A 113,867-nucleotide genomic window follows, 5' to 3' on the forward strand; every position below is an offset into this window, starting at 1 on the left:
TCGGCTGATCCGTGACACTGTTCAGCCAGCATCACGCTTATTCGTTGTGGAGATTGCCGTTATGGCCAACGAGCTCTATACCCGTACCAATCAGAAAATTTATTTTGCGGGTTTGTCCCTGGAAGCCCTTGGCCGTGCCGAGGAGGGGAAGGAGATGAACGCGATCGCGCTGGTCCAGGCCGGGCGTGAAGCCGCGTTGTTCCACCTGTATGGTGCGTTACTGGGCTTGTGTCATGAAATCGCCGGGTTCTACCGCTTGCCCCAGGCCGGTTCGCCCCGTGCGGAAATGATCATGAATCGTGAGGTGCTGGAAAGCATGGCGATCCCTGAGCTGGCCGAGTTGGTGGAAATGGCGCAGAGCCCTGACAGCTGGGTCGCGCGTCTGCTTAAGGCCCATGCGGATATGTTTCAGCCACCCCGTGTTCCCCATGTGCCCAAGGGCGATGTGACCCAGCCCTTGATCGTGGCGGTAGCGCTGGAAGAGGAAGAGCCCGAGCCACTGAGTCGCGAAGAGTTGGAAGGCTGGCGTCAGGCGCTGAAAAAGATGGCATTGCGCTTTCGTGAAGGTTTGAACGAGTGCTGAACGTTGGTCGGATTCACATGGCACCGTTCATCAAGCCGTAAAGAAACCTCTTCAGATCCTCAGCGAGGCCGGGCGGATGACTGATATAATCCCGGCCTTTCGTGGAGAACAGACTTTTATGCCGACGTCCTTTCTGGAAATTGTTGAGTTGCCTGACGGCCGAATCGAGCTGCGCCGGGCCGAGGACGAAGGTTCTCTGGTTATCCTGGATTTTTCCGAGGACGCCAAGGTGTTCCTGCAGGGCCAGCACGTGGAAGTGGCAAAAGCCATGTTGAGCGTTGGTGTGCAGATGGCCGGTCGCCTGGCAGAAGGCGAGCCCGAGAAAGAAGACGGCCCGCGCGTTCTTCACTGAGTGTGGCAAGTGGGTTCGCTGTTGTGGCAAGCCCGCTCACCACAACAGGCCCCCTCCACAGGGATAGCCTGCGGCACACAGAATTAACCCAATCGAATATTCAAGCTCTGTGCATCTCCGGTACGCGCTGCGCTGATCAGCTGTGCCTTGGCAGTGGCATTCAGCGGGTTGAGCCAGCTCACCACGGTGTGGCTACGGCCCAGGCGCAAGGCTTCACAGGTTAACTGCTGAGCACTTTGCGCACCGCGGGGTTGCAGCAACAGGATGCGCTCGCGATTAAGGCCGGCATCCCGCAGCCAGGCCTGGGTCAGGCTGGCGGGCGGGGCGATCAGCGTCAACCAGCGTGCATCCTGTTCCTCGCTCAGTTCACGAAGGATCGGCGCCAGCAGGCTCAGGCAGCTCCCGGCCGCACCGCGCAACGACAGTTCACTGAACGCCTCAGGTTCGGCGCTCCAGGGCGCCTCGACCGTTTCCTTGAGGATGGGCGCAAGGGGTTGGGCCATAAAGGCCTCGAACAGCGACAGTTGTGTGTGTTGGGGGGTGTGCACGAGCTGCATGATGCCTCCTTTAGCGGCGAATGACGCCGACGCTCAGGCCTTCGATCACCAAGTCCTGATCTTTCAGGTTCACTTCAATCGGGGCGAACTCAGGGTTCTCGGCCAGGAGCCAGACCTTGCTGCCTTCGCGCTTGAAGCGTTTGACGGTGACTTCATCGCCGATACGGGCGACGACGATCTGGCCATTACGGGCTTCGCGGGTAGTGTGGACGGCCAGCAGGTCGCCATCGAAGATCCCTACGTCCTTCATGCTCATGCCGTGCACCCGTAACAGGTAGTCGGCGCGAGGGTGGAAGAAGGTCGGGTTGATGTTGCAGGATTCCTCGACGTGCTGCTGCGCCAGGATGGGCGCACCGGCGGCGACGCGACCGATGATCGGCAGTGTCGATTCGTCGGCCTTGGCTTCGAAGCCAGGGATGCGAATACCCCGTGAAGCACCGGGGGTCATCTCGATCGCGCCTTTGCGAGCGAGGGCCTTGAGGTGTTCTTCGGCGGCGTTGGGGGACTTGAACCCCAGTTCCAGCGCAATTTCCGCTCGTGTCGGCGGGTAGCCGTTGTCATCGAGGCAGCGCTTGATAAAAGCCAGAATCTCAGCTTGGCGTGGCGTCAGTTTTAGCATGTTGATCGCTCTGTCTTTTTATACAGTGACTGGGATTATATACAGTGAACTGCACTTGGCAATCATCCTTTTCTGCGGCTCCGCTGGACGGTCATTCGTCAAGTGTCCTACAAGGCAGAGATAGCGCTGCCTACAGACCTGGGAGTATGTGATTAAATAGCGATGAAATAGATGACTGCCCGGCCGGAAAGCGAACTTGCAGGCTTGACAAGACACACCCTGAAACGTATGTTTCAAACAAGTGTTTGTCAGGCGGAGTATCCATGGCCCAGTCGGAAACCGTTGAACGCATTCTCGATGCTGCCGAGCAATTGTTCGCGGAAAAAGGATTTGCTGAAACTTCATTGCGGCTGATCACCAGCAAAGCCGGGGTCAATCTCGCTGCAGTGAACTACCATTTCGGCTCGAAAAAGGCCCTGATCCAGGCGGTATTCTCGCGCTTCCTGGGGCCGTTCTGTGCCAGCCTCGACCGTGAACTCGAGCGCCGCCAGGCCAAGGCCGACCACAAGCCGACCCTGGAAGACCTGCTGGAAATGCTCGTGGAGCAGGCGCTGGTGGTTCAGCCACGCAGCGGCAATGACCTGTCGATCTTCATGCGCCTGTTGGGCCTGGCATTCAGCCAGAGCCAGGGCCACTTGCGCCGTTACCTGGAAGACATGTACGGCAAGGTATTCCGCCGCTATATGTTGCTGGTCAACGAAGCCGCCCCGCGTATTCCGCCTATCGAACTGTTCTGGCGCGTGCACTTCATGCTCGGTGCGGCCGCATTCAGCATGTCCGGGATCAAGGCGTTGCGTGCGATTGCCGAGACCGATTTCGGCGTGAACACTTCTATTGAGCAGGTCATGCGCCTGATGGTGCCATTCCTTGCCGCCGGTATGCGCGCTGAAACCGGCGTGACCGACTCGGCCATGGCTGCCGCCCAATTGCGCCCGCGCAGCAAATCCACGCCAGCTGCCGCCAAGGTTTGACCGCTCCGGGTGTGCGCGGCCGCTTGCATCCGCTAAGCTAGCTGCCCATGTCGAATTCAGCTATTTACTCGCAACCTGTTGTCCTCACTGCGCCTGGTGGGGTCAACGGGTTGTGTGCGTTATTTAAGGAAGGTTTATGACTGCTGCCCTGCAAGGTTCTTTGATGGTCGACGTGGCCGGTACTTGGCTGACGGCCGAGGATCGCCACCTGTTGCGCCAGCCTGAGGTCGGTGGCCTGATCATTTTTGCGCGCAATATCGAGCACCCGCGGCAGGTGCGGGAATTGAGCGCGGCGATTCGTGCCGTGCGCCCGGACCTGCTGCTGGCGGTCGACCAGGAAGGCGGTCGCGTACAGCGCCTGCGCCAGGGCTTTGTGCGCCTGCCGGCCATGCGCGCGTTGGCGGACAACCCCAACGCCGAGTACCTGGCCGAGCAGTGCGGCTGGATCATGGCCACTGAAGTACTGGCGGTCGGTCTCGACCTGAGCTTCGCCCCGGTACTGGACCTGGACTACCAGCGCAGCGCCGTGGTCGGCACCCGTTCCTTCGAGGGCAATCCCGAGCGCGCCGCCGTGCTCGCCGGTGCCTTTATCCGAGGCATGAACAGCGCCGGCATGGCCGCCACCGGTAAACACTTCCCGGGCCATGGCTGGGCCGAGGCTGATTCCCACGTCGCGATTCCCAATGATGAACGCAGCCTGGAACAGATTCGCGCCAATGACCTGGTGCCTTTCGCACGCCTGAGCAAGCAGTTGGCGGCAGTGATGCCGGCGCATGTTATCTACCCGCAGGTGGATGCGCAGCCTGCCGGTTTCTCACGCCGCTGGTTGCAGGACATCCTGCGCGGCGAGTTGCAGTTCGATGGGGTGATTTTCAGCGATGACCTGTCGATGGCTGGCGCCCATGTGGTCGGCGACGCCGCCAGTCGGATCGAGGCGGCGCTGACCGCCGGTTGCGACATGGGGCTGGTGTGCAACGATCGTGCGGCGGCTGAGCTGGCGCTGAGTGCGGCGCAGCGCATGAAGGTCACGCCGTCGGCCCGCATCGCGCGTATGCGTGGGCAGGCGATTGCGTCGACTGACTACAAGCAGGATCCGCGCTGGCTCACCGCACTGGGCGCTTTGCGGGATGCACAGCTGATCTAGCGCTTTTCCTGCTTATTGGGCAACGGCGCAAACAACGCCTCGATATCGTCGTTGCCCAACTGCCAATCCCCCGTCGTACGCCCATCCAGCACGCCCGCTGCCAGGTCGGATTTTTCCTTCTGCAGGTGCTGGATTTTCTCCTCCACCGTGCCCCGCGCAATCATCTTATAGACGAACACCGGCTTCTCCTGGCCGATGCGGTATGCACGGTCGGTGGCCTGGTTCTCGGTGGCCGGGTTCCACCAAGGGTCGTAGTGAATCACGGTGTCGGCTTCGGTCAGGTTCAGGCCCACGCCACCGGCCTTCAGGCTGATCAGGAAAATCTGCAACTTGCCGCTCTGGAAATCCTTCACCGGTGTGCGCCGGTCGCGGGTCTGGCCCGTCAACAGGGCGTAAGCGACACCGCGCTTTTTCAGCTCCACTTCGATCAGGCTCAACATCGAGGTGAACTGGGAAAACAACAGGATCCGGCGACCTTCCTCAAACAGCTCTTCGAGCATTTCCATCAGGCTGTCGAGCTTGCCCGAGCTGCTGCCGCGGGTGGGCAGGGTCGCGTCGTTGACCAGGCGCAGGTCGCAGCACACCTGGCGTAGCTTCAGCAGTGCTTCAAGGATGATGATCTGGCTGCGCGCCACGCCTTTGCGGGTGATTTCGTCGCGGACCTTTTTATCCATGGCCAGGCGCATGGTTTCGTACACATCACGCTGAGCCTCATTGAGATCGACCCAGTGAATGATTTCGGTCTTGGGCGGCAGCTCCGTGGCCACCTGCTCCTTGGTGCGGCGCAGCAGGAAGGGTTTGATACGGCCGTTGAGGTGCTGCAATCGCATCTCACTGGCGCGCTTTTCGATGGGAACACGGTAGTCGCGGTTGAAGCTCTTGACGTCGCCCAGCCAGCCCGGCAGCAGGAAGTGGAACAGCGACCACAACTCGCCCAGGTGGTTTTCCAGCGGTGTACCGCTCAGGCACAGGCGCTGCCGGGCATTCAGCTCGCGCGCGGCCTGGGCAGCCTTACTGGAAGGGTTCTTGATGTACTGGGCTTCATCGAGGATCAGCACATGCAAGGGCAGGGCGGCCAGGTGCTCGATGTCCTTGGGTAGCAGGGCGTAGGTGGTCAACAGCAGGTCGTAGTCCTGCAGGCTGGCGAAGTGTTTTTTGCGCGTGGCCCCGTACAGCGCCAGCACCTTGAGTTGCGGGGTGAAGTGCGCCGCTTCGTCGAGCCAGTTGGGGATCAGGCTGGTGGGCATCACCACCATGCACGGCCGGTCCAGGCGTCCGGCGATCTTTTCACTGAGGATATGCGCCAGGGTCTGCAGGGTTTTGCCCAGGCCCATGTCATCCGCAAGTATGCCGCCCACCTCCAGTTGGCGCAGCGACTGCATCCAGCTCAACCCTTCCAGTTGATAAGGCCGCAAGGTCGCGTTCAGGCCTTCGGGCGCCACGCAGGTGAAGTCCTTGATGTCCCGCAGGCGCTGGGCAAAGTTGCGGATCTTCTCGCCGCCCTCCCATTGCAGGGGCAGGTCTTCCAGCGGGTTGAGGCGAATAGCATCGGCCTTGGCCAGGCGCAGCGCGGTGGTGCCGGGCTCCTGCAGGTAAAACTCGCCGAGGGTGGCCAGTACCGGTTTCAGGCGGCCGTAGGGCAGGGCCACTTGCAGCGGGCCGTGGCCGCCATTGGGCAGGCCGGGGATATTCACCAGGATCAGCTCGTCATCCCGGCGCCGCGCGAGTTTTTCCGGGTTGAGGATCTCGGTGTGGGAGCGCATCAGGTTGAGCAGGATCGGCAGCAGGCTCAGGCGCTCACCGTTGACGATAATCCCCAGTTCCAGGTCGAACCAGTCGCGCTCGGGGCCTTCATCGACGGTGGCGTACCAGTCGTCGACGGCGCTCAGGTCAAACCCGAAGTCATCATCGATCTGCAGTTCCCAACCCTCGGCCCGCAGGGTCGGCGAGGCGTTGAGGGTGAAGTTCAGCCAGGCGCTGTCATTGACCATCTCGAACAGCTCGCCGGCGCTTTCCGGCAAGGCCTTGCTCTGGCGCGTGGCGATCTTGAAACCGAGCAGGCGCAGTTGTTCGCGATAGGGCTGCTCCAGCTCGGGATGGCGCTTGATGCGCAGGCTCTGGGTTTCCTGGCGCACGATGATGTCGGCGTTCTTCTGCCCGCTGACATAGTTGCCCAGGTAGTTGAACGACAACGCCGCACGGTGCTGGATATAGCGTTGCATCTTGCCGTTGCGCGGCTCAAATGCGCTGAACTCGACGCTGGCCAGCCACAGGCGCGGCACGGGCACCACATCCTCCATCACCACCTGCGGCAACACCACGCGGTTATCCAGCACGGCCTGGAGTTTTTCCAGCAACTCGGCATCCTGGGCCGCCGCCGGGTAGGCCAGGGTTTCCTGGACCTTGAGCAGCACCGCCGCGATGTGTTTGCAGTTGGTGTGCACCGGGCAGGTACAGCGGCTGTCCACCAGGATCAGCGCGCCCTTGGCCGATTCGCGCAATGAGATGGTCTGCCGGTAAACGTTGCCCCCCGAGCCTTCGCAACTGGCGATGATGGTGCTGTCGCCGGACTCGACGATGCGCACACGGTTTTCCAGGGCATAGCGCCGCCCGCGCTCCAGGCTTTGTTCTTTGAAGCGATTGGCCCATGAAGGGGCCAGGGGTTTGGTCAACGGCGACGTCAGGGGCATGGCGCTGGATCAGTCCTGAATGTCGGGTGGGGGTGCGCTGGGTGGCTTGGCGGTCAGCGAAGTGATCTTGATCAGCAGTGCCAGGTGGCCGCCGTCCAGGTAGTTGAGCTGGTTGTTCTTGGTGCGCACGTCTTTCTGGCTCAGGTGTTCGCTGGCCACCACGCTGCCGTTGCTGTCGAACGTGTTGAGCCAGAAGTCCGCATCGATATCCGTGAAGCGCCCCAGTTGCAGGCTCAACACGCCCTCGATGGGGAACTGGCCGAACTGCTCCTGGCCGTCGGTGATCGCGATCCTGACCGGCTGCTCGCCGAGGTTCTGTTCCCAGGCCTTGTGCGCCAGCACGGTGAAGCTGTTATCGGCGTTGAGTTTGTCGACGATATTGTTCAGGCGCGGCGGGCTCAGCCTGTCGCCCAACCGCTGCGCGCCCGCATCCCAGTTTTCCGGCGCAGCGCGGCTGTTGAGCGCCGGCTCCGCGTTCTGGCGTACCAGGATCATTTCCACCTGGTACGGACTGTCGGCAAATGCCGAAGGCGCGAGTACCACCAACAACAGGCTCAGAATGCGGAACAGGCGCATTGGGGCGTCCTTCAAGCAGATTTCGGGATGAGGCGCTCGAACAACGCCTCCAATGTATTAAAGCGTTCTTCGGCACGTTCCATCGGCACCATGAACTTGAACAGCGTAGCCCCTTCGAACTTGTAGCGATTGGGCTGGCCCTGGATCAGCTTGATCAGCACCAGGGGGTCCACCGGCGTCTGCGCTTCGAACTCGATACGCCCGCCTTGCGGCCCGGCGTCGACTTTCTTGATCCCGAGCTGCTCGGCCTGCAATTTGAGCAGGGTCAGGCGCACCAGGTTCTTGGTCGGCTCGGGCAGCAGGCCGAAGCGGTCGATCATCTCCACCTGCAGGTCCTTGAGGCCCTCTTCGTCGGTGGCCGAGGCGATGCGCTTGTACAGGATCAGGCGTGCATGCACATCCGGCAGGTAGTCTTCGGGGATCAACGCCGGCAAGCGCAGGTTGATTTCCGGACCGCCGCCCAGGGGCTGGTCGAGGTTTGGCTGCTCGCCCTTGCGGATGGCTTTCACCGCGCGTTCGAGCATCTCCATATACAGGGTGAAGCCGACGGCCTGGATTTGCCCGCTCTGGCCATCGCCCAGCAGTTCGCCGGCACCGCGGATTTCCAGGTCGTTGGTGGCCAGGACAAAACCGGCGCCCAGGTCCTGGGTGTTGGCGATCGCTTCCAGGCGCTTCTCGGCGTCCCCGGTGATCTGCTGGCGGGGCGGCGTCAGCAGGTAGGCATACGCCTGGTGGTGACTGCGCCCAACCCGGCCGCGCAGCTGGTGCAGCTGGGCCAGGCCGAACTTGTCCGCCCGTTCGATGATGATGGTGTTGGCGCTAGGCACGTCGATGCCGGTCTCGATGATGGTCGAGGCGATCAGCACGTTGAAGCGCTTGTGGTAGAAGTCGCTCATCACCTGTTCGAGATCGCGTTCGCGCATCTGCCCGTGGCCGATGGCGATGCGTGCTTCCGGCACCAGTTCGGCGAGGTCGGCGGCGCATTTCTCGATGGTTTTTACGTCGTTGTGCAGGTAGTACACCTGGCCGCCACGCAGCAATTCCCGCAGCAGCGCTTCCTTGACTGTGCTTTTGTTCTGCTCCATCACGAACGTGCGCACCGACAGGCGCCGCGCCGGCGGCGTGGCGATGATCGACAGGTCGCGCATGCCCGACACCGCCATGTTCAGCGTACGCGGAATCGGCGTGGCGGTGAGGGTAAGGATGTCGACCTCGCTGCGCAGGGCCTTGAGCTGTTCTTTCTGACGCACACCGAAGCGGTGTTCTTCGTCGATGATCACCAGGCCCAGGTTCTTGATCTTTACATCGTCCGACAGCAGCTTGTGCGTGCCGATCACGATGTCGATCTTGCCTTCGGCGAGGTCGGCGACGGCGGCATTCACCTCCTTGGCGGACTTGAAGCGGCTCATCACTTCCACGGTCACCGGCCAGTCGGCAAAGCGGTCACGGAAGCTGTTGTAGTGTTGCTGGGCGAGCAGGGTGGTCGGCACCAGGATCGCCACTTGCTTGCCGCCGTGTACCGCAATAAAGGCCGCGCGCATGGCCACTTCGGTCTTGCCGAAGCCCACGTCGCCGCACACCAGGCGGTCCATCGGCTTGGGCGCGAGCATGTCGGCGCGCACCGCTTCGATGGTGGTTTGCTGGTCCGGGGTTTCTTCGAAGGCGAAGCCGGCGCTGAAGGTGGCGTAGTCGGCCTTCGGGTCGGCGAAGGCATACCCTTCGCGCGCCGCACGACGGGCATAGATGTCGAGCAGTTCGGCGGCGACATCGCGCACTTGCTCGGCGGCCTTGCGCTTGGCTTTCTGCCAGGTCTCGGAGCCCAGGCGGTGCAACGGCGCCAGGGCGTCGTCGCTGCCGGTGTAGCGGGCGATCAGGTGCAGGTTGGCCACCGGCACGTAGAGCTTGGCGCCCTCGGCGTATTCCATGGTGAGGAATTCGGCGGCCTGGTTGTCGATCTCCAGGGTCTGCAGGCCCAGGTAGCGGCCGACACCGTGGTCGATATGCACCACCGGCGCGCCTTCGCGCAGTTCCGTGAGGTTTTTGATCACCGCATCGTTGTTGGCGTCGGCGCGTTTTTCACGGCGGCGACGCTGCATCACGCGCTGGCCGAACAGCGGGCTTTCGGCGATCAGCGCGAGCGCCGGGTCATCCAGCAGCAGGCCTTCGTCCAGTGGCGCGATGGTGATCGCCAGGCGCTCTTTGCTGGCGACAAAATCCGGCCAGCTGTCGACGGTTTTCGGCCGCAGCTTCAGGCGTTCCAGCAGCTCCAGCAGCACTTCACGGCGCCCGGCGGATTCGGCGGTGAACAGCACGCGGCCGGGGAAGTCGCCGAGGAAGTTCGAGAGTGCTTCCAGGGGTTGCGTGGCTTTGGCCTGGATCGCCAGGTCCGGCAACGTCGCCGCAGGGAAGCGCTCGCGGCCGCTGCCGGTGTCCACATCCTGCTGGCTGGCGACCACGCGCGGCCAGTTTTTCAGGCGGGCGAAACAGTCTTCCACCGGCAGGAACAGCTCGGCGGGCGGTAATAAAGGCCGGGAAGGATCGACGCGGCGCTCTTCATAGCGGTTACGCACGTCGTTCCAGAAGTTTTCCGCCGCCTGTTCGATGCCCGGCAACGAGAACACCTGGGTGTCCTGGGGCAGGTAGTCGAACAGGGTCGAGGTTTCGTCGAAGAACAGCGGCAGGTAGTACTCGATGCCCGCCGGGGTAATCCCGCTGCTCAAGTCCTGGAAGATCGGGCAGCGGCGGAAGTCCACGTCAAAGCGTTCACGGAAGCGCGCCTTGAAGCGCGTGACCGCGTCCTTTTGCAGCGGGAACTCCCGTGCCGGCAACAGCTTGATCGACTCGACCTTGTCGATGGACCGCTGGTTTTCCGGGTCGAAGGTGCGCAGGGTCTCGATTTCGTCATCGAACAGGTCGATGCGGTACGGCAACTTGCTGCCCATGGGGAACAGGTCGATCAGCGCACCACGCACGGCGAATTCACCGTGTTCATACACCGTGTCGACGCAGCGGTAGCCGCTGGCTTCGAGGCGCGTGCGCATCTGTTCCACGTCGAGCTTCTGGCCGATATCCAGCACCAGGCTGCTGCCCAGCAGGAACTTGGTCGGCGCCAGGCGGTGCAGGGCGGTGGTGATCGGCACCACCAACACACCGTGGGCCAGTTCCGGCAGGCGGTACAGGCTGGCGATGCGCTGGGAGATGATGTCCTGGTGCGGAGAGAACAGGTCGTAGGGCAGGGTTTCCCAGTCGGGAAAATGCAGCACCGGCAAATCGGGGGCGAAGAAGCTCAGCTCCTGCTCCAACCGTTCGGCGCTTTGGCTGTCGGCGGTAAGCAGCAGGGTAAAGCGCTTGGCTGCGCTGGCAGCCTCGGCAATGGCCAGGCTCAGGGCGGCACCGGGCAGGTTGCCCCAGTGCTGTTTACCTGCCGCGGCAGGGAGAAGCGGTAGACGCAGAACGGGCACGGAAGGTTGAGCTCCAAGCGTTGCGACAAAGTCGGTAATTGTAACGGCCCGGGGTGCCGCCTGTCAGTTGCTGACTGAGCCTATTACGGTTTGTAGGAAATGTAGTGGCTAAGACAAACAAAGCAGCCTTTTGACTCATTATGTAGTGCCGTTTTGCACGGATGTTTCGGAGAGTTACGGACAAGTTGGCGGCACTGCGCCATTGGTGGCCTTCTGAAACCCGCGTGTTTCCTGGCCTGTAGCGGGGTGGTATTTTTTTGCAAGGGCTTTTTGTTGTGGTTGGCGCATTGCTCAACGGGCGGTCGGACGACATAATGTAGCCCCTTTTTTCAGCCCCTACATGTGGAAGGTTCCCGTGACTCAGAAGCCCGACCAGTGTCTTGGTGAATGGATCGACCGTGAAGCACTCGCAGAAGCGATGATCCCGCTTATCGGTCAGCTGTACCGCAATAACAATGTGGTGAGCTCGATCTATGGCCGCAGCCTGATCAACCAATCAGTCATCGCGATTCTCAAGGCGCATCGCTTTGCTCGCCATCGTTCCGCCGACGACAGCGAACTCTCCGTCCACGAAACATTCCCCCTGCTCAAGGCCATGAGCGAGCTCAAGCTCGGCGCGGCTTCGGTAGACCTGGGCAAGCTGGCCTACAAGTTCCGCAAGGAAGGTGCCGGCCGCAGCGCCGAGCAGTTCGTGCGTGAAGAAATGGCCGATGTGGTGGGCCAGCAAAACGCCGCTGCCCGCAAAGGCACCGACGTTGTCCTCTACGGTTTCGGTCGTATCGGCCGCCTGCTGGCGCGCATCCTGATCGAAAAAACCGGTGGCGGCGACGGCCTGCGCCTGCGTGCCATCGTGGTGCGCAAAGGCGCCGAGAACGACCTGACCAAACGCGCCAGCCTGCTGCGTCGCGATTCGGTACACGGTTCGTTCAACGGCACCATCACCATCGACGAAGAAAACAACACCATCACCGCCAACGGCAACCTGATCCAGGTGATCTACGCGAAGAACCCGACCGAGGTGGATTACACCCAGTACGGCATCAAGGACGCCCTGCTGGTGGACAACACCGGCGTATGGCGTGATGCCGAAGGCCTGGGCCAGCACCTGGCCTGCCCGGGCATCGACCGCGTCGTGCTGACCGCGCCTGGCAAAGGCAAGCTCAAGAACATCGTGCACGGCATCAACCACGGTGAAATCACCGCTGACGACAAGATCGTGTCCGCCGCCTCCTGCACCACCAACGCCATCGTGCCGGTGCTCAAGGCCGTTAATGACAAGTTCGGCATCGTCAACGGCCACGTTGAAACCGTTCACTCGTACACCAACGACCAGAACCTGATCGACAACTTCCACAAGGGCGATCGCCGTGGCCGCAGCGCCGCGCTGAACATGGTCATCACCGAGACCGGTGCCGCCACCGCCGCTGCCAAGGCCTTGCCTGAGCTGGCCGGCAAGCTGACCGGTAACGCGATCCGTGTGCCGACGCCGAACGTGTCGATGGCCATTCTCAACCTGAACCTTGAGAAAGCCGCTACCCGTGAAGAGATGAACGAGTACCTGCGCTACATGGCGCTGCACTCCGACCTGCACAAGCAAATCGACTTCGTCAATTCCCAGGAAGTGGTGTCCACCGACTTCGTTGGCTCGCGCCACGCCGGTGTAGTGGACGCGGAAGCGACCATTACCCAGGACAACCGCGTTGTACTGTACGTCTGGTACGACAACGAGTTCGGCTACAGCTGCCAGGTGGTTCGCGTGATGGAAGACATGGCCGGGGTCAACCCGCCTGCGTTCCCGCGCTAAGCCTTTGCACTGAATGAAAAAGCCCCGACTGGTTCGGGGCTTTTTCATGGCAGCGGGTTTTGTGTTGCCGAGCAGGGCCTGATCGGCAGCAGGCTCCTTCCCACATTTCGAGGTGTGAATACCTTCAAATGTGGGAGGGGGGCTCGCCCCCGATAGCGGTAGTTCAGCGTATGCCTGCCTAACGGGCAGGCCATTTTCATTTCAGCAGTTTGCCGCGCAAGTCATCGGACAAACCCTTGGGCGCCAGCCAAATGCCCAGGTAGGCCCTTGCCAGCGCGTCATTGCGGCTGCTGAACACCACCTGCCCATTGATCTCCAGATTCAGGCCACGGCCGGGGCGAAAGTCCAGGGCGTAGCGATCACCGCTGCGGATGTTACGAAAGCTGGCGTGCAACTGGTCGACTTCAAGCTTCAGGCGAGGGCTGGCTTGCTGGCGCTCCAAGGTGGCCACCGCCGCCTTGATCACATCGTTGCGGTCGATGTCGCGAAAGTAATACAGCACAAGGCGCAGCGGCTGTTGCGAGTCCCATGCCTGCCTGGCGCTCCCATTTTGCGGGGCATACAGCGCAGCCGCGTACACATCCGCCCAGAGGTAGGTGAACACCGTCTGGTTTTTCAGCGCCAGTCCATGGGCTTGCGCAGGAAAATCGGCTTGCCGGAGGCGGTCTGCCTCACTCGCATGCACCACAACCGAAAAAATCATCATTAAACAGAAAACGACATGCCGCATAATGGCCCGTCCTGCAAAGGTGCGTGTCAGCAGTGTAATGCCGGTTTCCTGTTCCTGTAGTAAAGGCAAAACTGGCCTACGACGCGACCAAGGGTTAATGTGCGCGGCGTTGAGCCTTATATAGACTGTGCCCCGGTTCACACACTTGAGCCAAATTGTCCTTCATGACCGCTGGCCGCGGCATGATTTAGCCAGGCGTCCAACCGTGCGCCTGGCCTGTTCTGAGGAGTACGCATGGCTGTCTACAACTACGACGTGGTGGTACTGGGTTCCGGCCCGGCTGGAGAAGGTGCGGCGATGAACGCCGCGAAGGCAGGGCGCAAGGTGGCAATGGTCGATAGCCGTCGCCAGGTCGGCGGTAACTGCACCCACCTGGGCACCATCCCGTCCAAGGCTCTGCGTCACTCGGTGCGCCAGATCATGCAGTTCAACACCAACCCGATGTTCCGGGCCATTGGTGAGCCGCGCTGGTTCTCGTTCCCGGACGTGCTGAAAAGCGCCGAGAAGGTCATCTCCAAGCAAGTCGCTTCGCGCACCGGCTACTACGCCCGTAACCGTGTCGACCTGTTCTTCGGCACCGGCAGCTTCGCCGACGAGCAAACCGTCGAAGTGGTGTGCGCCAACGGCGTGGTCGAGAAGCTGGTGGCCAAGCACATCATCATCGCCACCGGTTCGCGCCCGTATCGTCCGGCGGATATCGATTTTCACCACCCGCGTATCTACGATAGCGACACCATCCTCAGCCTGGGCCACACCCCGCGCAAGTTGATCATCTACGGCGCCGGCGTGATCGGCTGTGAATACGCCTCGATCTTCAGCGGCCTGGGCGTGCTGGTGGAGCTGGTGGACAACCGCGACCAGTTGCTGAGCTTCCTCGACTCGGAAATTTCCCAGGCGTTGAGCTACCACTTCAGCAACAACAACATCACCGTGCGTCACAACGAAGAATACGAGCGGGTCGAAGGCCTGGACAACGGCGTGATCCTGCACCTCAAGTCCGGCAAGAAGATCAAGGCCGATGCCTTGCTGTGGTGCAACGGCCGTACCGGCAATACCGACAAGCTCGGCATGGAAAACATCGGGGTCAAGGTCAACAGCCGCGGCCAGATCGAAGTCGACGAGAACTATCGTACCTGCGTGCCGAACATCTACGGCGCCGGTGACGTGATCGGCTGGCCAAGCCTGGCCAGTGCGGCGCATGACCAGGGCCGTTCGGCGGCCGGCAGCATTGTCGACAACGGCAGCTGGCGTTATGTGAACGACGTGCCGACCGGGATCTACACGATTCCCGAGATCAGCTCGATCGGCAAGAACGAGCACGAACTGACCAAGGCCAAGGTGCCTTACGAAGTGGGCAAGGCGTTCTTCAAGAGCATGGCGCGTGCGCAGATCGCCGGTGAGCCGCAAGGCATGCTCAAGATCCTGTTCCACCGCGAAACCCTGGAAGTCCTCGGCGTGCATTGCTTCGGCTACCAGGCTTCGGAGATCGTGCACATCGGCCAGGCGATCATGAACCAGCCGGGTGAGCAAAATACCCTCAAGTATTTCGTCAACACCACGTTCAACTACCCGACCATGGCCGAAGCCTATCGGGTAGCGGCCTACGACGGCCTCAACCGGCTTTTTTGAGCGGCTCCGGCCGGTGGCCTGAGCCGGCCGGGGAGACCGATTTCAGTAATTCTCGAGGGTGGCAGTGGCCAAACCGGGAAAGTCTGTAATCAGGCTATCTACGCCGAAGTCGGCGAGCCTGCGCATCAGCGCAGGTTCGTTGACCGTCCACACGGACACATGCAAACCCTGGCGCTGGGCTTTTTCCAGGCGTTCGGGGGTGCACAACGTCCAGTTCAACGCCAGCATCTCACAGCCATAGTTCTGCGCGACCTTCAGCGGGTCGAGCCAGGCATATTCGGCGACGAGCCCGCGTGACAGGTCGGGGGTGAGTTCAACCGCTGCTTTCAACACTTCCCGCGAGCTTGAGGTCACGGTGACCTTGTCCATCAGGCCGAAACGCACGGCCATCTCACGAATGGCCAGCACGGTGGTCGCGGCGCGGGTGCGCGAGGCGCTTTTGACTTCCAGTTGCCAGTGATCGAAGTCGCACTGTTCGAACAGCTCTTCCAGGCGCGGAATCGGGCAAGGCTTGACCCAGCCCGGGCCGCCTTTGCGCGCGTCCATCTTCACCAGGTCTGCCGCCGAATACTCGACGACTTTGCCGCGCCGGTCGGTGGTGCGCTTGAGGGTCGGGTCGTGGATGACCATCAGCTCGCCGTCCATGGACAGGTGCAAATCCAGTTCGCAGCGGCGTACACCGTGCTTGAGACACGCCTGGAAGCTGGTCAGGGTGTTTTCCGGTGCTTCGCCTTTGGCACCGCGGTGGCCGTAGATCAGGGTCACAGTTGCTCCTTTACGCCAGGTTGTCTGGCAGGGTGAATTCGAGAGTTCAGGTGTCTTGGGCGTCGCTCTGTTCCCGTGCCAGGCGCCGTTCCTGCGCCTGTTTCTGCAGGATGTAGCGCGCCAGTAGCTGGCGTTGGGCATCGGTCATGGCTTCGAATTCCGTGCCGACGTCGAAGCCTGTGCCCTTGGGATCGCAATGGGTAACCCGCGCGCGCAGCAGCAGGCCGAGCGCCTGGGGCATCAGCACCAGCTTGACCGCCAGGTGCGCACCCACCGTCAGGGGGGAGGGGTGTTGGAAATCGATGCCGCCTTCGGAAATGATCACCGGCTGCGGAGCGCCGACCTCATCCAGCAGGCCGCGGGCCATGATTTGGCTGAGCAAATCCAGGCGTTTGTTCTGCACCCGGAGGAAGGCGACGAGGGTGCGATCCTTCTCGCTGAGCTGGCGCAGCAGGTGCTGGGCTTCAAATTCGCTCAGGTGCAGTTCACTGAGCAGATTGAACAGCGGTGAATCATCCAGCAACACTTCCTTGCTCGCCGCTTCGGGGGCAGACAGGCTTTTGATTTGGAGTGCGATCATGTCGTCGATACGGTAGTATTCGCGGCGCTCTTCTTCATCTAATGTCGACATGGCGAACCCCAGGTAACGGTAATGGTCTGAGTGTAAAGCTGCTTACCAGACCCCGCCACCGGGACGTCTTCTTTTCCTCCGAACAAGCCCCGACATGTTCAGACCTCTCTTCGTATTTATTGGCACGCGTTATACCCGTGCAAAGCGTCGCAATCATTTTGTGTCGTTCATTTCCTTGACCTCGATGATCGGTCTCGCCCTTGGCGTGGTCGTGATGATCGTGGTGCTGTCGGTGATGAACGGCTTCGATCATGAGATGCGCACCCGCGTGCTGGGCATGGTGCCCCACGCGACCATCGAGGGCGATGCGCCCATCAGCGACTGGCAAAGCCTGGCCGCCAAGGTCAAGCAGAACCCCAAGGTAGTGGCCGTGGCGCCGTTTACCCAGATGCAGGGGCTGCTGACCAACGACGGCAAGGTGCAGAAAATCCTGCTCAATGCCATCGACCCGGCCCAGGAACGCAACGTCTCGATCATCGACAAGTTCATGTTGCAGGGCAAACTCGACGATCTGGCCCCCGGCAGCTTTGGCATTGTCATCGGTGACAAGGCGGCGGCCAAGCTCGGCGTCGGCATCGGCGACAAGCTGACCTTCGTCGCGCCGGAAGTCACCGTGACGCCGGCCGGCATGTTCCCGCGCATGAAGCGCTTTACCGTGGTCGGCACCTTCCACGTCGGCGCCGGCGAGATCGACGGCTACCTCGGCCTGACCAACCTCACCGACCTGGCCCGCCTGCATCGCTGGCAGCCGGACCAGGTGCAAGGCCTGCGCCTGAAGTTCAACGACTTGTTCGATGCCCCGCGCGGCGCCTGGGAAATCGCCCAGCACCTGGGTGAAAGCCAGTACTACGCCCGCGACTGGACCCGCACCCACGGCAACCTGTACCAGGCCATCCGCATGGAAAAAGCCATGATCGGCCTGCTGTTGCTGCTGATCGTCGCGGTCGCGGCCTTCAACATCATCTCCACGCTGGTGATGGTGGTGAATGACAAGAAGGGCGACATCGCCATCCTGCGTACCCTGGGTGCTACGCCGGGGCAGATCATGGCGATCTTCATGGTGCAGGGCACCGTGATTGGCGTGGTCGGCACCTTGATCGGCACGGCGGTAGGCATCTTGGCCGCGCTGAACGTCAGTGCCGCCATCGCCTTGCTTGAAAAAGTGATCGGCCACAAGTTCCTCAACGCCGACGTCTACTTCATCGATTACCTGCCGTCCCAGGTGCAAGCCCAGGACGTGCTGATGGTGGGCGGCGCCGCGTTGGTCCTGAGTTTCCTTGCCACCCTGTATCCAGCCTGGCGCGCGGCACGTACCCAGCCAGCACAGGCCTTACGTTATGAGTGAATCGGGCATGAGTGAAAAAGCAATCCTGAGCTGCCGCAACCTGGGCAAATCCTACGAGGAAGGCCCGGAGTCGGTCGTGGTGCTGTCCAACCTGCAACTGGAACTGCATCCCGGCGAGCGCGTGGCGATCGTCGGCAGTTCCGGTTCCGGCAAAAGTACCTTGCTCAACCTGTTGGGCGGCCTCGATACGCCGTCCCAGGGCAGCGTATGGCTGGCCGGTGAAGAACTGTCGGCTTTGAATGAAAAGGCCCGTGGCCAGTTGCGCAACCGCTCGTTGGGCTTTGTGTACCAGTTCCACCACCTGTTGCCGGAATTCACCGCCCTGGAAAACGTGTGCATGCCGTTGCTGATCGGCAAGACCGCGATCCCGGAAGCCCGCCAGCGTGCCAAGGCCTTGCTCGAGCGCGTCGGCCTCGGCCATCGCCTGGAGCACAAACCGGCCGAACTGTCCGGCGGTGAGCGCCAGCGTGTGGCGATTGCCCGTGCCCTGGTGAACAACCCGGGGCTGGTGATGCTCGACGAGCCCACCGGCAACCTCGACTCCCACACCGCCCAGGGCATCAAGGACTTGATGCTGGAACTGAGCACCCAGATGCGCACCGCGTTCCTGGTGGTGACCCATGACATGAGCATGGCCCGCCAGATGGACCGTGTGCTGCACCTGCAGGAAGGTCATCTGGTCGCCATCTGACCTGTTTCAAGCCCGGTGCCTGACGCCGGGTTTTCTATTTTTCCAACGGTGCCCGCGAATGTTCAGACCGTTATCGATTTTCATCGGCACGCGCTATACCCGCGCCAAGCGCCGCAACCGCTTTGTTTCGTTTATCTCGATGACCTCGATGATCGGCCTCGCCCTGGGCGTGCTGGCGATGATCGTGGTGCTGTCGGTGATGAACGGCTTCCAGCGCGAAATGAGCTCGCGCATCCTTGGCATGGTGCCTCACGCCACTGTCGTCGGGGTGAATCCGATCGACGATTGGCAGCCGGTGGCCGCTGCGGCGATGAAGAATCCGCAAGTGACTGCCGCCGTACCGTTCACGCAGATGGACGGGATGTTCTCCTACAAGGGCGCGATGCAGCCGATTGAGATCAGCGGCGTCGACCCGGCCCAGGAAGGCAAGGTGTCGATCGTGGCCCAGCATATCGTGCAGGGCAAACTGGAAGACCTGAAGCCCGGCGAGTTCGGCGTGGTGGTCGGCGAAATCACCGCCCGGCGTTTTCGCCTGAATGTGGGCGACAAATTGACCCTGATCGTCCCGGAAATCAGCAGTGCGCCCGGTGGTATCACCCCGCGCATGCAGCGTCTGAACGTAGTGGGTATCTTCAAGGTCGGCGCCGAGCTGGATGGCTCCATGGCCCTCATCCACATGGCTGACGCTGCCGAGATACAGCATTGGCAGCCGAACCAGGTGCAGAGCGTGCGCCTGGCGTTGAAAGACCTGTACGCAGCGCCCAAGGTCTCGGCGGACATCGCCGCCAGCCTCGGCAGCGGCTACAAGCCCGATGACTGGACCCACACCCAGGGCAGCCTGTTCAGTGCGATGAAGATGGAAAAGACCATGATCGGCCTGTTGTTGCTGATGATCGTCGCCGTCGCGGCGTTCAACATCATCGCCACGCTGATCATGGTGGTGAACGACAAGGGTGCGGACATCGCGATCCTGCGCACCATCGGCGCCACGCCACGGCAGATCATGGCGATCTTCATGGTGCAGGGCACGGTGATCGGCATTGTCGGCACCTTGATCGGCGGCGTGCTGGGGGTGATTGCGGCGCTGAACGTGAGTGAGCTGGTGGGCTGGCTGGAGCGGGTGAGCGGGCAGCATATCTTCAGTTCGGATGTGTACTTCGTCAGCAACCTGCCTTCGGAGCTGCAAAGTGGCGATGTGGTGCTGATTTGTACGGCCGGGTTTGTGTTGAGCTTCCTGGCGACGATTTACCCGGCGTATCGGGCGGCGAAGATTGAGCCGGCGCATGCCCTTAGGTATTCGTAGTCTTTAAGACCGCTATCGGGGGCAAGCCCCTCCCACATTTGAATGTATTCACGGATCAACGTGTGGGAGGGGGCTTGCCCCCGATAGGGCCGGCCTGGCTTGCATCAATTTCCCCTGGGCAACTCAATCACAAACCTTGTCCACCCCGCCGCGGATTCACAAAAAATCCTCCCCCCGTGTGCCCGCACAATCGACTGGGTAATCGCCAATCCCAGCCCCGCATGCTCGCTGCTGCCTTCATGGCGCGCCGGGTCGGCTCGGTAGAACCGGTCGAACAGCCTCGGCAACACGTGCGCTGGAATACCTTCCCCGCTGTTTTCTACCGTCAGTGTCACGCCCCGTGCGCCTTCAACCATCCGCACGCGCACTTGGCCGCCGGCCGGGGTAAACCTGAGGGCGTTATCCAGCAGGTTCGACAGGGCCCGGCGCAGCATGCCGCGATCGCCGGCGGTTTGTGCGCCGCCTTCGCGTACCAGCGAGACCTGTGCGTCTTCTGCCAGCAACGCGAAAAACTCCAGCAACGTCTCCACTTCATCCGCCAGCACCAACGGCTCGCGCTTGGGCACCAGCAAGCCGTGGTCCGCCTTGGCCAGGTACAGCATGTCATTCACCAACTGCGCCATCCATTGCAGCTCTTCCAGGTTGCTGTGCAGCGCCTCGCGGTAATCCTCCAGGGGGCGCGGTTGGGTCAGGATGACCTGGGTCTGGGTCAGCAGGTTCGACAGGGGCGTGCGCAGTTCATGGGCAATGTCGGCGGAGAAGGCCGACAGGCGCTGGAAGGCGTCGTCCAATCGTCCGAGCATGGCATTGAAGGCCTGGGCCAGGTCGGCCAGTTCCGCCGGCATTTGCTGCTGAGGCAGGCGCTGGGTCAAGGAGTGGGCCGACACGCTGGCAGCCACTTCGCCCATGCGCCGCAACGGCCGCAAGCCACTGCGTGCAGCCCAGGCGCCCAGCAGCGCGGTGGCAAGGGCCGATAGGCCGACGGTGAGCCAGATCAAATGTTGCATGCGTTGCAGGAAGTGCTGGTGATGGGTGATGTCGAGCATCAGGGTCAGTTGCGGTGAGGCGGGCTGGCCGGGCCTCAAGGGGGCGTTGTACACGCGGTAGTCGGTGCCGGCGTTCTGCAGGGTGTGCAGGCCAGGCGCCTCGGGCAGGCTGACGTTTGGCGCATCGTCCAGCCAGCGCTGGCCGGCGGCGGTGATGCGCAATGTCAGGTCAGGCTGGCGATTGAGCTCGGCTCGCAGCTGCGCTTCGCGTTGGGCGAATGAGTCCAGTGATTCGACGCCCTGCAAGGTACTGCGCAGCGCCACCAGCTTGCTGTCGAGTTGCTGTTGGTCCAGCTCAATGAAGTGCGCCTCGCTGGCACGGTTGAACAGCACGCCGGCGAACAACGAGACCACCGCGGTGCACGCCGCAAACAGCAGGGCCAGGCGGCTGGCCAGGGACAGACGCTGGATCAATGGCTGCGCTCCTCCAGCACATAACCCATGCCGCGCACGGTATGGATCAGCTTGGTGGGGAAAGGATCGTCGACTTTCAGGCGCAGGCGCCGGATCGCGACTTCGATGATGTTGGTGTCACTGTCGAAATTCATGTCCCATACTTGGGAGGCAATCAGCGACTTGGGCAGGACTTCGCCCTGGCGGCGCAGCAGCAGCTCCAGCAGGGAGAATTCCTTGGCGGTGAGGTCGATGCGCTGGCCGTCCCGTTCGACGCGGCGGCGGAGCAGGTCCAGGCGCAGGTCGGCCAGTTGCAGGGCGGTTTCCTGCGGCGTGCTGCTGCCACGGCGCAACAGGCTGCGTACCCGCGCCAGCAGTTCGGAGAAGGCAAAGGGCTTGACCAGGTAATCGTCGGCACCCAGTTCCAGGCCGTGCACCCGGTCTTCCACGGCATCCCGGGCGGTCAGAAACAGCACCGGGATCTCCAGGCCGGCACTGCGTACCGCTTGCAGGATTTGCCAACCGTCGCGACCGGGCAGCATCACATCCAGGATCAACAGGTCATAATCGCCGGTCAGCGCCAGGTGCTGGCCGCTGGTACCGTCGGCCACCAGTTCGGTGGTGAAGCCCGCCTCGGCCAGGCCTTGGCGCAGATAGTGGCCGGTTTTCGGTTGGTCTTCGACGATCAGCAATTTCATGGGCGGCTCTTGGCAACAGTTCACGAGGGGCTTTATACCCTGGGTGCCAGGGGAAGGGCGCAACCTGACAAAGTTGTAATCTAGCAGTCAGCTGGCTGGCAGCGGCGCACTCTTAGAGTGCTGTCCAAGCAGGTTGCACACTTTTTGGAGAATCGAGATGGCATTGCGTACACCCCTGTTGTTGGCGGGCTGCCTGTTGGCGTTGAGTTTCAATGCAATGGCGGATGCGGCCCATACCTATGCGTTCGGCCAGCCGGCACCGGCGGATAAGGCCACACGCACCGTGGAAGTGACGCTGCAGGATATTTCCTTTTCGCCCAAGTCCCTGGACGTCAAGGCCGGTGAGACGGTGCGCTTTGTACTGGTCAACAAAGGCCAGTTGCTGCATGAATTCAACCTCGGTGACGCGGCGATGCACGCCGAACACCAGAAGGAAATGCTGCAGATGCAGGCCAGCGGCATGCTCACTTCCACGGGAATGGGCAAGATGGATCATAGTGCCATGGGCCACGGTGAAATGGGCGGCATGAAACACGACGATCCCAACAGCGTGCTGGTGGAGCCCGGCAAGACCGCTGAGCTGACCTGGACGTTCACCAAGGCCACCGGCCTGGAGTTTGCCTGCAACCTCCCCGGGCATTACCAGGCGGGCATGGTCGGCAAGCTGACCGTCGAGTAAGGCGTTTCTTAAGGGCGGGGGCAAAGGCTGGTAGACTGGCGCGGTTTATTTAGCCAGGTTTCCGCCATGCATCCCGCAGCCGAACATTCGCCGCTGGGCAAGTCCAGTGAATACATTTCCACCTACACCCCTTCGTTGCTGTTCCCGATTCCACGCGCCGCCAAATGGGCCGAGCTGGGCCTGAGCGCCGAGACCCTGCCGTACAAGGGCGTGGATTTCTGGAACTGCTTCGAGTTGTCCTGGCTGCTGCCGTCGGGCAAGCCGGTGGTGGCCATCGGTGAGTTCAGCATCCCCGCCGACTCGCCGAACATCATCGAGTCCAAGTCGTTCAAGCTGTACCTCAACTCGCTGAACCAGACCGCGTTCACCGATACACCAAGCCTGGAAGCGACCCTGCGCACCGACCTCAGCGCCGCCGCCGGCAAGCCTGTTACCGTGCGTATCCGCAGCTTGGCCGACATTGAGGCCGAAGGCGTGATGGCGTTGCCGGGCACGTGCATTGACGATCTGGATATCAGTGTCAGCAACTACGAACACCCGCGCCCGGAGCTGCTGCGTTGTGATGACTCGCGCATTGTCGAGGAGAGCGTGCACAGCCACCTGCTCAAGTCCAACTGCCCGGTGACCAGCCAGCCCGACTGGGGCAGCGTGGTGGTGGAGTACCGTGGTTCGGCGTTGGATCACGGGAGTTTGCTGGAATACCTGGTGAGCTTTCGCCAGCACTCGGATTTCCATGAACAGTGCGTGGAGCGCATTTTCCTCGACCTGCAGCGTTTGCTGAAGCCGGAGAAGTTAACGGTGTATGCGCGCTATGTGCGGCGCGGCGGGTTGGATATCAACCCTTACCGCAGTACTGAGGATGTGGCGTTCCAGAACGTGCGCCTGGCCCGTCAGTAAGCAAAGGTGGGAGGGGGCAAGCCCTCTCCTACCTTTTGGTTCTGCGCCTGGCTTGGGCTCGGGTCAGATCCCCATATTGCTCAAGGTGATCATGATATTGCGCAGTGTCCCGGAAATCACCGGGTGCTCAGCGTCGAACTCTATGGCAGCTTGGCTCACATCGTCGGAAATACTCGGCGTTTGAGTGGCTGGTTCAAGTTCAAGTTGCAATTCAAACTTGGCAATCAAGGCTTGCAGAGCATCACGTTTTTCTTCCGACAGCGGCGGCTCCTGTTCCAGCTGCCCGCGCAGGATCTCGACCTGTTCTTCCAGTTTTTTGCGATCAGGCATGACGTTCTTCCTTTTATCGATAGGCACTGGCATAGACCACGGCACGCCGTGAAAGGTCTACGGACTGACCTGTAGATTAATCCACGGGCGCCGACTGTGCATGATCTCGATCAGGGCTTCTCGCCTTTGAGCTGGCGCAGGCTGATGTCGGCCAGGCAGGTGCCGAGTTCACCGAGGTGATCGATCACCGAGTGGACCCCCAGGCCATAGAGCTCAACGGTGGCTTTGCCGCGCCTGTGCTCGCGTTCCTTGTCGCTCAGCGCCTGCCACTGCTCAGGCGCCAGGCCGCACAATGAACCACAGGAGGCCAGGCCAATGGTCCACAAGCCGGCATTCAGGCCCGATTGCAACAGGCGCGGCTCGCCGCTGACCAGTACGCAACCTTCCAGGCGTTCAATGTTGAGTTCCATCAAGGCTTGCCAGCAGGCATGAGGGGCGGGCCAGCGGATGGAGGAGGGGGATGCGGCCTTGAGCCAGTTGGGCAGTACGGCGGCCAGTGGTGTGGTTACCGAAGGCGGCAGTTCATCCAGCCAGGCACAGGGGACGCCTTGTTCCTTGAGGCTGCGCAGGATTTTCAGGGCGCCGGGTGTGGCTTGGGAGTCCGGGGAGGGTGAATCGGTGCGCGCCCGGGAACCAAAGTCCACCAGGCAACCACTCAGGCCAAACAGAACAGCAGTCAAGGCGGGCGCGTTGGCGATGGCTATCTCGGCGTGAGGCATGTCGACATCCCTGAAATAGCTGTGACGCTATCGGGGCAGGATGACAAGCAGATGACAGCGGGGTAATTGTAGGAAAATTGTCCATTTGTGTTAGGACGATTCCTAGCAGCTGCCTAATTGGACACTTCCGTCATATACTGACGGCCTTATTCAGGGCATAGCGCCCATGACAGACCATTCAAGGAGCAAAAGCTATGCGCTGGAGCCACTACTTCGCTCAGCTATCGGTGTGTGCCACTGTCCTGCTGGCGCCTTTCGCTGCACAGGCTGCATCGGAAGATGATCCATGGGAAAGCGTCAACCGCCCGATCTTCACCTTCAACGACACCGTTGATACCTATGCCCTCAAGCCATTGGCCCAAGGCTATCAGTGGATCACTCCGCAATTTGTCGAAGATGGTATCCACAACTTCTTCCGCAATATCGGCGATGTCGGCAACCTGGCCAACAACGTGCTGCAGCTCAAACCCCACAATGCCGGGGTCGACACTGCGCGCTTGCTGGTTAACACCACGTTCGGCGTGCTGGGCTTTATCGACGTCGGCACCAAAATGGGGCTGCAACGCAGTGATGAAGACTTCGGCCAGACCCTCGGTTACTGGGGCGTGGGCAGCGGTCCCTACGTGATGATCCCGCTGCTGGGCCCGAGCACCTTGCGTGATGCACCGTCCAAATACGTGGACAGCTACACCCAACCGTACCGCTATATGAACGATATCGGCTGGCGCAACAGCACCATGGGCCTGAACATCGTTGACACCCGTGCCAGCCTGCTCGACAGCGAGAAATTGATCACCGGCGACAAGTACACCTTTATCCGCAATGCCTACCTGCAGAACCGCGAGTTCAAGGTCAAGGACGGCAAGGTCGTCGACGACTTTTAAGCTGTGATGTTTTGAAATGAAAAAAAGGCGACCCTGGCGGTCGCCTTTTTTGTGCGCGGGTTTCAGCGCATTTTCAGGATCCTAAGCCCGAGTTGTTGCTCGTCGCCCACGGTTTTGGTCCAGACCACTTCCGTGTCAGCCTCCAGGCCCTTGAGCGCCGCGTGCTCTGAATCAATGCGCACGGTGAGCAGGTCTCCCACCGCGAACTGACGCGGTGCCTGCACCTGCATCCCGGAGCTGGAAAGGTCCACGCAAACCCCGGCAAACTCCTGGCCTTCGTGGAGCAAAGATACTTCGGCATCCACCCGCATGCGGATGAAATCGCGTTTTTCGGCGTAGTCGCGCTCGTGTTCGCCCATCGGTTCCATCCTTACTTTGTGTTGTGGTCTTGGCTGTTCTTATAACTCCCGGTGATTTGCGATGTAAAGACGCCCGGCGACCATCGGCATGAGCTTGAAACCCCCGGCGGATGGGAGTACCGTCTGCGCCTTAGAAGGGCACCTCTGCTTTACAGTTGTGCATGGGAAAAATCCCATTGCGTTGTAGTACAGAGAGGCTAGAAAGCGAATCCAGTACGTGAGCCCGGCCATTGCCGAGCCACCTACGCCAACCTAATTCTGGCGCCGTTTGCCCACATGCAAAAAACCAGTGCCACGCTGCTGATAATCGATGACGACGAAGTAGTGCGCGCGAGCCTCGCGGCCTATTTGGAAGACAGTGGCTTCAGCGTCCTGCAGGCCAGTAATGGCCAACAGGGTCTCCAGGTATTCGAGCGCGACCAGCCCGACCTCGTGATCTGCGACCTGCGCATGCCCCAGATGGGCGGCCTGGAGCTGATTCGCCAGGTGACCGAGCTTGCCCCGCAGACGCCGGTGATTGTCGTGTCCGGTGCCGGCGTCATGAACGATGCCGTCGAAGCGTTGCGTCTGGGCGCTGCCGACTACCTGATCAAGCCCCTCGAAGACCTGGCGGTACTGGAGCACTCTGTGCGCCGCGCCTTGGATCGTGCGCGCCTGCTGGTCGAGAACCAGCGCTACCGCGAAAAGCTCGAAACCGCCAACCGCGAACTCGAAGCCAGCCTTAACCTGCTCCAGGAAGACCAGAACGCCGGTCGCCAGGTGCAGATGAACATGCTGCCGGTCAGCCCCTGGACCATCGACGAATTCCAGTTTGCTCACCAGATCATCCCGTCGCTGTACCTGTCGGGCGATTTTGTCGACTATTTCCGTGTTGACGAGCGGCGTGTCGCGTTCTACCTGGCCGATGTCTCCGGCCATGGTGCTTCCTCTGCTTTTGTCACCGTGTTGTTGAAGTTCATGACCACACGGCTGTTGTTCGAATCCAAGCGCAATGGCACCTTGCCGGAGTTTACCCCCTCCGAGGTGCTGGGCCACATCAACCGAGGCCTGATCAGCTGCAAGCTGGGCAAGCACGTGACGATGGTAGGCGGTGTGATTGATGAAGAAACCGGTCTTTTGACCTACAGCATCGGCGGTCACCTGCCGATGCCTGTTTTATACACTCCCGACAGTGTGCGTTACCTGGAAGGGCGTGGTCTGCCCGTAGGCTTGTTCAATGAAGCTACTTACGAAGACCACATCCTGGAGCTGCCGCCGACGTTCAGCCTGACGCTGATGTCCGACGGCATCCTGGACCTTCTTCCAGAGCCTACACTCAAAGAGAAAGAAGCCGCCTTGCCCCAGAAGGTCAAGTCGGCGGGCGGCAGCCTGGATGGCCTGCGGCAGGTTTTTGGATTGGCCACGCTAGGGGAGATGCCGGATGATATCGCCCTATTGGTGTTGAGCAGGAATCTTTGATGAGTACCGGAAGAATCCAATTCGCCGAGCAAGACGGGACCTTCGTCCTGAAGTTTGTCGGTGAAGTGCGCCTGACCTTGTGTTCGGCGCTGGATGCGACGATTGAGCGGATTTTCACGGCGTTGAATTTCTCGGCGATCGTGATCGATCTGACCGAAACCCGCAGCATCGATAGCACCACCCTTGGGCTGTTGGCCAAGTTGTCCATTCTGTCCCGGCAGAAGGTCGGCCTGTTGCCGACCGTCGTCACCACCCACGAAGACATCACCCGTCTGTTGCAGTCCATGGGCTTCGACCAGGTGTTCAACATCGTTGATCGCCCGATCCCTTGCCCGGAATGCCTCACCGACCTGCCGTCCCAGGATCAGTCCGAGGAAGTGGTGCGGGTCAAGGTGCTGGAAGCGCACAAGATCCTGATGGGCCTCAACGAGTCCAACCGCGAAGCCTTCCACGACCTCGTCAACGCCCTCGAGCGTCACTGATCCCAGGGATCGCCTGCTACTTTAGGGACAGCAGAGCAAAAAAGGGCGGTACCCTCACAGGTACCGCCCTTTTTGTCGCCTGCGCCGTTTACAGCTTGGCGGACAACAGTGCCTCAAGCTTCTCCTGGTCCCGGGCAAACTGACGAATCCCCTCCGCCAGCTTCTCAGTCGCCATCGCATCCTCGTTGGACTCCCAACGGAACTGCGCTTCAGTCAGATGCACTCGCGCTTCTCCGGCGTGCCCTGGCGACAACTTGCGTTCCAGCTTGCCGTCATCCGCCGCCAGCTTCTCCAGCAGGTCCGGGCTGATGGTCAGGCGATCACAGCCGGCCAGCTCTTCAATCTGGCTCAGGTTGCGGAAACTCGCACCCATCACCACGGTCTTGTAGCCATTAGCCTTGTAGTAGTTGTAGATGCGTGTCACCGACTGCACGCCCGGATCATCAGCGCCGGTGTAGTCGTTGCCATTGGCTTTCTTGTACCAGTCGTAGATACGGCCTACGAACGGTGAAATCAGGAACACGCCAGCTTCTGCGCACGCCACCGCCTGGGCAAACGAGAACAGCAGGGTCAGGTTGGTCTGGATGCCTTCTTTTTCCAGCTTCTCCGCCGCGCGGATGCCTTCCCAGGTGGACGCGATCTTGATCAGCACGCGGTCACGGCTAACCCCAGCTTTGTCGTACAGGTCGATCAGACGGTGCGCACGCTTGAGTACGGCGTCAGTGTCGAACGACAGGCGGGCATCCACCTCGGTGGAGATGCGCCCTGGCACGACCTTAAGGATCTCCTGGCCCACAGCCACCGCGAAACGGTCGCTGGCCAGGCCGACATCACCGTTGCAATCCTGCACACACTCATCCAGCAGCTTGGCATAGCCCGGAATCGACGCGGCCTTGAGCAGCAGGGAAGGGTTGGTAGTGGCGTCTTGGGGCTTGAGCTTGGCGAGGGTGGAAAAATCGCCGGTATCGGCTACGACAGTAGTGAATTGCTTGAGTTGTTCCAGCTTGGAAGTCATGGGCGTGCTCTGTCCTATGGGTCTGATGACATTACCCGAGCGCTGGCAGGCGCTCAAGGGCGCAAATACGTTCGATCGTTTGCGAGGGCAACAACCTGAAAACAGCCGTTTGAATGCCCGGCCGTAGTGCTGAATAGGAGGCCAGAACGGCCGACAGGTTCAACCCGACTGCCCGATGACACTTGGATAGCGCCTTCATGCCAACTGACTCCTTCCCTGGCACACACCGCACCAAATGTGGGAGGGGGCTTGCTCCCGATGGCAGTGTGTCGGCTCATCCAATAACCAACTGCCCCCCCCTGCAAGCTATCCAATCAACGCCCTTCCAACAAAGCCCCAGCCTGATCAAGCAATGCCAATGGATCCGCAGCCTTATGGATATCCACCGACAACAACTGCCTGAATCTGCGCGCCCCAGGGAAACCGGTGCCCAACCCCAACACATGCCGCGTAATGTGATGCATCGTCCCGCCAGTCGCCAAATGCTCAGCAATATAAGGCCGCAACTGCGCCAACGCCTCCGCCCGACTGATCACAGGCTGCGCGCTACCAAACAACTGCTGATCCACCTCCGCCAGCAGATACGGATTGTGATAAGCCTCGCGGCCCAGCATCACCCCGTCAAACGTCTGTAAATGCTCATGGCATTGCTCCAGCGTCTTGATCCCGCCGTTGAGAATAATCTCCAGCTCAGGGAAATCCTGCTTCAACTGCGCCGCCACGTCATACCGCAACGGCGGAATGTCGCGGTTTTCCTTCGGCGACAAGCCCTCAAGAATCGCAATCCGCGCATGCACGGTGAAACTGGTGCAGCCGGCGTCCTTCACCGTCCCGACGAAATCACACAACTGGGCATAACTGTCCCTGCCGTTGATGCCGATACGGTGCTTCACCGTTACCGGAATCGACACCGCATCACGCATCGCCTTCACACAATCGGCCACCAGGGCCGGGTGAGCCATCAGGATCGCGCCGATCATGTTGTTCTGGACGCGGTCGCTGGGGCAGCCGACGTTCAGGTTCACTTCGTCGTAACCGGCAGCCTCGGCCATACGGGCGCAGGCTGCCAGGTCTGCGGGGACACTGCCGCCGAGCTGGAGCGCGAGCGGGTGCTCGGCTTCGTTATGACGCAGGAAGCGGTCATGGTCGCCGTGGAGGATTGCGCCGGTGGTGACCATCTCGGTGTAGAGCAGGGCGCGTTTGGAGAGCAGGCGCAGGAAGAACCGGCAGTGGCGGTCGGTCCAATCCATCATCGGGGCGACGGAGAAGCGGCGGGAGAGGAGGGGTGGTGAAGCGCTGATCAGGGGCATTGGGCAATCTGAGTAGGCGGGGCAGAGGTCGGGAGTTTATCAGGAAACCAGGGGAAGGCTTCGCACTCCACCTCTCCATCTTTCGCGTGTTTGGTTTCAATCACTCTCTGCTCGTAATCTTCTTCGATCACGGACCGGAAAATCTTGCACCGATAAAAAAATCCGAATTGGGACGCCTGTACCGCGGTCAGGTGACGGTTGTAGTAAGGAAGCAGTTTTCAAGGTCGATGGTCTTGGCACGGGTTGGCTGCGGCAGGTCAACCATGACGTTGTTGGCCCGGAAGTCCATGTGCATTTTTCGATCCTCGGGTTCGTGTTGGCTCTACATCACCTACTGGAAAAAATCACCGGCAAAAAGATTTTTATCGTGCAATAATGGCTATGAGCCATCAATTTTTTATAAGTACTATTAATGAAAGCGACATTTTCCGCGAAGTTGTTTGTTGTTTTTATTGCTTCATTATTGATCGGCGTCGTTTGTTTATTGATCGATGCATTCCTCTAGAGCGTTCTAAGAACGCTTCGGCTGCTTGTATTGCCGCGTGAGAAATCTGCCCAATACAAAAAAACTACCCAGAATAAACCCCAGGAAGGCGCCCAGTGCGAGGAGTTTTTTTGAGTTTTTATTGTTAACGGTTTTGACTTCGTCGAGAACGTTGAACGCGCGTACGCTTTTTCCAGAAGCCAGCGCTGGTAAGTTAAGTGCCATGGCTTCGTTGTTGGCAGTATCCAGCGCGGATTTCAGTTGCGTTCTTGCCGACTCTTCAGTCGTGGCCGTTGTCGATGCGACGTACAGGAAGGATTCGTTTTTGCCTGTCTTGGGCGGCACTTCCTTCAGTGTAATGGCTTGAGCCGCCATGACGCCCATGGCGGTATAGAACACGTCGTTTTGTATTGAGCTGTACAGGTCGGTTTCCAGCGAGTGTGGGATCGCAGTAGGGGCGGGTTCTTTTTCTTTAACTTCTTTATATAAGCTGTAGAGCGAGGCTTTGGTAAGGTATGTGCTAGCAGTCCATTGCGCGGGGGCGGTTGCATAGATTGCATATGAAGCGATAGCGCCTGCTACCGTTGTGGCTATAAGGATTTTCTTACTTGTCCATAAGGCTTGGATAAGTGGAATCAAATCTATTTCATCATCAGTACGACGGCTATTCGAATTCGTTGAAGTGCTCACAAAAAATTCCTTTACTTTGCATTTCCGAATTGTAGAGAAAAAAACACAATACGGCATGTAATATTATCAGTCGATTTAGATGAGAATATTTCCCGTTTGTGCGGCTTGGACTCGTTCTTTGGCACCACCTGAACCGTAGCTTTCATGCATTGAAGTTTCATCATGCCCTTTGTCTTGCGGCATAGGATCGCCTGCACGATAAAATCGTTCACGCTTCAGTCCTCGGTGACTTGAATACTGCGCGCCCCCCATGAATCCATCCTCATTGCACCTGTTGCGTTACCTGGCGCCTGCTCAGGCGTGAGCACCAGCACCTGCTTTTCCGCGGGTTGCCAGGCGTTGGATGGTCGTCATGGGCTCGGCAGTGGGGCCAAGATGAACGCGGGAGGCAGTGAGATCGGTAGCAGCTTAACCACTACAGTTCGGGATTGCTGCGTGATTAGATCGAAAGGGGCGGGGCAGGTGGTTGTCCGCCACGCCGGTTAATGCCCGCCAATTACCGAGGAGCAGGTCGCGCCTGCCGCCAGCCAGCATGGTCACATGCCTGATAATCCCCCCGTCTTGCCCCAGGCCGGCAACCTGAACCGACGCTGTCCCCCAGCAAAGTTTCATAATTCCTTCCACCGTTGAGGTCTACGATCTTCCTCAAGTGAAGCCCCCACGGTCCAGCCCACAGGGAACTGAAAAAATGATTTTGAACCTCGTCAAAGTCGTGATGATTACCGGCACGTTGCTGTTGGGCGCTTGTTCTTCGGGTGCGCCGGGCATGAGTGGCGACCCTTGCTTTTCAGGCGGATGCCAGGCGTTTGGTGACCACAGCTCCAGCAAGGCTGCCAAAGCTAATTTTGGCGGCAGTGGCCTGGGGAGTAGTTATGGGGAATATGGGACGGGGTTGTTGCATGATGATTGATGGCGCATATGGCCCGGCGGGGGCAAGCGCCCTTGTCGCCGGGGGAGGTGAGTCAGCCTGTTATCACAACCCCATTATGGAAAATCTCGCGCCTGGCGCGGCGGCTGATGTTTTCATGTTTGCTTGACGTGTAGATTTCGTCAAAACGACGGCGATCAATGCCCTCGTAGTTGCCAAGTTCTTGCAGCACCCTCCGGTCGTAATCCTCTTCGATCATGAACCGGAAAATTTCCCGTCGATAATAGAACCCGAATTGAAACGCCAGTACCTCGGTCAAGTAGTCCGTTGGCGTGAGAAAGCAGTTTTCCAGGTCGATGGCCTTGGCGTGCGTCGGCTGCTCCAGGTTGATCATCACATTGTTTGCCCAGAAGTCCATATGCACCACGCCTTTGCTGTGCAGGCAGTGCAACAGTTTGAACGACGCGGTGATCAGGCTCTGGATGTCACGCTCCTGCTTGAGCCATTCCAGGCCATTGAGGTGGCCCTCCAGCATCTCGGTAAAGATGAAGAATTCCTGGATCAGGCCAAGCGCTGACTTTCGATAACCGAACCCATACAAGCCAGCAACCGGCGCACCGCGTTTCTGGGCGCCGAGGGTGTTGATGACTTCTTCGACCGGCCAGTCAAACGCACCGTCCCGCTTGGCGCGCCCGAAGGTCACGCGCAATTTGGGCCTGAGGCTGTCCAGCGGCTGGGACTTGGCGAACAGGTTGGCTTCCATCCCTTTGAGCGGTGCGCTGATGCGATCTGTCAGTTGGTGGCGCGTGTCGATCAGGTCCTGAATCGCCTGCTGCGTTTTGTGGTCGGTGGTGTCGGTGGTGAAGATCGTCGCATTGCGATGAGTGAGGGTCGTCGGAAAACTTTGCAATACACCTGTGTCAGGAAAGCTCAAAACACGTCCTTGTCATTGGGAATAAATATGACGGATATGTTACAGCTTGTACTTATTGGATCCAACCTGAACTTTACCTGAACGAAAATGAAATAGTCTAACTGCGCCGATTCTTCACTGTTCATGGCGATTGAAATGTGCTTATAGCCCTGGGGCTTGAGCTTAATGCCCTCCCTGCATCCGCCGTGCTATCAGGTAAATGCCCAGCCCGACCAGTGCCGTCGCCGCGCCGATGTAGCCGGTGCTGGTCCAGCCAAACCCAGCCGTAATCGCCATCCCGCCAAACCATGGTCCCAGCGCATTGGCCAGGTTGAACGCCGCATGGTTGGACGCTGCCGCCAGGCTCGGTGCTTCGTGGGCGATGTCCATCAGGCGGATCTGCAGCGGTGCGGCCAACGAGACCATGGTGCCGACCAGGCCCATACTCAGCAGCACGCCCCATAGCGAGGACGCCGCGAAGGGGAAGAACAGCAACACGGCCATCGACCACACCAATATCCAGCCCACGGCGCGAAACTGCATGCGATCAAACAGCTTGCCGCCGGCGATGTTGCCGATAATCCCGCCCACGCCGAATGCTGCCAGCCCGAATGGGATCCACTGCGGGGATACCTTGGTCACTTCCAGCATGGTCGGTGCCAGGTAGCTGAACACGCAGAACATACCGGCAAAGCCGATGGCGCCAATGGACAGCGCCATCCACACCTGGGGTTTGGTGAAGGCGCGCAGTTCCTTGCGCGGGTCGCTGCGTTGTTCATCGTGGCGATGGGGCACAAATTGCCAGACCAGGGCGATGGTGCACAGGGCGATCACGCTCACCAGTGCAAACGCAGAGCGCCAGCCCAGGTGCTGGCCGAGGAAGGTGGCGATGGGGTTGCCCAGCAGCATGGCCAGGGTCAGGCCCATCATTACCCGCGCCACGGCGCCGGCACGTTTGTCGTTGGGCACCATGCTCGAGGCGACCACCGCAGCAATGCCGAAGTAGGCGCCGTGGGGCAGGCCGCTGATAAAGCGGAACGCCACCAACGAGCCGAAGGTCGGGGTGAACGCAGTGGCGAGGTTGCCCAGGGCATACAGGCCCATCAGCAACAGCAACATATGTTTGCGCAGCAGCTTGGCGCCGAGGATGGCCAGCAGTGGGGCGCCGACCATCACGCCCAACGCATAGGCGCTGATGGCGTGGCCAACCTGGGGTTCGCTTAAACCCAGGTTTTGCGCGATGTCGGGCATCAGGCCCATGATGGCGAATTCGCCGGTACCGATAGCGAAGGCGCCCACGGCCATGGCAGCTTCCATTTTGGCGGCGCTGCGCGCGGGCAGTACGTGCCCGGGAGTTTGGTGGATAGACATGGATCGCTCTGTATTGAAGGGGTACGAGGGAAAACCGTCGATGCTACGCAAGCAGCGACGAAGGAGTCTAGAACCACCTTTTGCCCGAGAGTTCCTGCCCTGTGACCTCAGGTCGCGCTTGCCACACTTGACACTCGCGCGTTAAAACCGGCGATTTAGAGTTGTCAATTGGCCAAACGACGCATAAACGCCGTGTGGCGTGATATTCTGCGCGCCGTCTTGGTCTGGTCTTTCCCCGGTACGTACACCCGTATACGTCCCGGCGTTTGGCTGTCGCCCAGGTAGCTGAAGCCAATAATGATAAGAAGTCAGCGCAGAAGGGACATAAAAGTGAGGTCGATACGTCGGCCTTGTGTGCCCACCCTGCGGTCCCCGAGTGAATGTGCAAACCCCGCGGTGCGTTGCCTGGCGCAGCGTGATTGAGGGTTGCCCATGATCAGGGGCGGTGGGGCGGATGGCGTTTTATCATAGGTGCTACTGATGTTTAAAAAAGTAAACACTGCCCTGCTGGGGCTGGCTTTGTCGATGGGGATCACGTCCGTTCACGCGGAAGAGGCAAAGAAAGTCGATGTGCTGCTGATCGGCGGCGGCATCATGAGTGCAACCCTGGGTGTCTGGCTCAATGAGCTGGAGCCGGGTTGGTCGATGGAAATGGTCGAGCGCCTCGATGGCGTCGCCGAAGAAAGCTCCAACGGCTGGAACAACGCCGGTACCGGCCACTCGGCCCTGGCTGAGCTGAACTACACCCCTGAAGACAAGAACGGCAACGTTGAGATCCCGAAAGCGGTCGAGATCAACGAAGCGTTCCAGATCTCCCGTCAGTTCTGGTCCTGGCAGGTCCAGCAGGGCGTGCTGAAGAACCCGCGTTCGTTCATCAACTCCACACCGCACATGAGCTTTGTGTGGGGCGATGACAACATCAAGTTCCTCAAGAAGCGCTACGAAGCCCTGCAAGCGAGCCCGCTGTTCGCCGGCATGCAGTACTCCGAAGACCCGGCGCAGATCGCCAAATGGGTTCCGCTGATGATGGAAGGGCGTGACCCGAACCAGAAAATCGCGGCCACCTGGAGCCCGCTGGGTACCGACATGAACTTCGGCGAGATCACCCGCCAGTTCGTCGCTCACCTGCAAACCACGCCTAAGTTCGACCTGAAACTGTCGAGCGAAGTGCAGGACATCACCAAGAACGCCGACGGTTCGTGGCGTGTCAGCTACAAAAACCTGAAAGACGGCACCAAGACTGAAACCGACGCCAAGTTCGTGTTCATCGGCGCCGGTGGCGGTGCACTGCACCTGCTGCAAAAGTCGGGCATTCCTGAAGCCAAGGAATACGCTGGCTTCCCGGTCGGCGGCTCGTTCCTGGTGACTGATAACCCAACCGTCGCCGAGCAGCACCTGGCCAAGGCCTACGGCAAGGCTTCGGTTGGCGCGCCACCGATGTCGGTTCCGCACCTGGACACCCGCGTGCTGGATGGCAAGCGCGTGATTCTGTTTGGCCCATTCGCCACCTTCTCGACCAAGTTCCTGAAAGAAGGCTCGTACCTGGACCTGCTGACCAGCACCACCACCCACAACATCTGGCCAATGACCAAAGTCGGTATTCGTGAATACCCACTGGTCGAGTACCTCGCCGGCCAACTGATGCTGTCGGATGACGATCGCTTCAAGGCGCTGCAGGAGTACTTCCCGAACGCCAAGCAATCCGACTGGCGCCTGTGGCAGGCCGGCCAGCGCGTGCAGATCATCAAGCGTGACGAAGAGCAGGGCGGCGTCCTGAAACTCGGTACCGAAGTGGTCAGCTCTGCCGACAACACCATTGCAGGCCTGTTGGGTGCGTCGCCAGGCGCGTCCACCGCGGCTCCGATCATGTTGACCGTGCTGCAGAAAGTGTTCAAGGACAAGGTTGCGACCCCTGAGTGGCAGGCAAAACTGCACCAGATCGTGCCTAGCTACGGCACCAAGCTGAACGACAGTCCTGAGGCTGTTGCCAAGGAATGGGCCTACACCGCCAATATCCTGCAACTGCCTGCACCGCCTGCGATTCCGCAACAGGCTGCTGTCAAGGCGCCCGAGGCTGCCAAGCCTGCGGCTGAGCCGAGCAAGCCGGCGTCTGACCTGGCGCTGTAAGCCGCTGGGGAGGTCCTGGGTCAGGACCTTGTCGGTAACAAAAAGCCCGCTGAACCGGTAACGGTCAGCGGGCTTTTTTGTGCGTGTCTAACGGCGGGTGCGTTCGACAGGCGGCAGTTCAACCGTACGCTCGGCGGCGGCCAGCGCTGCCTTCAAGCCAGCCTGGTCCAGCGGCACGCAATAGGCAGGCTTGCCGCGTTCCAGCCGCCAGCTGTCATCCAGGCTACCGGCATCCACGGCGTCGAACCCCAATTCGTCGAGTAGCGTGATGATGCGTGCCTTCGCTGCGGCGTCATCCGCTGCAACCGGCAACGCCCGGCGGTCGGGGGCACCGTGGGGGCGGGCGTCCTGCGTCAGGTCGGGAGCGAAGATCGCGTTGAACACTTTCACCACATGTGAATGGGGCAGATGCTCGGCGAGCAACCGGCTGGTGGTGGTTTCGAAGCGATCCAGTACCGGTATATGGCCGTCGCGGTTCGGGTAGTAATTATTCGCGTCCATCACCGTCTTGCCCTCCAGCCATTGCGCCGGGACGCTGCGGTAATGCTCCAGGGGGATCGCCACGAGCACCACATCGCCGAATTTGGCGGCGTCGTCGGCACTGCCCACCTGCACGCCGAGTATGCCGCTTACGACGCTGCTCATGGTGTGGGGGCCACGGGAGTTGCTCAACATCACTTCGTGCCCGGCCGCCAGCGCCAGTTGGGCCACGGCGCGCCCGATAAAGCCTGCTCCAATAACACCAATCTTCATGGTCTTGCTCCAATGAGTAGGGGAGCGGTTATGATGATTGGCAACCAATTGGCGATAAATCGTCGTTTTGGCGTGGATGTTGTTGCTGGGAGTAGGGAATGATGGATCGCCTGTCGAGCATGAATGCCTTTGTGATGGCTGCTGAGTTGGGCTCGTACGCGCGGGCTGCCGAGCGCTTGGGCATGTCGCCGCAGATGGTGGCCAAACATGTCACCGCGCTGGAGCAGCGCCTGGGCGCTCGCTTGCTTAACCGCACCACACGAAGGCAAAGCCTGACGGAGCTGGGGAGCGCGTACTACGAGCGTTGCAAACATATCCTGGTAGAAGCCGAGGCTGCCGATTCACTGGCGCAGATCATGAACGACACGCCGCGCGGCAAGCTGAAAATCACCGCGCCCGTCACCTTCGGCTCCTACAGCCTGATGCCGTTGATTACCGGGTTCCTGCGCGACAACCCGGATGTGGAAATCGACCTGCACTTGACCGACCGTTTCGTGGACCTGGTGGAGGAGGGCTATGAAGCCGCTTTTCGTATCGGCCCCCTGGCGACCACCAGCCTGACAGCCAGGCCACTGGCACCTTATCGCCTGGTCGTCTGCGCGTCGCCGGAGTACCTGGCGGCACGCGGTACCCCGCAGGCCCCGGTGGACCTTGAGCGTCATGAATGCCTCGGCTACGCCTTCTGGTCGCGGCCGGCGGATCGCGAGTGGGTGTTCTACCAGGCTTCGACGCCTTGCAAGGTGCAGGTTGCCAGTCGCTTGCAGATCAATGAAAGCAGGGCCTTGATGACCGCCGCGCTGGATGGTTTTGGCATCGTGCTCGGTCCGGAAGACTTCTTGCGCGGGGCATTGGCCAGGGGCGAATTGGTGAGAGTGCTGCCGGACTTTGAAGCGCCGAGCCGGCCGATGCACCTTGTCTACACGGCGAACCGTCAGCGTACGGCCAAGTTGAGACGCTTTGTCGAAGCGGTGTTGGGACGCTTCGGTCACCCTTGATGCGTGCTGCTTCAGCAATCCGACAGACACAACCTGTTAAAAAAGTACCCAGGCCTGAGCAGGAGCACGGCTGAAACACGGGGGCATTTTTACCGGTGCAGGTGTTGGGCGATAACGCCCGAGGGGGTTGTATGTTGTTACGTTACGCGGCATTAGCGGCAGTTGTGGTCGCGGCGTCCGGGTGTGTACAGGAGCGCGTGGTGCATGAGCGCCGGCCTGTACAGCGTGAATATGTCGAGGTGGTTGCGCCACAACCGCCGCCGACCCAGATCATCGAAGTCGAGCCTGCCGTACGTGAAGGTTACATATGGTCACGTGGTTACTGGCGCTGGGAAGGCGGGCGCTACGTTGCCGTACACGGCCATTGGGAGCCGGTGCGCGAAGGCTATCGTTATGTGCATCCGCATTGGGTGCAGCGCAATGATGGCTACCACTGGCAGGTGGGGGGCTGGGTTCGTTGAACCCCGACTAGGAGGGCTTCTTTGTACCCAGGAGCCGTACTTCCCGCAGCAGCGCGGCACCGAGTTGATCGGTGCCCAGTTCCTTGTATCCCACGGCCTTGACCTCTCCGTTCTCTTCGGCCTGGATGATGATCACCGGTGTCTCTTTGCCGCTGGCTTCGTCGATGTGAAAAGCATATTGGGGAATATCCACCTTGATCGGCGTACCTGCGGCCTTGCCTTGCACATTGATCAGGAACGCTGCGCAGCCGGCGTCGACATCCACACTGGTGGCAGAACGCCCGCTGACGAAGCAGCTCTTTGGCAGGTCGGGCCAGATGATCTCGGCCAGTGCGAGGGGCGGCGTCAGGACCAGGGCAGCAAGAAGAAGCGTGCGCACGTGGGGCGTTCTCTCGTTCAGGGATTAGCGACTTTTACCAAAGCCTGCCCCTTGCCGCAATGTTGCCGCTCAGCCCAGACGCTTCATACCCGCTGCCTTGGCCGCACCGAGGTCAAAGGTAGCAGTGTATTCGCACCCGGCCGCGTGGGCGCAGCGCTCTATCAGGCAATCGGCAAAATCGGCGTTGTTGGCCGTGAACCGTCGAAGCGCCTGCCAGACGACCTCGGCATGTTCGACGGTCAATTCACGGGTGCGCAGCAGTGTTTCCAGAACGACGACAATGTCATTTTTGGCGCATTGGTAGCAGCTCTGTAATACCCACACCAGCTCCACCACGGACACCAGGCTGACAAACCCTGGCGAAAGCGTGGTGAGGGATTCAATCAATTCGCAGGCCTTGGGGGATTGAACGGGATCATCCTGGGTGACGTAGCGCACCAGCACATTGGTATCCAGCCCGATCATCCAGCCTTCGCTCCCTGTGCTGCGATGGCGCGGTTCATGTCGTCAATGGACACGGCCCTTGCAGGCTTACGGACCAGCCCCTTGAGATCATGGACCGTCTTGCTCGCTGCAATGATGGAAAACTTGCCATCTTCCGTTTCGACGAATTCGACGCGGTCGCCTGTCTCCAGGCCGAGTGCGGTCCTGACTTGGACGGGGATGGTGATTTGCCCTTTTGAGGTAAGTGTGGCGGTCGCCATGGTAAAGATCTCCAACATGATGCTCCTTACCTTAGGGTAAGGAGTGGTGGAGGACAATATCCGTTGGTCCATAGGTCGCTCTTCAGGTGGAGGATGAGTCGGAGTCATGAAAACCTAGTCCGAACTCAGCCCTCCCGCACGCTTACCCATGGCGCAAAGAGATACAAACTATGAACGACCGCCAGTAAAGCCTGGCGGCTGTAAGCAAATTACCTGGCGAGCTCACTGCACTACGCGATAACACGGCACATACGCCGCGCCACCCGGCAACTTCATGCGATGCTGGGCAACGAACGCCTGCAACAGCTCATCCAGTGGCTTCATGATGGCCGGGTCGCCGTGGATCTCGTACGGGCCATGTTCTTCGATCAGGCGAATGCCCTTGTCCTTCACGTTACCCGCCACGATCCCCGAAAACGCACGGCGCAGGTTGGCTGCCAGTTCATGGGGCGGCAGTGCGTGGCTCAGTTGCAGGCTGGCCATGTTTTCGTGGGTCGGGTCGAACGGGCGCTGGAAGCCTTCGTCGATCTTCAGCAGCCAGTTGAAGTGAAACGCGTCGTTGCGCTCACGGCGGAACTGCTTCACCGCCTTGAGGCCGGCAGTCATCTGGCGGGCCACTTCGGCCGGGTCGTCGATGATGATCTGGTAGTGCGCCTGCGCGGCTTCGCCGAGGGTGGCGCCGACGAAGGCATGCAATTGTTGCAGGTACGGCGCGGCTTGTTTCGGCCCGGTGAGAATGACCGGGAAGGGGACGTCGCGGTTGTCCGGGTGCATCAGGATGCCCAGCAGGTACAGGAACTCTTCGGCCGTACCGGCGCCGCCGGGGAAGATGATGATGCCGTGGCCTACGCGCACGAAGGCTTCAAGGCGTTTTTCGATGTCCGGCAGGATCACCAGTTCGTTGACGATCGGGTTCGGCGCTTCGGCGGCGATGATGCCCGGCTCGGTCAGGCCCAGGTAGCGCCCGCCGGTAATGCGTTGTTTGGCGTGGGAAATGGTCGCGCCCTTCATCGGGCCTTTCATCACGCCCGGGCCGCAACCGGTGCACACGTCGAGGCTGCGCAGGCCGAGTTCGTGACCGACTTTCTTGGTGTATTTGTACTCTTCGGTATTGATCGAGTGCCCGCCCCAGCACACCACGATCTTCGGCTCCACGCCCGGACGCAGGGTGCGAGCATTGCGCAGCAGGTGGAATACGTAGTCGGTGATGCCCTGGGAGTTGCTCAGGTCGATGCGCTGGCTGTCCAGCTCGTTCTCGGTGTAGACGATGTCCCGCAGGGCGCTGAACAGCATTTCGCGGGTGCTGGCGATCATTTCGCCATCGACGAAAGCATCGGCGGGGGCGTTCAACAGCTCCAGGCGTACGCCACGGTCCTGCTGGTGGATGCGCACTTCAAAGTTCTTGTAGGCGTCGAGGATGGTCTTGGCGTTATCGATATGGGCGCCGGTGTTGAGGATCGCCAGGGCGCACTGGCGAAACAGGGTGTAGATGCTGCCGGTACCGGCTTCGCTCAGTTGCTGGACTTCACGTTGGGACAGGGTTTCGAGGCTGCCCTTGGGGCTGACGGAGGCATTGATGACTTGGCGTTGGGGCATTCTGATTCCTTGAAAACGCAGCCACCGCACCTGTCGAGGTGCGATGACGTGAGAATGGTGGGCGCAGGTTAGGGCGCACGAGCCGGATATTTACCTCAGGCGCAGGGCCGAGCGCAAATACCGTCCAACACCATCATGCCGCAGAACTTACTCAATCAGCTTCCAGTTTTTGTAGAAAACCCGACGCAGGGTAAAGACCAGCCCGGCAAATCCCGCGATGACGGCGTTAAGCACCGACGGCAGCGGCGTCGGCCGTACGATGTCGATGAACAGGCAGTAGCGCTTGGCGTCGTTCTTGTTGAAGGAGGCATGCATCAGCGTGTCATCAAAGATAAACAGCGGGTCGTCGTGCCAGTAGTGCTTGTGCTTGCCGACCTGGATGTACACGCCGTCGTGATGGGGCGCCGGTGCCATGTTGTAGAGCACGCGGAACATCATGCGCAGGGGACCGAAGTGAAAGGACGTCGAGCGGTTCTCGTTGAACACCGACACGCCGATGGTTTTCACGAACGGCAGTTTTTTGCGCAGTTCAGGAATATCCAGGGTGGTTTCGATCGGGCGCCCGTACCACTGGAAAAACAACATGCCGCGCTTCTTCTCGGCCATGCGTTCGTCCAGGTAGCCGATGATTTCATCCTTATGGGCCATGGCGTCATCAAGCACCTGTTGCAGGTCTGTGCGCCAGGCCGGTGGCAGGTCGCCCATCGTGTAGACGTGACGGTTACGCGCGCTCAGCAGGTCGAACAGGGTGTTGAACGGCGCCAGCAGCCAAGTGTTGCGACCGCTGCCGATAAAGTATTTCTTGACGGTCGGCTTGTCATACAGGCCGTTACGCAGGAAGTCGTAAACGCCGCACACCAGTACCAGGCAGAGGAACACCAGGGTGGTTTCGGGGAACACATCGATAATCAGCAACACGCCGAGTACCCAGGCGACCGATACCGCTTTCTTACGCAAAGCAGACTTGTTCATGCAACTCAGCTCCAGGAGGACGCCATTCGACAGGTCCGGATCCGTGGCCGCGAGTGGTGGGGTTTTGAAACATAATGAAACATCTTCGTCATGATAAGGCGTCCAGCAGCGGATTGGCGTTTTAAATAGTGCAAAATTGTGAAGGCTCGACACAGTCTTTAACCCTGGTGGGCTCGTATGGATTGGATTTTGTAAACAGAAGATTTGCGACTATCGTGACGCTTCGGTTTTTCGGACGTCATAGACCGGTACGATTGAAGTTGAATGGCCACCATTGGCCTTCGGCACCTTGGAAGAGGCAGAAATTTTATGATCATCAAACCGCGGGTTCGTGGCTTTATCTGTGTGACCGCTCACCCTGTTGGCTGTGAAGCGAACGTCAAGGAACAGATCGACTACGTAACTGAGCACGGCGCCATCAAAGACGGCCCGAAGAAGGTGCTGGTCCTTGGCGCTTCCACCGGCTACGGCCTGGCCGCGCGCATCAGTGCAGCGTTTGGCTGCGGCGCCGACACCCTGGGCGTGTTTTTTGAGAAAGAAGGCGAAGAAGGCAAGCTGAGCTCCGCCGGCTGGTACAACAGCGCTGCGTTCGAGAAGTTTGCCGTTGAAAAAGGCCTGTACGCCAAGAGCATCAACGGCGACGCGTTTTCCGACGAGATCAAGCGCCTGACCATCGAAACCATCAAGAAAGACCTGGGCAAGATCGACCTGGTCGTCTACAGCCTGGCCGCGCCACGCCGTACCGATCCCAAGACCGGTGAAGTCTACAACTCCACCCTCAAGCCAATCGGCAAGGCTGTAACCCTGCGCGGTATCAATACCGACAAAGGCGTTGTGGTCGACACCACCCTCGAACCTGCAACCCAGGAAGAAATCGACGGCACCGTCAATGTCATGGGCGGCGCCGACTGGCAGCTGTGGATCGACGCCCTGCGTGACGCCGACGTACTGGCCGAAGGCGCCAAGACCACCGCGTTCACCTACCTCGGTGAGAAGCTGACCCAGGACATCTACTGGAACGGCTCCATCGGCGAAGCCAAGAAAGACCTGGACAAGAAAGTCCTGACCCTGCGCGACAACCTCGCTGCACTGAAGGGCGATGCCCGCGTATCGGTACTCAAGGCGGTGGTCACCCAGGCCAGCTCCGCGATCCCGATCATGCCGCTGTACTTGTCGTTGCTGTTCAAGGTGATGAAAGAGCAGGGCACCCACGAAGGCTGCATCGAGCAGGTCTACGGCCTGTTCAAGGACAGCCTGTACGGCAGCGAGCCGAAGCTCGACGCCGACGGCCGCCTGCGTGCCGACCTGGCCGAACTGGAACCGAAGGTCCAGGACGCCGTGGCGGCACTGTGGAACCAGGTCACCGACGAGAACGTCAACGAGATCAGTGATTTCGCCGGCTACAAGGCTGAGTTCCTGCGCTTGTTCGGCTTTGAAGTCGATGGTGTGGACTACGAGGCTGACGTCAACCCGACCGTGAAGATCAAGGGTCTGGTCCAAGCCTAAACGCGGTTAAAAATGTGGGAGGAGGCGTGTCCCCCTCCCATATTTGTTTTTTTGGTTTTTCAGATCCGTCTTACGCTCCGGCGCGCACCTCCCTCCTTGTAAATCTGCCAGACTCCCTCAGCTCTCAAACCATGCTAACGGAGGATCTGATGACGATTCGTGCAGTCGTTTTTGATTTCGGCGGTGTTCTCTTCGATTGGAACCCGCAGCACCTCTATCGCAAACTGATTGCCGACGATCAAGTGCGGCAGTGGTTCCTCGATAACATCTGTACCCAGGCCTGGAACACCGAGCAGGATGCGGGGCGGCCGCTGGCCGAAGCCACGCAGATCCTGATCGATCAATACCCCGAGCATGAACCCTTGATCACGGCCTATTACGGCCGCTGGCACGAAATGCTGCGTGGCCCGTTGCCCGAAGGCGTGGCGATTCTCAACGCGCTGCATCAGGCCAACATGCCACTGTTCGGGCTCACAAACTGGTCGGCCGAGACCTTTCCCTATGCGCTGGCCCATTACCCCTTCCTTCGCAAATTTCGCAACATCGTGGTGTCTGGCGAGTTGAAGCTGATCAAGCCTGACGCGGCGATCTACCACGCCAGTCTCAGCCAGGTACGGGTGTACCTGCCGGATATCCAGCCGGGGGAAGTGGTGTTTATCGATGATGTCGCCGGCAATATCGAAGCGGCCGTCGCCCTCGGCTGGCAAGGCATTCACCATGTGTCTGCCGAGCAGACGGCGGCGCGACTGCGCGAGTTGGGCGTGGGCTTCTAGCGCGCCCACTTTTCCATGGCGAAATCCACAAAGGCGCGCAGCTTCGGCAAGCGATAACGGTCCTGGCCGTACAGCAGATGCATGGGCCGGCTGGGCAGTTGATAGGTGGTCAGCAAGGCCACCAGCTTGCCGGTTTGCAGGTCGGGCTGTACCAGGGCATCCGGCAGCATGACGATCCCCATGCCTTGCACGGCGGCCTGGCGCAAGGCCTGGGAGCTATTGATGGTCAGCGAGCCGGACACCGGGATTTCCACTTCGCCTTCTGCGCCGGTCATGCGCCACAGCTTGTCGGCGTTGCGCCAGTCATCGGTGGAAGGGTAGGCGAATGCCAGGCAGTCGTGCTGTTGCAGGTCCTCGGGCGTCCGGGGTGTACCACGTCGGGCCAGGTAGTCCGGTGAGGCGCACAGGGTGATGGTGTAGTCCTGCATCGGTCGGGCGATCAGGCTTGAGGGTTCCAGCTCGCCCAGGCGGATGGCCACGTCAAAGCCGCTGTCGACCATGTCCATGCGCTGGTTGCTGAGCACTACGTACAGCTTGATCAGCGGGTAGCGCTGGGAAAACTCGCTCAGGGCCGGCGCCAGGCGTTCAGTGCCGAACGCCGGTGGCGCGGTGATGCGCAGTGTGCCTTTGGGGACGTCGCCGTGGGCCTGTTCGGCCCATTGCTCGGAGTCGGCCACCAGCCCGAGTACTTCCAGGCAACGCTGGTAATACTGGCCGCCGAACTCCGTGAGGCTCTGTTTGCGGGTAGTGCGCTTGAGCAGGCTGACGCCCAGGCGTTGTTCGAGGGCGCGCAAGTGGTTGCCGACCATGGTGGTCGACATCCCGCAGGCGTGGGCGGCGGCGGTCATGCTGCCGGTCTCCACCACTTTCACGTACACCGACATCGCTTGGAACAGGTCCATTATCAAGCTCTGGTTTAAAGTCATTGCAGGAAGGCGCAGTTTATCCAGCTGGGATGGCTAACGATACTGTTGCTATCTCAACGATGCACTGGAGTCCGCCACCATGACCGCCGCCTGCCTGATGACCACCTATCAACCCCTGGCCCTGAGTTTCACCCGTGGCCTCGGCACGCGCCTGTGGGACCAGCAGGGGCGCGAATACCTGGACGCAGTGGCGGGTGTGGCGGTGACCAACGTCGGGCATTCCCACCCGAAACTGGTGACGGCCATCAGCGAGCAGGCCGGCCTGTTGTTGCACACCTCCAACCTCTACAGCATCGACTGGCAACAACGTCTGGCCCAGCGCCTGACGCGGCTGTCCGGCCTGGACCGTGCCTTCTTCAATAATTCCGGCGCCGAAGCCAACGAGACGGCGCTGAAACTGGCGCGGTTGCATGGCTGGAAAAAAGGCATCGAAGAGCCCTTGGTGGTGGTGATGGAGAATGCCTTTCATGGCCGTACGCTGGGCACCATGGCGGCCAGCGATGGCCCCTCGGTGCGCTTGGGTTTCCAACGCTTGCCGGGGGATTTTCTCAAGGTCAGGTTTGGTGATCTGGCGGCGATCGAGGCAATCACCCAGACGTTTGGCACACGGATCGCGGCGGTCTTGCTGGAGCCCATTCAGGGCGAAAGTGGTGTACTGCCCGCGCCGTCGGGTTACCTGCAAGCCCTGCGTGACCACTGCACACGGCACGGCTGGCTGATGATGCTCGACGAAATCCAGACCGGCATCGGCCGCACCGGCGCCTGGTTTGCCTTCCAGCATGAAGGCATTGTCCCGGATGTGATGACCCTGGCCAAAGGCCTCGGCAATGGCGTGCCCATCGGTGCGTGCCTGGCCAGGGCAGCGGTAGCCGCGCTTTTCACGCCCGGCAGTCACGGCAGCACCTTTGGCGGCAACCCGCTGGCGTGCCGGGTGGGCTGCACGGTGTTGGACATTATCGAAGAGCAAGGCTTGTTGCAGAACGCTGCACAACAGGGCGAGCGCTTGCTGGCGCGGTTACGCATGGAATTGGAAGAGCATCCGCAGGTGCTGGCGATTCGCGGGCAGGGCCTGATGATCGGTATTGAACTGGCCAGCCCCTATCGCGACCTGGCACAGCGTGCTGCCCAGGAGCATGGGCTGCTGATCAACGTGACGCGGGGCAAGGTCATTCGCCTGCTGCCGCCGCTGACCCTGGATGCCAAGGAGGTGGAGATGATCGTGCGGGCCATCACTCGGCTATTGAACTAGGTCCTTTCCGTTGAGCCACTCCTGGTTCATGGTTTCGGTATCCCCCAGGTATTCCAATAACCACGCCATGGCCGGGGACAGTTTGCTCTGTGCCCAGGCCACGCACGATGGGCTGGCCGGGAAGGGGCGCGTCAGTTGCAGCGCCACCAATTCACCGCGTTCGATCCAGGGCAATACCTGATGCGCCGGTGCCATGCCGACGCACAGGCCATCGCGCAGGCAATCGATGGCGGAGGCCCAGTTCGGGACTACCAACCGGCGTTGGTTATCCAGGGTCCAGGTGTCGCGCTTGGGCAGGTTGCGCGAGGTGTCGGTCATGCACAGCGAGGCGAAGGGGCGCAGTTGGTCGTCATTGAGCAACCCGTCCACCGCCGCCAATGGGTGCCGGGCGCTGACCACGCACAGCCAATTCAATAAGCCCATATCGCGAAAAGTAAAGTGACTGGCCACCGGCACGGCGCTGGTGGCACCGATGACAATATCGGTGCGCTCATCCGCCAGGGCATCCCACACACCGTTGTACACCTCGTATTCCAGCAGCAATTCCACCTCGGGAAACTGCCGATAGAAATCCAGCACCAACTGTCGGCAGCGCTGGGGTTTGACGATGGAATCCACCGCGACCTTCAACTGGCCACTCCAGCCATTGGCCACCTGCTGGCACAGGCGCCGTGTGCCGAGCATTTTTTTCATTACCCCGCGGGCCTCGTCGATAAACAGGCGGCCGGCGGGTGTCAGTTCCACATCACGATGCCGGCGCACAAACAGCGGTACGGCCAGCCACTCTTCCAGTTGGCGTACGGTATAACTGATGGCTGACGGCACGCGGTGCAATTCCTGGGCGGCGGCGCTGAAGCTGCCATGGCGCGCTACCGCATCGACGACATCCAGGGAGTATTCGGACCACATGAGGGTTGCCTTCAAAATTATTGATAACAGACGCCAATTATTATCGCTTCACAGCAAAACTGTCAGCTTCATAATGGGCGGCAGTCAGCAAATAGTTTGATGGCAGGATTAACAAGGTTTCAATGAAAAATTCTTTTGGTTTCACCTGGTATCTGGCGGGGCTGAGCATGCTCGGTTACCTCGCCATGGACATGTATTTGCCGGCATTCGGCGCCATGGGCGAGCAGTTGCAGATTGGTGCGGGCGCGGTGGGCGCCAGCCTGAGTATCTTCCTCGCGGGCTTTGCCGTGGGGCAGTTGCTGTGGGGGCCGTTGTCCGACCGCCTGGGGCGCAAGCCGATCCTGCTCGCAGGCTTGAGCCTGTTTGTCGTGGGTTGCGCGGGGATGTTTTGGGTCGAGACCGCGCCGCAGTTGCTGGCCTTGCGCTTTATGCAGGCGATTGGCGTGTGTTCTGCGGCCGTGAGCTGGCAGGCGCTGGTGATCGACCGCTACCCGGCCGACAAGGCCCACCGTGTGTTCGCCAGCATCATGCCGTTGATGTCGTTGTCACCGGCGCTGGCGCCACTGCTGGGCGCGATGGTGCTGAACCACTTCGGTTGGCAGGCCATCTTCGGTGTATTGCTGGGGGTGTCGCTGCTGTTGTTGCTACCGACGTTGTTCCTGCGCTCCGTGTCGAAACCTCAGACGCGGGAAGACGAACCTTCGCGCCTTGGCTATTGGCAGTTGCTCACCTCCCGGGTGTTTACCGGCAATGTGATGATCTTCGCCGCCTGCTCGGCCAGTTTCTTCGCCTGGCTGACCGCTTCACCCTTCATCCTCGGCGACATGGGCTATAGCCCGAATGACATCGGCCTGAGCTACGTGCTGCCGACATTGGCGTTTCTGGTGGGTGGCTACAGTTGCCGTAGCGCTTTGCAGCGTTTCCAGGGCAAGACGCTGTTGCCGTGGTTGCTGCTGGCCTATTGCATCAGCATGGTGGCGCTGTACCTGGTCGCCACCTTGACCGTGCCGACGCTCACCACCTTGCTGATTCCGTTCTGCCTGATGGCGCTGGTCAACGGCGCCAGCTACCCGATCGTGGTGGCGAATGCGCTGATGCCGTTTGCAGAACATTCCGGCAAGGCGGCGGCACTGCAAAACACGCTGCAATTGGGCCTGTGCTTTCTCAGCAGCCTGTTGGTGTCATCGATGATCGAACAGCCGTTGCTGATTACTGTGATAGTGATGCTGGCGACCGCGCCCTTGGCCGTCTTGGGCTATTGGCTGGCGCGGCCGAAAGCAGACAAGTCGGAACTGGCCGCCGCCTAGAACGTCACTTCCATGTTCACCGTCGGCGTTGACGTACGGCTGCCCCGGCCGCCGTCCACGCCGAACTTGTTATGCCAGTACTCGTAACCCACCCCGAGGTACAGGTTCGGCTTCACGCTCCTGCCCGGCCGCACCGCGACCATCAGCGCGCTGCGCATCAGGGTTTCCGGTGCCGTGTCACGGCCATGGTAGTCCGCGCCTTTTTCCCCGACGTAGTTCACAAAACCCTGGAATTTCGCCGCATGGTTGGCGATCTCGAAAGGGCGCATCCACGTCAGGTTGAGCATGTAGGTGTCGTCAAACGTGTGGTTCGACTCACGTGCACCGGGGATGCCGGTGTGGTTGCGCTCCTTGTAGTACAGAAGGCTCAGGTCCAGCACGCCCACGGTGTTGAACTTCAATGTCGGGCCGAGCACCAGTGCGCGTTTTTTCGCCGAAGCGACGTTGTTGTTGCGGTTGGCATCAAAGCCCAGGGTCAGCGCGTAATCCTTGACCAGCCCGGTGCCCAGGGGCACATCCAGCACCCGTGATGCATACAACTGATGCCGGTACACCGCGTACACCTCGCTGCCGCCGTGGTCGGTGCCCTTGCGCGGGTCGCGGTTGTCGGACAGGAACACGTCCAGGTTCAGGAAGTTGCTGCCATACCGGTAGCCGCTGGCGTGGGTAACGCTGTAGATGCGCTTGCTGAATTCGTCGGGGTTATTCGGATTGGTGAACTGCTGGCCGTAGCGAAAACCTACGCTGTTGTTCATCCATTCCACCGCGACGGCCTCCCCGCCGCCGAGGAGGGTGAGTGCAACGGTGGCTCCCTGTAATGCCTTTTTCATTGTTCTAGTGTCCTGTGGCGTTCTGGCTCATCACGGCCGGGTTGTTTTTGTAACGCCGATGGAGGGTATCTTGTTCGAGTGATTGTATACAGCTCTATGGACATCCAGTCTAAACATTGCATACAGTGTCACCACAACAAAAACAGAGAACCCCTCACCATGACTATCCCGAAGGCGTCACCGCAGCGGCCGGAAGATGAGAATCTAGGCGTCGCCGCCAACATGGCTTACGGCCTGCAGCATGTGCTCACCATGTACGGCGGCATCGTCGCGGTACCGTTGATCGTGGGCCAGGCGGCCGGGTTGTCACCGGCGGATATCGGCCTGTTGATCGCCGCGTCGCTGTTTGCCGGTGGCCTTGCCACCCTGTTGCAAACCCTTGGCCTGCCGTTCTTTGGCTGTCAGTTGCCGCTGGTGCAGGGCGTGTCGTTTGCCGGTGTGGCAACCATGGTGGCGATTGTCGGCAGCGATGGCGCCGGCGGGGTACCGGCGATTCTCGGCGCGGTGATGGCCGCGTCGTTTATCGGGCTGTTGATCACCCCGGTGTTCTCGCGGATCACCCAGTTCTTCCCGCCGTTGGTGACCGGTATTGTGATCACCACCATCGGCCTGACCCTGATGCCCGTGGCGGCGCGCTGGGCCATGGGCGGTAACAGCCGCGCGGCGGATTTCGGCAGCATGCCCAATATCGGCCTGGCGGCGTTGACCCTGGTGCTGGTGCTGCTATTGAGCAAGATCGGCAGCGCGACCATCTCGCGCCTGTCGATCCTGCTGGCGATGGTGATCGGCACGGTGATCGCGGTGTTCCTCGGCATGGCGGATTTTTCCGGGGTCAGCCAGGGGCCTATGTTCGGTTTCCCTGCGCCGTTCCATTTCGGTATGCCGACCTTTCACATCGCGGCGATCATTTCCATGTGCATCGTGGTGATGGTGACCCTGGTGGAAACCTCGGCCGACATCCTGGCGGTGGGGGAAATCATCGATACCAAGGTCGACTCCAAGCGTCTGGGTAATGGCCTGCGCGCCGATATGCTGTCGAGCATGTTCGCGCCGATCTTCGGTTCGTTCACCCAGAGTGCCTTCGCCCAGAACGTTGGCCTGGTGGCGGTGACCGGAGTGAAGAGTCGTTTTGTGGTGGCAACCGGTGGCTTGTTCCTGGTAATCCTCGGCTTGCTGCCATTCATGGGGCGGGTGATCGCGGCGGTGCCGACCTCGGTACTGGGCGGTGCCGGGATTGTGCTGTTCGGCACCGTGGCGGCCAGTGGTATTCGCACCTTGTCCAAGGTGGATTACCGCAACAACATGAACCTGATCATCGTCGCCACGTCCATCGGGTTTGGCATGATCCCGATTGCCGCACCGAGTTTCTACGACCAGTTCCCCAGCTGGTTCGCGACCATTTTCCATTCGGGTATCAGTTCGTCGGCGATCATGGCGATCCTGTTGAACCTGGCGTTCAACCATTTCACCGCCGGTAACTCAGACCAGCAGTCGGTGTTTGTGGCGGGGACTGAGCGCAGTTTGTGTTTCCACGACGTAGCGGCGTTGCGTGATGGGGACTATTTCAGGGGGGGCAAGTTATTTGATGCCGAGGGCAAGGAAATTCCATTGGTGGCGCAGGAGCCAAGGAAAGCCCCACATGCAGAAACCACAGAGGTCTAAAAATGTGGGAGGGGGCTTGCCCCCTTCCACATTTGGAACTCAACCAGCCTTGCGGACTGTGTGCGGAACAGAGCACGCCTCATCCAGAAACTTCACCACGGTGCCCATGCACGCCTGGCGTTCTTCCACGTGGGGCATGTGGCTGGAGTCTTCGAACAGCGCCCAGCGCACATCCGCGATTTCATCCAGGAACGGCTTGACCACCAGTGGCGTGGCTTCGTCATGCCGGCCGGAGATCACCAGGGTCGGTACCTTGATCGCCGACAGGCGACCAATGGATTTCCAGTCCTTCAGGCTGCCGATCACGTGGAACTCGGTCGGGCCGCTCATGGCGTGATACACCGTGGGGTCCGAGTCGACCTGGGCGAAGGTGCGCGCCACTTCTTCCGGCCATGGGTTCACCCGGCACACATGCTGGTCATAGAACACCCGCGAGGCGGCGAGGTATTCCGGGTCGTGGTAGGTGCCGGCGGCTTCATGCTTGAGCAGGGTTTCATGCACGCCTTGGGGCAGCAGCTTGCGCAGGCGGTTGGCTTCGCTGACCCAGGTGCGCATGCAGGTCGGCGAGTTGGCCGGGATAAACGCACGCAGGCCCTTGGGTTGCAGGATTGCGTGCTCGCTGCCGAGCATGCCGCCCCAGGACTGACCAAGGATCGCGTAGTTATCGCTGATCTGCAGGTGGTCCAGCAGGTTGTCCAATTCTTTAAGGAACAGATCGACGGTCCAGAAGGACGGGTCTTTCTCAGGCAAGTGCGTGGAGCGGCCGTTGCCCAATTGGTCGTAGTGGATGACCGCATGACCGCTGGCCGCGACGTCCTTGAACGCGTCGACATAATCATGGGTGCAGCCCGGGCCGCCGTGGATGACCACCAGCGGCGTGCGGCCGCTGGCCAGGTCGCCAGTGACGCGGTACCAGGTCTGGTAGTCGCCAAACGCGGCATACCCTTCGCGGATTTTTTCGATGAAGTCCATTTCCTACCCTGCCCTGAAAAAATGATCAGGGACACGATAGTCTGCGGGCGAGATTTAGGTAACTAGCAAAACAGCTAGGTTTTGCCGGGGGATCAGTCTTCCAGCAGGCGGTAATGGGTGGCGCGGACCACCGCCTGCACGCGGTTCTTGGCGCCCAGTTTGTGCATCGCCGAGGCCAGGTGCAGGGTGACGACGGCCAGTGAGCGGCTCAGTTGCGTGGCGATTTCGGCGGCGGTCAGGCCGTCGGCGGCCCATTTGAGGCATTCGCGTTCACGTTTGGTCAGGTGAATGTGCGGGTAGGTGCGCAGCTCCTTGCCGAACAGCGGGTAGGCCGCTTCCTGCAAAGCGTGGGAAATCAGGCTGAAGTCCGACAAGGTCTGCTGCGCGTCCTGCAACACGGTAGGCGTTTTGCCAGTGCGCAAGCCGGTCAGTGACGCGAAGCCGCCACGGGGCAGATGCATCGGCACGCTGACGCCGCAGGTCAGTTGCTGGTCGTGCAGGTAGGATGAAACGGGGGCGTGGCAGGGGTCGATGATGGTTTGCAGGGCCGTGTCAGCCTTGGCTTCGTAGGACCACACGAACGGCGATACCGTGCGCAGGGCCAGGTGTTGCACCGGGTCGATCTGGTAGAAACCCTTGCTGCACCATAGTGCATGCCAATCGGTCGGCGTGTTACGCAGCTCCAGCACCGAGGGGGTGATCAACGCACCATTCTGGTCGATCGGCACCGGGGTGTAGTCGTATACCAGTGCATCGAAGCCCAACTGCTGGGCGAGGATAAAAGTGTTGTCCATCTGCTCATCCAGGCTCCTGCCCGGCATCAGACGATTATTGAAGGCAGTTAGCTTGGCCAGCATCCGTTCTGCTCCCGAATTCATTTGAATCTCCACTTCCTGCAAGTAGAATGCCACGCCCCGGCGAAGGACTGCCAGGCCAAACCTATAAGAAATACCAGGTTATGGACGCGCGGCATCCTCGGTAGTGTTGGCCTGATAAACGGCCGCTGCCCGCCAGGCCGAAACAACACAAGGAATGTATGCATGTGGCGTGAAATTGCCCCCGACCAGCAGTACAACGTGCAAGTCGATGGCCACAACCTCGTGGTCTACAGCTTCGGCGAAGGCGATGAGGTGCTCTTGTGTCTCAACGGCGGGCCGGGCCTGCCGTGTGACTACTTGCGCGACGCCCATGGCTGGCTCAAGGACCATGACCTGCGAGTGGTTGCATTCGACCAGCTTGGCACAGGCGCATCAGCCAGACCGACCGATGTTTCCCTGTGGGAAATCCGCCGTTATGTCGAAGAAGTCGAAACCGTATGCCAAGCCCTTGGCCTCGGCCGCGTGCACCTGCTCGGGCATTCCTGGGGCGGCTGGCTGGGCATCGAATACGCCATCCATTACCCCGACAGGCTGAAAAGCCTGATCCTCGAGAACACCGTCGGCGACATTCCGCATCTTTCTCAAGAACTCGAACGCCTGCGCGGCGCGCTGGGCAGTGAGACCGTGGCGATGATGCAACGCCACGAAGCCATGGGCACCCTGGATCACCCGCAATACCAGGCCGCGATCACCTTGCTCAACTATCGCCATGTCTGCCGCCTGGACGAATGGCCCGAGCCGGTCAAGCGCTCCCTCGGCGACTGGAACATGGGCCCCTACGAAACCATGCAGGGCCCCAACGAATTTCTCTACGTCGGCAACCTCAAGGACTGGAACCGCATCCCCGAGATGGCCGCTTTCAACATGCCGATCCTGATCACTACCGGCCAGCACGACGAACTCACCCCAGCCTGCGCCATGCGCATGAAGATGGCGGCCAGACACGCCGAACTGCATGTATTTCCCAACAGTAGCCATATGCCGTTCTATGAAGAGCCACAGGCTTATTTTCCGGTACTGTTGGACTTTCTCGCTCGCCACCGAGGCTGACCGATGAACCTGGCGCGCTACCGTTTTGTACTGTCCCGACCGCTGCAATTGCTGCCGGTACTGTTTGGCATCAGCCTGATCACGTTTGTGCTGGTGCGCTCGATTCCTGGCGACCCGGCACGGGCCCTGCTGGGTTCGCGCAGCACGCCGGACGCCTTGCTGAAAATCCGCGCCCAGTACGGCCTCGACCAGCCTTTGTGGCAGCAGTATTTCTATTTCCTGAAGAACCTGCTCAAGGGCGATCTCGGCCAATCACTGCTGTACAAAGTCGACGCCTTGAAATTGATCGTCACCCGCATCGAACCCACCCTGGTGCTGGTGCTCGGCAGCGTGGTGCTGGCGCTGCTGATCGCGGTGCCGCTGGCGACGTGGGCCGCGCGCAATAAAGGCGGGTGGGCGGACAACCTGATCCGCGTGTTCACCACCGTGGGCCTGGGCATGCCGGCGTTCTGGCTGGGCCTGATGCTGATCCTGCTGCTCAGTGTGCAATGGGGCCTGTTCCCGGTGTCCGGCTACGGTCGTACCTGGCTGGACAAGGCGCACCATATGGTCTTGCCGTGCCTGACCATCGCCCTGGCGCTGTCGGCGGTGCTGGTCCGCAACCTGCGGGCGAGCATGTTGATGGAGCTGCAGGCCGACCACGTCACTGCCGCGCGGGCCCGCGGGCTGTCGGAAGCAGCGGTGTTCCGTCGCCATGTGTTGCCCAATTCCCTGGTGCCGGCGGTCAACCTGCTGGCGGTGAATATTGGCTGGCTGATCAGCGGCACCGTCGTGATCGAAAGCCTGTTCGCCATTCCCGGCATCGGCCAGTTGCTGGTGCGCGGCATTTTTACCCGCGACTACATGGTGGTGCAGGGCGTGGCCATGGTGCTGGCGTGCGCGACGGTGGTGGTCAACTTTATCGCCGACGTGGTCACGGTGGCCCTCGACCCTCGGGTGAAAATGCAATGAGCAGCCGTCCACTGATTGCTCCATGGCGCCTGCGTCTGCGGTTTGGCTTTCGCAATGGTCGCCTGACGGCCGCGTGGGGGCTTTTGGTCCTGCTGGTGTGGTTGGTCCTGGCGCTGTGCGCGCCGTGGATCGCGCCCTATGACCCGATCGCGCAGAACACCGACATCAGCTTGCTGGGGCCGAGTCTCGCCCATCCATTCGGTACGGATAACTACGGTAGGGACATCCTTTCGAGGGTGATCTGGGGTGCGCGCGTCGATCTGCAACTGGCCATTATCGGGGTGATTTTCCCGTTCATTATCGGCACGTTTGTCGGCGCGGTTTCCGGCTATATCGGCGGGCGCTTCGACAGTTTCTGCATGCGCGTGATCGATGTGATCCTGGCGTTCCCGTTCCTGGTGTTGATGCTGGCGATCATGGCTATCCTCGGTCCGGGTTTGAAGAGTTTTTATATCGCCATGGCGCTGGTGGGCTGGGTGTCGTATGCACGGCTGATCCGCTCACAGATCCTGGTGCTCAAGGAAAGCGACTTCGCCCTCGCGGCCAAGAGCCTGGGCTTTGGCCATGGGCGCATCCTGTTCCGGCATTTGCTGCCGAATGCGATGTTTGGCTCGATTGTGTTTTCCATGTCTGACGCGGTGCTGGTACTGCTCAACGGTGCCGCCGTGAGCTACCTGGGCCTGGGCGTGCAACCGCCGACGGCGGAGTGGGGAACGATGATTGCCGAAGGGCAGGCGTTTATCACCACGGCCTGGTGGATCTGCACCTTTCCGGGGTTGGCCATCGTGACCCTGGCCATGGGCTTCAGCCTGCTGGCCGATGGTGTGGCGCAAGTGTTGGGGGATCGCTCATGAGTCTGCTTCAAGTGCGGGATCTGAGTGTGATCGCCAATAACAGCGGGCGCGATGTGACCCTGGTCGACCGCGTGTCCTTCGACCTGGCCGAAGGCGAGATCCTCGGCCTGGTGGGCGAAAGCGGCTCGGGCAAGACCATGGCCTGCCGTGGCTTGATGCGCCTGTTGCCGTCGCCCAGCCTGCGCGTGCAGGGCGGTGCGGTACGCCTGGCGGGCCAGGACCTGCTGCAACTGGATGACGCCGGCATGCGCGCGGTGCGTGGCGGGCAGTTGGGCATGATTTTCCAGAACCCCAGCAGCCACCTTGACCCGTTGATGCGCATCGGCGATCAGATCGCCGAAGGCATCCGCCTGCATCAGGGCGCGTCGAAAAAACACGCGCGCCGACAAGCCATCGAAGTGTTGCGCCAGGTGGGCATTCCCGATCCCCAGGCACGGGTCGACAACTATCCCCATGAATTTTCCGGTGGCATGCGCCAGCGCGCGATGATCGCCGTGGCCCTGGGCTGCAACCCGAACGTATTGATTGCCGACGAGCCGACCACGGCGTTGGACGTGACCGTGCAGGCGCAGATCCTGCGCCTGTTGCTGGACCTGCGTGACCAGCGCGGCCTGTCGCTCATCATGATCACCCACGACCTCGGCGTGGTTGCGCAAACCTGCGATTCCATCGCCGTGATGTATGCCGGGCGCCTGTGCGAGCACGGCAGCAAGTACGACGTGCTCGCCCACCCGCAACACCCCTACACCGCCGGCCTGATTGATTGCCAGCCGGCCCACGGCAGTGGCCCTGGGTTGCTGCGTACCATCCCCGGCCAGCCGCCCTTGCTCGATGCATTACCCGGCGGCTGCCGCTTCAACCCGCGTTGCCCGCAGGTCGGCGCGTTGTGCACCGAACGGTTGCCCGAAGGCACGCGCGTGGCCTGTCACTACCCGTTGGGAGCACGCCCATGAGCCTGTTGCAGATCAAGAACCTGGAGGTGCGGTTCGCCGCGTCCGGCACGGGGGTGTTCGGCCTGAACAAGCAGTGGGTGAAGGCGGTGAACGGCGTGTCGCTGAACCTTGCAGCCGGTGAAACCCTGGGGTTGGTGGGGGAGTCCGGCAGCGGCAAAAGCACCCTGGGCCGCGCGATCCTGCACCTCAACCCGATCAGTGCCGGGCAGGTGCTGTTCGATGGCATCGACATGGCCCATGGCAGCGCGATCGACATCGCGCGCCTGCGCCAGGAAACGGCGATGATCTTCCAGGATCCCTACGCCGCGTTGAACCCGCGCCACACCATCGGCGAAACCATCGCCGAGGTGCTGCGGGTGCAGCGCAAAGTCCCGGCAGAGCGTATCCCGGCTCGCGTCAACGAACTGCTTGACCTAGTCGGCCTGCGCCCCGAACTGGCCAGTCGCAAACCCGGCGCCCTCAGTGGCGGCCAATGCCAGCGTGTCGGTATTGCCCGGGCGCTGGCGGTGGAGCCTCGCTTGATCATCGCCGATGAATGCGTGGCGGCCCTGGATGTATCGATCCAGGGCCAGATCATCAACCTGCTGTTGGAACTGCAACAGCGCATGAACCTGGCGATCCTGTTTATCGCCCACGATTTGGCCATCGTGCGGCGCCTGTGCGACCGCGTGGCGGTGATGTACCTGGGCAAGATCGTCGAGGAAGGGCCGGTGGAAGCGGTCTTCACCGCGCCGCGCCATCCGTATACCGCGGCGTTGATCGAGGCGATTCCGGAGATCGATCCGCACCGGCCTTTGCCGACGCAGCTGTTGCCTGGCGAGCCGCCGAGCCCGCTGAATTTGCCTACGGGCTGTGCCTTCCACCCGCGTTGCCGGTACGCCCGGACGATGTGTTCCGTGGTGTTGCCGCCTACCCATTCCCAGCACGAGCATCGATACAGTTGCGTGCTTGAAGAACCGTTGACCCTTCCTGCCCATCATGAACAAGGAGTTATGACATGCAATCGCGCCACTTGAAGTTGCTCGCCGCTGCTACGTTGACCGCGTGGTCCCTCACTGCCGGATTGGCGCAAGCCGCCGGCGTCCTCACCATCGGTTGCCGTGAAGACAGCACCACGTTCGACCCGATCAAAAGCGCGCAGAACCGCGATACCTGGGTATTTGCCAACGTCTACGACACCCTGGTGCGCGTGGACAACCTGGGGACCAAGATGGAGCCCGGCCTGGCTGAAAGCTGGGATATTTCCAAGGACGGCCTGACCTACACCTTCAAGCTGCGCGATGCGAAGTTCTCCGATGGCTCGGCGATCACCGCCGAGGATGCGGCGTTCAGCCTGTTGCGCATCCGCGATAACAAGGCTTCGTTGTGGGCTGATCCCTTCAACCTGATCGACACCGCAAAGGCGACGGACTCGAAAACCCTGGTTGTCACACTGAAGACCCCGGCAGTCGCCTTCCTGTCGCAACTGGCTTCGCCGACGGTGTCGATCCTGTCGGAAAAAGCCATGACAAAAATGGGTGAAGACGCCTACTCGGAAAATCCGGTGACCTCCGGCGCGTTTACCGTGGACGAATGGCGCAAGGGCGACCGGGTCATCCTGAAGAAGAACCCGAACTTCTGGCAGGCCAAGAAGGTCAGCCTGGATGGCGTGGAGTGGGTCTCCGTGACCGACGACAACACGCGGATGCGCATGGTGCAGAACAACGAGCTGGACACGGCGATCTTCGTACCGTTTTCCCGGGTTGAAGAGCTGAAGAAAGACAAGAACGTGGTGATCCACTCCGACCCGTCCACCCGTGAAGATCACCTGCTGATCAACCACGCCCACGGTCTGCTGGCCAAGCAGGAAGTACGCGAGGCGCTGGACATGGCCATCGACAAGCAGTCGCTGGTGAAAACCGCGACCTACGGTCAGGGCACTGTGGCCTATTCCTACATCCCGAAAGGCTCGTTGTTCCACTACGCCAACAACCTGCAACGCCCGTATGACCCGACCGCCGCCAAGAAACTGTTGGAAAAGGCTGGCGCGAAGGACTTGAAGCTCAACTATGTGGTCAACGCCGGCAACGAAGCCGACGAGCAGATCGCGGTGATCATCAAGGACCAGTTGGCCAAGGTCGGCGTGACCGCCAACCTGCAGAAGGTCGACCCGACCCAAAGCTGGCAGATGCTGGTGGACGGTGAGTACGATATTTCGGTGATGTACTGGACCAACGACATCCTCGACCCGGACCAGAAGACCACCTTCGTGCTGGGCCACGACACCAACCAGAACTACATGACCCGCTACAAGAACGATAAGGTCAAGGAACTGGTCGCGGCGGCGCGCATCGAGGCTGACCCGGTCAAGCGTGAGCAGATGTATGTCGAGTTGCAGAAACTGGCGAAACAGGATGTGAACTGGATCGACCTGTACTACAGCCCGTACATCAACATCTCACGCAAGAATGTGAGCAACTTCCTGCAAAATCCGTTGGGTCGTTTCACGCTTGAAGATGTCGTGAAAAACTAAGGCCCAGAGAACACCGCAATACAAATGTGGGAGGGGGCTTGCCCCCGATAGCGGTGGGTCAGTCACAGATACAGTGACTGACACCTTGCAATCGGGGGCAAGCCCCCTCCCACATTTGGTTTCACTGGGCGTCAAACGCCTGCCCATTGATGCCGGTACTGTCCGGCCCCATCAGGTACAGGTACACCGGCATGATCTCTTCCGGTGCCGGCCTTTCCATCGGGTTCTCCCCTGGATATGCCTGCGCCCGCATGCTGGTGCGCGTGCCGCCCGGGTTGATGCTGTTGGCTCTTACTGCAGCCACGTCTTCGAGCTCATCCGCCAGGGTCTGCATCAAGCCTTCAGTGGCGAATTTTGACACCCCGTAAGCCCCCCAATACGCCCGGCCCTTGCGCCCGACGCTGCTGGAGGTGAACACCACCGACGCATCCTGGGACAGCTTGAGCAGCGGCAACAACGTGCTGGTGAGCATGAACATCCCATTGACGTTGATGTGCATCACCCGCATGAAGTTCTCGCCGGACAGCTGCTCGATCGGCGTACGTGGGCCGATGATCGAGGCGTTGTGCAGCAGGCCATCGAGGTGGCCGAATTCTTTTTCGATCATCGCGGCCAGCTCATCGTATTGATGGGGCAGGGCGGTCTCCAGGTTGAAGGGGATCACCACCGGCTGCGGGTGGCCGGCCGCTTCGATCTCGTCATACACCTGGGCCAGGTTGGCTTCGGTCTTGCCCAGCAACAGCACGGTCGCGCCATGGGCGGCGTAGGTTTTCGCCGCCGCCGCACCAATTCCGCGACCGGCGCCGGTCACCAGGATCACCCGGCCTTTGAGCAGTTCTGGACGTGCAGAGTAATCAAACATAAAAAGCCTCGACAGAATTCAGCGGGTTACAAACACCCATCTTGAGCGCAGTGAAGATCCAAATGTGGGAGGGGGCTTGCCCCCGATAGTGGTATATCAGTCACCAAATGCAGTGACTGACACACTGCAATCGGGGGCAAGCCCCCTCCCACATTGGATCTTCCTTAGTCAGTAGAGTGAGTGAGCCATCAGCAACTGCACAGTGCGTTATCCAGCACCGTGCGCAGTTCCAGCGGGTGGTCCACCACCACATCCGCGCCCCAATGGCGCGGGTTGTCGTCCGGGTGAATGTAGCCATAGGTGACCGCCGCCGTGCGGGTGCCGGCGTCGCGGCCGGACTCGATGTCGCGCAGGTCATCCCCCACGAACAGCACGCTGGCCGGGTCCAGGCCGAGCATCTTGCACGCCAGGATCATCGGCTCCGGGTCCGGCTTGCTGTTTTTCACATGGTCCGGGCAGATCAGCAGCGCCGAGCGCTCGGCCAGGCCCAGTTGCTGCATGATCGGCTCGGCAAAGCGCAGTGGCTTGTTGGTGACCACGCCCCAGATCAGCTTGGCCTTCTCGATGTCTTCCAGAAGCTCGGCCATGCCGTCGAACAATGTGCTGTGGACCGCACAACCCTTCAGGTAACGCTCGAGGAATTCCAGGCGCAGCTCTTCAAAGCCGGGGGATTCCGGGTCCATCGAGAAGGTCACGGCCACCATCGCCCGTGCACCGCCGGAGATTTCATCGCGGATATGCTGTGGGTTGATCGGTGGCAGGTCGCGGTCGGCGCGCATCGCCTGGCAGATGGCGATAAAGTCCGGCGCAGTGTCCAGCAGGGTACCGTCCATGTCGAAGAGAACCGCTCGCAACTTCACAGGCTTACTCCTCGCGCAGGGTCTGGATCATGTAGTTGACGTCAACGTCGCTGGCCAGTTTGTAGTGCTTGGTCAGCGGGTTGTAGGTCAGGCCGATGATGTCCTTGACGGTCAGCCCGGCCTGGCGGCTCCACGCACCCAGTTCGGACGGGCGGATGAATTTCTTGAAATCGTGGGTGCCGCGCGGCAGCAGCTTCATGATGTATTCGGCGCCGATGATCGCGAACAGGTAGGCCTTGGGGTTGCGGTTGATGGTGGAGAAGAACACCTGGCCGCCCGGCTTGACCATGCGGAAGCAGGCGCGGATTACCGACGATGGGTCTGGTACGTGCTCCAGCATTTCCAGGCAGGTGACCACGTCGAACTGCTCAGGCATTTCCTCGGCCAGGGCTTCGGCGGTGATCTGGCGATATTCCACGCTCACGCCGGATTCCAGCTGGTGCAACTGCGCCACGGCCAGCGGCGCTTCGCCCATGTCGATCCCCATCACGGTGGCGCCGCGCTGGGCCATGGCTTCGCTGAGGATGCCGCCGCCGCAACCGACGTCCAGCACCTTCTTGCCGGCCAGGTTGACGCGTTCGTCAATCCAGTTGACCCGCAACGGGTTGATGTCGTGCAGGGGTTTGAACTCGCTTTCGCGGTCCCACCAGCGGTGGGCCAGGGCTTCAAACTTGGCGATTTCGGCGTGGTCGACGTTGCTCATGGTGAATCCTCTGAATCTGATAAATCGGTTTGTCGGTTCTGAACACGCGGGTTCAGAGCCAGCGTTATTCGGTGTGCCCGCTGATGCGTTTTCCCCAGGCAATCGCCGTGGCGGTCAACTGTTGTTCATCCATGCGGGTGAGTTGCCGGTCGTCGAGCAACTGCTTGCCGGCGACCCAAAGGTGTTTCACGCAATCGCGTCCGGTGGCATATATAAGCTGTGAGACCGGATCGTAGATCGGTTGTTGCGCCAGCCCGGTCAGATCGAAGGCGACCATATCCGCCGCCTTGCCCACTTCCAGGGAGCCGATTTCACTTTCCAGGCCCATGGCACGTGCACCGTTGAGCGTAGCCATGCGCAGCGCGCGGTGGGCGTCCAGGGCGGTGGCTGAACCGGCGACGGCCTTGGCCAGCATCGCGGCGGTACGGGTTTCACCCAGCAGGTCCAGGTCGTTGTTGCTGGCGGCGCCGTCGGTGCCGATGGCCACATTGACGCCCGCCTGCCATAGACGCTCCACCGGGCAGAAGCCACTGGCCAGTTTCAGGTTCGATTCCGGGCAATGGATCACGCTGGTGTTGCTTTCTACCAGCAAAGCCAGGTCGTCCTCGCTGATTTGGGTCATATGAACGGCCTGGAAGCGCGGGCCCAGCAAACCCAGGCGTCCCAGGCGCGCCAATGGCCGCTCGCCGGTCTGTTCGACGGCCTGTTGTACCTCGAAAGCGGTTTCATGCACATGCATATGGATCGCGGCGTCCAACTCTTCGGCGATGACCCGGATCTTTTCCAGGTTGGCATCGCACACGGTGTAGGGCGCGTGGGGGCCGAAGGTGATCTTGATGCGCGGATGGTGCTTGAGGTCGCCGAACAGTTCGATGCCCTGGCGGATCGCCTCATCGGCCGTGCCGGCACCGGGAATCGGGAAGTCGAGGATCGGAATCGCGATCTGCGCACGCATGCCGCTGTTGTGCACGCAATCGCTGGCGACCTTGGGGTAGAAGTACATGTCCGAGAAGCAGGTGATACCGCCCTTGAGCTGCTCGGCAATGGCCAGGTCGGTGCCGTCACGCACGAAGGCCTCGTCGACCCACTTGGCTTCGGCGGGCCAGATGTGTTTTTCCAGCCAGGTCATCAGGGGCAGGTCATCGGCCAGGCCGCGAAACAGGCTCATCGCCGCATGCCCGTGGGCGTTGATCAGGCCCGGACTGAGCAACATGCCCGGCAGTTCGCGCACTTCAGTGGCCGACAGCTTCAACGCCGCAGCCCGTGGACCGATAAAGGCGATACGCCCATTGCGGATGCCCACGCCATGGTCCTTGAGCACCACGCCGGCGGGTTCGACAGGTACCAGCCAGGTTGGCAGTAGCAATAAGTCGAGCGGGGCGGCAGTGGAGGTCATCGCAGGCTTCTTCCCGGGCAGCTATAAAAGAAGCGCGAAGTATACCCGAGCGTCCTGGCTGGCGGATCGCTATAATCGGCGGCTTTTGTTGATGAGTATGGGGTGATGGATGCGCGATCGACTGTTGGCAGCGGAGAAAGTGAAGGCCATCGATTGGCGTGATGGCACGCTGCACCTGCTCGATCAACGCGCCCTGCCGTCCCAGGAACGCTGGGTGGCCTGCTCCACGGTCGATGCAGTGGCTGCGGCCATTCGTGCCATGGTGGTGCGTGGCGCATCGGCGATCGGCATCAGCGCGGCCTATGGCCTGGTGCTCGCCGCTCGCGAGCGCATCGCCGAGGGCGGTGACTGGCAGGCCGCCTGGGAAGAGGACTACGCACTACTGGCCGATACCCGTCCGACCGCCTCGAACCTGTTCTGGGCGCTCAAGCGCATGCGCGATCGCCTGGATCGCGTCAAGAAGCACGCCGATCCGCTGGCGGTGCTGGAGGCCGAAGCGATCGCTATCCATGAAAGCGACCGGGAAGCCAACCTCGTCATGGCCCAGTTGGGCGTTGAGCGGATTCGCAAGCATCAGGGCAACGCCCAGGCGATCTTGACCCATGGCAACGCCGGCGCCTTGGCCACCGGCGGTGTCGGAACGGCCCTCGGGGTGATTCGCGCGGCCTTTCTGGAAGGCTTGGTCGAGCACGTCTACGCCAATGAGACCCGCCCATGGCTGCAAGGCTCGCGGCTGACCGCCTGGGAGCTGGCGGGCGAGGGGATCCCGGTCACCGTGAATGCCGACTCGGTCGGTGCGCATCTCCTCAAGACCAAGGGCATCACCTGGGTGATCGTCGGCGCCGATTGCATTGCCGCCAATGGCGATGTGATCAGCAAGATCGGCACTTATCAATTGGCAGTGTGCGCCATGCACCACGGCGTGCGTTTCATGGTGGTGGCGCCGAGTTCGAGCCTGGACTTGATGATGGCCACTGGTGACGATGTGGCCCTGGAGGAGCGCGATCCCGGTGAACTGCTGGAGGTCATGGGGCAGCGCTTGGAGGTCAATGCGTTTAATCCGGTATTTGATGTGACCCCGGCCGACCTGATCGATGTGATCGTGACTGAGAAGGGCGTGGTTGAGCGGCCGGATACGGCGAAATTGGCCAAGCTGATGTGCCGTAAGCGGCTGCATTGAAGGATTTGGTGTCTGTGAAGTGGCTATCGGGGGCAAGCCCCCTGCCACATTTTGACTGTTCACAATTAACGTGTGGAATGGGCTTGCCCCCGATTGGCCCTGAAAGTCAATAAAACCCTCGGATCCACCCTCAAAAAAAAGCACCACCCCATCTCTGAGCCCCTCTCGGCCTCCTCAAGCCTGTCATCCGTCAAATTACTAGTCTCCATGCGCATCAGGGGGATAGGTGCGTGGCGGCGATTGTGATAACATCCGGCGGTTTCCAGGGCCGCCCCCAGGGGTTGCCCATAACGTGCAGATCCGTGTCATAACTCGTTGATTTGTCGTAAGTCGTTGTCAGGCAGTGTGCCGGCGACGGCGAGCTTCGTTCGTCCCATATGGATGCGACGAGGTTTCACCCGAAAAAGGAATCAGGCTTCTCATGGGCGAACTGGCCAAAGAAATCCTCCCGGTCAATATCGAAGACGAGCTGAAACAGTCCTACCTCGACTACGCGATGAGCGTAATTGTCGGTCGGGCACTGCCTGATGCGCGCGATGGCTTGAAGCCCGTGCACCGGCGCGTGCTGTTCGCAATGAGCGAGCTGGGTAACGACTGGAACAAGCCGTACAAGAAATCTGCCCGTGTTGTCGGTGACGTGATCGGTAAGTATCACCCTCACGGCGACACTGCGGTGTACGACACCATCGTTCGGATGGCCCAGCCGTTTTCCCTGCGCTACCTGCTGGTAGACGGCCAGGGCAACTTCGGTTCGGTCGACGGCGACAACGCCGCGGCCATGCGATACACCGAAGTGCGCATGACCAAGCTGGCGCACGAGCTGCTGGCCGACCTGCATAAAGAAACCGTGGACTGGGTGCCGAACTACGACGGCACCGAAATGATCCCGGCGGTCATGCCGACCAAGATTCCCAACCTGCTGGTCAACGGTTCCAGCGGTATCGCCGTGGGCATGGCCACCAACATCCCGCCGCACAACCTCGGTGAAGTCATCGACGGTTGCCTGGCCCTCATCGACAACCCTGAGCTGACCGTCGATGAGCTGATGCAATACATCCCGGGCCCGGACTTCCCGACCGCCGCGATCATCAACGGTCGCGCCGGCATCATCGAAGCCTACCGCACCGGTCGCGGCCGTATTTACATGCGCGCCCGCTCGATCATCGAGGACATCGACAAGGTCGGTGGCCGCCAGCAGATCGTCATCACCGAACTCCCGTACCAGTTGAACAAGGCGCGTCTGATCGAGAAGATCGCCGAGCTGGTTAAAGAGAAGAAACTCGAAGGCATCACCGAGCTGCGCGACGAATCCGACAAAGACGGTATGCGCGTGGTGATCGAGCTGCGTCGTGGCGAAGTGCCTGAGGTGATCCTCAACAACCTCTACGCCCAGACCCAGCTGCAAAGCGTGTTTGGTATCAACGTGGTTGCACTGATCGACGGCCGCCCACGCATCCTGAACCTCAAGGACCTGCTGGAAGCCTTCGTACGTCACCGTCGCGAAGTGGTTACCCGCCGTACCGTGTTCGAGCTGCGTAAGGCCCGCGAGCGCGGCCACATCCTGGAAGGCCAGGCTGTAGCGCTGTCGAACATCGACCCGGTCATCGCCCTGATCAAGGCTTCGCCGACGCCGTCGGAAGCCAAGGAAGCGCTGATCAAGATGCCATGGGAATCCAGCGCCGTCGTGGCGATGGTTGAACGTGCCGGCGCCGACTCGTGCCGCCCGGAGACACTGGACCCGCAATACGGCCTGCGTGACGGCAAGTACTTCCTGTCGCCGGAACAGGCCCAGGCCATCCTGGAACTGCGCCTGCACCGCCTGACCGGCCTGGAACACGAGAAGCTGCTGGCCGAGTACCAGGAGATCCTCAACCAGATCGGCGAGCTGATCCGCATCCTCAACAGCGCCGTGCGCCTGATGGAAGTGATCCGCGAAGAGCTGGAAGTGATCCGCGCCGAATACGGCGACGTGCGCCGCACCGAAATCCTCGATGCCCGCCTCGACCTGACCCTGGGTGACATGATCCCGGAAGAAGAGCGCGTGGTGACCATCTCCCACGGTGGCTATGCCAAGACCCAGCCATTGGCTGCGTACCAGGCCCAGCGCCGTGGCGGTAAAGGTAAATCGGCTACCGGCGTGAAGGATGAGGACTACATCGCCCACCTGCTGGTCGCCAACAGCCACACCACGCTGCTGCTGTTCTCCAGCAAGGGTAAGGTGTACTGGCTCAAGACCTACGAAATCCCGGAAGCCTCCCGCGCTGCCCGTGGTCGTCCGTTGGTCAACCTGCTGCCGCTGGACAGTGATGAGTACATCACCACCATGCTGCCGGTCGAGGAATACACCGAAGGTCACTTCATCTTCATGGCCACCGCCAAAGGCACCGTGAAGAAGACCCCGCTGGAATCCTTCAGCCGTCAGCGTAGCGTGGGCCTGATCGCCCTGGAGCTGGACGAAGGCGACGTGCTGATCAGCGCGGCCATCACCGATGGCGAGCGTGAAGTCATGCTGTTCTCCGACGGCGGCAAGGTCACCCGCTTCAAGGAATCCGATGTTCGCGCCATGGGCCGTACCGCCCGCGGTGTACGCGGCATGCGCCTGCCGGAAGGGCAGAAGCTGATTTCGATGCTGATCCCGGAAGAAGGCAGCCAGATCCTCACCGCTTCCGAGCGTGGCTATGGCAAGCGCACCGCCATCAGCGAGTTCCCGGAGTACAAGCGTGGCGGCCAGGGCGTTATCGCCATGGTCAGCAACGACCGCAACGGCCGTCTGGTCGGCGCGGTCCAGGTGCTCGATGGCGAGGAAATCATGCTGATTTCCGACCAGGGCACCCTGGTGCGTACCCGTGTGGCCGAAGTGTCGAGCCTGGGCCGTAACACCCAGGGTGTGACCTTGATCAAGCTGGCCAAGGACGAAAAACTGGTCGGCCTGGAGCGTGTCCAGGAACCATCGGAAGTCGAAGGCGAAGAGCTGGAAGGTGAGGAGTTCGAAGGCGAGGTGATCGCAGCCGGCGATGACAGCGTCGACGAGCCAACCCTCGATGCTGCCGCAGACGAAGAAGAACCGCAGGAATAAGCGGACACACAGGGGGCGGATGAAGATTCGCCCCCTTGTTGTTTGTCCCTTATGAAAGTATTGAAACCCGATTTATTGCACCACCCCACCAGATCAGAGTGAGATTGGATGTGAGCAAGAGAGCCTATAACTTCTGTGCCGGTCCCGCGGCGCTTCCTGAAGCAGTCCTGCAGCGCGCGCAGGGTGAACTCCTCGACTGGCATGGAAAAGGCCTCTCCGTGATGGAAATGAGCCATCGCAGTGATGAGTTCGTGTCCATTGCCACCAAGGCCGAGCAGGATCTGCGCGACTTGCTCGACATTCCATCCCACTACAAAGTGCTGTTCCTGCAAGGCGGCGCGAGCCAGCAGTTCGCCCAGATCCCGCTGAACCTGCTGCCGGAAGACGGCACTGCCGACTACATCGACACCGGTATCTGGGGGCAGAAGGCTATTGAAGAGGCCTCGCGCTACGGTCATGTCAATGTGGCCGGCACCGCCAAGCCTTACGACTACTTCGCCATTCCCGGTCAGAACGAATGGAAGCTGTCCAAGGACGCGGCCTACGTGCACTACGTCGCGAACGAAACCATTGGCGGCCTGGAGTTCGACTGGGTGCCGGAAGTGGGTGACGTTCCGCTGGTGTGCGACATGTCCTCGGACATCCTCTCGCGGCCTATCGATGTCTCGCGCTACGGCATGATCTACGCCGGTGCGCAGAAGAACATCGGTCCGAGCGGCATCCTGGTCAATATCGTCCGTGAGGACCTGCTGGGCCGCGCCCGTTCACTGTGCCCGACCATGCTCAACTACAAGGTCGCGGCCGACAACGGCTCGATGTACAACACCCCGCCGGCCTTCGCCTGGTACCTGTCGGGCCTGGTGTTCGAGTGGCTGAAAGAGCAGGGCGGCGTGGCGGCCATGGGCAAGCTCAACGAAGAGAAGAAGCGCACCCTGTATGACTTCATCGACGCCAGCGGCCTGTACAGCAACCCGATCAACCTGACCGACCGCTCGTGGATGAACGTGCCGTTCCGCCTGGCTGATGACCGCCTGGACAAGCCCTTCCTGGCCGGTGCCGACGCCCGCGGCCTGCTGAACCTCAAGGGCCACCGTTCGGTGGGTGGCATGCGCGCCTCCATCTACAACGCTGTCGACATCCATGCGATCAACGCGCTGGTTGCCTACATGGCAGAGTTCGAAAAGGAACACGGCTAATGTCTGAACAAGAACTCAAGGCCCTGCGTGTACGCATTGACAGCCTGGACGAGAAAGTCCTGGAGCTGATCAGTGAGCGTGCGCGCTGCGCCCAGGAAGTGGCACGGGTGAAGATGGCGTCCCTGGCGGAGGGCGAAGTGCCGGTGTTCTACCGGCCGGAGCGTGAAGCCCAGGTGCTCAAGCGCGTCATGGAGCGTAACAAGGGCCCGCTGGGCAACGAAGAGATGGCGCGGTTGTTCCGTGAAATCATGTCGTCGTGCCTGGCGCTCGAGCAGCCGCTGAAAGTGGCCTACCTCGGCCCGGAAGGCACCTTTACCCAGGCGGCGGCCATGAAGCACTTCGGCCACGCGGTGATCAGCAAGCCCATGGCGGCCATCGACGAGGTGTTCCGTGAGGTGGCGGCCGGCGCGGTGAACTTTGGCGTGGTGCCGGTGGAAAACTCCACCGAAGGGGCGGTCAACCACACGCTGGACAGCTTCCTTGAGCACGACATGGTGATCTGCGGCGAAGTCGAGCTGCGCATCCACCATCACCTGCTGGTGGGTGAGAACACCAAGACCGACAGCATCAGCCGCATCTATTCCCACGCCCAGTCCCTGGCCCAGTGCCGCAAGTGGCTGGATGCGCATTACCCGAATGTGGAGCGCGTGGCGGTGTCCAGCAACGCCGAAGCGGCCAAGCGGGTCAAGGGTGAATGGAATTCGGCGGCGATCGCCGGTGATATGGCGGCAGGTCTGTATGGCCTGACGCGCCTGGCCGAGAAAATCGAGGATCGCCCGGACAACTCCACGCGCTTCCTGATGATCGGCAGCCAGGAAGTGCCGCCGACCGGCGACGACAAGACTTCGATCATCGTCTCCATGAGCAACAAGCCCGGCGCGCTGCATGAGCTGCTGGTGCCGTTCCACGATAACGGGATTGACCTGACGCGCATCGAGACACGTCCTTCGCGCAGCGGTAAATGGACTTACGTGTTCTTTATCGACTTCATCGGCCACCACCGCGATCCGCTGGTCAAGGGCGTGCTGGAGAAGATCAGTCAGGAAGCTGTGGCACTCAAGGTGCTGGGCTCTTACCCGAAAGCGGTTTTGTGAGGCTTTAACATGAGTGGCAACTTCCTCGCCCTGGCCCAGCCGGGCGTGCAACAACTGTCGCCTTACGTTCCGGGCAAGCCTGTGGACGAGCTGGCGCGTGAGTTGAACCTGGACCCCTCCAAGATCGTCAAGCTGGCGAGTAACGAGAATGCACTGGGCCCAAGCCCCAAGGTGTTGGCGGCGATTCGCGAAGAATTGGCCGAGCTGACCCGTTACCCGGACGGCAATGGCTTCGCCCTCAAGTCCCTGCTGGCAGAAACATGCCGGGTCGGGCTGAACCAGGTCACCCTGGGCAACGGTTCCAATGACATCCTCGAGCTGGTTGGCCGTGCCTACCTGGCGCCGGGCCTGAACGCCGTGTTCAGCGAGCACGCGTTTGCGGTCTACCCGATCGTCACCCAGGCGGTCGGTGCCGACGCCCGTGTGATTCCTGCCAAGGACTGGGGCCATGACCTGCCGGCCATGCTGGCCGCCATCGACGCCCAGACCCGCGTCGTGTTTATCGCCAACCCGAACAACCCGACCGGCACCTGGTTCGATGCGCAGGCGCTCAACGACTTCCTGCAGGACGTGCCTGAGCATGTACTGGTGGTGTTGGACGAGGCCTACATCGAGTACGCCGAAGGCAGCGACCTGCCGAACGGCCTGGATTTCCTGGCGGCCTACCCGAACCTGCTGGTGTCGCGCACCTTCTCCAAGGCCTATGGCCTGGCGTCGCTGCGGGTCGGCTATGGCTTGTCGACAGCGGTGGTGGCCGATGTGCTGAACCGCGTGCGCCAACCGTTCAACGTCAACAGCCTCGCCCTGGCGGCAGCCTGTGCGGCGGTGAAGGATGCCGAGTACCTGGAAGAAGGTCGCCGCATCAACGCAAGCGGCATGCTGCAGTTGCAGGATGGCTTCCGTGCATTGGGCCTGGGCTGGATTCCCTCCAAGGGCAACTTCATCTGTGTCGACCTTGGTCAAGTGGCCGCCCCGGTATTCCAGGGGCTGCTGCGCGAAGGTGTGATCGTGCGGCCGGTGGCCAACTACGGCATGCCGAACCACCTGCGGATCACCATCGGCTTGCCGGCTGAAAACAGTCGCTTCCTGGAGGCGCTGGCCAAGGTCCTGGCTCGTGGTTGATGTCACTGCATTGCAACCTGCCGTGCCTATGATCGGTCGCCTGGTGGTGGTCGGCCTGGGCTTGATCGGTGGCTCCTTCGCCAAAGGCCTGCGCGAAAGCGGGCTGTGCGGCGAAGTGGTTGGTGTGGACCTGGACCCGCAATCGCGCAAGCTGGCGGTGGAGTTGGGCGTGGTGGATCGCTGTGAGGCGGACCTGGCGCTTGCGTGCCAGGGAGCTGACGTCATCCAGCTCGCGGTGCCGATCCTGGCGATGGAGAAACTGCTGGCGGTATTGGCCGGCATGGACCTGGGCCAGGCGATCCTGACGGACGTCGGCAGCGCCAAGGGCAATGTGGTGCGGGCCGCGCAGCAGGCCTTTGGCGGCATGCCGTCGCGCTTTGTGCCGGGCCATCCGATTGCCGGTTCCGAGCAGAGCGGGGTGGAAGCGTCCAATGCGCAGCTGTTCCGCCGTCATAAAGTGATCCTGACGCCGCTGGAACAAACCGATCCGGCCGCGCTGGCGGTGGTGGATCGTCTCTGGCGTGAGCTGGGGGCGGATGTGGAACATATGCAGGTCGAGCGCCACGACGAAGTGCTGGCGGCGACCAGCCATTTGCCCCATCTGTTGGCATTCGGCCTGGTGGACTCCCTGGCCAAGCGTAACGAAAACCTCGAGATTTTCCGTTATGCCGCCGGTGGCTTCCGCGACTTCACACGGATTGCCGGCAGCGATCCGGTGATGTGGCATGACATCTTTCTCGCCAATCGCGAAGCGGTGTTGCGCACCCTGGACACCTTCCGCAGTGACCTCGACGCCTTGCGCGACGCGGTCGATGCCGGGGATGGCCATCAATTATTGGGCGTGTTCACCCGTGCGCGGGTGGCGCGTGAGCATTTCAGCAAGATCCTGGCTCGCCGGGCCTATATGGAAACCGCTGTGAACGCCGATGACCTGACTTTCCTCGCCAACCCGGGCGGCCGCTTGAGCGGGCGTATCCGGGTGCCGGGTGACAAGTCGATCTCCCATCGCTCGATCATGCTCGGCTCGTTGGCCGAGGGCGTGACGGAGGTGGAAGGGTTCCTTGAGGGTGAAGATGCCCTTGCGACCCTGCAGGCGTTTCGCGACATGGGCGTGGTGATTGAAGGGCCGCACCATGGGCGCGTGACCATTCACGGTGTGGGCTTGCACGGCCTGAAGCCGGCGCCGGGGCCGATCTACCTGGGCAATTCCGGTACGTCCATGCGCCTGCTGTCCGGTTTGTTGGCGGCACAACGCTTTGACAGCGTGTTGACCGGCGATGCTTCCCTGTCCAAGCGCCCGATGAACCGCGTGGCCAAGCCATTGCGGGACATGGGCGCGGTGATCGAGACTGGGCCGGAAGGGCGTCCGCCGCTGACCATTCGTGGCGGCCAGGCGCTCAAAGGCATGAGCTATGCAATGCCGATGGCCAGTGCCCAGGTCAAATCCTGTCTGTTGCTGGCGGGGCTGTATGCCGAAGGTCAAACTGCGGTGACCGAGCCTGCGCCGACCCGTGACCATACCGAGCGTATGTTGCGCGGTTTTGGTTACCCGGTTGCGGTGGAAGGCGCTACCGCATCGGTGGAATCGGGTCATGTACTGACGGCTGCCCATATTGAAGTGCCGGGGGATATCTCCTCTTCGGCATTCTTCCTGGTGGCGGCTTCGATTGCCGAAGGCTCCGAGTTGTTGCTGGAGCATGTCGGCATCAACCCGACCCGCACCGGGGTGATCGATATCCTGCGGTTGATGGGGGCCGATATCACCTTGGAAAACCCGCGCGAAGTGGGTGGCGAGCCTGTCGCTGACCTGCGGGTGCGGGCAGCTGTATTGAAGGGTATCGAGATTCCAGAAGCGCTGGTGCCCCTGGCTATTGATGAATTCCCGGTGTTGTTCGTCGCGGCCGCCTGCGCTGAAGGCCGGACCATTTTGCGGGGCGCCGAAGAGTTGCGTGTTAAGGAGTCCGACCGTATCCAGGTCATGGCCGACGGTCTGCAGGTGTTGGGGGTGAAGTGTGAACCGACCGCCGATGGGATTATCATTGACGGTGGCCTGATGGGCGGTGGTGAAGTCCATGCCCATGGCGATCACCGGATTGCCATGGCCTTCAGCGTGGCTTCCCTGCGGGCGGCTGCGCCGATTCGTATCCATGACTGCGTCAATGTTGCTACGTCTTTTCCGAACTTTCTTACACTGTGTGCCCAAGTCGGCATCCGTGTTGCCCAAGAGGCTCAATTGTGAATATCAAAGCACCGGTGATTACCATCGACGGGCCAAGCGGCTCGGGCAAAGGCACGATCGCCGGCATCCTGGCCAAGCGCCTGGGCTGGTGCCTGCTGGATTCCGGCGCGTTGTACCGCCTGCTGGCGTTTGCCGCACGCAACCATGGCGTCGACCTGACCAACGAAGAATCCCTGAAGCTGCTGGCCGCGCATCTCGATGTGCAATTCGTCGGCGCGACGGAAGGTCATCCCCAGCGCATCATCCTGGAAGGGGACGATGTGACCGATGACCTGCGTAACGAGCAGGTCGGCTCCTGGGCCTCCCAGGTTGCCGCGCTGCCGGCGGTGCGTGATGCGCTGTTGCAGCGTCAGCGGGCTTTCCAGGAGCCGCCGGGGCTGGTGGCCGATGGCCGCGACATGGGCACGGTGGTGTTTCCCGAGGCGCCACTGAAGATTTTCCTGACCGCCAGCGCCGAGGAGCGGGCTCGCCGCCGCTACTTGCAGTTGAAGGGCAAAGTCGATGGTGTTAGTCTGTCGAGTCTGCTAGATGAGATCCGTGCACGCGATGAGCGTGATACCCAGCGCGCAGTAGCCCCGCTCAAGCCGGCGGCTGATGCCATACAGCTGGATTCCACGGAGTTGTCCATCGAGCAGGTGCTGGAACGCATCTTGAGTGAAATCGCCATTCGCGATATCGCCGGGTGATCAAGAAGGCCGCAGGGGACCAGTCATAGTCCTGCGGTGGCTTCTTTTAACTGAAACTGACCCACACCGTCTGGGGTGTGGAGATGGGCGTATTCTTCGCCCTTATCAACAGGAATTAAAATGAGCGAAAGCTTTGCGGAACTCTTTGAAGAAAGCCTAAAAACCCTGAACCTTCAGGCAGGCTCCATCATCACCGGTGTTATCGTTGATATCGATTACCAAGCTCGCTGGGTAACCGTTCACGCTGGTCTGAAGTCTGAAGCTCTGATCCCGCTGGAACAGTTCTACAACGATGCTGGTGATCTGACAATCAATGTCGGTGACGAAGTTCACGTTGCTCTGGACTCGGTTGAAGACGGTTTCGGTGAAACCAAGCTGTCCCGTGAAAAAGCCAAGCGCGCTGAATGCTGGATTGTTCTCGAAGCAGCCTTCGCAGCTGAAGAAGTGGTCAAGGGCGTTATCAACGGTAAGGTTAAAGGCGGCTTCACTGTCGACGTTAACGGCATCCGTGCGTTCCTGCCAGGTTCTTTGGTCGACGTTCGTCCTGTGCGCGACACCACGCACCTGGAAGGCAAAGAACTCGAATTCAAGGTCATCAAACTCGACCAGAAGCGCAACAACGTTGTCGTTTCCCGTCGCAGCGTCCTGGAAGCAGAGAACTCCGCCGAGCGTGAAGCTCTGCTGGAATCCCTGCAGGAAGGCCAACAAGTCAAAGGTATCGTCAAGAACCTCACCGATTACGGCGCATTCGTCGATCTGGGTGGCGTCGATGGCCTGCTGCACATTACCGACATGGCTTGGAAGCGTATCAAGCATCCTTCCGAAATCGTCAATGTTGGCGACGAGATCGATGTCAAGGTTCTGAAATACGATCGCGAGCGCAACCGTGTTTCCCTGGGCCTGAAGCAACTGGGTGAAGATCCATGGGTCGCTATCAAAGCCCGTTACCCAGAAAGCACTCGCGTCACCGCGCGTGTTACCAACCTGACCGACTACGGCTGCTTCGCTGAGCTGGAAGAAGGCGTTGAAGGCCTGGTACACGTTTCCGAAATGGACTGGACCAACAAGAACATCCACCCTTCGAAAGTCGTACAAGTCGGCGACGAAGTGGAAGTCATGGTTCTGGATATCGACGAAGAGCGTCGTCGTATCTCCCTGGGCATCAAGCAGTGCAAATCTAACCCATGGGAAGATTTCTCTGGCCAGTTCAACAAGGGCGATAAAATCTCCGGCACCATCAAGTCGATCACCGATTTCGGTATCTTCATTGGTCTGGACGGCGGCATCGACGGCCTGGTTCACTTGTCCGACATCTCCTGGAACGAAGTTGGCGAAGAAGCTGTTCGTCGTTTCAAGAAGGGCGACGAGCTGGACACCGTTATCCTGTCGGTTGACCCAGAGCGCGAGCGCATCTCCCTGGGTATCAAGCAACTGGAAAGCGATCCGTTCTCCGAGTACGTTCAAGAGAACGACAAAGGCGCAATCGTTAAAGGCACTGTGAAAGAAGTTGACGCCAAAGGCGCCATCATCGTTCTGGCCGACGATATCGAAGCGACTCTGAAAGCCTCCGAAATCAGCCGTGACCGCGTTGAAGACGCGCGCAACGTTCTGAAAGAAGGCCAGGAAGTAGAAGCCAAGATCATCAGCGTCGATCGCAAGAGCCGCGTGATCCAGCTGTCCATCAAGTCGAAAGACGAAGTGGAAGAGAAAGAAGCCATCCAGAGCCTGAAATCGGCTCCGGAAGCTGCAACAGGCGAGACCACCATGGCCTCCCTGCTGCGCGAAGCAATGGCTAAACAGAACTAAGTTCTGTAAGGCTGTTAAAAAGGGCGACTTCGGTCGCCCTTTTTTGTGCCTGAAATTCGTTGAATCAACACGCAAGAACCAAGGCAGACGCCTTGGTGTCAGAGCTGAATAGAGTATTGATAAAGGCCCTCCCGTGTTTTTAAGGATTTCGATGAACAGGCTTATCGTGGTGTTCGCAGTGGTAATGCTTGCAGGCTGTTCCGTTACCAGCGCCAAAACTCACGCGAGGCGCGGTGTCAGCGGCATTGAGGTCGATTGCTCGGGGTTGGGCAACAGCTGGGATAAGTGCGAGAAACGCGCCGCCCGCGAATGCAGGATGCAGGGCTATAAGGTCATCACCAGATCCAGCGACGCCAAGGACGAAGAGGGTGATTACTTGTTCGGTTGGAACCCTGCAGGAGCGGTCACTCGTACCATGCTCGTGATCTGCAATTGAGAGTGTGGGTCGCTCATGGCGGGCGTTATTCAAACGGCAGATAAGTTGGTAGATGGGCTGTTCAAATTCATCAAGTCATGCTAAAACCTTCGAAGCGCTTTTCCTAGCTGCTTGAAAAAGAAGGGAAAAATATGACGAAGTCGGAGTTGATCGAACGAATTGTCACCCATCAAGGGCTGCTTTCATCCAAGGATGTGGAGCTGGCTATCAAGACCATGCTTGAGCAAATGTCCCAGTGCCTCGCGACCGGGGATCGAATTGAGATCCGTGGGTTTGGCAGTTTTTCGCTGCACTACCGCGCGCCAAGGGTAGGGCGGAATCCGAAGACTGGGCAGTCGGTGAGCCTGGATGGGAAATTTGTGCCTCATTTCAAGCCGGGGAAGGAATTGCGGGATCGGGTGAATGAGGATGAGGAAGAGGGTGTTTGAGCCGATTTTGATTAGGAGGGAGTATGTATCAAGCTAAGCGAGCTCTGCTGGTGATAATTTTGCTTTTGCTTGCGTTCAGTGTTTTGGTGTTTGTGCTGGAAAACCAGCAAGTTCAAACGCTTTCCTTCCTGGGTTTGGTCACTCCGCAAATTCCAGTATCTGTCTTTATTATGCTCTCCTTGGTTGTCGGTCTCCTGACCGGGCCGCTTCTTGGTATTGTATTTCGGCGTAGGACCCATCGCCGGTCAGTTTCCTCGGATCGCTAGCAGCGTGGTGCGTCGTTACCGCGGGGTCGCTAAATACTGAGTCTCTCGGGTGGGGTGCCTCTCCGCCGAAGTAGTGCTGCGATGAGGTAGGCTACAGAATATCTCAAAGTGCGCCGCTGGCAGTGCGGAGCGTCGTGCTCGTGGTTTTAATGTATTCTTATTTTTCTGCTTTGTGCAATTGCAGAGTGTATGTGCTGGTCTGTTTATGTTGGGTGCAGTCTTGGGATTTTCTTATGGGATTTTCTTATTGGTGGTGATTGTAAGTTGGGAAATATTTTAATGAGTTGGGTTTGGCTGTTGGTGGGTTGTGATCTTTCTGGTTTTTTATGTTGCTGAGATTGTCGTTCTCGTAGTTGTTGAGTGTTTTTTAAAGTTTGGGTGATGATCAGGTTTTTGTTAAAAATTTTTAGTTGTTCATGCATGGATTTTCAATATGATAGAGGGTGCTTGCACCCCGGATCTATCGCCGACGATGGCAGTATGGGTGGTGGCATCTTGATGTGTGCTTTCTCTAAGCCATGGGTTGGCTTTTGGGTTGGCTGAGGCGTGAGAGTGGCTTCTGAAGCTAGGCTGGGCCTCGTTCGGCAGGCGCTGGGGAGCCTAAATGCTAGTTTTATGGGGGCAAAGTCTGTAAATTGTCGGTAGACAAAATTCCGTGCATTCCTAGATTAAGCAAGCGGTGAATGCATGCGTTGTTGGCGTGGGATCCATATTTTGCTCGTGCCACATAGCGAAATTATGCCGCAGTTAGGTTTAAAGTTAAGGTGAAGTGATGAAGACAGTTTTGGTGACCGGGGCAGATGGATTTATTGGATCGCACCTGACGGAGCTCTTGGTCCGGGAAGGGTACAAAGTCAAAGCGTTGTCTCAGTATAACTCTTTCAACTATTGGGGATGGCTTGAGGATGTCAGCTGTCTGAAAGATATTGAAGTATTGAACGGTGATGTACGTGATCCGCATTATTGCAAACACATCACCAAAGATGTTGACGCGGTTTTTCACCTTGCTGCCTTAATCGCTATTCCGTATTCATATGTAGCACCCGACAGTTATGTGGACACTAATGTAAAAGGCACTCTGAATATTTGCCAGGCTGCGATTGATAATGGTGTGCAGCGGGTGATCCACACGTCTACCAGCGAAGTCTATGGCACTGCTCAGTACGTCCCTATCGATGAGAACCACCCACTCCAGCCGCAGTCACCTTACAGCGCCTCGAAGATGGGGGCCGATGCAATGGCCATGAGCTTTTTCAACGCTTTTGATTTGCCTCTGACCATTGCTCGCCCATTCAATACTTATGGGCCTCGCCAATCTGCACGTGCTGTCATTCCTACAATCATCACGCAAATTGCCAGTGGTAAGAGGCAGATCAAGCTCGGTGATGTTTCACCCACCCGTGATTTCAACTATGTTGCTGATACCTGCCGCGGCTTTCTCGAACTCCTACGCTGCGACAAGGCTGTCGGCGAGATCGTCAATATCGGCTCAAACTTTGAAATCACTGTGGGGGATACGCTGAAGCTGATACGTGAGTTGATGAGCAGTGATGTCGAGTTCCTGATGGACGATCAGCGTCTGCGCCCTGAAAAATCGGAAGTGTTCAGATTATGGTGTGATAACTCCAAGATTCAGAGCCTTACCGGATTCAAGCCGCAGTACTCGATCCGCCAAGGGCTACAAGAAACCATTGATTGGTTTACTCGGCCTGAAAACCTGGCCAAATACAAAGCCGATCTCTACAACGTCTGAGGCGCCGTCATGCTCGACTCTCTGGTGAAATTTGTGCGGGAGCAATACCGCACCAATGACTTCATTCCTCTGCATGCGCCAATATTTGGTGGGAACGAAAAACGCTACGTTAACGAGACCATAGATTCGACGTTTGTTTCCAGCGTTGGTGCTTTTGTTGATCGATTCGAGCGAGACATGGAAGCCTATACCAGCAGTCCGCGAGCAGTGGCGACCGTCAACGGAACTGCGGCCTTGCACATCGCCTTGATGCTGGCGGGTGTCAAGGCCGGTGATTTGGTGCTAACTCAGCCGCTCACCTTCGTGGCGACGTGTAATGCCATTGCGTATTGCGGTGCCGACCCCGTGTTTATTGATGTCGACAAGCACACAATGGGGCTGTCTCCGGTAGCCATGGAGCGCTGGCTTGAGGACTCTGCGTACCTGGATGACGATGGCATATGCCGGGTCAAAGGTGATGGCAGGGTGATTCGTGCTTGCCTGCCCATGCATACGTTTGGCCACCCTGTGGAGTTGGACTTGTTGATTCAAGTTTGCGCTCGCTGGGGGATGGTACTGGTCGAGGATGCTGCCGAGTCCTTAGGTAGCCTCTATAAAGGGCGCCACACAGGAACATTTGGCGCTGTTGGTACATTGAGTTTCAATGGGAACAAAACCATCACTACAGGTGGTGGTGGCATGATTCTGACTGATGAAGCGCTGGGGGCACGGGCAAAGCATCTGACCACCACTGCGAAAAAAGCTCACCCTTATGAGTACGTCCATGATGAGGTGGGCTACAATTATCGCTTGCCCAACCTTAACGCGGCTTTAGGATGTGCTCAGCTTGAACAGTTGGACTCTTTTATTGCCGCAAAGCGTGTTCTTGCGAGCCGTTACCAGTCCTTCTTAGAAGGTGGCCCTCTCCAGTTCGTTGTAGAACCCCAAGGGTGTCGTTCCAACTATTGGCTTAATGCAGTGATCTGTGAGGACCTCAAGCACCGCGACGAGTTGTTGGCTTTCAGCAATCAGGCTGGTGTCATGACGCGACCGATATGGAAGCTAATGAGTCATTTAGCGGCGTACTCTTCAAGCCTGCAAGGTGACTTGACCAACGCGTTATGGCTTGAGCAGCGGGTCGTGAATTTGCCGAGTAGCGTTGTGCCGGAGTTGCAGGTTTGAAGCGTAGCGTTGCCGTATTCACCGGCACGCGCGCCGAGTACGGTTTGCTCTATTGGTTGATGAAAGACATTCACGCCAGCGAGAGCATGACGCTGCAAGTGATTGTGAGTGGCATGCACCTCTCGCCTGAGTTTGGTGAAACCTGGAAGGATATAGACGCCGACGGATTCACCATTGATGCAAAAGTAGAAATGCTTCTGTCTTCTGATACTGACGTTGGTGTTGTCAAGTCGATGGGCCTCGGCACGCTGGGCTTTGCCGACGCGCTGGACCGGTTGCGGCCCGATATCTTGATTGTGCTGGGGGATCGGTTTGAAGCGCTTGCAATCGTGCAGGCGGCATTGATCATGAAGATTCCAGTTGCGCATCTGCATGGTGGCGAGATTACCGAGGGTGCCTACGACGACGCGATCCGACACGCTATCACCAAGATGGCATTCTTCCACTTTGTATCCACTGAACCGTATCGGCAGCGTGTGATTCAGATGGGGGAGTCACCTGAGCGTGTGTTTAACGTAGGGGCCCTAGGGCTGGATCATTTACTGCGCAGTCCGCGAATGACTCTAGACGAATTGTCGCAGAGTCTGGACTTCAAGTTGGATAGGCCGTTCCTGTTGGTGACTTATCATCCGGTTACTTTGTCCGAAGAAGATCCGATCCAAAGCTTTAACGCGTTGTTATCGGCTCTTGATCAGTTTTCAGGGCACAAGGTCATTATCACCTACCCCAATGCCGATAATGGGGGGCGCGCGATAATTCCCCTGCTGGAGGAGTACGCGCAGCGCAGCCCCGACCGCGTGAAAGCAATACCTTCGCTCGGATTTCGGCGATATCTCAGCGTGGTCGCTCTGGCTGACGCAGTTGTAGGCAACTCATCGAGTGGCATCATCGAAGTGCCAGCTTTTGGAGTACCGACGATCAATATAGGTGCGCGACAGACCGGGCGTTTATCCTCAGCCTCGGTCATAAATTGCTCGCCTGACGCCAAATCCATCGCGGACGCAGTACACCTAGCACTGACTGAGGTGTTCGCTGAAACCTGCAAACAGGCGGTTAACCCCTACGGCGCCGGCGATGCTGCGCGCTGCATCGTGGACGTCCTCGAGCGTTTCAACGGGGAATACCACAAATCATTTCACGATTTGAGCTAAACCATGAAAGCATCCAACCACGACTCGGTCTACATCATCGCTGAGGCAGGCGTTAACCATAACGGTGAGCGTGATCTTGCGTTTGCCCTCGTTGACGCGGCGGCCGCAGCGGGTGCTGATGCTGTGAAGTTTCAAACTTTTGATGCCGCCCGTCTGGCGTCGAAGTCCGCTCCCAAGGCCACTTACCAAAAGCAGACAACCGACGCGGCAGAAAGCCAGTTTGCCATGCTTAAAAAGCTCGAGTTGCCCAAGGAATGGCACGCGGATCTTCAGGCGCATGCGCATCGCAGCGGCATTGAATTTCTATCTACAGCGTTCGACACTGATAGTCTGAAGTTTCTATGTGAGATGAATCTACCGTTCTTCAAGGTGCCCTCCGGCGAACTCACGAACGGCCCATTGTTGTGGCAATTTGCGCATACCCGAAAGCCGCTTGTGCTGTCGACGGGCATGGCTACATTGAGCGAGGTTGAACAGGGCCTTGCTATCGTCGCACATGCTTTGGTAGCTGATCGAGAACCCGTGAACCTAGACGAGGTTTGGAAAAACTGGAGTCAGCCGCAAGCACGGGCGCGCCTCACAGGGCATGTCACGTTGTTGCATTGTACCTCCCAGTATCCTACGCCCTGGGCGGAAGTGAATTTGCGAGCAATGGATACGCTAAGGGCGTTCGATCTGGCAGTTGGTTATTCTGATCATACGGAAGGCGGCTTGATTTCAGTCGCGGCAGTAGCGCGAGGCGCCAAGGTCATCGAAAAGCATTTCACGCTGGATCGCTCCATGCCGGGGCCAGATCACAAGGCCTCACTTGAGCCTGATGAATTAAAAGCGATGATCAGCCAGATCCGTGTGCTGGAGTTGGCATTAGGCGATGCCTGCAAGGCGCCTCAGCCCAGCGAGTGGGACACCCGCAAAGCTGCACGCCAGCAGGTTGTGGCTGCGCGTGATATTGCACAAGGCTCGATCATTGGCAGGGACGATTTGACAACCGCTCGCGCCGGCTCGGGTTTTCCAGCCGCTGCCTTATGGGAACTGGTTGGTACCCGTAGCGAGTTTGCAGTGCAAGCCGGTGAGATCATCAAGTAATGAGCCAGTCACTAGGCACATTACGGCACCTGGTGATGCTCGGTGCCGGAGGGCACGCGAAAGTATTGCTTTCACTCGCCAACGCGTCTCGCCTGCACGTAATAGGCGTCTGTGATCCAGAGCTTCATCGTTTGGGCATCTTTGAATGGCGCGGGCTCGCCGTGTTGGGTGGAGATGAGGTGTTGGACCAGCTTGATCGTACGCGCGTTGGTCTGATAAACGGCATCGGTCAGGTAGTGGGAAGTAATCTTCGACGAGTCCTTTATGAATCGGCAGTGAGCAAGGGATTTCAATTTCCTTCACTTGTGCACCCTACGGCGTTTGTTGATGAGTCCGCTGTTCTAAGCCAGGGAGTACAGATAATGGCGGGCGCCGTTATCCAGCCGGATGTGACCCTCGGATGTAATACCATCATCAATACCGGGGCTAGCGTGGATCACGATTGCAACGTGGCTGCCCATGTGCACATCGCACCCGGCGCTACACTGTGTGGCAATGTTCAAATAGGCAGCGGTGCATTTGTAGGTGCCGGTGCAACAGTAATTCAAGGGCTGGCGCTGGGCGAGTACGCCGTTGTGGGCGCCGGGACTGTCATGGTTCGTGACTTGCCGGCCGACAGTATTTTATTAGGACCCACGGCTCGCTCCAGATCCGTTCCCGACGAGAAACATAAAGAAGGTAAACAATGAAGCAGTGGGAGTTAACGCTCGTCGGTCCAGAGTGCTCAATGGAGGAGGCCATCGCGACGCTTGATCGGGTTGCGGTGCGTATTGTTATGGTTGTAGATCAGGAGCGCCGCTTGTTAGGTACGCTAACTGATGGTGACGTACGTCGGGCTTTGTTGAAGCAGAAGGCGTTGACCACTCAGGTCAGTGATGTGATGTGCTCTAAACCACGTACGGCGGGTCCGAGTTGGAGCCGGGAGCGCATCATGGCTGTCATGGATACTTACCAGTTACTGCAATTGCCGGTCGTAGATGCTGACGGCACAGTTATTGGACTTGAGACATTGCATGAGTTGCTGACCCGTAGGCGTCGTGATAATCCGGTTTTCTTGATGGCAGGGGGGTTTGGCACGCGATTGCGTCCATTGACCCATAACTGTCCAAAACCTTTACTAAAGGTTGGCGATAAGCCAATTCTTGAGCTGATTCTCGAAAGATTTGTCAGTTCCGGCTTTCATAAGTTTTTCATCTCTACGCATTACATGCCAGAAATGATTCGAGAACATTTTGGCGACGGCAGCCAGTGGGGGGTCTCCATTCGCTACATTCATGAAGATGAACCGTTGGGAACTGGCGGAGCACTAGGACTGTTACCTCACGATGAAATAGACGCTCCTCTGTTCATGATGAACGGGGATTTATTGACCACGCTGAACTTTGAAAATCTTCTTGAATTTCATCAAGAACATCAGGGCGCGGCTACGATGTGTGTTCGTGAATACGAGTACTGCGTCCCGTATGGTGTAATACAAAGTGATGGTCATCGTATTCGCTCTATGGTAGAAAAGCCGGTTCATCACTTTTTCATCAATGCCGGGATTTATTTGCTCTCTCCTGAGTTAGTAAAAAGCGTGGCTGCGAAAACTCGTGTGGACATGCCCACTCTTTTGGAAGAGGAAATCGCGGCAGGCCGAGATGTTAATATGTTTCCCGTTCATGAATACTGGCTGGATATTGGGCGTATGGAAGATTTTCAGCGTGCGCAACAAGAGTTTGGTGGGCTATGAGCGTACAGGCGAATTACTTAGTCATCGGCAGTGGTAGCATCGCAAAACGTCATCTCGCAAATCTCAAAACACTCTTCGGCGGCGAGAACGTGACTATAGGTTGCGTCTCTGCATCGGGTAGGGTTATTTCTAAAGAGGAAGTGGGTGATGGCGTTGTGATATATGAGTCACTGACTCAGGCACTCGCCGAGCAATTTACGTTCGCTATTATTGCTTCACCTGCGCCTTGGCATGTGGAGCATGCGGCGCAATTACTGCAGCAAAGTATCCCAGTGTTAATTGAAAAGCCGCTCTCTGATTCATTAAAGCACTTTCTAAGCAGAGAGCGTGCGTTACTAGCACACTACGATAAAGTTGAAATCGCCTACAATCTACGCTTCATGCCTTCTGCTGTGAAGTTTAAGGCGTTGCTGGATGAGCAGGCAGTAGGGGCATTGTTAGGTGTCAGTGTGGACGTCGGTCAATACCTGCCCGATTGGCGCCCTACGACGAATTATCGTAATAATGTCTCCGCTCGTAAAGAGTTGGGAGGGGGGGTGTTGCTTGAGCTTAGCCATGATCTCGACTATCTGGGCTGGCTATTTGGAACGTTTGAGAGCGCCTATTGCATCTCAAGAAACACTGGTTCCTTGGATGTAGATGTGGAGGATGTTGCAGACGCGCTGTTAGTGCGTGAGGATCTTCTTACAGTTGCAGTGCATATGGACTTTTTACAGCGAGCCCCCGTGCGCATGTGCAAAGTTATCGGCGTTCGCGGAACGTTGGTATGGGATATTATAAATAATACAGTCGTCCTAAGTACTGGTGTGAATGAGCGGACGGTATTGTTCGAGGACCGCGAGTACGACAGGAACGAAATGTACCTTGAGCAACTGCGTCACTTTTCTGAAGTTGTAAAAGGGCAAGCGCGCCCCGCTATTAGTGTCAGTGATGGACTTGAGACCCTGCGATTGATTGAGGCGATGAAGGCGTCTGCGTTGTTGGGGCAAGTGGTAAGAATTGGAGATATTCAAGCGTGAGTGTTTATGCTTTCATTTTTGCACGAGGTAATTCTAAAGGATTACCGGGAAAAAACATAAAGCCACTGGGGGGGAAACCGCTGTTAGTACACTCCATCAGTATCGCTCAGCAAACGCCGGGTATCGAGAAGGTGTTTGTCTCAACGGATTCTGTGGATATTGCGGCTGTGGCCGAAGCCTACCAAGCGACAGTGATCATGAGGCCTGCTGAACTGGCAACGGATAGCTCACCAGAATGGCTAGCTTGGCGGCATGCGATCACAACATTGCAGGCTCAAGGGGACGACTTTAGTGTATTCGTGAGCTTGCCCGCTACAAGCCCCTTGAGAAGTACAGGGGACGTGGAACACTGTATAGCGAGCCTCGATGAGCAAACGGATGTAGTCATTACGGTTACCCCGGCATCTCGCAGTCCGTATTTTAATATGGTCGTTCGGGATGAAGAAGGCGCTAGCCAGTTGGTGTGCTCGGGCGCTCACGTGAACCGTCGTCAAGACGCTCCGGTAGTTTATGACATGACGACAGTGGCCTATGTGGCTCGTCCCAAATTCATTATGTCCAATGATCGTATTTTTTCAGGTCGTGTAAGGTCTGTTGTAGTGCCACGCGAGCGGGCAGTCGACATTGATGATATCTACGATTTCAAACTGGCAGAGTTGTTTTTAGAAAGTAAGGATAATCCGTATGTTTAAACATAAAACAATTCTTGTTGCGGGAGCGGGAGGGTTGCTCGGATCGAATCTTGTACTGGCTTTGATTGAACAAGGCGCCTCTGTCATCGCCGCAGATATAAACAGGCAAGTCATGACCTCTCGTCTGGAGGCACTAGCTGGATTCAACGCTACTGATAAATTGACAATCATAGAACTTGATTTAAATGATTCCGGCGCAGTAAAGTTGTTTTTTCAAAGTGTAGAGGGTTTGGATGGAGCCGTTAATTGTGCTTATCCAAGAAATAAGCATTACGGTGCAAAGCTGTTTGATGTAGAGCTTGAACATTTCAATGAAAATGTTTCTCTTCATCTCGGTGCGACGTTTCTGTTTATGCAACAGTGCGCTGCTTATTTTGAAAGAGAGAAACACCCGTTCTCGCTGGTTAATATATCTTCCGTTTATGGAGTAATTGCGCCCCGATTTGAGGTGTATGAAAACACGGCCATGACAATGCCTGTTGAATATGCAGCGATAAAGTCAGGTGTGATACAGCTCAGCAAATACCTGACGGCTTACGTTTCGAATAGCCTATTCAGATCAAATTGCGTAAGCCCTGGTGGTATTTTTGATAATCAGCCCCAGGCTTTTTTGGAAAAATATAAAGCGCATTGTATGGGCAAAGGAATGCTTGATATTGGAGATGTTACTGGCACGGTCCTGTTTTTGCTCTCTGAAAATGCCAAATATGTGAATGGCCAAAATATAGTGGTTGATGATGGGTTTTCATTGTGAGGCCTACTTCATTTTTGTCAGAGCGCCTCCAATTAAGCAATGCTTTATTACTGGGGCGTTGAGCTTATGGTACTTCTTGTAATCGGGTATATGCTTTTTGTTTTTTTTCTATTAAGAAATAAACGCGTGCTGAGTCCTTCCAATATAGTGTTTGCGAGTTATTTTCTATATTTTGTTTTTCCAGGTACACTTTTTTATATTCTTGAAGCTTTGAACTGGCATTATGTGCTTCCATGGGGGAAGATAAATGATTGGGCTGCTCTCTCTAATGAAGCGGTATTGTCGTATGCTTATGTGTTTACGCTTTTCTTTTTAATTACTCGCCTATTTGAATTGGTGATAGACCGTCGCCGCGCCCCCGATATATTCCTCGAGTATCAGATAAGGCCTATCGGGATCGCTATTCTCGCGTTAGCAATTTTACTGGGGGGGATGTATTTTTTCCAAGTCACAGGTGGGGTAGATGCCTGGTTCAATGATTACAGCAAAACCTATCTCGAGAAAAAGAAAGGTTATGGGTTGCTTAATTTTTTGCTATTGATGGGCGCTAATTTCCTTTCGTTTGCACTGGGTGTCCATTGGCGAACGAAGAAAAGCCTCAATGTACCTTTAGTATTGTTAGTGTTGGTGGTGTTAGTATTTTGTGCCTATATTCAAGGGATAAAAAGCAGAATGTTTTATTTTCTGATATTTTTTAGTTTACCTTGGTTGTGTACTTTTAAATTGACAGTTTTCAAGGCAGGACTGATATTTGTCGGGTTTGTTCTGTTGTTCAGTTTTGCTATGTATTTCAGATCCAACGGGTTTTATAATACGCCAGGAATGTTGCTGGAGTACTTTTTAAGCTATTTTAATACTATATTTTTGCATGATATGGTGTTGAGAGATATGCCGGCAGATTTCTTTTTGACGTTTGATTTTCCGTTTAAAAAATGGCTAACTTTCGTCGGGATTCCATCAGAAGGGTATTTGCACGATATCAGTCGGTGGTTAACCTCTATTTACTACCCATCCCAGTGGTTTAATGAGTCTGCCACGCAACAATGGCCTATAGAAACTGAGTTGTATTTGAATTATGGTAATTACATTTTTTGGGTGGTTCCTGTAGTCCTATGTGCTCTGTATATTTGTACGCTATATTATTTAAGGTTTCGAGGTGGTCCTGTATTACTTTTTATCTATGTGTCTGAACTATTGTTGTTTTTAAGTATGTTTAGGGGAAGTATGTTTCAGTGGATAGCGCTTTTTAATATGGCCTTCTATGTCTGTATTTGGGCAGGACGACGACTGTTGTTTTCTCGGAGGTCAAGACCTGATCCGATGTTGCAAAAATGCCATGAAGTATGAACGCCTGGCGGTTGGGGTTATGTTGAAACAAAACGGAGTTCGTATTGCTAATATCACCCTGCGTGGTATGACGCTTGTAAGCAAGTTTGTATTGCTCTTCTTTCTTGCTAAGTTTCTTCAGGCGGGCGACGTTGGCTTGTATGGATTGCTATCTGCTACTATCGGATATGCACTTTATGTCGTTGGTTTTGAGTTTTATAATTTTTCCACACGAGAAATGATTGGGGAGGACCCCAAGCGTTGGCTTGGGATGATCCGCGATCAACTGACGTTCTATGTGATTTTGTATTGTGTATTTCTACCCGGCGCGCTTTTCATCTTCTATATGGGATGGCTTCCTTGGTCGCACGTTTTTTGGTTTTTAGTCTTGGCACTGCTCGAGCATATAGCCCAAGAGCTTAATCGTATCTTGGTTGCTATTTCTGAACAGCTATTGGCCAGTGTAGTATTGTTTTTGCGTAGCGGCGCTTGGTGTCTGGCCGTTGTTGCAATTATGTGGGTTGATGCTTCTGCGCGTAATTTGGATATTTTATTAGGTGGGTGGGTCATAGGTTGCTCGCTAGGTTGTATATTAGCGATTAGAAAGATTTGTGCATTTGATAAGGCATCGCTGCGCAACAAAATAAACTGGATTTGGATAGTTAGAGGAATAAAAATCGCGATCCCACTATTAATTGCTAGCCTTGCAATGAGAGGGGTCTTTACGTTCGATAGGTACTGGATTGAGAGTATTGCGAGTCTTGAAGTACTGGGGGCCTACGTGTTGTTCGTAGGTATGGCATCTGCAGTACTTTCCTTTCTAGACGCAGGTGTGATCGTATTTTTTTATCCAAAGCTGGTATCTTCTGCGAAACAAAGAAATTTATTATTATTTAATAAAGACATGAAGACGTTGGCCTTGAATGTTGTGGTGGTTACAGTGCTCTTGGTGTTGGCATGTTACGGGGTCAGTGGTTATGTGTTGTATTGGTTGAATAATAATATCTACTCTGAAAACGTCAATATTCTGTATTGGTTGTTATTGGCGGTCGCGATATATTCAGTGAGTATGATTCCTCATCTTGGGCTTTATGCCTTTGGATTTGATAAACCGCTGCTGTATAGTCAACTGGCTGGGTTGGTAGTCTTCTTATTCGGTGCTTACCTTCTAGAGGGTAGAGAAGGCGTATATGCTGTTCCTGTATCGATGTGTTTCGCATTTGGTCTGATACTGGTCTGGAAGCTATATGCTTACTATTTAATGATGCGAAACCAGGATCTCTGCGTGAGCACGTAAGATGGCTTCGTATATGAGGTTTTATATGATCAATTGGTATATCGTTCACATGAAAAGTAGGAAGATTTTGGCGGTTACTCAATGAATAAAAAATCGTTAAAGTTTGTTGCGGATTATATCCGAGCGACTCAAAATGAAATTTCTATTGATGAGAGTGTCTATCAACTCGCGGGGGTTACTCCTGAGAGTTTAGGTTTTGTTCCACGCCCCGCCAAGGTTATCAGCAGGTTCGTAAAGCAACCTGTTCTCTTCAAAACTTTAATGATGGTGTTGAAGCGTGTTTGGTGTATGGGGGGGGCGTCATTATTTTTCTTTTATGAAATGTTGGTGTTTTATAGGTATTCTCGGCGTCTTTCCGGTTTGATAAGCGAGCGCTGTCAATCGGGAGAGTACGCGGTCGCATTTTCGTCACGTGCGAGCGACGTATTGACTTCACAGGTTCTCGCTTTCGAACCGAGGTGCTGGATAACTTTTCCATGGGTAGCAATTAAGTCTATGGAAACAACAAAGAAGATAGATGTATTTTCACTTGTGGATGGTAAAGACCTTTTAAACGCTTTTGTGTGCGCTGTAACTGCCTCGAGGAAAATCGCTTGCCGTAAAGATATCCGACAGTGGGCGCTGCAAAGTTATACTGCGTTTCGTTGGTTTGCTGTTCGAATCGCGTTTGATAGGGTTGACATAAATAAGATCATCATTGCAGAACATTATGATAGATGGGCTGTACTTGCGGACAGTGTAGTTTCTCGACGCAAAAGATCGCTTGGACTTGAAAATGCTTTGGTGCCGCAATTAGTATTGGTACAGCATGGTTCGCTTTCTGGCCTTACTCATGTAGAGCAGTTATCCAACTCTATCTTGCCATTTGAGCTCAGATATAAGTTGAAAAGTGTCGCAGCGCTTTTTGTATATAATGAAGCTTCTCAAGAAATATTTGAAAGGGAAATCCTGTCTTCTAGTTGTGTAAGGCAGGGTGTGACTTTTACGCATTTTAGCCCGGCGATCAACTTGACCGCCTTTCACTCGACAAGTGCGGTTAAGGTTTTATTTGTTGGGCACCCTATTTGCCAAGGTTTACATATACAGCTACTTAATAGTTTAGTCCAGGCTTACGATGTGGCTTTTTATTATAAACCGCATCCCACCGCTGGTACCGCGGATTCGGTGAGGCGTGTCGCGTGGCGAATCATCGAGGGGCGGGAGATCTTCCCGGAGGTCGATTTTCTTATAGCGTACCCCTCTACATTGGTGATTGAGTACGCCGCGTCAGGGATTTCTGCGATACTCCATCCATTGGATTTGAGCCCGGCGTTTTCTTCTGGCCTTCTGGAGTCAATCAAGTCAAAATTAGACGCACTGGGTTGTAAAAAATAGAATGAGCGTTATGTTTACTTTAAAGGAGTGGGTATGAGCGGTAAAGACTATCAAATGTGCTCTCGCTGTATTATGGATAGTAGCGATCCGCATATCCACTTCAATGAACAAGGGCTGTGTGATTACTGCGTAAACTTTGATTTGGCTATATTGCCTAACTGGCACCCTAATGAACGTGGCCGTGCAGAACTCATGAAATTGAGCGAAAAAATAAAGAAGGATGGGCAGGGTCGAGATTTCGATTGTATTATTGGCTTAAGTGGCGGGTTAGATAGTTCATATGTGAGCTATTTAGCCAAGGAGGTAATGGGTTTGCGCCCCCTGCTTTTCCACGTTGATGCCGGGTGGAACACGGACCAAGCAGTTGGTAATATCGAGAAGCTAGTTGATGGCTTGGGGCTGGATCTGTACACCGAAGTGATCAACTGGGAAGAGATGAAAAGCCTTCAACTTGCGTTTCTCAAGGCTCAGGTGGCCGATCAGGATATCCCACAAGACACCGCCTTCTTCTCTGGCTTATACAAGTTCGCCAAGGCTCACAAAATCAAGTACGTACTCACGGGTGGAAATTTCTCTACTGAGTGCTGCCGCGAGCCAGAGGAGTGGGGCGCCTATCCAGGTATCGACAAAACACTGATCAATGATATTCACCGCCAGTTCGGTTCACGGAAGTTGAAGAGCTTTCCGATTGTAGATGTATTGGCCTACAAGATTTACTACCGTTACGTTTTGGGCATGCAGGTGGTGCGTCCGCTGAATTTGGTGCCTTACATTAAACACGATGCTGAGGCGACTCTAGAGCGTTTGTTTGGTTGGAAGAAGTTTCAGCACAAACATCATGAATCGCGTTTTACCCGGTTCTATGAGGATTACTGGATGCCTCGTAAATTCGGCTATGAGAAACGCCGCGCGCATTTTTCCAGCCTTATCATGACCGGGCAAATGACACGTGAAGCCGCGCTGGAGCGTATTTCCAAGCCGGAACTGGGCGAGCAATTCCTGAAATCGGAATTTGAATATGTTGCAAGCAAGCTAGATTTAACTGTCGCGGGCCTGCAGGAACTGTTTGACGGAAAAAATAAAACCTTTCATGACTACAAGAACAAACGCTTTATGATTGGACTAGGAGCCCGTGTTTTGTCTGCACTGGGGTTGGAGAGAAGACTGTTTAGATGATCACGATCATTGATTATGGCCTAGGAAATATTCAGGCTTTTGTGAATGTGTATAGGCGCTTGCACATTCCTGTAACCGTTGCTCGAACGACGGAGGATCTAAGTGCGGCCACCAAGCTCATCCTGCCGGGGGTCGGTGCATTTGACCACGCCATGGAGCAGTTGAACGCTTCAGGAATGCGGGCGACGCTTGATGAATTGGTTCTAGTAAGAAAGATTCCTGTCATTGGTATTTGTGTGGGTATGCAAATGCTTGCGGACAGCAGTGAAGAGGGTTTACTTCCTGGTCTTGGATGGGTTCCGGGGCGCGTGCGACATTTTCGCTCAGTGACAGGACTGTCCCATTTGCCACTGCCGCATATGGGGTGGAATGACATCGAGTCGCAATCTGGGCATTCTTTGTTTAAAGGGTTGGAGTCGGAGGCAAGGTTTTACTTCCTTCACTCTTTCTATTTTGAGTGTGCGCAAAAGGTGCATGAAGCTGCTCGAACCGAGTATGGCCTTAATTTCAGCTGCGCGGTTTCTGTGGATAATATCTACGGCGTCCAGTTTCACCCGGAAAAAAGCCATCACTTTGGTGTCGCGCTTCTTAAAAATTTCGCGGAACTATGAAATGTTAAGACCTCGAATTATTCCTTGTTTATTAATTCAAGACGGCGGGTTGGTTAAAACAGTACGCTTTAAGGACTCCAAGTATGTGGGGGATCCGATCAATGCGGTGAAGATTTTCAATGAGAAAGAGGCTGATGAACTAATCGTCTTGGATATCGACGCTACAGTTACTGATCGTGAACCTAATTATAAACAAATAGCTATTTTGGCCGCAGAATGCCGAATGCCGCTTTGTTACGGTGGCGGCATAAGGACGGTGGGTCAGGCCCAGAAAATAATTGCATCCGGCGTAGAAAAAGTGGCCATTAGTTCTGCCGCTTTGGGAAATCCGCAGTTGGTGACTCAAATAGCGAATGAGATTGGTCGCCAAAGTGTAGTTGTAGTGCTAGATCACAAAAAGCGTCTGCTCAGCAAGCAACATGATGTCTGGACGCATAATGGCAAGGTCAATACAAAACGTAATGTACTCGATGTGGCCAAAGAGATGGAGGCGCTGGGCGCAGGGGAAATTGTCATTAACTCTATTGATAACGACGGTCGCATGAAAGGTTACGATCTCGAGCTATCACTGCAGTTGCGCAAGGCTGTAAATACTCCTGTGACGATCCTTGGCGGCGCGGGGTCCTTAGATGATATGAGGGCGGTGATATCGAGTTGTGGCGTGGTCGGGGTTGCCGCCGGTAGTTTTTTTGTTTTTAAAGGGCCTTATCGAGCAGTGCTAATTAGCTATCCTGATATCACTCAAAAAGAGAAGTTTATTTTCTCGGCATTACATCCTACACATTGATTTATTCATCGCAGTAGAAGATTGATTCTTTACACAAGACTCTTCCACTGCGATTAGGTTTATAGCGGGTCTGTTCCAGAAGTCGATACAGCTACTATAGCGCTGTGGTCATCTGAGAGATATTTAGTAAAGGTCTTTCCGAATCCCCAGGTTCCTACCGAGGTACTGACTTTCATGCTGACAATGCATTTCGGCATCTGTGTAGGCATGAAGTACTTTTTCTTATAGCTTTCCTTAGTGAATCTCTCGTAAAGCACTTTGACGTCGTCGGCTGGATCCGTTGAGTCTCCTAGTGGCAATTGATTTGTTTCGCCGTAGACTCGGTATAATACGTGCCCATATTCATAATTTGTTAATGTTCCGACGCCTGTACTTTGGATGTTGATGGCGCAGGCAGGGAGAGGGGGAAGCTTTTTTATTTCGTGAACCAGCCCGCGCTGAAATAGTACCTCTTTCATTTTTCCCTCATGTGCGTAAATGTTGATTATGCACGCATGTATCAATATTACTGTAAGTGTCAGGAACCTTAAGCGGGGCACTTCCGACAGCGACTGCCAAATCGCAGGGAGTAATAGAATTGCAAAAATAGTGCTGGTGAATGTAAAGCGTAGTGACTCGCCGTGCATCAATCCAATTTCTGACAAGCTCGGAATCTTATTGACTGCTATGTACGCAACGCCGTTGAATAGGATTCCCAAAAAGACAATCGAGAGTACAGATAGTGTTTTTTTATTCGGCTGAAAATATAAGGCCAAACCTGCCGCAATAAAACTCGGAAAGTAAAGGAGTACAAAATACTTTGTCAGGCTAAGGTAGTTGTTGATGCTGAAAATGTTTTTGAAATGAATTTCGTTGTAAGTCTCATAGAGTCCGTGGGTCGGGAATACCTTTCTGAGTACAAAAAAACCGGCAGTGATGAGAGTTATAATGCCAATATTTATAATCCTGTCTTTTGCGGTCGTGTGGTGGAATACACAGCTTAGTAATATCAGTGATATAGAGAGTGGCGCATTCGAGGACTGTTGGAAAGACAAGAGAAGCAAGGGGATGCACAGCGCCAGTGCTTTTCGGTCAATAATATATCGGGTGCAGATCAGCGTCGCAAACAATGTTAGCGAGTGCATCAAATAGATATTTGAATAATAAAGAACCCAAGCAGGGGATAAGTAAAATAAGATCGCAGTATAAAAGCTTATCTGTCGGGGGATTTCAAAGTACTTTGATGCTACGTTGGCCGCTTCTCTTGCAGATAGTATTAAAAAAAATACAGTGAAGATTTTTGCAAGAAGTTCGTAATTTACAGATTTGTGAAAAAGATAAATGAAGTCGTAAATGTATGGGGTAAAAAATAACCCCGCTTCACTGAACCACTCATGGTATACATCGGGTCGCTCAAGGGAAACGGCATGCGAGACAATTACACCGTCCCACAGATCTGTGCCCATAGTCAGGAAGCCGACCAGTCCAATAGCGAGTGTCATTGCGATAGCAAAGTTCGTGCTGAAGGCTGCGAGTTTTATCTGGAAGCTTTTTTCTTTTATATTCGTCCAGGATTTATCAAAAAACAATGCTTTCAGAGAGTACATCCTAGGTCCTTAAGGTGTGAGTGTTTAAAATGGAATAGGTGATCGCGTTATTCTTTCTTAGGCTTGCGGTATGTCCAGGTGCTGTGCAGTACAAATGTCAGGGCGGGAACTATTAGAACAACTCCGACAATGCCTAATAGATAATTCAAGCCAAACATTTGAGCCATCCAGGCTATGGCTACGGAGGCAATAAAACCTATTATTGATACGCAGATAAATTTATAAAGCGTGTGTCTCTGCAATGGTTGGGAAAAGCTCCACAGTGTATTGATCGTGTAGGAGGTCATGGTGGCGATGATAAACGCAACGCCATTTGATAGTGGGGGTGAATTCAAAAATAGACCTACCATGACCCAGACGATAAATGCATGTAAGGTGGTTATAAGCAGGCCCGTAGCACAAAAGCGCAGCACCCTTTTTTTTGCGTCATTTTGGCCGCTCACCGCATGGTCCCCTTCGCTATGTCCATGGCATTTTTCCGCTTATGGTTTTTGTGCAACGCAAAACACGGAAAGGCCTGCAATCCGGTTAAAATTCATTACAGATACTTCTAAAGTACATATGCTTTTCAGGATGGCGTTGGTAAAGTGACTATGTTTTGCCAGTTGTGATTTTCGCACCAGATCTTTCGATCGAAAGCGGTCAGCCAGCCGAAGCGCGGCGGCGACCGGGAATACGCCCCCGAAAAAATAAGCGCCTTTTTGCAAATTTAGTCCGCATGCACTCACTACGGATTCAAGTTGCTGTAAGGTGTAGCGACGTTTGTGCTCTAAAAAATCATCGTGCCCACTCCACAAAAATTGAAAAGCGGGAACTGTTATTAAGAATTTAGTGCCTTTGGGGACTTTTTCTACATATTCCTTTAAGAGGCCAATATCATCGTCAACGTGCTCAAGTACATCCATGAGCATAACGAGGTCGGCGTCAACGGACTCTATTGCTTTTCGCAGGAAGATCGGTTTGCCCGCGTAGGTTTCGTCCGATTCCCGTTCGTAGCTAATATCAACACACCAGGCCTCCTTCGCGGTTGTGTTTGTGAGCAGGTACTTTGAGAAGAAACCTGATCCTGCGCCAATATCTAAAATTCGATTAACTGGTGTTTTTCCCAGGAATTTTTCCACAGCTTTTACTTTTGAGCTGTAATACCAATGGTCATTAATAGTATCGCCCAGAATTTCAGTTTCTTTAAGGTCCATAAATCAGCTCTTACTTCCATAAATTTGACGCACGAGAAATATTGGGCGCCGTTTCGATTCTATATATGTTCTGCCTAGGTATTCACCTAATATGCCGATGCCGATTAGTTGTAATCCGCCTAAAAAGGTGACCGCAACCATAATGGACGCGTACCCAGGTACGTCAATGCCATGAACGATGACTTTTAATGCTATGAAAATCGCGAGCAGGAATGAAATCGCAGAAAACATCAAGCCGAGATATGTCCATATTTTGAGTGGATCCGTACTGAAACTGGTGATTCCCTCCAAGGCAAAGTTCCAAAGCTTCCAGCCATTGAACTTGCTTGTGCCTGCCGAGCGTTGTGGCCGCGCATAGTCGATGTACGTCGTTTTGAAGCCTACCCAAGCGAACAGGCCTTTCATAAAGCGTCTTGATTCAGGAAGTTCTTTGAGTGCTTCCACTACGCACCTGTCCATCAGGCGGAAGTCGCCCACATTTTCCGGTATTTTCGAGCTGGTCATTTTATTATGGAGGCGATAAAACCAATTCGCTGAGGAGCGCTTGGCCCAGGAGTCTGAATCTCTGTCGATCCGACGGCCCAGTACAACTTCATAGCCCTCTCGCCACTTGGCGATCATTGCAGGAATCAGTTGTGGAGGATCTTGCAGATCAACATCAATGGGGACAACAATTTCCCCGCTGCACATTTGCAATCCTGCCGTGAGGGCTGCTTCTTTTCCAAAATTTCTACTAAGTTCAACGATGTGAATTCGAGAGTCTACGTTCTGTAGTTCGAGGAGACGGAGCAAAGTGTCATCCGTACTCCCATCATTAATGAAGAGGATTTCGAGTTCAATCAGAGGCTCGCTGTCGAATACGTTCGAGACCGAATCAATAAATAGGGCTACTGTTTCGGATTCGTTAAAAACGGGGACTACCAATGATAATTTTACTATTGTTTCTGGCGCTATACTCTGTGTCAATTCACCGTACTCACTCTCAGTCGTTGTTTCGGACGCAGTATGGGTTAACCCTCTTATTGTCCCACAATCCCGTTCGCCATTTCGGTTTTTTTTAAAGGTCGGTCACCGCATTTTTTACTCTGCCGCAGGGCACATAAGGCACCCGCCACCAAGTGCGCGAGGCGTCTTCCTCTTCGCGAGTGTAAGCGGTTTGCCTGTGGTATCGCCAAGCATGGGTGGGATTAACGTCATCTGATAGGACGGTTTTGACGCACATCCGTGCCCTGTGCCTAGACCCGTGCCCCAAGGGGGAGATCTTGCTTCTCAGCTATTGGACGCATGCTTTTCAGCATCGATGTCGTGCTAAACTGACGCTCAAATCTTGGGTCACAGATATTCGGCTTGGTCCTGTTCGGTATGCATCGTGGGCTACGCCGTGGCGCGAGACACGGCTGAAGCGTCGCGGTCAGGTATTCTTAATTTGGGTGTCGTAACGGGTTTCTGCGTCCTCGAAGCCTAGAGATATATTGTGAAGTCACCAAGTTGACTCAGCACGCCTACCAGTGGAACCCTTTAGTCTGGCCTTGGTAGGTATATTTTACATTCAGAGTTGTAGGCTCGGTTTGAGGTAAATTATGTTTGATGGAAGTAAACTACTCATCTCTGGCGGCACGGGTTCTTTTGGTAATGCTGTTTTAAAGCGGTTTTTGAATACAGAAATTAGTGAAATTCGCATTTTTAGTCGTGATGAAAAGAAACAAGATGACATGCGTAAGCACTACAACAATCCCAAGTTGAAATTTTACATTGGCGACGTACGTGACTACCAAAGCGTCTTGAACGCGACGCGGGGCGTTGATTACATTTTTCACGCGGCGGCTCTCAAGCAAGTTCCTTCGTGCGAGTTTCATCCGATGGAAGCCGTCAAGACCAACGTGATTGGTACGGACAATGTACTGGAAGCGGCTATTCAGAACGAGGTCAAGCGTGTTGTTTGCTTGAGCACCGATAAGGCTGTGTATCCGATCAACGCCATGGGAATCTCCAAGGCGATGATGGAAAAAGTCATGGTTGCGAAATCTCGCAATGTCGACGAAACCAAGACAGTTATCTGTGGCACCCGCTACGGAAATGTCATGGCTTCCCGTGGCTCGGTCATTCCGCTATTCATTGATCAGATTCGAGCTGGGAAAGCACTCTCCATCACTGACCCGAGCATGACGCGTTTCATGATGACACTGGCGGACGCCGTTGACTTGGTTCTCTATGCGTTCGAGCATGGCAATAACGGAGATCTGTTTGTCCAAAAGGCTCCCGCGGCAACCGTTGAAACGTTGGCTCTTGCTTTGACCTCTCTGCTGGGAGTTCCAGAACATCCTATTCAGATCATCGGCACCCGCCATGGCGAGAAGCTGTATGAGGCGCTTTTGAGTCGCGAGGAAATGGCCTGCGCTGAAGACCGTGGCCAGTACTTCCGTGTGCCGCCCGATTTGCGCGATTTGAACTACAGCAAGTACGTCGAGCAGGGGGAGGAAAAAATCTCCACCACGGAAGATTACAATTCTCACAACACCGAGCGGCTGGACGTCGAGGGGATGCAAGCGTTGCTCCTGAAGCTGGAATTCATGCGCGCCATCCAGCGTGGCGAACATGCCACTCCGGAGGAGTAAGCAATGAAGGTATTGATCACTGGCAGTCAAGGCTTTGTCGCAAAAAATCTTCATGCTCATTTGAAGGTTCGCCAAGACATTGAAGTCTTGCAGTTTTCACATAGCGACAGTATTTCCAGTTTGAAGGAAATGCTCCAGCAGGCAGACTTCGTATTTCATTTGGCTGGTGTGAATCGGCCGACTGACCCTGAAGACTTCAGGTCCGGAAATACGGACCTGACTCGTGCAGTCTGCGAGGGAATTGTCGCCAGCGGTAGGAAAACTCCCGTGCTTTTCACGTCATCCAGCCAGGCGGAGCTGGACAATGCCTATGGCGCCAGCAAGTTGGCCGCCGAGCACGTGCTTTTGGACCTGACGGCAACACATGACGTGCCAGTGCATATTTTTCGTCTACCTAACGTCTTTGGAAAGTGGGCCCGTCCTGACTACAACTCGGCGGTAGCGACGTTTTGCAATAACATCGCTAGCCACCAGCCTATCAAAATCAACAATCCTGATGCTGCACTGACGCTGGTTTACATCGATGATGTGGTCGCACACTTCTTAGGTGTCATGGACGGTCGGCTCGTTGGTGATCCATTTATTTCAGTCCAGCCTGCCTACTCAACAACTGTCGGAGCGGTAGCGGAGCAATTGGTGGCGTTCCGCGATAGCCGTGACACCTTGATCACTGAAGCAGTGGGTACTGGGCTGACAAGGGCGCTTTATTCGACCTATTTGAGTTATGTCCCTCCAGAACGCTTCACTTATGAAGTTCCAAAATATGGTGACTCGCGTGGTGTCTTTGTCGAGATGCTCAAGACCCGCGATTCCGGCCAGTTCTCTTACTTTACTGCGCATCCAGGCATCACCCGTGGCGGTCACTACCATCATTCGAAAACCGAGAAATTCCTAGTGATCAGGGGGGATGCGTGTTTTCGCTTTCGCCACATTGTTTCGGGAGAGTTCTACGAATTGTTTACCACTGGTGAGAAGCCGGAAATTGTAGAAACAGTGCCGGGCTGGACTCACGATATTACGAACGTAGGTAGTGATGAGATGATCGTCATGCTTTGGGCCAACGAAGTTTTCGATCGTGACGAACCTGACACTTATGCGTTGCCGGTGGGCACAGAAGCCTAAATATATTCTCAAGTAGATATAGTCATGAAAAAATTGAAAATTGTCACGGTCGTCGGTACGCGCCCCGAAATCATTCGTCTATCAAGGGTCATCGCTGCCCTGGACGAGCACTGCGACCATGTATTGGTTCATACCGGACAAAACTACGACTACGAACTCAACGAGATTTTTTTCCAAGACTTGGGTATCCGAAAGCCGGACCACTTTTTGAATGCCGCCGGCGCCAGCGGCGCAGAAACGATTGGCAACGTGATCATCACGGTCGACCGTGTATTGGCACAGGTTCAGCCGGAAGCTCTGTTGGTGTTGGGTGACACCAACAGCTGCATGGCAGTTATTCCTGCCAAGCGACGCAAGATTCCGACGTTTCACATGGAGGCGGGCAATCGTTGTTTTGATATGCGCGTACCCGAGGAAATCAATCGCCGGATCGTCGACCACACGGCTGATATCAATCTGACCTATAGCACCATTGCACGTGACTACCTGCTGCGTGAGGGCTTATCGCCGGACATGGTGATCAAGACCGGCAGCCCTATGTTCGAAGTGCTGAACCACTATCGCGGCGGAATTGAGAGCTCGGACGTGCTGGAGCGCCTTGGTTTGCAGCAAAACGGATTTTTTGTATGCAGTGCCCACCGTGAAGAAAATATTGACTCTGACAAAAATTTCCTCAAGTTGGTGGACGTACTGAATACCGTAGCCGCTCACTATGATCTACCGGTCATCGTTTCGACGCACCCGCGTACGCAGAAGCGCGTAGATGCTATGGGGGTGACATTCCATAAAAATGTGCAACTGCTCAAGCCGCTCGGTTTCAAGGACTACAACAAGTTGCAACTGACGTCCAAGGCCGTTTTGTCGGACAGCGGTACAATCAGTGAAGAGTCGTCCATTCTCAACTTCCCGGCGTTGAATATTCGGGAAGCACATGAACGTCCGGAAGGCATGGAAGAGGCGGCAGTCATGATGGTGGGGCTTGAAGTTAATCGCGTACTCCAAGGCCTTGGCATTCTCGAAAGCCAAGGTACAGGGGAATGCAGGACGTTGCGGCTGGTGAATGACTACAGCATGCCGAACGTGTCAGAAAAAGTCGTCAGGCTTGTTCATAGCTACACGGATTATGTGAACCGCATTGTCTGGAAACGCTACTGATTGAGTTATGTTAATGCCTGAAAATAAAAAGCTGAACATTCTGGTGGTGACGCAATATTTTTGGCCCGAAAATATGCGTATCAATGATCTCGTCCGTGATTTTTCGGAGAAAGGCCACACGGTGACGGTGCTCACGGGGCTACCGAACTATCCTGAAGGCAAGGTGTATGAGCGTTACCAGGCCGAGCCGGAAAGCTTCAGTGAGTATTCCGGTGCGAGCGTAGTTCGCGTACCGCTCATACCTCGGGGCAAACGCAGCATCAACCTGATACTGAACTACCTTTCTTTTTTTACTATGGCTTCTACGCTGGGAGCCTGGAAGGTACGCGGTAAAAAGTTTGATGCAGTTTTCGTTTATGCGGTCTCGCCAATAATGGCAGCGATTCCTGCCTTGATAATTGGCCGTTTGAAAAAAGCACCAGTATTCATTTGGGTTCTGGATTTATGGCCTGAAACGCTTCGTGCTGTCGGGGTGTTGCGCCAGCCCTTGTTATTGGGATGTGTTGGGCGAGTAGTGTCGTGGATCTACAATCGAGCGGACTATTTGCTGCTTCAATCCCACGGTTTTTTTGAGAATGTGCAGCGTTATTGCACACGGGAAATCGAGCCGCGACGACTTGTCTATTTTCCAAGCTGGGCAGAGGACGATTTTTCCACGACCACGCCAACGCCCTCTACATTGCTTAAGCACGACCCATCGGTTTTTACCGTGCTGTTCGCGGGCAATCTGGGAGAAGCCCAGGATTTACCCGCTGTGATCGAGGCTGCCCAGGCTTTGCTGGGCACTGTAGCGGTGCGCTGGGTGATTGTGGGCGATGGTCGTATGAGTGATTGGCTTGCGGACCAGGTCAAGTCACATTGCCTGGACAATGTCCTGCTGCTGGGGCGCCATCCGTTGGAGGAGATGCCCGGCTTGTTCGCATGTGCTGATGCACTATTGGTCTCGCTAAAGACCAATGAAGTCTTCGAAAAAACCATCCCAGGCAAGGTTCAGGCTTACCTCGCCTCCGGCAAACCTATCCTCGGGATGATCAATGGCGAGGCGGCGCATGTTATTCAGGCTTCCGGTGCCGGGCTCGCGTGCCCATCCGGGGATGCGACTGCGCTGGCGCGTATTGCGCTCGAATTGGCGACCACCGATGAGAGTGAGCGCATTCGCATGGGCAGGTCTGGTCGTGAATACTATCTTGCCAACTATTCGAAGCCCACTCTCTTGGCTCGCCTGGAACAGCTGTTTCGTGATGCTACCTTGCGTAAAGGAGGACTGTGATGTCGCATTCTGTTTTTTTGACCGGGTCGACCGGTTTCGTCGGTGGTGCCGTAATGCGCCGCCTGATCAAGGATGGCGTTCGCGTCACTGCCGCAGTACGCAATGAATCCACTGTTATTAATAGCGATGTGGATGTCGTTCGATTTGATTCCTTCGGCGACGCAAACTGGCATTCAAGCCTAGCCGGCATCGACGCGGTTGTTCACTGTGCGGCACGTGTACATGTCATGAGCGATACCGAAGTTGATCCATTGGCGGCCTTTCGCAAGGTTAACGTGGAGGGTACCTTGAATCTTGCGGAGCAAGCTGCTCAAGCTGGCGTCCGACGCTTTGTCTTCATCAGCTCCATCAAGGTAAACGGGGAAGGGACTCAGCCAGGTAAACCCTACATGTCCGATGACAGGCCGAATCCGAGCGATCCCTACGGTATTTCCAAGCTTGAAGCTGAACAGGGACTGCTTGCATTGGCAGATCGCACCGCAATGGAAGTCGTGATTATCCGTCCGGTTTTGGTATACGGGCCGGGAGTCAAAGCTAACTTTTTGAACATGATGCGCTGGCTTGACAAGGGCATTGCGCTGCCCTTTGGCGCTATCGATAATCGCCGCAGTCTGGTGGCGCTGGACAATCTGGTGGATCTCATCGTCACGGCTATCAGCCATCCCGCTGCTGCAAACCAGGCATTTCTGGTGAGCGATGGTGAGGATTTGTCCACGACGCAGTTATTGCGAAGAACAGCGGCAGCGCTTGGGAGATCCCCGCGTTTGTTGCCTGTTCCCGCTTGGATGCTCAGCAGTTCCGCCAGGCTTGTTGGTAAAGGCGCCTTATCCCAGAGGCTTTGCGGCTCGCTTCAGGTTGACATCCAGAAGACCCAAACCTTATTGCAATGGACACCTCCAGTGTCAGTGGATGACGCGCTCAAGGCGGTAGCAACACAGTATATGAGTGATAAAAAACAATGACTAATTGGTGGCTTATAGCCGTTATCGGTCTTTTGTCGTGTCTTTTGACTGCGTTGCTGCGGCGCTATGCCTTAGCTCACAGCATTATCGATATTCCGATTGCGCGTAGTTCCCACTCTGTACCTACGCCAAGGGGGGGAGGGGTCGCCATAGTGGTGTCCTTCCTCTTGGCGTTGCCTTTGGTTGGATGGACACAGGAGGTGTCTTTTCCAACTTTGATGGCCGTGGGCGGAGCGGGAGCATTGATCGCGATAATAGGTTTCATGGATGACCACGGGCATATCGCCGCCCGGTGGCGTTTATTGGGGCACTTTTGTGCTTCGGCATGGGCGCTATACTGGTTGGGTGGTCTGCCTGAGTTAGCACTCTTTGGCCTGACAGTAAATTCAGGCTGGGTCGGCAGTGTTCTTGCCGCTTTCTATCTGGTATGGATGCTCAATTTGTATAATTTCATGGATGGAATCGACGGTATCGCTAGCATCGAAGCCATTTGTGCATGCTTGGGTATGTGCCTGCTTTACGCCTTGAGCGGTCATACAGGCCTGGTTCTACTACCACTTATTTTGGTGATGGCAGTGACAGGCTTTCTCTGCTGGAATTTCCCACCAGCACGAATATTCATGGGGGATGCCGGCAGTGGGTTCCTGGGGATAATCCTAGGTGTTTTTTCAATCCAGGCTGCTTGGGCATCTTCTCAGTTGTTATGGGCGTGGTTGATTCTTTTGGGGGTATTCATCGTCGACGCGACCTTTACGTTGATCCGCCGCCTTGTGCGGGGAGACAAGGTTTATGAGGCTCATCGCAGCCACGCGTATCAATTTGCCTCCCGGCGTTACGGCAGTCATTTGTCGGTTACGCTCGCTGTTGCAGGTCTGAATCTGTTCTGGTTGTTGCCGGTTGCGATATGCGTGGTCATGCTTGGGTTGGACGGTGCTGTAGGTGTAGTCATCGCTTATGTGCCTTTGGTTGCGCTGGCGGTCAAGTTTCATGCGGGCGAACTGGAAAAGGCTCGCGCTACGCAAGGCAGTGCCTGACCGCGCAGTCATAAAATACAGGAACGTTTTTAGGTGGACGAAGGGATTATGGATAGGTTACGGGCGATTCTGGTGGGATTGCCGCGTCGCAACAAACGGCTGATTCAAGTGGCTACCGATATTATGGTCGTTTGGGCTGCCCTTTGGCTGGCATTTATCGTGCGGTTGGGGATTGATGAGATGGTCACTCCTTTTCGCGACCATTTATGGTTATTTGTCGCTGCGCCCGTAGTCGCTATCCCGCTGTTTATTCGTTTTGGGATGTACCGTGCAGTTATGCGTTACTTCGGTAACGACGCCCTCATCGCAATCTTTAAAGCCGTAACGCTGTCAGCCTTGATATTGGGACTTGTGGTGTATTGGAACAGCAACCAGGCACACGTCGTCCCACGTTCGATTGTGTTCATTTACTGGTGGCTTAGCCTGATTATGGTTGGCGGGCTTCGTCTAGCCATGCGTCAGTATTTCCTCGGCGATTGGTTCTCCGCATCACAGCACGTGCCGTTTACCAGTCGGGAAGATGGCCTGCCGCGTGTCGCTATCTATGGGGCAGGTGCGGCTGGCAATCAACTGGTCGCAGCACTGCGGATGGGGCGTTTGATGCGCCCAGTCGCTTTTATTGATGATGACAGCAGTATTGCCGATCGGGTCATTTCTGGTCTCCAAGTCTACAAGCCCAAGCATATAGAGCGCATGATCGACGCTACAGGCGCGCAAGAAATCCTGCTGGCGATTCCCTCATCCAACCGAGGTCGTCGCCGTGAAATCCTTAGCTTCCTGGAAGGTTTTCCGCTGCACGTGCGCAGTGTTCCCGGATTTATGGACCTGGCCAGTGGACGGGTGAAAGTCGATGATATCCAAGAGGTCGACATTGTGGATCTATTGGGCCGTGACGCTGTTCCTGCTCAAGCCGAGCTCTTGGAGCTTTGTATTAGAGGACAATGCGTACTGGTGACCGGAGCCGGTGGTTCCATCGGTGCTGAGCTCTGTCGTCAGATCCTGTCTTTGCGTCCAACTACGCTGCTGTTGTTCGAACACAGCGAGTTCAATCTCTACAGCATTCTCTCTGAACTTGAACAACGCGTAACTCGGGAGTCGCTGCCTGTAAGGCTGCTACCGATCCTAGGCTCTGTGCGCAACCCTTCCAAGTTGTTGGACGTCATGAAGACGTGGCGAGTCGATACGGTTTATCACGCCGCGGCTTATAAGCACGTACCTATGGTCGAGCACAATATTGCTGAAGGTGTTCTGAATAACGTCATCGGCACGCTTAATACTGCGCAGGCGGCGCTGCAGGTAGGGGTGGCCAACTTCGTCCTGATTTCTACCGACAAGGCAGTGCGCCCAACCAATGTGATGGGAAGTACGAAGCGTCTAGCAGAGTTGACCCTCCAGGCTTTGAGTCACGAGTTGGCTCCGGTCATGTTTGGCGACAAATTCAACATCTCTCGGGTCAACAAAACCCGTTTTACCATGGTGCGCTTCGGCAATGTTCTGGGCTCGTCTGGATCTGTGATCCCACTGTTTCACAAACAAATCAAATCGGGTGGTCCCATCACGGTTACTCACCCAAAAATCACCCGCTATTTCATGACGATCCCTGAAGCCGCACAACTGGTCATACAAGCTGGTTCCATGGGGCAGGGCGGTGATGTGTTCGTACTCGACATGGGCGAACCCGTAAAAATCGTTGAGCTCGCTGAGAAGATGATTCACCTTTCCGGCCTGAGCGTGCGCTCCGAAAAAAATCCCCACGGCGATATCGCCATCGAATTTACCGGCCTACGCCCGGGTGAAAAGCTTTACGAAGAGTTACTAATCGGGGACAACGTAGTCGCGACCCAGCATCCCATGATCATGAGTGCCAATGAAGACCATCTTTCTTGGGAGGTCCTCAAGGGAAAATTGACCGAGCTATTAGCGGCAGTGGATGAGGACGACTACACCCGCGTCCGCCAACTCCTGCGCGACACCGTCAGCGGCTACTCCCCCGATGGCGAAATCGTCGATTGGATCTATCAGCAGCGCCGGCTCGAGCCTTGATTTAACACTCTGTTACTCAAGCATTTTTGACGAATCTCCAACATCACCTAAGTTTGAAAAGCAGCTTCGGAAAAGCTGCTTTTCCCTCATCAATGTCATGGAGCGTCACCAATGCAAAACACCTACCTCACCTCCCTAATCTTCGCCTTCCTCACGACCCTTTCAGTCACCACCACCGCAGCCCCGTCCATCAAACCCGAAGCTCCAACCCCTATCACCGCCCAGATGACCAAGGTCGAGCAGTCCACCAAGGTCAACCTGAACACCGCCGACGCCGAAACCCTGCGTCGTGACCTCTTCGGTATCGGTGCCGCTAAAGCCCAGGCGATCATCGCCTATCGCGAAAGCAATGGTCCGTTCACGGCGGTGGATGAGTTGTTGGAAGTGAAGGGGATTGGCAAGGCGCTGCTGGAGAAGAATCGCGATAGGCTGGCCATCAACTGATTCATCCAGGAGGCCGGTCATTGATCGGCCTTTTTGCCCTCCGGGTTCTGCGTTTTCAGGCGTTCGCGCACCACGGCCATGATCTGTCTTGCCAATTGAGGGTCTTCAACACTCCTGGCCAGTACCAATGCGCCCACCAGTGTCGACATCATCACCAGGCTCTCTGCATCGCAACGCTTCTCTCCCAATACCGTTTCTATTTGCTTGAGCCTAGCGTTGAGTACCTGGTCTGTAGTCGCACTGGGCTGGCCTCGGAGCCCCAGTTCTGAACACATCGTTGGCAGCGGGCAGCCCTGGTCCGGGGAGGTCAGGTGCCATTCCGACAGGTAACTGTCGATAAACGCGCCCAGTGGCTGCTCCTGGCTGAACAGCATGTCGCAATGGGCGCCCAGGTCTGCGGCGGCCGCCTGCAGGGCTGTCTCCACCAGTTCGCCCTTGGATTTGAAATGCGCGTAAAAGCCGCCATGGGTCAGGTTCAAGGCTTTCATCAGTGGCTGCAGGCCGGTGGAGTCGATGCCGTCGCGGCGAAAGCGCGCAGAGGCTTCCTTGATGATGCGTTGGTGGGTTTGGGCTTTGTGGTTATGTGAATAACGCATGGGGCAGCCTCGGTTACAGGCGGGCATTTTAACCAACTTGATCTTTTTTACACACTCGTCGGCATGCAGGGCGTTGGCATGAAATGTGATTACATCTAGACGGAAGATTGTTCAACAATCGTGAGGTGTCATGACGCTCAGTTTGTCTTTAGCCGACCAGATTGCCCTGGAGCTGCGTGCCGACATTATTGCGGGGCGGTTATTGCCAGGCATGGCATTGGTCGAGGTGGATCTGGTCAAGGCCTACAGTGCGTCGCGCAATACGATTCGCGAAGCCTTGCACCGTCTGGGGCAGGAGGGGTTGACCCGTTATGTGCGTAACAAGGGCGTCATGGTGCGGCGGTTGGAGCGGGAGGAAGTCCGCGACCTGTTTGTAGTCCGCCGTACCCTGGAGTTGCAGGCCATCGCCGGAAGCGAGGCCTTGACGCCCGAGCAATCCGAGCGCCTGCAAAACGCCATTGACGCCACCACCCTGGCCCGTGAGCGCGAGGATTGGCGTGCGGTGGCCACCCACAGTTTGCTGTTCCATCAGCACATCGTCGGGTTGATGGGCAGCCCGTTGTTCGATGAGTTTTTTGCCCAGGTCATCGCCCAGTTGCGCCTGGTGTTTTGCGCCGCGCCGGATGAGCAACGTTTCCAGTCGCCCTGGCTGGAGCGTGACCGTGAGATTTATCAATGGCTTGTCGAGCAGGACAATCCGGCGGCAGGGGAGGCGATGAGCCTGTACCTGGATGATTCGGAACGCCTGTCCTTGGCCCTGTTTACCCACCCCTGATCGAGGATCTGCATCATGTACAAAGACTATCCGGCCGCTTATCAGGTCAGCAAGGGTTCGGCGTTGCAGGTCGACGCGGCATTTTACGAGCGCATTCGTGACCGAAAAGATCAGCGCAGCTTGATCGAGCAGTTCGAGGTACCGATTCGCACGGGCAGGGCGTGGAAAGTGCCCGCCGGGCATGTGTTTCGTGTTACCACGCCCGTGGGCCCGCAGGTGGGGGACTTCAATGTGTGGAACGCCAATGACCCCCGCGAACGACTTTGGGCTGCACGTACCCGTCAGTTGCAGGGGGCGCATGTGAGCACTCATGACCGGCTATGGTCGAATCTGCCATTTCTAAGGCCACTGGTGACCATCACCGATGACAGCCTGGCCAGTTACGGCATCGATGAGCACGGCGGGCGTCTGCATGACTTGCTGGGGACACGGTGCGATCCCTATGTGAACCGCATGCTCACCGGCGAGGACTTCCATCACCATTGCCACTCCAACCTGACCCGCGCGGTATTACCCCACGGTCTGACGGAATTCGATGTGCATGACGTGCTGAATATTTTCCAGTGCACGGGCCTCAATCACGACGACATGTATTTCATGAAAGCCTGCCCGGCGCAGAAGGGCGATTACCTGGAGTTCTTTGCCGAGATTGATTTGCTCTGCGCGCTGTCGACGTGCCCGGGCGGGGATTTGTCGCTGCCGATGTGGGGCCCGGATGCGCAGGACCCGCTGACGGTGTGCCGTCCGCTGGGGGTGGAGATCTATCGGCTGGAGGACGAGTTGCTGGACGGCTGGAGCCAGCCGGAGCGTGCTGCCTATAAAGGGCAGCACGGGTTGCAGATTGCCAAGGCGGATTGGGAGTAAGCGGTCCTAGCGGTCCTGCGCGTCCTTGGCATCCGCCTGGGCGTTGCGTTCGGCCACGCGTTTGCGTTGTTCGTCGGTGAGTTCCACCTTGTTGGCGCTGTCACGCAGCATCATCAGCCCTCCGACGATCGACCCGATCGCAACCACCATAATCAACCACGCATACCACGGCATAAGGCTCTCCTTGAGGCAGATTACCGTCGGAGAATTTTCCCACGGCAATAACTACTTTGAGTGACGGGCTTTCTGAGTAGTTCAGTGTAGGCCCGTTCTGCCTCGAAACCTTAGAGCCCGGTCAACATTGCGTCTGCCGGTGCATCGGCACGATCCTGTGCGGTCATTTGGAAGTAGATGAAACCCACGGCCATAAAGCCGAGGAAGATCAGCCCGATCAGCGTGTTGAACCACGCCATGGCCACCAGGCAGACCACGGCCAGCGCCAGCGCAATGCCGGGCACGATCGGATAACCCGGCGCGCGGAAGGTACGTTCCAGCAGCGGTTCGGTCTTACGCAGTTTGAACAGGCTGAGCATGCTCATGATGTACATCACGATGGCACCGAACACCGCCATGGTGATCATCGCCGCGGTCAATGTCATGCCGCCCAGGTTGATCAGGCCATCGCTGTAGATGGCGGCGATGCCGACCACGCCACCGGCGATGATTGCCCGGTGTGGTGTCTGAAAACGCGATAATTTGGCGAGGAAGGAGGGCAGGTAACCGGCGCGGGCCAGGGCGAAGAACTGGCGCGAGTAGCCCAGGATAATGCCGTGGAAGCTCGCCACCAGGCCGAACAGGCCGATCCAGACCAGCATGTGCAGCCAGCCGGAGTTGTCGCCCACCACGGTTTTCATCGCCTGCGGCAGTGGATCGTTGATGTTCGACAGGGTGCGCCAGTCGCCCACGCCGCCGGCGAAGAACATCACGCCCATGGCCAGGATCACCAGGGTCAGGATGCCGCTGATGTAGGCCTTTGGAATGGTGCGCTTAGGATCTTTTGCTTCCTCGGCCGCCATGGCTGCGCCTTCGATGGCCAGGAAGAACCAGATGGCAAACGGAATCGCCGCAAACATCCCGGCAATCGCCGGGGCGCCGAAGGTATCGGAACCGGCCCAGCCGTTCAGGGCAAAGTTGCTGAAGCTGAACGCGGGCGCGACCACGCCCATGAACACCAGCAGCTCGGCGACGGCGAGCACGCACACCACCAGCTCGAAGGTCGCGGCCAGTTTCACGCCGAGAATATTCAGCCCCATGAACACGATGTAGGCACCGACGGCCGCATGCTTGGGGTCCAGGGCCGGGAACTGCACATTCAGATACGCGCCGATCGCCAGGGCGATGGCAGGCGGGGCGAAGACAAATTCGATCAGTGTGGCGAGGCCTGCGATCAAGCCGCCTTTCTCCCCAAAGGCGCGACGACTGTAGGCAAACGGCCCGCCTGCGTGAGGAATGGCGGTAGTCAGCTCGGTGAAACTGAAGATAAAGCAGGTGTACATCGCGGCGACCATCAGCGAGGTCACCAGGAAGCCCAAGGTCCCGGCCACGCCCCAGCCGTAGCTCCAGCCGAAGTATTCCCCGGAAATCACCAGCCCGACGGCAATGCCCCATAAATGCAGGGTGCCCAAGGTGGGTTTGAGTTGTGTGTTCATTGTGCTGCGCTCCCTGAACGGTTTGGAATGATTCAAGGTGTTGCAGCGGCCATGCCAGCCCGAGAATGATTGTCGTAAAGCGGCGCAACTGTCGTGTGGGGGATGGTTTGGCGTTTGAAATTTGCCGGCGTCGCACCAGTTAGGTGCGGCGGTGACGGTGCCGGCGCTATCGGGAGCAAGCCCCCTGCCATAGGTTGACTGGCGCTCGGCATGACAACGCGGTCAAGTGTGGGAGGGGACTTGCTCCCGATAGCGCCCGCCCAGACACCAAATACCCCCCCTGTAAACCCCGCATAAACCCACTCTTTACGCCATCTTTACGCCCCGCCCACCCCGTCGCTCTCGTTCCTTTACGCCACTCCTGCGGACAATTGCCCCACACGCGGCACTCGCCGCTAAACGGAGAGACTTCCATGAGCGTTCTGGACGGGGTGTCACTGCTATTGGCCGTGGCGCTGTTCATTTATCTGCTGGTTGCGCTGTTACGCGCGGATCGGAACTAGGAGCTGGCCATGCACAGTTATGACTATTGGCTGATCATTGCCTTCTTTGCCGTGGTACTGGTGCCGGCGCCGTTCCTGGGGCGGTTCTACTACAAGGTGATGGAAGGCCAGCGCACGTGGCTGAGCCCGGTGCTGGGGCCTGTCGAAAAAGCCTGTTATCGCCTGTCGGGGGGGGATGAACATCAGGAACAAAGCTGGCAGAAATACATGCTGGCCTTGCTCGCGTTCAACCTCGCGGGCTTTTTGCTGTTGTTCGCGATCCTGCTGTTCCAGGACTATCTCCCACTGAACCCGCAGAAATTGCCGGGCCAGGAATGGACCCTGGCCTTTAATACCGCGGTCAGTTTCATGACCAACACCAACTGGCAGTCCTACAGCGGTGAGGCGTCCCTGAGCTACCTCAGCCAGATGGCTGGCCTGACCGTGCAGAACTTCGTCAGTGCGGCCACCGGCCTGGCCGTCCTGGTCGCGCTGTGCCGTGGGATCGGGCGCAAATCCGCCAGGACCCTGGGTAACTTCTGGGTCGACATGACCCGCGCCACGCTCTACGGCCTGCTGCCGTTGTGCCTGGTGCTGGCGCTGTTCCTGGTATGGCAGGGCGTGCCGCAAACCTTCGCGCACTATGTGGATGCCGTGACCCTGCAAGGCGTGGATCAAGTGATCCCCCTGGGCCCGGCAGCCAGCCAGATTGCGATCAAGCAACTGGGCACCAACGGCGGCGGCTTCTTCGGCGTCAACTCGGCGCACCCGTTTGAAGACCCGACCGCCTGGGCCAACCTGTTCGAAGTGGCCTCGATCATCCTGATCCCGGTGGCGTTGGTATTCACCTTCGGCCACTACGTGAAAGACCTGCGCCAGAGCCGCGCGATCCTTGGCTGCATGCTGGCGCTGTTCCTGATCGGCGGCGCCACTTCCCTGTGGTCCGAATACCAGCCCAACCCGAGCTTGAACAACCCGGCCGTCGAGCAGACCGCACCGCTGGAAGGCAAGGAAGCGCGCTTCGGCACCACCGGCACGGTGTTGTGGTCGGTGACCACCACCGCGGCGTCCAACGGTTCGGTCAACGGCATGCAAGACAGCCTCAACCCCCTCAGTGGGATGGTGGCGTTGGTCAACATGATGGTCGGCGAAGTGATCTTCGGCGGCGTCGGCGCCGGTATGTACGGCATGTTGCTCAACGTGTTGATCGCGGTGTTCCTGGCCGGCCTGATGATCGGGCGCACCCCGGAATACCTGGGCAAGAAACTCCAGGCCAAGGAAGTGCAGCTGCTGGTCGTGACCCTGCTGGTGATGCCGGTGGGCGTGCTGGTATTGGGTGCCATCGCCGCGAGCCTGCCCGGCCCAGCCGGCGCGATCAGCAACCCTGGCCCTCACGGTTTCAGCCAGTTGCTGTACGCCTACACCTCGGCCAGCGCCAACAACGGCTCGGCGTTCGGCGGTTTCAGTGCCAACACGCCGTTCCACAACCTGATGCTGGGCCTGGGCATGTTGATCGGCCGCTTCGGCTACATCCTCCCGGTACTGGCCCTGGCCGGCAGCCTGGCGATGAAGAAGACCGCACCGATTGGCCAGAACAGCTTCCCGACCCATGGTCCGCTGTTCGTGACCCTGTTGACCGTGACTATTTTGCTGGTGGGCGGCCTGACTTTCCTGCCGACGCTGGCGCTGGGGCCCATCGCTGAACACTTGAGCATGGGCTTCTAAAAAGGGGATATGAACATGAATATGCCTGCAAAAAACGCGGCCCCGGTCAACACCCAGGAACCCGCCAAAACCGCCGTCTCGGCCCTGTGGCGCCCGGCGCTGGTCCAGGCGTTCGTCAAGCTGGACCCGCGCCAGCTGCAACGCTCGCCGGTGATGCTGGTGGTCGAGCTGACCGCCATCCTCACCACCGTGCTGTGCTTTGTGCCCGACACCGCCGTACCGACGTATGTGGCCGTGCAAATCGCCGTGTGGCTGTGGTTCACCGTGCTGTTCGCCAACTTCGCCGAAGCCTTGGCCGAAGGACGCGGCAAGGCCCGTGCCGACAGCCTCAAGGCCGGCAGCGAAGGCCTGAGCGCGCGGCGTAAGGAAGCCGATGGCAGCTTCAAGGTCGTGCCGGCCACCAGTCTGCGTAAAGGTGATGTGGTGCGTGTGGCCGCCGGGGAAATGATCCCCGGCGATGGCGAGGTCGTCGAAGGCATCGCAGCGGTCAACGAAGCGGCGATCACCGGTGAATCCGCACCGGTGATCCGCGAGTCCGGCGGCGATCGCTCGGCCGTCACCGGCAACACGCGGCTGGTGTCGGACTGGCTGCTGATCCGCATCACCGCCAATCCCGGCGAGTCCACCCTGGACCGCATGATCGCCCTGGTCGAAGGCGCCAAGCGTCAGAAAACCCCCAACGAAGTCGCGCTGGATATCCTGCTGATCGGCCTGACCCTGATCTTCCTGCTGGTGGTCGTGACCTTGCAGCCGTTTGCCCATTTCGCCAATGGCAGCTTGCCCCTGGTGTTTTTGGTCGCACTGCTGGTGACGCTGATTCCTACCACCATCGGCGGCTTGTTGTCGGCCATCGGTATTGCCGGTATGGACCGTCTGGTGCGCCTTAATGTGATCGCGAAGTCTGGTCGTGCCGTGGAGGCGGCCGGTGACGTGCATGTGTTGCTGCTGGACAAGACCGGCACCATCACCTTCGGTAACCGTCGGTGCGCGGCGGTGGTTGCGGCGCCTGGCGTCAGCGGCAAGGAAGTGGCCGAAGGTGCGTTGTTTGCCTCTTTGGCCGATGACACGGCAGAAGGCAAATCCATCGTCGAATACCTGCGGGCTCTGCACCCGCAGGCCGAGCCATCCCTGGATGAACTGACCGCGGTACCGTTCAGCGCCGAAACCCGCTTGTCCGGTGTCGACTACCAGGGTCGCGTGTTCCGCAAAGGCGCAGTGGATTCGTTGCTGGCGTTTATCGGCCAGCCACGCGGCGACCTGCAACCGGCGTTGGCACGGGAAATCGACAAGATCGCCCAGAGCGGCGGCACGCCC

107 protein-coding genes (1 of these 107 only partly in view) are annotated in these 113,867 nt (G+C 57.6%); 67 read left to right on the forward strand and 40 right to left on the reverse strand.

Annotated elements, in window-relative coordinates:
• Positions 1–61 precede the first annotated feature (61 nt).
• Both C8K58_RS18140 and C8K58_RS18145 read left to right on the forward strand, forming a co-directional pair.
• Complete coding sequence (locus C8K58_RS18140; RefSeq protein WP_027604239.1) at positions 62–583, forward strand: DUF6586 family protein; 522 nt, start codon at positions 62–64, stop codon at positions 581–583.
• Positions 584–701: 118 nt separating this feature from the next.
• Positions 702–935, forward strand: coding sequence for a hypothetical protein (locus C8K58_RS18145; RefSeq protein WP_010212068.1), 234 nt, complete (start codon positions 702–704; stop codon positions 933–935).
• A gap of 83 nt (positions 936–1,018) precedes the next feature.
• On the opposite strand, the gene sulA is transcribed toward C8K58_RS18145, so the two are convergent.
• Both sulA and lexA read right to left on the reverse strand, forming a co-directional pair.
• Positions 1,019–1,492, reverse strand: a complete 474-nt coding sequence (gene sulA, locus C8K58_RS18150; protein ID WP_027604238.1) for an SOS-induced cell division inhibitor SulA — start codon at positions 1,490–1,492, stop codon at positions 1,019–1,021.
• A 10-nt stretch (positions 1,493–1,502) separates the two neighbouring features.
• Positions 1,503–2,111 carry a transcriptional repressor LexA gene (lexA, locus tag C8K58_RS18155; protein ID WP_003172575.1) on the reverse strand — a complete coding sequence of 203 codons (609 nt, stop codon included), beginning with the start codon at positions 2,109–2,111 and terminating at the stop codon, positions 1,503–1,505.
• Positions 2,112–2,374: 263 nt separating this feature from the next.
• Here lexA and C8K58_RS18160 point away from each other — a divergent pair, with 263 nt between their 5' ends.
• Both C8K58_RS18160 and nagZ read left to right on the forward strand, forming a co-directional pair.
• Positions 2,375–3,082 carry a TetR/AcrR family transcriptional regulator gene (locus tag C8K58_RS18160; protein ID WP_027604237.1) on the forward strand — a complete coding sequence of 236 codons (708 nt, stop codon included), beginning with the start codon at positions 2,375–2,377 and terminating at the stop codon, positions 3,080–3,082.
• A gap of 136 nt (positions 3,083–3,218) precedes the next feature.
• Positions 3,219–4,226: a beta-N-acetylhexosaminidase gene (gene nagZ, locus C8K58_RS18165; RefSeq protein ID WP_027604236.1), complete on the forward strand. Its 1,008-nt coding sequence runs from the start codon at positions 3,219–3,221 to the stop codon at positions 4,224–4,226.
• On the opposite strand, the gene C8K58_RS18170 is transcribed toward nagZ, so the two are convergent.
• From C8K58_RS18170 to mfd, 3 genes are read right to left on the reverse strand one after another with little or no spacing between them, the layout of a single operon-like run.
• Positions 4,223–6,916 (reverse strand): DEAD/DEAH box helicase, encoded by a 2,694-nt coding sequence (locus C8K58_RS18170; RefSeq protein ID WP_098480188.1) that lies wholly within the window; start codon positions 6,914–6,916, stop codon positions 4,223–4,225. The genes nagZ and C8K58_RS18170 overlap by 4 nt on opposite strands.
• Positions 6,917–6,925: 9 nt before the next feature.
• Positions 6,926–7,492, reverse strand: a complete 567-nt coding sequence (locus tag C8K58_RS18175) for a CsiV family protein (protein ID WP_065928156.1) — start codon at positions 7,490–7,492, stop codon at positions 6,926–6,928.
• Between the two features lie 11 nt (positions 7,493–7,503).
• A complete protein-coding gene (gene mfd / locus C8K58_RS18180) occupies positions 7,504–10,953 on the reverse strand; it encodes a transcription-repair coupling factor (protein WP_027604233.1) in 3,450 nt (1,149 codons plus the stop codon).
• Positions 10,954–11,293: 340 nt separating this feature from the next.
• On the opposite strand from mfd, the gene C8K58_RS18185 reads away from it, so the two are divergent.
• A complete protein-coding gene (locus tag C8K58_RS18185; protein WP_027604232.1) occupies positions 11,294–12,757 on the forward strand; it encodes a glyceraldehyde-3-phosphate dehydrogenase in 1,464 nt (487 codons plus the stop codon).
• Positions 12,758–12,953: 196 nt separating this feature from the next.
• Here the strand turns inward: C8K58_RS18185 and C8K58_RS18190 are convergent, their stop codons facing one another.
• Positions 12,954–13,487 carry a chalcone isomerase family protein gene (locus C8K58_RS18190; protein ID WP_108574009.1) on the reverse strand — a complete coding sequence of 178 codons (534 nt, stop codon included), beginning with the start codon at positions 13,485–13,487 and terminating at the stop codon, positions 12,954–12,956.
• Positions 13,488–13,721: 234 nt separating this feature from the next.
• Here C8K58_RS18190 and sthA point away from each other — a divergent pair, with 234 nt between their 5' ends.
• A complete protein-coding gene (gene sthA, locus C8K58_RS18195; protein WP_003189670.1) occupies positions 13,722–15,116 on the forward strand; it encodes a Si-specific NAD(P)(+) transhydrogenase in 1,395 nt (464 codons plus the stop codon).
• A 42-nt stretch (positions 15,117–15,158) separates the two neighbouring features.
• On the opposite strand, the gene C8K58_RS18200 is transcribed toward sthA, so the two are convergent.
• A complete protein-coding gene (locus C8K58_RS18200) occupies positions 15,159–15,881 on the reverse strand; it encodes a glycerophosphodiester phosphodiesterase family protein (protein ID WP_027604230.1) in 723 nt (240 codons plus the stop codon).
• Between the two features lie 46 nt (positions 15,882–15,927).
• A complete protein-coding gene (locus C8K58_RS18205) occupies positions 15,928–16,512 on the reverse strand; it encodes a PilZ domain-containing protein (protein WP_027604229.1) in 585 nt (194 codons plus the stop codon).
• A 94-nt stretch (positions 16,513–16,606) separates the two neighbouring features.
• On the opposite strand from C8K58_RS18205, the gene C8K58_RS18210 reads away from it, so the two are divergent.
• The 3 genes from C8K58_RS18210 to C8K58_RS18220 are packed head-to-tail and all read left to right on the forward strand — an operon-like array spanning position 16,607 to position 19,851.
• The gene (locus C8K58_RS18210) at positions 16,607–17,857 is read left to right on the forward strand and encodes a lipoprotein-releasing ABC transporter permease subunit (protein WP_027604228.1); all 1,251 of its coding nucleotides are present in this window, start codon (positions 16,607–16,609) and stop codon (positions 17,855–17,857) included.
• 7 nt (positions 17,858–17,864) lie between these two features.
• Positions 17,865–18,548, forward strand: coding sequence for a lipoprotein-releasing ABC transporter ATP-binding protein LolD (gene lolD / locus C8K58_RS18215; RefSeq protein ID WP_024074097.1), 684 nt, complete (start codon positions 17,865–17,867; stop codon positions 18,546–18,548).
• A 58-nt stretch (positions 18,549–18,606) separates the two neighbouring features.
• Positions 18,607–19,851 carry a lipoprotein-releasing ABC transporter permease subunit gene (locus C8K58_RS18220; RefSeq protein ID WP_092358983.1) on the forward strand — a complete coding sequence of 415 codons (1,245 nt, stop codon included), beginning with the start codon at positions 18,607–18,609 and terminating at the stop codon, positions 19,849–19,851.
• A gap of 104 nt (positions 19,852–19,955) precedes the next feature.
• On the opposite strand, the gene C8K58_RS18225 is transcribed toward C8K58_RS18220, so the two are convergent.
• The gene (locus tag C8K58_RS18225) at positions 19,956–21,311 is read right to left on the reverse strand and encodes a heavy metal sensor histidine kinase (protein WP_108574010.1); all 1,356 of its coding nucleotides are present in this window, start codon (positions 21,309–21,311) and stop codon (positions 19,956–19,958) included.
• The gene (locus tag C8K58_RS18230) at positions 21,308–21,988 is read right to left on the reverse strand and encodes a heavy metal response regulator transcription factor (RefSeq protein ID WP_027604224.1); all 681 of its coding nucleotides are present in this window, start codon (positions 21,986–21,988) and stop codon (positions 21,308–21,310) included. Before C8K58_RS18230 ends, C8K58_RS18225 begins: the two co-directional genes overlap by 4 nt.
• A 157-nt stretch (positions 21,989–22,145) precedes the next feature.
• On the opposite strand from C8K58_RS18230, the gene C8K58_RS18235 reads away from it, so the two are divergent.
• Both C8K58_RS18235 and queF read left to right on the forward strand, forming a co-directional pair.
• Positions 22,146–22,667, forward strand: coding sequence for a plastocyanin/azurin family copper-binding protein (locus C8K58_RS18235; protein WP_065928149.1), 522 nt, complete (start codon positions 22,146–22,148; stop codon positions 22,665–22,667).
• 66 nt (positions 22,668–22,733) lie between these two features.
• Positions 22,734–23,564: an NADPH-dependent 7-cyano-7-deazaguanine reductase QueF gene (queF, locus tag C8K58_RS18240; RefSeq protein ID WP_027604222.1), complete on the forward strand. Its 831-nt coding sequence runs from the start codon at positions 22,734–22,736 to the stop codon at positions 23,562–23,564.
• A gap of 63 nt (positions 23,565–23,627) precedes the next feature.
• On the opposite strand, the gene C8K58_RS18245 is transcribed toward queF, so the two are convergent.
• Positions 23,628–23,894 carry a DUF4404 family protein gene (locus C8K58_RS18245; RefSeq protein ID WP_108574011.1) on the reverse strand — a complete coding sequence of 89 codons (267 nt, stop codon included), beginning with the start codon at positions 23,892–23,894 and terminating at the stop codon, positions 23,628–23,630.
• 110 nt (positions 23,895–24,004) lie between these two features.
• The gene (locus C8K58_RS18250; protein ID WP_027604220.1) at positions 24,005–24,613 is read right to left on the reverse strand and encodes a hypothetical protein; all 609 of its coding nucleotides are present in this window, start codon (positions 24,611–24,613) and stop codon (positions 24,005–24,007) included.
• A 194-nt stretch (positions 24,614–24,807) separates the two neighbouring features.
• Between C8K58_RS18250 and C8K58_RS18255 the strand changes: the two genes are divergently transcribed.
• Positions 24,808–25,497, forward strand: a complete 690-nt coding sequence (locus C8K58_RS18255) for a VacJ family lipoprotein (protein WP_027604219.1) — start codon at positions 24,808–24,810, stop codon at positions 25,495–25,497.
• A gap of 62 nt (positions 25,498–25,559) precedes the next feature.
• Here the strand turns inward: C8K58_RS18255 and C8K58_RS18260 are convergent, their stop codons facing one another.
• Positions 25,560–25,856, reverse strand: coding sequence for a PilZ domain-containing protein (locus C8K58_RS18260; protein WP_065947405.1), 297 nt, complete (start codon positions 25,854–25,856; stop codon positions 25,560–25,562).
• Between the two features lie 276 nt (positions 25,857–26,132).
• On the opposite strand from C8K58_RS18260, the gene rssB reads away from it, so the two are divergent.
• Together rssB and rssC are read left to right on the forward strand one after the other, a co-directional pair.
• Entirely contained in the window at positions 26,133–27,314 is a 1,182-nt protein-coding gene (gene rssB / locus C8K58_RS18270; protein WP_027604216.1) for a two-component system response regulator RssB, read from the forward strand.
• Positions 27,314–27,796 (forward strand): anti-sigma factor antagonist RssC, encoded by a 483-nt coding sequence (rssC, locus tag C8K58_RS18275; protein WP_003172602.1) that lies wholly within the window; start codon positions 27,314–27,316, stop codon positions 27,794–27,796. The genes rssB and rssC overlap by 1 nt, the downstream gene beginning before the upstream one ends.
• 88 nt (positions 27,797–27,884) lie before the next feature.
• On the opposite strand, the gene tal is transcribed toward rssC, so the two are convergent.
• From tal to C8K58_RS18290, 3 genes are all read right to left on the reverse strand, one after another.
• Positions 27,885–28,811 carry a transaldolase gene (gene tal / locus C8K58_RS18280; RefSeq protein WP_027604215.1) on the reverse strand — a complete coding sequence of 309 codons (927 nt, stop codon included), beginning with the start codon at positions 28,809–28,811 and terminating at the stop codon, positions 27,885–27,887.
• A gap of 314 nt (positions 28,812–29,125) precedes the next feature.
• Complete coding sequence (gene dusA / locus C8K58_RS18285; RefSeq protein ID WP_108574012.1) at positions 29,126–30,121, reverse strand: tRNA dihydrouridine(20/20a) synthase DusA; 996 nt, start codon at positions 30,119–30,121, stop codon at positions 29,126–29,128.
• A gap of 511 nt (positions 30,122–30,632) precedes the next feature.
• A complete protein-coding gene (locus tag C8K58_RS18290) occupies positions 30,633–31,295 on the reverse strand; it encodes a Wzz/FepE/Etk N-terminal domain-containing protein (RefSeq protein WP_108574013.1) in 663 nt (220 codons plus the stop codon).
• A gap of 688 nt (positions 31,296–31,983) precedes the next feature.
• On the opposite strand from C8K58_RS18290, the gene C8K58_RS18300 reads away from it, so the two are divergent.
• On the forward strand, positions 31,984–32,205 hold the full coding sequence (locus tag C8K58_RS18300) for a hypothetical protein (RefSeq protein WP_098480132.1): 222 nt from the start codon (positions 31,984–31,986) through the stop codon (positions 32,203–32,205).
• 52 nt (positions 32,206–32,257) lie between these two features.
• Here the strand turns inward: C8K58_RS18300 and C8K58_RS18305 are convergent, their stop codons facing one another.
• On the reverse strand, positions 32,258–33,097 hold the full coding sequence (locus tag C8K58_RS18305; protein ID WP_108574014.1) for a lipopolysaccharide kinase InaA family protein: 840 nt from the start codon (positions 33,095–33,097) through the stop codon (positions 32,258–32,260).
• Positions 33,098–33,259: 162 nt separating this feature from the next.
• The gene (locus tag C8K58_RS18310; protein WP_108574015.1) at positions 33,260–34,447 is read right to left on the reverse strand and encodes an MFS transporter; all 1,188 of its coding nucleotides are present in this window, start codon (positions 34,445–34,447) and stop codon (positions 33,260–33,262) included.
• A gap of 480 nt (positions 34,448–34,927) precedes the next feature.
• Here C8K58_RS18310 and mqo point away from each other — a divergent pair, with 480 nt between their 5' ends.
• On the forward strand, positions 34,928–36,574 hold the full coding sequence (mqo, locus tag C8K58_RS18315; RefSeq protein WP_027604210.1) for a malate dehydrogenase (quinone): 1,647 nt from the start codon (positions 34,928–34,930) through the stop codon (positions 36,572–36,574).
• A gap of 87 nt (positions 36,575–36,661) precedes the next feature.
• On the opposite strand, the gene C8K58_RS18320 is transcribed toward mqo, so the two are convergent.
• Positions 36,662–37,375 (reverse strand): NADPH-dependent F420 reductase, encoded by a 714-nt coding sequence (locus tag C8K58_RS18320; protein WP_256592527.1) that lies wholly within the window; start codon positions 37,373–37,375, stop codon positions 36,662–36,664.
• Positions 37,376–37,425: 50 nt separating this feature from the next.
• Here C8K58_RS18320 and C8K58_RS18325 point away from each other — a divergent pair, with 50 nt between their 5' ends.
• Together C8K58_RS18325 and C8K58_RS18330 are read left to right on the forward strand one after the other, a co-directional pair.
• Entirely contained in the window at positions 37,426–38,322 is an 897-nt protein-coding gene (locus C8K58_RS18325; protein WP_108574017.1) for a LysR family transcriptional regulator, read from the forward strand.
• Positions 38,323–38,453: 131 nt separating this feature from the next.
• Positions 38,454–38,783, forward strand: a complete 330-nt coding sequence (locus C8K58_RS18330) for a YXWGXW repeat-containing protein (RefSeq protein ID WP_065928138.1) — start codon at positions 38,454–38,456, stop codon at positions 38,781–38,783.
• Positions 38,784–38,790: 7 nt separating this feature from the next.
• Here the strand turns inward: C8K58_RS18330 and C8K58_RS18335 are convergent, their stop codons facing one another.
• The 5 genes from C8K58_RS18335 to C8K58_RS18355 all read right to left on the reverse strand — a co-directional run bounded on the left by C8K58_RS18335 (position 38,791) and on the right by C8K58_RS18355 (position 42,434).
• Positions 38,791–39,162 (reverse strand): hypothetical protein, encoded by a 372-nt coding sequence (locus C8K58_RS18335; RefSeq protein ID WP_098480127.1) that lies wholly within the window; start codon positions 39,160–39,162, stop codon positions 38,791–38,793.
• 69 nt (positions 39,163–39,231) lie between these two features.
• Positions 39,232–39,627 (reverse strand): PIN domain-containing protein, encoded by a 396-nt coding sequence (locus C8K58_RS18340; RefSeq protein ID WP_092358998.1) that lies wholly within the window; start codon positions 39,625–39,627, stop codon positions 39,232–39,234.
• Entirely contained in the window at positions 39,624–39,881 is a 258-nt protein-coding gene (locus C8K58_RS18345; protein ID WP_027604204.1) for an AbrB/MazE/SpoVT family DNA-binding domain-containing protein, read from the reverse strand. Before C8K58_RS18345 ends, C8K58_RS18340 begins: the two co-directional genes overlap by 4 nt.
• Positions 39,882–40,088: 207 nt before the next feature.
• Positions 40,089–41,462 (reverse strand): nucleotide 5'-monophosphate nucleosidase PpnN, encoded by a 1,374-nt coding sequence (gene ppnN, locus C8K58_RS18350; RefSeq protein WP_027604203.1) that lies wholly within the window; start codon positions 41,460–41,462, stop codon positions 40,089–40,091.
• Between the two features lie 147 nt (positions 41,463–41,609).
• Positions 41,610–42,434: an aspartyl/asparaginyl beta-hydroxylase domain-containing protein gene (locus C8K58_RS18355; RefSeq protein WP_027604202.1), complete on the reverse strand. Its 825-nt coding sequence runs from the start codon at positions 42,432–42,434 to the stop codon at positions 41,610–41,612.
• A 309-nt stretch (positions 42,435–42,743) separates the two neighbouring features.
• Between C8K58_RS18355 and fabV the strand changes: the two genes are divergently transcribed.
• Together fabV and C8K58_RS18365 are read left to right on the forward strand one after the other, a co-directional pair.
• Positions 42,744–43,940, forward strand: a complete 1,197-nt coding sequence (gene fabV, locus C8K58_RS18360) for an enoyl-ACP reductase FabV (RefSeq protein WP_092359000.1) — start codon at positions 42,744–42,746, stop codon at positions 43,938–43,940.
• A gap of 149 nt (positions 43,941–44,089) precedes the next feature.
• Positions 44,090–44,713, forward strand: a complete 624-nt coding sequence (locus C8K58_RS18365) for an HAD family phosphatase (protein ID WP_092359002.1) — start codon at positions 44,090–44,092, stop codon at positions 44,711–44,713.
• Here the strand turns inward: C8K58_RS18365 and C8K58_RS18370 are convergent.
• Positions 44,710–45,615 (reverse strand): LysR family transcriptional regulator, encoded by a 906-nt coding sequence (locus tag C8K58_RS18370; RefSeq protein WP_108574018.1) that lies wholly within the window; start codon positions 45,613–45,615, stop codon positions 44,710–44,712. The genes C8K58_RS18365 and C8K58_RS18370 overlap by 4 nt on opposite strands.
• Before the next feature lie 103 nt (positions 45,616–45,718).
• Between C8K58_RS18370 and C8K58_RS18375 the strand changes: the two genes are divergently transcribed.
• Positions 45,719–46,888, forward strand: a complete 1,170-nt coding sequence (locus C8K58_RS18375) for an aspartate aminotransferase family protein (RefSeq protein ID WP_108574019.1) — start codon at positions 45,719–45,721, stop codon at positions 46,886–46,888.
• Here the strand turns inward: C8K58_RS18375 and punR are convergent.
• A complete protein-coding gene (gene punR, locus C8K58_RS18380) occupies positions 46,877–47,797 on the reverse strand; it encodes a DNA-binding transcriptional activator PunR (protein ID WP_027604197.1) in 921 nt (306 codons plus the stop codon). The two genes, C8K58_RS18375 and punR, sit on opposite strands and share 12 nt — an antisense overlap.
• Positions 47,798–47,919: 122 nt before the next feature.
• On the opposite strand from punR, the gene punC reads away from it, so the two are divergent.
• Complete coding sequence (punC, locus tag C8K58_RS18385) at positions 47,920–49,104, forward strand: purine nucleoside transporter PunC (protein ID WP_027604196.1); 1,185 nt, start codon at positions 47,920–47,922, stop codon at positions 49,102–49,104.
• Here the strand turns inward: punC and C8K58_RS18390 are convergent.
• Positions 49,101–49,934, reverse strand: a complete 834-nt coding sequence (locus tag C8K58_RS18390; RefSeq protein ID WP_092359010.1) for a nucleoside-binding protein — start codon at positions 49,932–49,934, stop codon at positions 49,101–49,103. The genes punC and C8K58_RS18390 overlap by 4 nt on opposite strands.
• Before the next feature lie 159 nt (positions 49,935–50,093).
• On the opposite strand from C8K58_RS18390, the gene C8K58_RS18395 reads away from it, so the two are divergent.
• The gene (locus C8K58_RS18395; RefSeq protein WP_027604194.1) at positions 50,094–51,596 is read left to right on the forward strand and encodes a nucleobase:cation symporter-2 family protein; all 1,503 of its coding nucleotides are present in this window, start codon (positions 50,094–50,096) and stop codon (positions 51,594–51,596) included.
• Positions 51,597–51,635: 39 nt separating this feature from the next.
• On the opposite strand, the gene C8K58_RS18400 is transcribed toward C8K58_RS18395, so the two are convergent.
• Both C8K58_RS18400 and C8K58_RS18405 read right to left on the reverse strand, forming a co-directional pair.
• The gene (locus C8K58_RS18400) at positions 51,636–52,568 is read right to left on the reverse strand and encodes a proline iminopeptidase-family hydrolase (RefSeq protein ID WP_027604193.1); all 933 of its coding nucleotides are present in this window, start codon (positions 52,566–52,568) and stop codon (positions 51,636–51,638) included.
• A 92-nt stretch (positions 52,569–52,660) separates the two neighbouring features.
• Entirely contained in the window at positions 52,661–53,425 is a 765-nt protein-coding gene (locus tag C8K58_RS18405) for a LuxR family transcriptional regulator (protein ID WP_027604192.1), read from the reverse strand.
• 183 nt (positions 53,426–53,608) lie between these two features.
• On the opposite strand from C8K58_RS18405, the gene C8K58_RS18410 reads away from it, so the two are divergent.
• Genes C8K58_RS18410 through C8K58_RS18435 form a run of 6 tightly spaced genes read left to right on the forward strand, consistent with a single transcriptional unit; the run spans position 53,609 to position 59,766 of the window.
• Positions 53,609–54,496 (forward strand): proline iminopeptidase-family hydrolase, encoded by an 888-nt coding sequence (locus tag C8K58_RS18410; RefSeq protein WP_108574020.1) that lies wholly within the window; start codon positions 53,609–53,611, stop codon positions 54,494–54,496.
• 3 nt (positions 54,497–54,499) lie between these two features.
• The gene (locus C8K58_RS18415) at positions 54,500–55,447 is read left to right on the forward strand and encodes an ABC transporter permease (protein WP_027604190.1); all 948 of its coding nucleotides are present in this window, start codon (positions 54,500–54,502) and stop codon (positions 55,445–55,447) included.
• Positions 55,444–56,301 carry an ABC transporter permease gene (locus C8K58_RS18420; protein WP_108574021.1) on the forward strand — a complete coding sequence of 286 codons (858 nt, stop codon included), beginning with the start codon at positions 55,444–55,446 and terminating at the stop codon, positions 56,299–56,301. The genes C8K58_RS18415 and C8K58_RS18420 overlap by 4 nt, the downstream gene beginning before the upstream one ends.
• Positions 56,298–57,254: an ABC transporter ATP-binding protein gene (locus C8K58_RS18425; protein WP_098480120.1), complete on the forward strand. Its 957-nt coding sequence runs from the start codon at positions 56,298–56,300 to the stop codon at positions 57,252–57,254. The genes C8K58_RS18420 and C8K58_RS18425 overlap by 4 nt, the downstream gene beginning before the upstream one ends.
• The gene (locus tag C8K58_RS18430; RefSeq protein WP_098480119.1) at positions 57,251–58,270 is read left to right on the forward strand and encodes an ABC transporter ATP-binding protein; all 1,020 of its coding nucleotides are present in this window, start codon (positions 57,251–57,253) and stop codon (positions 58,268–58,270) included. The genes C8K58_RS18425 and C8K58_RS18430 overlap by 4 nt, the downstream gene beginning before the upstream one ends.
• Positions 58,252–59,766 carry an ABC transporter substrate-binding protein gene (locus C8K58_RS18435; RefSeq protein WP_065939299.1) on the forward strand — a complete coding sequence of 505 codons (1,515 nt, stop codon included), beginning with the start codon at positions 58,252–58,254 and terminating at the stop codon, positions 59,764–59,766. The genes C8K58_RS18430 and C8K58_RS18435 overlap by 19 nt, the downstream gene beginning before the upstream one ends.
• A 121-nt stretch (positions 59,767–59,887) precedes the next feature.
• Here C8K58_RS18435 and C8K58_RS18440 read toward each other — a convergent pair whose 3' ends face one another.
• From C8K58_RS18440 to C8K58_RS18455, 4 genes are all read right to left on the reverse strand, one after another.
• The gene (locus C8K58_RS18440; RefSeq protein ID WP_027604185.1) at positions 59,888–60,628 is read right to left on the reverse strand and encodes a YciK family oxidoreductase; all 741 of its coding nucleotides are present in this window, start codon (positions 60,626–60,628) and stop codon (positions 59,888–59,890) included.
• 188 nt (positions 60,629–60,816) lie between these two features.
• Complete coding sequence (mupP, locus tag C8K58_RS18445) at positions 60,817–61,488, reverse strand: N-acetylmuramic acid 6-phosphate phosphatase MupP (protein WP_027604184.1); 672 nt, start codon at positions 61,486–61,488, stop codon at positions 60,817–60,819.
• 4 nt (positions 61,489–61,492) lie between these two features.
• Positions 61,493–62,191, reverse strand: a complete 699-nt coding sequence (gene ubiG, locus C8K58_RS18450) for a bifunctional 2-polyprenyl-6-hydroxyphenol methylase/3-demethylubiquinol 3-O-methyltransferase UbiG (protein WP_003172645.1) — start codon at positions 62,189–62,191, stop codon at positions 61,493–61,495.
• 64 nt (positions 62,192–62,255) lie between these two features.
• Positions 62,256–63,587, reverse strand: a complete 1,332-nt coding sequence (locus C8K58_RS18455) for a TRZ/ATZ family hydrolase (protein WP_074844549.1) — start codon at positions 63,585–63,587, stop codon at positions 62,256–62,258.
• Positions 63,588–63,696: 109 nt separating this feature from the next.
• Between C8K58_RS18455 and mtnA the strand changes: the two genes are divergently transcribed.
• From mtnA to C8K58_RS18585, 25 genes are all read left to right on the forward strand, one after another.
• Entirely contained in the window at positions 63,697–64,767 is a 1,071-nt protein-coding gene (mtnA, locus tag C8K58_RS18460; protein ID WP_108574022.1) for an S-methyl-5-thioribose-1-phosphate isomerase, read from the forward strand.
• Between the two features lie 421 nt (positions 64,768–65,188).
• A complete protein-coding gene (gene gyrA, locus C8K58_RS18465; protein ID WP_092359021.1) occupies positions 65,189–67,843 on the forward strand; it encodes a DNA gyrase subunit A in 2,655 nt (884 codons plus the stop codon).
• A 110-nt stretch (positions 67,844–67,953) separates the two neighbouring features.
• A complete protein-coding gene (serC, locus tag C8K58_RS18470) occupies positions 67,954–69,039 on the forward strand; it encodes a 3-phosphoserine/phosphohydroxythreonine transaminase (RefSeq protein ID WP_027604180.1) in 1,086 nt (361 codons plus the stop codon).
• Positions 69,039–70,133 carry a prephenate dehydratase gene (gene pheA / locus C8K58_RS18475; RefSeq protein WP_003172650.1) on the forward strand — a complete coding sequence of 365 codons (1,095 nt, stop codon included), beginning with the start codon at positions 69,039–69,041 and terminating at the stop codon, positions 70,131–70,133. Before serC ends, pheA begins: the two co-directional genes overlap by 1 nt.
• Positions 70,134–70,142: 9 nt before the next feature.
• On the forward strand, positions 70,143–71,255 hold the full coding sequence (hisC, locus tag C8K58_RS18480) for a histidinol-phosphate transaminase (protein WP_108574023.1): 1,113 nt from the start codon (positions 70,143–70,145) through the stop codon (positions 71,253–71,255).
• Positions 71,256–71,283: 28 nt separating this feature from the next.
• Positions 71,284–73,494, forward strand: a complete 2,211-nt coding sequence (locus tag C8K58_RS18485) for a bifunctional prephenate dehydrogenase/3-phosphoshikimate 1-carboxyvinyltransferase (protein WP_256592528.1) — start codon at positions 71,284–71,286, stop codon at positions 73,492–73,494.
• Positions 73,491–74,180: a (d)CMP kinase gene (gene cmk, locus C8K58_RS18490; protein ID WP_003172653.1), complete on the forward strand. Its 690-nt coding sequence runs from the start codon at positions 73,491–73,493 to the stop codon at positions 74,178–74,180. The genes C8K58_RS18485 and cmk overlap by 4 nt, the downstream gene beginning before the upstream one ends.
• 120 nt (positions 74,181–74,300) lie before the next feature.
• Complete coding sequence (gene rpsA, locus C8K58_RS18495) at positions 74,301–75,986, forward strand: 30S ribosomal protein S1 (protein ID WP_027604177.1); 1,686 nt, start codon at positions 74,301–74,303, stop codon at positions 75,984–75,986.
• Between the two features lie 151 nt (positions 75,987–76,137).
• The gene (locus tag C8K58_RS18500) at positions 76,138–76,422 is read left to right on the forward strand and encodes a hypothetical protein (protein ID WP_108574025.1); all 285 of its coding nucleotides are present in this window, start codon (positions 76,138–76,140) and stop codon (positions 76,420–76,422) included.
• Between the two features lie 131 nt (positions 76,423–76,553).
• The gene (gene ihfB / locus C8K58_RS18505) at positions 76,554–76,850 is read left to right on the forward strand and encodes an integration host factor subunit beta (RefSeq protein ID WP_003218804.1); all 297 of its coding nucleotides are present in this window, start codon (positions 76,554–76,556) and stop codon (positions 76,848–76,850) included.
• A 1,038-nt stretch (positions 76,851–77,888) separates the two neighbouring features.
• Entirely contained in the window at positions 77,889–78,869 is a 981-nt protein-coding gene (locus C8K58_RS18515) for an NAD-dependent 4,6-dehydratase LegB (protein ID WP_108574027.1), read from the forward strand.
• Between the two features lie 9 nt (positions 78,870–78,878).
• A complete protein-coding gene (locus tag C8K58_RS18520) occupies positions 78,879–80,030 on the forward strand; it encodes a LegC family aminotransferase (protein ID WP_108574028.1) in 1,152 nt (383 codons plus the stop codon).
• The gene (gene neuC / locus C8K58_RS18525; RefSeq protein WP_108574029.1) at positions 80,027–81,181 is read left to right on the forward strand and encodes a UDP-N-acetylglucosamine 2-epimerase; all 1,155 of its coding nucleotides are present in this window, start codon (positions 80,027–80,029) and stop codon (positions 81,179–81,181) included. The genes C8K58_RS18520 and neuC overlap by 4 nt, the downstream gene beginning before the upstream one ends.
• 3 nt (positions 81,182–81,184) lie before the next feature.
• Positions 81,185–82,267: an N-acetylneuraminate synthase gene (gene neuB, locus C8K58_RS18530; RefSeq protein ID WP_108574030.1), complete on the forward strand. Its 1,083-nt coding sequence runs from the start codon at positions 81,185–81,187 to the stop codon at positions 82,265–82,267.
• The gene (locus C8K58_RS18535; RefSeq protein WP_108574031.1) at positions 82,267–82,956 is read left to right on the forward strand and encodes an acetyltransferase; all 690 of its coding nucleotides are present in this window, start codon (positions 82,267–82,269) and stop codon (positions 82,954–82,956) included. Before neuB ends, C8K58_RS18535 begins: the two co-directional genes overlap by 1 nt.
• Positions 82,953–83,999 carry a nucleotidyltransferase family protein gene (locus tag C8K58_RS18540; protein ID WP_049709357.1) on the forward strand — a complete coding sequence of 349 codons (1,047 nt, stop codon included), beginning with the start codon at positions 82,953–82,955 and terminating at the stop codon, positions 83,997–83,999. Before C8K58_RS18535 ends, C8K58_RS18540 begins: the two co-directional genes overlap by 4 nt.
• On the forward strand, positions 83,996–85,018 hold the full coding sequence (locus tag C8K58_RS18545) for a Gfo/Idh/MocA family protein (protein WP_108574032.1): 1,023 nt from the start codon (positions 83,996–83,998) through the stop codon (positions 85,016–85,018). Before C8K58_RS18540 ends, C8K58_RS18545 begins: the two co-directional genes overlap by 4 nt.
• Positions 85,015–85,710 carry a cytidylyltransferase domain-containing protein gene (locus C8K58_RS18550; protein WP_108574033.1) on the forward strand — a complete coding sequence of 232 codons (696 nt, stop codon included), beginning with the start codon at positions 85,015–85,017 and terminating at the stop codon, positions 85,708–85,710. The genes C8K58_RS18545 and C8K58_RS18550 overlap by 4 nt, the downstream gene beginning before the upstream one ends.
• Positions 85,703–86,464 carry an oxidoreductase gene (locus tag C8K58_RS18555; RefSeq protein ID WP_158277078.1) on the forward strand — a complete coding sequence of 254 codons (762 nt, stop codon included), beginning with the start codon at positions 85,703–85,705 and terminating at the stop codon, positions 86,462–86,464. Before C8K58_RS18550 ends, C8K58_RS18555 begins: the two co-directional genes overlap by 8 nt.
• A 126-nt stretch (positions 86,465–86,590) precedes the next feature.
• Positions 86,591–87,811: a hypothetical protein gene (locus tag C8K58_RS18560; RefSeq protein ID WP_133822132.1), complete on the forward strand. Its 1,221-nt coding sequence runs from the start codon at positions 86,591–86,593 to the stop codon at positions 87,809–87,811.
• Positions 87,801–89,087, forward strand: coding sequence for a lipopolysaccharide biosynthesis protein (locus C8K58_RS18565; protein ID WP_178087833.1), 1,287 nt, complete (start codon positions 87,801–87,803; stop codon positions 89,085–89,087). The genes C8K58_RS18560 and C8K58_RS18565 overlap by 11 nt, the downstream gene beginning before the upstream one ends.
• 81 nt (positions 89,088–89,168) lie before the next feature.
• A complete protein-coding gene (locus C8K58_RS18570; protein ID WP_108574036.1) occupies positions 89,169–90,461 on the forward strand; it encodes a hypothetical protein in 1,293 nt (430 codons plus the stop codon).
• A 33-nt stretch (positions 90,462–90,494) separates the two neighbouring features.
• Complete coding sequence (locus C8K58_RS18575; protein WP_108574037.1) at positions 90,495–91,637, forward strand: N-acetyl sugar amidotransferase; 1,143 nt, start codon at positions 90,495–90,497, stop codon at positions 91,635–91,637.
• Entirely contained in the window at positions 91,634–92,248 is a 615-nt protein-coding gene (gene hisH, locus C8K58_RS18580; RefSeq protein WP_108574038.1) for an imidazole glycerol phosphate synthase subunit HisH, read from the forward strand. Before C8K58_RS18575 ends, hisH begins: the two co-directional genes overlap by 4 nt.
• A gap of 1 nt (position 92,249) precedes the next feature.
• Entirely contained in the window at positions 92,250–93,035 is a 786-nt protein-coding gene (locus tag C8K58_RS18585; protein ID WP_108574039.1) for an AglZ/HisF2 family acetamidino modification protein, read from the forward strand.
• Between the two features lie 59 nt (positions 93,036–93,094).
• Here C8K58_RS18585 and C8K58_RS18590 read toward each other — a convergent pair whose 3' ends face one another.
• Genes C8K58_RS18590 through C8K58_RS18605 form a run of 4 tightly spaced genes read right to left on the reverse strand, consistent with a single transcriptional unit; the run spans position 93,095 to position 96,783 of the window.
• The gene (locus C8K58_RS18590; RefSeq protein WP_108574040.1) at positions 93,095–94,621 is read right to left on the reverse strand and encodes a hypothetical protein; all 1,527 of its coding nucleotides are present in this window, start codon (positions 94,619–94,621) and stop codon (positions 93,095–93,097) included.
• Between the two features lie 47 nt (positions 94,622–94,668).
• Positions 94,669–95,064, reverse strand: coding sequence for a GtrA family protein (locus C8K58_RS18595; RefSeq protein WP_108574041.1), 396 nt, complete (start codon positions 95,062–95,064; stop codon positions 94,669–94,671).
• A gap of 39 nt (positions 95,065–95,103) precedes the next feature.
• Complete coding sequence (locus tag C8K58_RS18600) at positions 95,104–95,817, reverse strand: bifunctional 2-polyprenyl-6-hydroxyphenol methylase/3-demethylubiquinol 3-O-methyltransferase UbiG (RefSeq protein ID WP_108574042.1); 714 nt, start codon at positions 95,815–95,817, stop codon at positions 95,104–95,106.
• Positions 95,818–95,820: 3 nt separating this feature from the next.
• Entirely contained in the window at positions 95,821–96,783 is a 963-nt protein-coding gene (locus tag C8K58_RS18605; RefSeq protein WP_065882374.1) for a glycosyltransferase family 2 protein, read from the reverse strand.
• A gap of 614 nt (positions 96,784–97,397) precedes the next feature.
• On the opposite strand from C8K58_RS18605, the gene C8K58_RS18610 reads away from it, so the two are divergent.
• The 8 genes from C8K58_RS18610 to C8K58_RS18645 all read left to right on the forward strand — a co-directional run bounded on the left by C8K58_RS18610 (position 97,398) and on the right by C8K58_RS18645 (position 106,462).
• The gene (locus C8K58_RS18610) at positions 97,398–98,432 is read left to right on the forward strand and encodes a polysaccharide biosynthesis protein (protein ID WP_065882376.1); all 1,035 of its coding nucleotides are present in this window, start codon (positions 97,398–97,400) and stop codon (positions 98,430–98,432) included.
• Positions 98,433–98,435: 3 nt separating this feature from the next.
• Positions 98,436–99,554 (forward strand): NAD-dependent epimerase/dehydratase family protein, encoded by a 1,119-nt coding sequence (locus C8K58_RS18615; RefSeq protein ID WP_108574043.1) that lies wholly within the window; start codon positions 98,436–98,438, stop codon positions 99,552–99,554.
• 24 nt (positions 99,555–99,578) lie between these two features.
• Positions 99,579–100,709, forward strand: a complete 1,131-nt coding sequence (wecB, locus tag C8K58_RS18620; RefSeq protein WP_108574044.1) for a non-hydrolyzing UDP-N-acetylglucosamine 2-epimerase — start codon at positions 99,579–99,581, stop codon at positions 100,707–100,709.
• A 13-nt stretch (positions 100,710–100,722) separates the two neighbouring features.
• Positions 100,723–101,979 (forward strand): glycosyltransferase family 4 protein, encoded by a 1,257-nt coding sequence (locus C8K58_RS18625; protein ID WP_108574045.1) that lies wholly within the window; start codon positions 100,723–100,725, stop codon positions 101,977–101,979.
• Positions 101,979–102,941: an SDR family oxidoreductase gene (locus tag C8K58_RS18630; RefSeq protein WP_108574046.1), complete on the forward strand. Its 963-nt coding sequence runs from the start codon at positions 101,979–101,981 to the stop codon at positions 102,939–102,941. Before C8K58_RS18625 ends, C8K58_RS18630 begins: the two co-directional genes overlap by 1 nt.
• Positions 102,938–103,975 (forward strand): glycosyltransferase family 4 protein, encoded by a 1,038-nt coding sequence (locus C8K58_RS18635; RefSeq protein ID WP_108574047.1) that lies wholly within the window; start codon positions 102,938–102,940, stop codon positions 103,973–103,975. Before C8K58_RS18630 ends, C8K58_RS18635 begins: the two co-directional genes overlap by 4 nt.
• A gap of 45 nt (positions 103,976–104,020) precedes the next feature.
• Entirely contained in the window at positions 104,021–106,018 is a 1,998-nt protein-coding gene (locus C8K58_RS18640; RefSeq protein WP_166655312.1) for a nucleoside-diphosphate sugar epimerase/dehydratase, read from the forward strand.
• Between the two features lie 111 nt (positions 106,019–106,129).
• Positions 106,130–106,462, forward strand: coding sequence for a ComEA family DNA-binding protein (locus C8K58_RS18645; protein WP_027604151.1), 333 nt, complete (start codon positions 106,130–106,132; stop codon positions 106,460–106,462).
• A 17-nt stretch (positions 106,463–106,479) separates the two neighbouring features.
• Here C8K58_RS18645 and C8K58_RS18650 read toward each other — a convergent pair whose 3' ends face one another.
• Positions 106,480–107,058 carry a TetR/AcrR family transcriptional regulator gene (locus tag C8K58_RS18650; protein ID WP_108574048.1) on the reverse strand — a complete coding sequence of 193 codons (579 nt, stop codon included), beginning with the start codon at positions 107,056–107,058 and terminating at the stop codon, positions 106,480–106,482.
• A gap of 130 nt (positions 107,059–107,188) precedes the next feature.
• Here C8K58_RS18650 and C8K58_RS18655 point away from each other — a divergent pair, with 130 nt between their 5' ends.
• On the forward strand, positions 107,189–107,833 hold the full coding sequence (locus C8K58_RS18655) for a GntR family transcriptional regulator (protein WP_108574049.1): 645 nt from the start codon (positions 107,189–107,191) through the stop codon (positions 107,831–107,833).
• A gap of 15 nt (positions 107,834–107,848) precedes the next feature.
• Positions 107,849–108,697, forward strand: coding sequence for a DUF1989 domain-containing protein (locus tag C8K58_RS18660; RefSeq protein ID WP_027604148.1), 849 nt, complete (start codon positions 107,849–107,851; stop codon positions 108,695–108,697).
• Positions 108,698–108,703: 6 nt separating this feature from the next.
• Here C8K58_RS18660 and C8K58_RS18665 read toward each other — a convergent pair whose 3' ends face one another.
• On the reverse strand, positions 108,704–108,871 hold the full coding sequence (locus C8K58_RS18665) for a DUF2897 family protein (RefSeq protein WP_003172675.1): 168 nt from the start codon (positions 108,869–108,871) through the stop codon (positions 108,704–108,706).
• 110 nt (positions 108,872–108,981) lie between these two features.
• Positions 108,982–110,346, reverse strand: coding sequence for an ethanolamine permease (gene eat, locus C8K58_RS18670; protein ID WP_027604147.1), 1,365 nt, complete (start codon positions 110,344–110,346; stop codon positions 108,982–108,984).
• A gap of 413 nt (positions 110,347–110,759) precedes the next feature.
• Here eat and kdpF point away from each other — a divergent pair, with 413 nt between their 5' ends.
• The 3 genes in view from kdpF to kdpB are tightly spaced (at most 15 nt apart) and all read left to right on the forward strand, a layout consistent with a single transcriptional unit that may run on beyond the window.
• Positions 110,760–110,849, forward strand: a complete 90-nt coding sequence (gene kdpF / locus C8K58_RS18675; RefSeq protein ID WP_003218754.1) for a K(+)-transporting ATPase subunit F — start codon at positions 110,760–110,762, stop codon at positions 110,847–110,849.
• Positions 110,850–110,858: 9 nt separating this feature from the next.
• Positions 110,859–112,553 carry a potassium-transporting ATPase subunit KdpA gene (gene kdpA, locus C8K58_RS18680; RefSeq protein WP_108574050.1) on the forward strand — a complete coding sequence of 565 codons (1,695 nt, stop codon included), beginning with the start codon at positions 110,859–110,861 and terminating at the stop codon, positions 112,551–112,553.
• A gap of 15 nt (positions 112,554–112,568) precedes the next feature.
• Positions 112,569–113,867, forward strand: partial view of a potassium-transporting ATPase subunit KdpB gene (gene kdpB, locus C8K58_RS18685; RefSeq protein ID WP_371921653.1) — the 5' portion only. The gene runs 759 nt beyond the window's last position; the window shows 1,299 of its 2,058 coding nt (coding positions 1–1,299); the start codon lies at positions 112,569–112,571; its stop codon lies off the right edge, out of view.

The sequence above is a fragment of the Pseudomonas sp. GV047 genome, assembly GCF_003058245.1.
GTDB lineage: Bacteria > Pseudomonadota > Gammaproteobacteria > Pseudomonadales > Pseudomonadaceae > Aquipseudomonas > Aquipseudomonas marginalis.

Bases quoted from the DNA above. Each gene is read 5' to 3' on its own strand.
- C8K58_RS18485 (WP_256592528.1), top strand. From the start codon at position 71,284: ATGATCGGTCGCCTGGTGGTGGTCGGCCTGGGCTTGATCGGTGGCTCC.
- hisH (WP_108574038.1), top strand. From the start codon at position 91,634: ATGATCACGATCATTGATTATGGCCTAGGAAATATTCAGGCTTTTGTG.
- C8K58_RS18570 (WP_108574036.1), top strand. From the start codon at position 89,169: ATGAATAAAAAATCGTTAAAGTTTGTTGCGGATTATATCCGAGCGACT.
- eat (WP_027604147.1), bottom strand. From the start codon at position 110,346: ATGAACACACAACTCAAACCCACCTTGGGCACCCTGCATTTATGGGGC.
- C8K58_RS18220 (WP_092358983.1), top strand. From the start codon at position 18,607: ATGTTCAGACCGTTATCGATTTTCATCGGCACGCGCTATACCCGCGCC.
- C8K58_RS18575 (WP_108574037.1), top strand. From the start codon at position 90,495: ATGAGCGGTAAAGACTATCAAATGTGCTCTCGCTGTATTATGGATAGT.
- C8K58_RS18405 (WP_027604192.1), bottom strand. From the start codon at position 53,425: ATGCTGGCCAAGCTAACTGCCTTCAATAATCGTCTGATGCCGGGCAGG.
- C8K58_RS18500 (WP_108574025.1), top strand. From the start codon at position 76,138: ATGAACAGGCTTATCGTGGTGTTCGCAGTGGTAATGCTTGCAGGCTGT.
- kdpF (WP_003218754.1), top strand. From the start codon at position 110,760: ATGAGCGTTCTGGACGGGGTGTCACTGCTATTGGCCGTGGCGCTGTTC.
- C8K58_RS18300 (WP_098480132.1), top strand. From the start codon at position 31,984: ATGATTTTGAACCTCGTCAAAGTCGTGATGATTACCGGCACGTTGCTG.
- C8K58_RS18250 (WP_027604220.1), bottom strand. From the start codon at position 24,613: ATGCCTCACGCCGAGATAGCCATCGCCAACGCGCCCGCCTTGACTGCT.
- C8K58_RS18245 (WP_108574011.1), bottom strand. From the start codon at position 23,894: ATGCCTGATCGCAAAAAACTGGAAGAACAGGTCGAGATCCTGCGCGGG.
- C8K58_RS18365 (WP_092359002.1), top strand. From the start codon at position 44,090: ATGACGATTCGTGCAGTCGTTTTTGATTTCGGCGGTGTTCTCTTCGAT.
- punR (WP_027604197.1), bottom strand. From the start codon at position 47,797: ATGTGGTCCGAATACTCCCTGGATGTCGTCGATGCGGTAGCGCGCCAT.
- C8K58_RS18390 (WP_092359010.1), bottom strand. From the start codon at position 49,934: ATGAAAAAGGCATTACAGGGAGCCACCGTTGCACTCACCCTCCTCGGC.
- C8K58_RS18160 (WP_027604237.1), top strand. From the start codon at position 2,375: ATGGCCCAGTCGGAAACCGTTGAACGCATTCTCGATGCTGCCGAGCAA.
- punC (WP_027604196.1), top strand. From the start codon at position 47,920: ATGAAAAATTCTTTTGGTTTCACCTGGTATCTGGCGGGGCTGAGCATG.
- C8K58_RS18175 (WP_065928156.1), bottom strand. From the start codon at position 7,492: ATGCGCCTGTTCCGCATTCTGAGCCTGTTGTTGGTGGTACTCGCGCCT.
- wecB (WP_108574044.1), top strand. From the start codon at position 99,579: ATGAAAAAATTGAAAATTGTCACGGTCGTCGGTACGCGCCCCGAAATC.
- sulA (WP_027604238.1), bottom strand. From the start codon at position 1,492: ATGCAGCTCGTGCACACCCCCCAACACACACAACTGTCGCTGTTCGAG.
- lolD (WP_024074097.1), top strand. From the start codon at position 17,865: ATGAGTGAAAAAGCAATCCTGAGCTGCCGCAACCTGGGCAAATCCTAC.
- C8K58_RS18325 (WP_108574017.1), top strand. From the start codon at position 37,426: ATGATGGATCGCCTGTCGAGCATGAATGCCTTTGTGATGGCTGCTGAG.
- C8K58_RS18375 (WP_108574019.1), top strand. From the start codon at position 45,719: ATGACCGCCGCCTGCCTGATGACCACCTATCAACCCCTGGCCCTGAGT.
- C8K58_RS18630 (WP_108574046.1), top strand. From the start codon at position 101,979: ATGTCGCATTCTGTTTTTTTGACCGGGTCGACCGGTTTCGTCGGTGGT.
- C8K58_RS18355 (WP_027604202.1), bottom strand. From the start codon at position 42,434: ATGAACAAGTCTGCTTTGCGTAAGAAAGCGGTATCGGTCGCCTGGGTA.
- C8K58_RS18565 (WP_178087833.1), top strand. From the start codon at position 87,801: ATGAAGTATGAACGCCTGGCGGTTGGGGTTATGTTGAAACAAAACGGA.
- neuB (WP_108574030.1), top strand. From the start codon at position 81,185: ATGAAAGCATCCAACCACGACTCGGTCTACATCATCGCTGAGGCAGGC.
- C8K58_RS18615 (WP_108574043.1), top strand. From the start codon at position 98,436: ATGAAGGTATTGATCACTGGCAGTCAAGGCTTTGTCGCAAAAAATCTT.
- C8K58_RS18645 (WP_027604151.1), top strand. From the start codon at position 106,130: ATGCAAAACACCTACCTCACCTCCCTAATCTTCGCCTTCCTCACGACC.
- C8K58_RS18535 (WP_108574031.1), top strand. From the start codon at position 82,267: ATGAGCCAGTCACTAGGCACATTACGGCACCTGGTGATGCTCGGTGCC.
- C8K58_RS18260 (WP_065947405.1), bottom strand. From the start codon at position 25,856: ATGGGCGAACACGAGCGCGACTACGCCGAAAAACGCGATTTCATCCGC.
- C8K58_RS18170 (WP_098480188.1), bottom strand. From the start codon at position 6,916: ATGCCCCTGACGTCGCCGTTGACCAAACCCCTGGCCCCTTCATGGGCC.
- C8K58_RS18660 (WP_027604148.1), top strand. From the start codon at position 107,849: ATGTACAAAGACTATCCGGCCGCTTATCAGGTCAGCAAGGGTTCGGCG.
- C8K58_RS18190 (WP_108574009.1), bottom strand. From the start codon at position 13,487: ATGCGGCATGTCGTTTTCTGTTTAATGATGATTTTTTCGGTTGTGGTG.
- C8K58_RS18230 (WP_027604224.1), bottom strand. From the start codon at position 21,988: ATGAAATTGCTGATCGTCGAAGACCAACCGAAAACCGGCCACTATCTG.
- C8K58_RS18540 (WP_049709357.1), top strand. From the start codon at position 82,953: ATGAAGCAGTGGGAGTTAACGCTCGTCGGTCCAGAGTGCTCAATGGAG.
- ubiG (WP_003172645.1), bottom strand. From the start codon at position 62,191: ATGAGCAACGTCGACCACGCCGAAATCGCCAAGTTTGAAGCCCTGGCC.
- C8K58_RS18545 (WP_108574032.1), top strand. From the start codon at position 83,996: ATGAGCGTACAGGCGAATTACTTAGTCATCGGCAGTGGTAGCATCGCA.
- rssB (WP_027604216.1), top strand. From the start codon at position 26,133: ATGCAAAAAACCAGTGCCACGCTGCTGATAATCGATGACGACGAAGTA.
- fabV (WP_092359000.1), top strand. From the start codon at position 42,744: ATGATCATCAAACCGCGGGTTCGTGGCTTTATCTGTGTGACCGCTCAC.
- C8K58_RS18610 (WP_065882376.1), top strand. From the start codon at position 97,398: ATGTTTGATGGAAGTAAACTACTCATCTCTGGCGGCACGGGTTCTTTT.
- C8K58_RS18420 (WP_108574021.1), top strand. From the start codon at position 55,444: ATGAGCAGCCGTCCACTGATTGCTCCATGGCGCCTGCGTCTGCGGTTT.
- C8K58_RS18410 (WP_108574020.1), top strand. From the start codon at position 53,609: ATGTGGCGTGAAATTGCCCCCGACCAGCAGTACAACGTGCAAGTCGAT.
- nagZ (WP_027604236.1), top strand. From the start codon at position 3,219: ATGACTGCTGCCCTGCAAGGTTCTTTGATGGTCGACGTGGCCGGTACT.
- C8K58_RS18235 (WP_065928149.1), top strand. From the start codon at position 22,146: ATGGCATTGCGTACACCCCTGTTGTTGGCGGGCTGCCTGTTGGCGTTG.
- C8K58_RS18370 (WP_108574018.1), bottom strand. From the start codon at position 45,615: ATGGACCTGTTCCAAGCGATGTCGGTGTACGTGAAAGTGGTGGAGACC.
- C8K58_RS18520 (WP_108574028.1), top strand. From the start codon at position 78,879: ATGCTCGACTCTCTGGTGAAATTTGTGCGGGAGCAATACCGCACCAAT.
- C8K58_RS18430 (WP_098480119.1), top strand. From the start codon at position 57,251: ATGAGCCTGTTGCAGATCAAGAACCTGGAGGTGCGGTTCGCCGCGTCC.
- C8K58_RS18555 (WP_158277078.1), top strand. From the start codon at position 85,703: ATGTTTAAACATAAAACAATTCTTGTTGCGGGAGCGGGAGGGTTGCTC.
- C8K58_RS18665 (WP_003172675.1), bottom strand. From the start codon at position 108,871: ATGCCGTGGTATGCGTGGTTGATTATGGTGGTTGCGATCGGGTCGATC.
- ppnN (WP_027604203.1), bottom strand. From the start codon at position 41,462: ATGCCCCAACGCCAAGTCATCAATGCCTCCGTCAGCCCCAAGGGCAGC.
- C8K58_RS18600 (WP_108574042.1), bottom strand. From the start codon at position 95,817: ATGGACCTTAAAGAAACTGAAATTCTGGGCGATACTATTAATGACCAT.
- sthA (WP_003189670.1), top strand. From the start codon at position 13,722: ATGGCTGTCTACAACTACGACGTGGTGGTACTGGGTTCCGGCCCGGCT.
- C8K58_RS18145 (WP_010212068.1), top strand. From the start codon at position 702: ATGCCGACGTCCTTTCTGGAAATTGTTGAGTTGCCTGACGGCCGAATC.
- C8K58_RS18140 (WP_027604239.1), top strand. From the start codon at position 62: ATGGCCAACGAGCTCTATACCCGTACCAATCAGAAAATTTATTTTGCG.
- C8K58_RS18310 (WP_108574015.1), bottom strand. From the start codon at position 34,447: ATGTCTATCCACCAAACTCCCGGGCACGTACTGCCCGCGCGCAGCGCC.
- hisC (WP_108574023.1), top strand. From the start codon at position 70,143: ATGAGTGGCAACTTCCTCGCCCTGGCCCAGCCGGGCGTGCAACAACTG.
- mqo (WP_027604210.1), top strand. From the start codon at position 34,928: ATGTTTAAAAAAGTAAACACTGCCCTGCTGGGGCTGGCTTTGTCGATG.
- C8K58_RS18340 (WP_092358998.1), bottom strand. From the start codon at position 39,627: ATGATCGGGCTGGATACCAATGTGCTGGTGCGCTACGTCACCCAGGAT.
- kdpA (WP_108574050.1), top strand. From the start codon at position 110,859: ATGCACAGTTATGACTATTGGCTGATCATTGCCTTCTTTGCCGTGGTA.
- C8K58_RS18650 (WP_108574048.1), bottom strand. From the start codon at position 107,058: ATGCGTTATTCACATAACCACAAAGCCCAAACCCACCAACGCATCATC.
- C8K58_RS18590 (WP_108574040.1), bottom strand. From the start codon at position 94,621: ATGTACTCTCTGAAAGCATTGTTTTTTGATAAATCCTGGACGAATATA.
- C8K58_RS18635 (WP_108574047.1), top strand. From the start codon at position 102,938: ATGACTAATTGGTGGCTTATAGCCGTTATCGGTCTTTTGTCGTGTCTT.
- C8K58_RS18625 (WP_108574045.1), top strand. From the start codon at position 100,723: ATGCCTGAAAATAAAAAGCTGAACATTCTGGTGGTGACGCAATATTTT.
- C8K58_RS18205 (WP_027604229.1), bottom strand. From the start codon at position 16,512: ATGTCGACATTAGATGAAGAAGAGCGCCGCGAATACTACCGTATCGAC.
- C8K58_RS18330 (WP_065928138.1), top strand. From the start codon at position 38,454: ATGTTGTTACGTTACGCGGCATTAGCGGCAGTTGTGGTCGCGGCGTCC.
- C8K58_RS18210 (WP_027604228.1), top strand. From the start codon at position 16,607: ATGTTCAGACCTCTCTTCGTATTTATTGGCACGCGTTATACCCGTGCA.
- C8K58_RS18400 (WP_027604193.1), bottom strand. From the start codon at position 52,568: ATGGACTTCATCGAAAAAATCCGCGAAGGGTATGCCGCGTTTGGCGAC.
- tal (WP_027604215.1), bottom strand. From the start codon at position 28,811: ATGACTTCCAAGCTGGAACAACTCAAGCAATTCACTACTGTCGTAGCC.
- C8K58_RS18415 (WP_027604190.1), top strand. From the start codon at position 54,500: ATGAACCTGGCGCGCTACCGTTTTGTACTGTCCCGACCGCTGCAATTG.
- C8K58_RS18425 (WP_098480120.1), top strand. From the start codon at position 56,298: ATGAGTCTGCTTCAAGTGCGGGATCTGAGTGTGATCGCCAATAACAGC.
- C8K58_RS18655 (WP_108574049.1), top strand. From the start codon at position 107,189: ATGACGCTCAGTTTGTCTTTAGCCGACCAGATTGCCCTGGAGCTGCGT.
- queF (WP_027604222.1), top strand. From the start codon at position 22,734: ATGCATCCCGCAGCCGAACATTCGCCGCTGGGCAAGTCCAGTGAATAC.
- gyrA (WP_092359021.1), top strand. From the start codon at position 65,189: ATGGGCGAACTGGCCAAAGAAATCCTCCCGGTCAATATCGAAGACGAG.
- rpsA (WP_027604177.1), top strand. From the start codon at position 74,301: ATGAGCGAAAGCTTTGCGGAACTCTTTGAAGAAAGCCTAAAAACCCTG.
- mtnA (WP_108574022.1), top strand. From the start codon at position 63,697: ATGCGCGATCGACTGTTGGCAGCGGAGAAAGTGAAGGCCATCGATTGG.
- ihfB (WP_003218804.1), top strand. From the start codon at position 76,554: ATGACGAAGTCGGAGTTGATCGAACGAATTGTCACCCATCAAGGGCTG.
- C8K58_RS18255 (WP_027604219.1), top strand. From the start codon at position 24,808: ATGCGCTGGAGCCACTACTTCGCTCAGCTATCGGTGTGTGCCACTGTC.
- lexA (WP_003172575.1), bottom strand. From the start codon at position 2,111: ATGCTAAAACTGACGCCACGCCAAGCTGAGATTCTGGCTTTTATCAAG.
- C8K58_RS18455 (WP_074844549.1), bottom strand. From the start codon at position 63,587: ATGACCTCCACTGCCGCCCCGCTCGACTTATTGCTACTGCCAACCTGG.
- C8K58_RS18440 (WP_027604185.1), bottom strand. From the start codon at position 60,628: ATGTTTGATTACTCTGCACGTCCAGAACTGCTCAAAGGCCGGGTGATC.
- rssC (WP_003172602.1), top strand. From the start codon at position 27,314: ATGAGTACCGGAAGAATCCAATTCGCCGAGCAAGACGGGACCTTCGTC.
- pheA (WP_003172650.1), top strand. From the start codon at position 69,039: ATGTCTGAACAAGAACTCAAGGCCCTGCGTGTACGCATTGACAGCCTG.
- C8K58_RS18185 (WP_027604232.1), top strand. From the start codon at position 11,294: ATGTGGAAGGTTCCCGTGACTCAGAAGCCCGACCAGTGTCTTGGTGAA.
- C8K58_RS18515 (WP_108574027.1), top strand. From the start codon at position 77,889: ATGAAGACAGTTTTGGTGACCGGGGCAGATGGATTTATTGGATCGCAC.
- C8K58_RS18585 (WP_108574039.1), top strand. From the start codon at position 92,250: ATGTTAAGACCTCGAATTATTCCTTGTTTATTAATTCAAGACGGCGGG.
- C8K58_RS18395 (WP_027604194.1), top strand. From the start codon at position 50,094: ATGACTATCCCGAAGGCGTCACCGCAGCGGCCGGAAGATGAGAATCTA.
- dusA (WP_108574012.1), bottom strand. From the start codon at position 30,121: ATGCCCCTGATCAGCGCTTCACCACCCCTCCTCTCCCGCCGCTTCTCC.
- C8K58_RS18435 (WP_065939299.1), top strand. From the start codon at position 58,252: ATGCAATCGCGCCACTTGAAGTTGCTCGCCGCTGCTACGTTGACCGCG.